Source organism: Albimonas pacifica (genome assembly GCF_900113695.1).
GTDB lineage: Bacteria > Pseudomonadota > Alphaproteobacteria > Rhodobacterales > Rhodobacteraceae > Albimonas > Albimonas pacifica.
The window spans coordinates 277,232-390,802 of the sequence record NZ_FOQH01000008.1 but is presented as its reverse complement, the minus strand read 5'-3'; the positions used below and the strand labels follow the sequence as shown (position 1 = coordinate 390,802).

At 74.0% G+C, this 113,571-nt stretch carries 88 protein-coding genes, 1 tRNA gene and 1 other RNA gene (2 of these 90 only partly in view); 40 read left to right on the top strand and 50 right to left on the bottom strand.

Annotated features, from left to right (window positions below; genetic code table 11):
* Positions 1-322 carry the end of a DUF2333 family protein gene (locus BM064_RS18930; RefSeq protein WP_092862204.1) on the top strand. The gene continues 935 nt to the left of window position 1, outside the view, so only the last 322 of its 1,257 coding nucleotides appear in the window; the start codon falls outside the window, past its left edge; its stop codon occupies positions 320-322.
* 129 nt (positions 323-451) lie between these two features.
* A complete protein-coding gene (locus BM064_RS18925) occupies positions 452-961 on the top strand; it encodes a hypothetical protein (protein ID WP_092862202.1) in 510 nt (169 codons plus the stop codon).
* Between the two features lie 339 nt (positions 962-1,300).
* Here the strand turns inward: BM064_RS18925 and mepK are convergent, their stop codons facing one another.
* A complete protein-coding gene (gene mepK / locus BM064_RS18920) occupies positions 1,301-1,876 on the bottom strand; it encodes a YcbK family protein (protein WP_483860473.1) in 576 nt (191 codons plus the stop codon).
* A 359-nt stretch (positions 1,877-2,235) separates the two neighbouring features.
* Between mepK and BM064_RS18915 the strand changes: the two genes are divergently transcribed.
* The 4 genes from BM064_RS18915 (at position 2,236) to BM064_RS18900 (ending at position 7,164) form a co-directional block, all read left to right on the top strand.
* Complete coding sequence (locus tag BM064_RS18915) at positions 2,236-4,020, top strand: L,D-transpeptidase family protein (RefSeq protein WP_092862198.1); 1,785 nt, start codon at positions 2,236-2,238, stop codon at positions 4,018-4,020.
* Positions 4,021-4,399: 379 nt separating this feature from the next.
* Complete coding sequence (lpxD, locus tag BM064_RS18910) at positions 4,400-5,479, top strand: UDP-3-O-(3-hydroxymyristoyl)glucosamine N-acyltransferase (RefSeq protein WP_092862196.1); 1,080 nt, start codon at positions 4,400-4,402, stop codon at positions 5,477-5,479.
* Between the two features lie 151 nt (positions 5,480-5,630).
* Entirely contained in the window at positions 5,631-5,933 is a 303-nt protein-coding gene (locus tag BM064_RS18905; RefSeq protein ID WP_092862194.1) for a phosphopantetheine-binding protein, read from the top strand.
* A 4-nt stretch (positions 5,934-5,937) separates the two neighbouring features.
* Positions 5,938-7,164 (top strand): beta-ketoacyl-[acyl-carrier-protein] synthase family protein, encoded by a 1,227-nt coding sequence (locus BM064_RS18900; protein ID WP_281244890.1) that lies wholly within the window; start codon positions 5,938-5,940, stop codon positions 7,162-7,164.
* A gap of 81 nt (positions 7,165-7,245) precedes the next feature.
* Here the strand turns inward: BM064_RS18900 and BM064_RS18895 are convergent, their stop codons facing one another.
* The 5 genes from BM064_RS18895 to BM064_RS18875 all read right to left on the bottom strand — a co-directional run bounded on the left by BM064_RS18895 (position 7,246) and on the right by BM064_RS18875 (position 12,426).
* A complete protein-coding gene (locus BM064_RS18895) occupies positions 7,246-7,950 on the bottom strand; it encodes an invasion associated locus B family protein (protein WP_092862192.1) in 705 nt (234 codons plus the stop codon).
* A gap of 406 nt (positions 7,951-8,356) precedes the next feature.
* Positions 8,357-9,295, bottom strand: a complete 939-nt coding sequence (locus BM064_RS18890; protein ID WP_092862190.1) for a metal ABC transporter permease — start codon at positions 9,293-9,295, stop codon at positions 8,357-8,359.
* Positions 9,292-10,509: a metal ABC transporter permease gene (locus BM064_RS18885; RefSeq protein WP_092862188.1), complete on the bottom strand. Its 1,218-nt coding sequence runs from the start codon at positions 10,507-10,509 to the stop codon at positions 9,292-9,294. Before BM064_RS18885 ends, BM064_RS18890 begins: the two co-directional genes overlap by 4 nt.
* 1 nt (position 10,510) lies before the next feature.
* Positions 10,511-11,437 carry a metal ABC transporter ATP-binding protein gene (locus tag BM064_RS18880; protein ID WP_092862186.1) on the bottom strand — a complete coding sequence of 309 codons (927 nt, stop codon included), beginning with the start codon at positions 11,435-11,437 and terminating at the stop codon, positions 10,511-10,513.
* Between the two features lie 2 nt (positions 11,438-11,439).
* Positions 11,440-12,426: a metal ABC transporter solute-binding protein, Zn/Mn family gene (locus BM064_RS18875; RefSeq protein ID WP_092862184.1), complete on the bottom strand. Its 987-nt coding sequence runs from the start codon at positions 12,424-12,426 to the stop codon at positions 11,440-11,442.
* Between the two features lie 521 nt (positions 12,427-12,947).
* Between BM064_RS18875 and BM064_RS18870 the strand changes: the two genes are divergently transcribed.
* Complete coding sequence (locus BM064_RS18870; RefSeq protein ID WP_092862182.1) at positions 12,948-13,766, top strand: SDR family NAD(P)-dependent oxidoreductase; 819 nt, start codon at positions 12,948-12,950, stop codon at positions 13,764-13,766.
* Positions 13,767-13,777: 11 nt separating this feature from the next.
* On the opposite strand, the gene BM064_RS18865 is transcribed toward BM064_RS18870, so the two are convergent.
* From BM064_RS18865 to BM064_RS18850, 4 genes are all read right to left on the bottom strand, one after another.
* Positions 13,778-14,563 (bottom strand): DUF2189 domain-containing protein, encoded by a 786-nt coding sequence (locus BM064_RS18865; RefSeq protein ID WP_092862180.1) that lies wholly within the window; start codon positions 14,561-14,563, stop codon positions 13,778-13,780.
* 576 nt (positions 14,564-15,139) lie between these two features.
* Positions 15,140-15,823 carry an SCO family protein gene (locus tag BM064_RS18860; protein ID WP_092862178.1) on the bottom strand — a complete coding sequence of 228 codons (684 nt, stop codon included), beginning with the start codon at positions 15,821-15,823 and terminating at the stop codon, positions 15,140-15,142.
* On the bottom strand, positions 15,820-16,596 hold the full coding sequence (locus BM064_RS18855) for a hypothetical protein (RefSeq protein WP_245779211.1): 777 nt from the start codon (positions 16,594-16,596) through the stop codon (positions 15,820-15,822). The genes BM064_RS18860 and BM064_RS18855 overlap by 4 nt, the downstream gene beginning before the upstream one ends.
* Positions 16,593-17,075, bottom strand: a complete 483-nt coding sequence (locus tag BM064_RS18850; RefSeq protein WP_218161075.1) for a hypothetical protein — start codon at positions 17,073-17,075, stop codon at positions 16,593-16,595. The genes BM064_RS18855 and BM064_RS18850 overlap by 4 nt, the downstream gene beginning before the upstream one ends.
* Positions 17,076-17,262: 187 nt before the next feature.
* Between BM064_RS18850 and BM064_RS18845 the strand changes: the two genes are divergently transcribed.
* On the top strand, positions 17,263-17,700 hold the full coding sequence (locus BM064_RS18845) for a PaaI family thioesterase (RefSeq protein WP_092862176.1): 438 nt from the start codon (positions 17,263-17,265) through the stop codon (positions 17,698-17,700).
* Positions 17,701-17,744: 44 nt separating this feature from the next.
* Here BM064_RS18845 and BM064_RS18840 read toward each other — a convergent pair whose 3' ends face one another.
* The 3 genes from BM064_RS18840 to BM064_RS18830 form a co-directional block, all read right to left on the bottom strand.
* Positions 17,745-18,524, bottom strand: a complete 780-nt coding sequence (locus BM064_RS18840; protein ID WP_092862174.1) for a hypothetical protein — start codon at positions 18,522-18,524, stop codon at positions 17,745-17,747.
* Between the two features lie 157 nt (positions 18,525-18,681).
* Positions 18,682-19,809, bottom strand: a complete 1,128-nt coding sequence (locus BM064_RS18835) for a carboxylate-amine ligase (RefSeq protein WP_092862172.1) — start codon at positions 19,807-19,809, stop codon at positions 18,682-18,684.
* Positions 19,810-19,944: 135 nt separating this feature from the next.
* Entirely contained in the window at positions 19,945-20,631 is a 687-nt protein-coding gene (locus tag BM064_RS18830; protein ID WP_092862170.1) for a DNA-3-methyladenine glycosylase I, read from the bottom strand.
* A gap of 499 nt (positions 20,632-21,130) precedes the next feature.
* Between BM064_RS18830 and BM064_RS18825 the strand changes: the two genes are divergently transcribed.
* From BM064_RS18825 to BM064_RS18810, 4 genes are all read left to right on the top strand, one after another.
* Complete coding sequence (locus tag BM064_RS18825; RefSeq protein ID WP_092862168.1) at positions 21,131-21,505, top strand: Mth938-like domain-containing protein; 375 nt, start codon at positions 21,131-21,133, stop codon at positions 21,503-21,505.
* 242 nt (positions 21,506-21,747) lie between these two features.
* Positions 21,748-23,658, top strand: a complete 1,911-nt coding sequence (locus BM064_RS18820) for an acyltransferase family protein (protein ID WP_177236325.1) — start codon at positions 21,748-21,750, stop codon at positions 23,656-23,658.
* Between the two features lie 255 nt (positions 23,659-23,913).
* Complete coding sequence (locus BM064_RS18815) at positions 23,914-24,510, top strand: superoxide dismutase (protein WP_092862164.1); 597 nt, start codon at positions 23,914-23,916, stop codon at positions 24,508-24,510.
* Between the two features lie 211 nt (positions 24,511-24,721).
* The gene (locus tag BM064_RS18810; RefSeq protein WP_092862162.1) at positions 24,722-25,360 is read left to right on the top strand and encodes a hypothetical protein; all 639 of its coding nucleotides are present in this window, start codon (positions 24,722-24,724) and stop codon (positions 25,358-25,360) included.
* Here the strand turns inward: BM064_RS18810 and BM064_RS18805 are convergent.
* Together BM064_RS18805 and BM064_RS18800 are read right to left on the bottom strand one after the other, a co-directional pair.
* A complete protein-coding gene (locus BM064_RS18805) occupies positions 25,350-26,255 on the bottom strand; it encodes a hypothetical protein (protein ID WP_092862160.1) in 906 nt (301 codons plus the stop codon). The genes BM064_RS18810 and BM064_RS18805 overlap by 11 nt on opposite strands.
* An 88-nt stretch (positions 26,256-26,343) precedes the next feature.
* Complete coding sequence (locus BM064_RS18800; RefSeq protein ID WP_092862158.1) at positions 26,344-26,904, bottom strand: LOG family protein; 561 nt, start codon at positions 26,902-26,904, stop codon at positions 26,344-26,346.
* Positions 26,905-27,054: 150 nt separating this feature from the next.
* Between BM064_RS18800 and BM064_RS18795 the strand changes: the two genes are divergently transcribed.
* Both BM064_RS18795 and BM064_RS18790 read left to right on the top strand, forming a co-directional pair.
* Positions 27,055-28,356 carry a LysM peptidoglycan-binding domain-containing protein gene (locus BM064_RS18795; protein WP_092862156.1) on the top strand — a complete coding sequence of 434 codons (1,302 nt, stop codon included), beginning with the start codon at positions 27,055-27,057 and terminating at the stop codon, positions 28,354-28,356.
* A gap of 133 nt (positions 28,357-28,489) precedes the next feature.
* The gene (locus BM064_RS18790; RefSeq protein ID WP_092862154.1) at positions 28,490-30,346 is read left to right on the top strand and encodes an ABCB family ABC transporter ATP-binding protein/permease; all 1,857 of its coding nucleotides are present in this window, start codon (positions 28,490-28,492) and stop codon (positions 30,344-30,346) included.
* A 370-nt stretch (positions 30,347-30,716) separates the two neighbouring features.
* Here BM064_RS18790 and BM064_RS18785 read toward each other — a convergent pair whose 3' ends face one another.
* A complete protein-coding gene (locus BM064_RS18785) occupies positions 30,717-31,214 on the bottom strand; it encodes a phosphatidylglycerophosphatase A family protein (RefSeq protein WP_092862152.1) in 498 nt (165 codons plus the stop codon).
* Positions 31,215-31,237: 23 nt separating this feature from the next.
* Positions 31,238-32,461 (bottom strand): bifunctional 2-C-methyl-D-erythritol 4-phosphate cytidylyltransferase/2-C-methyl-D-erythritol 2,4-cyclodiphosphate synthase, encoded by a 1,224-nt coding sequence (locus BM064_RS18780; protein ID WP_245779210.1) that lies wholly within the window; start codon positions 32,459-32,461, stop codon positions 31,238-31,240.
* A 189-nt stretch (positions 32,462-32,650) separates the two neighbouring features.
* Here BM064_RS18780 and dusB point away from each other — a divergent pair, with 189 nt between their 5' ends.
* The 5 genes from dusB to ntrX all read left to right on the top strand — a co-directional run bounded on the left by dusB (position 32,651) and on the right by ntrX (position 40,203).
* A complete protein-coding gene (dusB, locus tag BM064_RS18775; RefSeq protein ID WP_177236324.1) occupies positions 32,651-33,697 on the top strand; it encodes a tRNA dihydrouridine synthase DusB in 1,047 nt (348 codons plus the stop codon).
* Between the two features lie 12 nt (positions 33,698-33,709).
* Positions 33,710-34,837 (top strand): two-component system sensor histidine kinase NtrB, encoded by a 1,128-nt coding sequence (locus tag BM064_RS18770; protein WP_092862148.1) that lies wholly within the window; start codon positions 33,710-33,712, stop codon positions 34,835-34,837.
* Entirely contained in the window at positions 34,834-36,288 is a 1,455-nt protein-coding gene (gene ntrC / locus BM064_RS18765; protein WP_425426179.1) for a nitrogen regulation protein NR(I), read from the top strand. The genes BM064_RS18770 and ntrC overlap by 4 nt, the downstream gene beginning before the upstream one ends.
* 254 nt (positions 36,289-36,542) lie before the next feature.
* A complete protein-coding gene (locus tag BM064_RS18760) occupies positions 36,543-38,789 on the top strand; it encodes a sensor histidine kinase NtrY-like (protein ID WP_092862275.1) in 2,247 nt (748 codons plus the stop codon).
* Positions 38,782-40,203, top strand: coding sequence for a nitrogen assimilation response regulator NtrX (gene ntrX, locus BM064_RS18755; protein ID WP_092862146.1), 1,422 nt, complete (start codon positions 38,782-38,784; stop codon positions 40,201-40,203). Before BM064_RS18760 ends, ntrX begins: the two co-directional genes overlap by 8 nt.
* 41 nt (positions 40,204-40,244) lie before the next feature.
* Here the strand turns inward: ntrX and BM064_RS18750 are convergent, their stop codons facing one another.
* Positions 40,245-40,877, bottom strand: a complete 633-nt coding sequence (locus tag BM064_RS18750; protein ID WP_092862144.1) for a glutathione S-transferase family protein — start codon at positions 40,875-40,877, stop codon at positions 40,245-40,247.
* 175 nt (positions 40,878-41,052) lie between these two features.
* Positions 41,053-41,388: a GIY-YIG nuclease family protein gene (locus BM064_RS18745; RefSeq protein WP_092862142.1), complete on the bottom strand. Its 336-nt coding sequence runs from the start codon at positions 41,386-41,388 to the stop codon at positions 41,053-41,055.
* A gap of 91 nt (positions 41,389-41,479) precedes the next feature.
* Between BM064_RS18745 and BM064_RS18740 the strand changes: the two genes are divergently transcribed.
* The 5 genes from BM064_RS18740 to hflX all read left to right on the top strand — a co-directional run bounded on the left by BM064_RS18740 (position 41,480) and on the right by hflX (position 47,202).
* Positions 41,480-42,451 (top strand): DUF2239 family protein, encoded by a 972-nt coding sequence (locus BM064_RS18740; protein ID WP_092862140.1) that lies wholly within the window; start codon positions 41,480-41,482, stop codon positions 42,449-42,451.
* Positions 42,452-42,575: 124 nt separating this feature from the next.
* Positions 42,576-43,952: a Trk system potassium transporter TrkA gene (gene trkA / locus BM064_RS18735; protein ID WP_092862138.1), complete on the top strand. Its 1,377-nt coding sequence runs from the start codon at positions 42,576-42,578 to the stop codon at positions 43,950-43,952.
* A gap of 16 nt (positions 43,953-43,968) precedes the next feature.
* Complete coding sequence (locus tag BM064_RS18730; protein WP_092862136.1) at positions 43,969-45,492, top strand: potassium transporter TrkG; 1,524 nt, start codon at positions 43,969-43,971, stop codon at positions 45,490-45,492.
* A gap of 146 nt (positions 45,493-45,638) precedes the next feature.
* The gene (gene hfq, locus BM064_RS18725; protein ID WP_092862134.1) at positions 45,639-45,875 is read left to right on the top strand and encodes an RNA chaperone Hfq; all 237 of its coding nucleotides are present in this window, start codon (positions 45,639-45,641) and stop codon (positions 45,873-45,875) included.
* A 10-nt stretch (positions 45,876-45,885) separates the two neighbouring features.
* On the top strand, positions 45,886-47,202 hold the full coding sequence (gene hflX / locus BM064_RS18720; protein ID WP_092862132.1) for a GTPase HflX: 1,317 nt from the start codon (positions 45,886-45,888) through the stop codon (positions 47,200-47,202).
* Positions 47,203-47,828: 626 nt separating this feature from the next.
* Here hflX and BM064_RS18715 read toward each other — a convergent pair.
* From BM064_RS18715 to BM064_RS18680, 8 genes are all read right to left on the bottom strand, one after another.
* Positions 47,829-50,441: a CHAT domain-containing protein gene (locus BM064_RS18715; protein ID WP_092862130.1), complete on the bottom strand. Its 2,613-nt coding sequence runs from the start codon at positions 50,439-50,441 to the stop codon at positions 47,829-47,831.
* Positions 50,438-60,598: a two-partner secretion domain-containing protein gene (locus BM064_RS18710; protein ID WP_092862128.1), complete on the bottom strand. Its 10,161-nt coding sequence runs from the start codon at positions 60,596-60,598 to the stop codon at positions 50,438-50,440. Before BM064_RS18710 ends, BM064_RS18715 begins: the two co-directional genes overlap by 4 nt.
* A gap of 2 nt (positions 60,599-60,600) precedes the next feature.
* A complete protein-coding gene (locus tag BM064_RS18705; RefSeq protein WP_092862126.1) occupies positions 60,601-62,271 on the bottom strand; it encodes a ShlB/FhaC/HecB family hemolysin secretion/activation protein in 1,671 nt (556 codons plus the stop codon).
* Between the two features lie 344 nt (positions 62,272-62,615).
* On the bottom strand, positions 62,616-62,975 hold the full coding sequence (locus BM064_RS18700; RefSeq protein ID WP_092862124.1) for a hypothetical protein: 360 nt from the start codon (positions 62,973-62,975) through the stop codon (positions 62,616-62,618).
* Between the two features lie 195 nt (positions 62,976-63,170).
* A complete protein-coding gene (locus BM064_RS18695) occupies positions 63,171-65,207 on the bottom strand; it encodes an adenylate/guanylate cyclase domain-containing protein (RefSeq protein ID WP_177236323.1) in 2,037 nt (678 codons plus the stop codon).
* 92 nt (positions 65,208-65,299) lie between these two features.
* A complete protein-coding gene (locus tag BM064_RS18690; protein WP_092862120.1) occupies positions 65,300-66,640 on the bottom strand; it encodes a glutamate--tRNA ligase in 1,341 nt (446 codons plus the stop codon).
* Positions 66,637-67,311 (bottom strand): hypothetical protein, encoded by a 675-nt coding sequence (locus BM064_RS18685; protein WP_092862118.1) that lies wholly within the window; start codon positions 67,309-67,311, stop codon positions 66,637-66,639. Before BM064_RS18685 ends, BM064_RS18690 begins: the two co-directional genes overlap by 4 nt.
* Positions 67,298-68,956, bottom strand: a complete 1,659-nt coding sequence (locus BM064_RS18680; RefSeq protein ID WP_092862116.1) for an NAD+ synthase — start codon at positions 68,954-68,956, stop codon at positions 67,298-67,300. The genes BM064_RS18685 and BM064_RS18680 overlap by 14 nt, the downstream gene beginning before the upstream one ends.
* 489 nt (positions 68,957-69,445) lie before the next feature.
* Here BM064_RS18680 and BM064_RS18675 point away from each other — a divergent pair, with 489 nt between their 5' ends.
* Complete coding sequence (locus BM064_RS18675) at positions 69,446-70,975, top strand: MORN repeat-containing protein (protein WP_092862114.1); 1,530 nt, start codon at positions 69,446-69,448, stop codon at positions 70,973-70,975.
* A gap of 439 nt (positions 70,976-71,414) precedes the next feature.
* On the opposite strand, the gene BM064_RS18670 is transcribed toward BM064_RS18675, so the two are convergent.
* Positions 71,415-73,988 (bottom strand): nitrate- and nitrite sensing domain-containing protein, encoded by a 2,574-nt coding sequence (locus BM064_RS18670; protein WP_092862112.1) that lies wholly within the window; start codon positions 73,986-73,988, stop codon positions 71,415-71,417.
* Positions 73,989-74,353: 365 nt separating this feature from the next.
* On the opposite strand from BM064_RS18670, the gene BM064_RS18665 reads away from it, so the two are divergent.
* Entirely contained in the window at positions 74,354-75,931 is a 1,578-nt protein-coding gene (locus BM064_RS18665; protein ID WP_092862110.1) for a 2-isopropylmalate synthase, read from the top strand.
* 132 nt (positions 75,932-76,063) lie between these two features.
* Here the strand turns inward: BM064_RS18665 and BM064_RS18660 are convergent, their stop codons facing one another.
* The 4 genes from BM064_RS18660 to BM064_RS18645 form a co-directional block, all read right to left on the bottom strand.
* Positions 76,064-76,387 (bottom strand): hypothetical protein, encoded by a 324-nt coding sequence (locus tag BM064_RS18660; RefSeq protein WP_092862108.1) that lies wholly within the window; start codon positions 76,385-76,387, stop codon positions 76,064-76,066.
* Positions 76,384-77,106: a CPBP family intramembrane glutamic endopeptidase gene (locus BM064_RS18655; RefSeq protein WP_092862106.1), complete on the bottom strand. Its 723-nt coding sequence runs from the start codon at positions 77,104-77,106 to the stop codon at positions 76,384-76,386. The genes BM064_RS18660 and BM064_RS18655 overlap by 4 nt, the downstream gene beginning before the upstream one ends.
* A gap of 403 nt (positions 77,107-77,509) precedes the next feature.
* Positions 77,510-78,199: a YiaD family glycine zipper/OmpA-like lipoprotein gene (locus BM064_RS18650; protein ID WP_092862104.1), complete on the bottom strand. Its 690-nt coding sequence runs from the start codon at positions 78,197-78,199 to the stop codon at positions 77,510-77,512.
* Between the two features lie 237 nt (positions 78,200-78,436).
* A complete protein-coding gene (locus BM064_RS18645) occupies positions 78,437-79,045 on the bottom strand; it encodes a hypothetical protein (RefSeq protein ID WP_092862102.1) in 609 nt (202 codons plus the stop codon).
* Between the two features lie 175 nt (positions 79,046-79,220).
* Here BM064_RS18645 and BM064_RS18640 point away from each other — a divergent pair, with 175 nt between their 5' ends.
* The 3 genes from BM064_RS18640 to BM064_RS27010 all read left to right on the top strand — a co-directional run bounded on the left by BM064_RS18640 (position 79,221) and on the right by BM064_RS27010 (position 81,694).
* Positions 79,221-79,883 (top strand): TetR/AcrR family transcriptional regulator, encoded by a 663-nt coding sequence (locus BM064_RS18640; RefSeq protein ID WP_092862100.1) that lies wholly within the window; start codon positions 79,221-79,223, stop codon positions 79,881-79,883.
* A gap of 495 nt (positions 79,884-80,378) precedes the next feature.
* Entirely contained in the window at positions 80,379-80,960 is a 582-nt protein-coding gene (locus BM064_RS18635; RefSeq protein ID WP_092862098.1) for a HupE/UreJ family protein, read from the top strand.
* A gap of 374 nt (positions 80,961-81,334) precedes the next feature.
* On the top strand, positions 81,335-81,694 hold the full coding sequence (locus BM064_RS27010; protein ID WP_143103380.1) for a hypothetical protein: 360 nt from the start codon (positions 81,335-81,337) through the stop codon (positions 81,692-81,694).
* Positions 81,695-81,790: 96 nt separating this feature from the next.
* On the opposite strand, the gene BM064_RS18625 is transcribed toward BM064_RS27010, so the two are convergent.
* The 3 genes from BM064_RS18625 to BM064_RS18615 form a co-directional block, all read right to left on the bottom strand.
* Positions 81,791-83,377 (bottom strand): lysine--tRNA ligase, encoded by a 1,587-nt coding sequence (locus BM064_RS18625; RefSeq protein WP_092862094.1) that lies wholly within the window; start codon positions 83,375-83,377, stop codon positions 81,791-81,793.
* A gap of 415 nt (positions 83,378-83,792) precedes the next feature.
* Positions 83,793-84,953, bottom strand: coding sequence for an acetylornithine deacetylase (gene argE / locus BM064_RS18620; protein WP_092862092.1), 1,161 nt, complete (start codon positions 84,951-84,953; stop codon positions 83,793-83,795).
* 64 nt (positions 84,954-85,017) lie between these two features.
* On the bottom strand, positions 85,018-86,178 hold the full coding sequence (locus tag BM064_RS18615) for a M20 aminoacylase family protein (RefSeq protein WP_092862090.1): 1,161 nt from the start codon (positions 86,176-86,178) through the stop codon (positions 85,018-85,020).
* Positions 86,179-86,385: 207 nt separating this feature from the next.
* On the opposite strand from BM064_RS18615, the gene BM064_RS18610 reads away from it, so the two are divergent.
* The 5 genes from BM064_RS18610 to BM064_RS18590 all read left to right on the top strand — a co-directional run bounded on the left by BM064_RS18610 (position 86,386) and on the right by BM064_RS18590 (position 90,013).
* Positions 86,386-86,715 carry a hypothetical protein gene (locus BM064_RS18610; protein ID WP_092862088.1) on the top strand — a complete coding sequence of 110 codons (330 nt, stop codon included), beginning with the start codon at positions 86,386-86,388 and terminating at the stop codon, positions 86,713-86,715.
* A gap of 54 nt (positions 86,716-86,769) precedes the next feature.
* Positions 86,770-87,145: a transfer-messenger RNA gene (ssrA, locus tag BM064_RS18605) on the top strand.
* A gap of 299 nt (positions 87,146-87,444) precedes the next feature.
* Positions 87,445-87,933 carry an SspB family protein gene (locus BM064_RS18600; RefSeq protein WP_092862086.1) on the top strand — a complete coding sequence of 163 codons (489 nt, stop codon included), beginning with the start codon at positions 87,445-87,447 and terminating at the stop codon, positions 87,931-87,933.
* Between the two features lie 102 nt (positions 87,934-88,035).
* The gene (fumC, locus tag BM064_RS18595; RefSeq protein ID WP_092862084.1) at positions 88,036-89,427 is read left to right on the top strand and encodes a class II fumarate hydratase; all 1,392 of its coding nucleotides are present in this window, start codon (positions 88,036-88,038) and stop codon (positions 89,425-89,427) included.
* 106 nt (positions 89,428-89,533) lie between these two features.
* Positions 89,534-90,013: a GNAT family N-acetyltransferase gene (locus BM064_RS18590; protein WP_092862082.1), complete on the top strand. Its 480-nt coding sequence runs from the start codon at positions 89,534-89,536 to the stop codon at positions 90,011-90,013.
* A 34-nt stretch (positions 90,014-90,047) separates the two neighbouring features.
* Here BM064_RS18590 and BM064_RS18585 read toward each other — a convergent pair whose 3' ends face one another.
* The 3 genes from BM064_RS18585 to BM064_RS18575 form a co-directional block, all read right to left on the bottom strand.
* Positions 90,048-91,100, bottom strand: a complete 1,053-nt coding sequence (locus BM064_RS18585) for a GlxA family transcriptional regulator (RefSeq protein ID WP_092862080.1) — start codon at positions 91,098-91,100, stop codon at positions 90,048-90,050.
* A 261-nt stretch (positions 91,101-91,361) separates the two neighbouring features.
* Positions 91,362-93,164 (bottom strand): hypothetical protein, encoded by a 1,803-nt coding sequence (locus tag BM064_RS18580; protein ID WP_092862078.1) that lies wholly within the window; start codon positions 93,162-93,164, stop codon positions 91,362-91,364.
* 188 nt (positions 93,165-93,352) lie between these two features.
* Positions 93,353-94,540: a mechanosensitive ion channel family protein gene (locus tag BM064_RS18575; RefSeq protein ID WP_092862076.1), complete on the bottom strand. Its 1,188-nt coding sequence runs from the start codon at positions 94,538-94,540 to the stop codon at positions 93,353-93,355.
* 274 nt (positions 94,541-94,814) lie between these two features.
* On the opposite strand from BM064_RS18575, the gene BM064_RS18570 reads away from it, so the two are divergent.
* The 3 genes from BM064_RS18570 to msrP all read left to right on the top strand — a co-directional run bounded on the left by BM064_RS18570 (position 94,815) and on the right by msrP (position 98,551).
* The gene (locus BM064_RS18570) at positions 94,815-96,188 is read left to right on the top strand and encodes a class II 3-deoxy-7-phosphoheptulonate synthase (protein WP_092862273.1); all 1,374 of its coding nucleotides are present in this window, start codon (positions 94,815-94,817) and stop codon (positions 96,186-96,188) included.
* An 89-nt stretch (positions 96,189-96,277) separates the two neighbouring features.
* The gene (gene serB, locus BM064_RS18565) at positions 96,278-97,132 is read left to right on the top strand and encodes a phosphoserine phosphatase SerB (RefSeq protein ID WP_092862074.1); all 855 of its coding nucleotides are present in this window, start codon (positions 96,278-96,280) and stop codon (positions 97,130-97,132) included.
* Positions 97,133-97,576: 444 nt separating this feature from the next.
* Positions 97,577-98,551: a protein-methionine-sulfoxide reductase catalytic subunit MsrP gene (gene msrP, locus BM064_RS18560; protein ID WP_092862072.1), complete on the top strand. Its 975-nt coding sequence runs from the start codon at positions 97,577-97,579 to the stop codon at positions 98,549-98,551.
* Between the two features lie 461 nt (positions 98,552-99,012).
* Here msrP and BM064_RS18555 read toward each other — a convergent pair whose 3' ends face one another.
* Positions 99,013-99,903 (bottom strand): LysR family transcriptional regulator, encoded by an 891-nt coding sequence (locus tag BM064_RS18555; RefSeq protein WP_092862070.1) that lies wholly within the window; start codon positions 99,901-99,903, stop codon positions 99,013-99,015.
* 105 nt (positions 99,904-100,008) lie between these two features.
* Between BM064_RS18555 and BM064_RS18550 the strand changes: the two genes are divergently transcribed.
* Positions 100,009-100,920: a hypothetical protein gene (locus BM064_RS18550; protein WP_092862068.1), complete on the top strand. Its 912-nt coding sequence runs from the start codon at positions 100,009-100,011 to the stop codon at positions 100,918-100,920.
* A gap of 17 nt (positions 100,921-100,937) precedes the next feature.
* On the opposite strand, the gene BM064_RS18545 is transcribed toward BM064_RS18550, so the two are convergent.
* The 9 genes from BM064_RS18545 to BM064_RS18505 form a co-directional block, all read right to left on the bottom strand.
* Positions 100,938-101,324 carry a winged helix-turn-helix transcriptional regulator gene (locus BM064_RS18545; RefSeq protein ID WP_177236322.1) on the bottom strand — a complete coding sequence of 129 codons (387 nt, stop codon included), beginning with the start codon at positions 101,322-101,324 and terminating at the stop codon, positions 100,938-100,940.
* A gap of 140 nt (positions 101,325-101,464) precedes the next feature.
* Complete coding sequence (locus BM064_RS18540) at positions 101,465-102,343, bottom strand: alpha/beta fold hydrolase (RefSeq protein WP_177236321.1); 879 nt, start codon at positions 102,341-102,343, stop codon at positions 101,465-101,467.
* Positions 102,344-102,491: 148 nt separating this feature from the next.
* Positions 102,492-103,436, bottom strand: coding sequence for an AEC family transporter (locus BM064_RS18535; RefSeq protein ID WP_092862062.1), 945 nt, complete (start codon positions 103,434-103,436; stop codon positions 102,492-102,494).
* A 192-nt stretch (positions 103,437-103,628) separates the two neighbouring features.
* Positions 103,629-104,429, bottom strand: a complete 801-nt coding sequence (locus BM064_RS18530; protein ID WP_092862060.1) for an MBL fold metallo-hydrolase — start codon at positions 104,427-104,429, stop codon at positions 103,629-103,631.
* A gap of 2 nt (positions 104,430-104,431) precedes the next feature.
* Entirely contained in the window at positions 104,432-105,244 is an 813-nt protein-coding gene (locus BM064_RS18525) for a TatD family hydrolase (RefSeq protein ID WP_245779208.1), read from the bottom strand.
* 23 nt (positions 105,245-105,267) lie between these two features.
* On the bottom strand, positions 105,268-106,476 hold the full coding sequence (locus BM064_RS18520) for a DNA polymerase III subunit delta' (protein ID WP_092862056.1): 1,209 nt from the start codon (positions 106,474-106,476) through the stop codon (positions 105,268-105,270).
* 10 nt (positions 106,477-106,486) lie between these two features.
* The gene (gene tmk / locus BM064_RS18515; protein ID WP_092862054.1) at positions 106,487-107,161 is read right to left on the bottom strand and encodes a dTMP kinase; all 675 of its coding nucleotides are present in this window, start codon (positions 107,159-107,161) and stop codon (positions 106,487-106,489) included.
* Positions 107,162-107,293: 132 nt separating this feature from the next.
* The gene (locus tag BM064_RS18510; protein WP_092862052.1) at positions 107,294-108,502 is read right to left on the bottom strand and encodes a D-alanyl-D-alanine carboxypeptidase family protein; all 1,209 of its coding nucleotides are present in this window, start codon (positions 108,500-108,502) and stop codon (positions 107,294-107,296) included.
* Positions 108,499-109,809 (bottom strand): hypothetical protein, encoded by a 1,311-nt coding sequence (locus tag BM064_RS18505; RefSeq protein ID WP_092862050.1) that lies wholly within the window; start codon positions 109,807-109,809, stop codon positions 108,499-108,501. The genes BM064_RS18510 and BM064_RS18505 overlap by 4 nt, the downstream gene beginning before the upstream one ends.
* A 371-nt stretch (positions 109,810-110,180) precedes the next feature.
* Between BM064_RS18505 and BM064_RS18495 the strand changes: the two genes are divergently transcribed.
* Positions 110,181-110,267 (top strand) — tRNA-Ser (locus BM064_RS18495).
* A 100-nt stretch (positions 110,268-110,367) separates the two neighbouring features.
* Here BM064_RS18495 and BM064_RS18490 read toward each other — a convergent pair.
* A complete protein-coding gene (locus BM064_RS18490; protein WP_092862046.1) occupies positions 110,368-111,450 on the bottom strand; it encodes a TRAP transporter substrate-binding protein in 1,083 nt (360 codons plus the stop codon).
* A gap of 314 nt (positions 111,451-111,764) precedes the next feature.
* Here BM064_RS18490 and BM064_RS18485 point away from each other — a divergent pair, with 314 nt between their 5' ends.
* The gene (locus tag BM064_RS18485; protein WP_143103379.1) at positions 111,765-112,847 is read left to right on the top strand and encodes a cache domain-containing protein; all 1,083 of its coding nucleotides are present in this window, start codon (positions 111,765-111,767) and stop codon (positions 112,845-112,847) included.
* 14 nt (positions 112,848-112,861) lie between these two features.
* On the opposite strand, the gene BM064_RS18480 is transcribed toward BM064_RS18485, so the two are convergent.
* Positions 112,862-113,571, bottom strand: the end of a protein-coding gene (locus tag BM064_RS18480; protein WP_092862042.1) for a glycosyltransferase family 2 protein. 1,264 nt of this gene lie beyond the right edge of the window; 710 of the gene's 1,974 nt are visible here — the last part of the coding sequence; its start codon lies off the right edge, out of view; the stop codon is at positions 112,862-112,864.

The window sequence follows — 113,571 nt, the reverse complement described above, 5'->3', positions numbered from 1 at the left end:
GGCGGGCGGCAACAACCGCGGCTACTTCGACTTCCACGCCGACAACCTGTTCCACGAGGCGCGCGGCGAGCTCTTCGCGCTCCACGGCGTGCTGCAGGCGGTGCGCCAGGACTTCGCGCGCACCATCGAGGTGTCGGACCTGCTCCAGGTCTGGGACCGGATGGAGGCGCATATCGCCGAGGGCGTGCGCCTCGATCCGATGATCGTCGCCAACGGGCGCGAGGACGGCACGCTGACCCCCGACCACCTGTCGGTGATGGGCGAGAAGCTGCTGCGCGCGCGGGCGAACATGGTGGAACTGCGCGACATCCTCGACCGCTGAGCTCGGGGCGCGCCCTGCGGTCCGGGGCGCTCGACCCCGCCCGCCGGGTCGGGCAGGATGGGGCCTGGCCGCCGCGCGGACGGGGCGGCCGCGTGGGCGTGACCGTGCGTGTCGGAGGGCGGGTCGAACATGGCGAGCACCGAGGCCGGGCCGCGCCGCGGGCGCAGCGTCCGCGGGGCGAAGATCTCCGTCGCCGCGTCCTTCGTGCTGCTGATCGCGATCGCGCTGCACGGGCTGACGCTGGGGCTCGGACAGGCGCTCGGCCCCGACGCGCGCATGGCGGGGTGGATCGAGGCGCTGGCCGCGCGCACCGATCCCGACGCCGCCGCCCGGCTGGAGCTTTTCGAGATCCGCCGGCGGTTCCGCGACCGGGTCGCCCAGTGCACAGGCGTCGCCGCGAGCACCTGGCCCGTGCATCTCGACGACATGCCCGGGCGGGCGCTGCTGCGCCATGGCTCCGAGGCGATGCCCTCGTTGACGGTGGATTTCACGGCGCTGCAGGCCTCGGGCCTGGGCGGCGACTTCCTGCGCCGCGGCGAGGGCGGCGAGATCCCGCCCGAGCGGATCGAGGAGATCCTCGCCGCGGGCCTGCTGGGCGTGTTCGAGCCCGGCAGCCCCTGTCCCCCCTCCGCCGACTGAGCGCCGGGGGGGGGGGCAGGGCGCTCCTTGCCCCTGACGACTGCCGTGCGGCCCTCCGCTCGGCTTGAGCCCTGCGCGGGCGTGGCGGCGTCTGGCGTGAGGCCCCGTGCGCGCCTGCACGCGCCCCGCACGCCCTTCATGCGAAGATGCGCCTCGGGACTTCGTCCAGCCTTCCGCGGGCGGCCGGCGTGAGCGCCCGCATGCATGCAGTGTGGGGGCGTGAAACGGCGACGGCCGGGCGCAGGGCCCGGCCGATCCGCTCGTCTTCATGGCCCGCGCCCCGAGGGGCGCCGGCGATGCCCCGGGTCGGGGCGGTCGGCCGAGGGGAGCGCCTTCGGCTCAGGCGCCCCAGGTGCGCACCGGACCGCAGTCCATGTGCACGAAGTTCGACCGCGAGTAGCGCCCGACGCCGCCGGCGCTCAGGCTCTCGGCCGCGCCGGCGATCTGGCGCACCGAGCGGCTCTTCAGCTTCACGTCCACGGCCATCGCGCGGGTGTGGTAGCTGTTGCGCGCCACGCCCGAGGAGCGCTGGCGCATCGCGGCGTTGGTCTGCGGCGAGCGGTAGCCCGACACGACCTCGAACGGCTCGTCGACGTCCATCTTGCGATGGGCCGCGGCGAGCACGTCCAGCGCGCGCTCGTGGTAGGGCTTCACCAGGTCGGCGCGCCAGTCCCGAAGGATGCCGCTGATCTCCTGGAGAGCCTCCGGCACGTACTCGCCGTCGATCCAGTACACCGCGTCGAGCCGCTCCTGCAGCCGCGAGTTGACGAGCTGGATGCGCCGGTAAGCGCCCTTGCCGGTGTTGAGTGACGGCGCTGCAAGGGCCTGCCCGCCCATGCCTGCCGCGACGAGCCCGCCGGCCAGCCCTACAAGGGCCGCACGACGGGACAAACGCCCGAAATCGGTCGGTTTCACTGTCTGTCGCCTCGTTCGTCCTTGCCGATGTTCCTCGGCGGTTTTTGGTGGACGAGGGGACTATGACACAGCGGGGCCGAGGGAAAAAGTGGCAGATTCGCAGCGGTTTCCCCGTCCGGCGCCTCAAAATCGGCGCCTGTCGCACGATGAAACGATCCACTGCCTGCCGGTCGGGCAGGGCGCCGCAGGATGGAGCGCGCCGCCGCCTGTCGGGGACCGCGCGCCGCACGCCCCCGTATCTGCGGCGGAATTCACACGCCCCCGCGGCTGCGCGACGATCTCCCGCCACGTCGCCTCGTCCCCCCCGGACGTTCGCGCTATGGTCTTCCAAAGCGGATCCCTGTGTCAGAGGCGCCACTATGTCGTTCAAGTTCCACATTGCCGCCGCATTCGCCCTGGGCGGCCTCGCCTCGGGCGCGACGGCGCTGACCGCCGGCCCCGCCGCCGCCCAGACCGCGGGCCTCGCATCGGCCCCGTCGGCGCCCGGCGCGTCCTCGCCTGCGTCCGACGTTCCCACCACGCCCGCCCCCGCGGCGACGGCGACGTCCAGCCCCGCGTCCGGGGCCGCGTCGGTCTCGCTCCTCGCTCCCTCGGCGCCCGCCGCGGTCTCGCCGGCCACGCCGGTGCAGGCGGCGATCCTGCGCGCCGCGGCCGGGGACGAGGCGGTGCTCGCCTGGTACCAGTCGCGCCAGGGCCGGCCGGCCTGGAACGTCGCCGGCGGCTCGATGGACGCGCAGGCGCTGCTCGCGCGGCTCGACGCGGCCGAGAGCCACGCGCTGCCCGCCGCAGCCTACTCGCCCGCCGCCCTGCGCGCCCGCGCGCAGCAGACGCCGGACGGCCAGGACCACCCCGAAGACGTGGCGCAGCTCGAGCTCGACCTGACCCGCGCGCTGCTGCGCTACGCGGGCGACATGGCCGCGGGCGCGCTGAAGCCGAGCCGGGTCGACTCCGAGATCCACGTGTTCCCCGAGCGGCCGGAGACGACCGCGATCCTCGCCGGCGCCGCGGCCTCGCCCGAGCTGGGCGCCTGGCTCGATGCGCTCGCGCCGCGCGATCCCGGCTACGCCCCGCTGCGCGAGGTCTACGCGCGCCTGCAGAAGGAGGCCGAAGCCGGCGGCTGGCGCGCCACGCTCTCCGAGGGCGGCACGCTGCGGGTGGGCGACGCGGGCCCCCGCGTGACCCAGCTTCGCGCACGGCTGGCCGAGCTTGGCGAGCACGCCCCCGCCTCGGCGCAGCCCGAGCTCTACGACGCCGGTCTCGAGCAGGCGGTGATGGGCTTCCAGCGCCGCCACGGGCTCAACGACGACGGCATCGCCGGCGCGCGGACCTTCGCCGCGCTCGGCGCGGACGTGGGCTTCCGCATCCGCCAGGTGGCGGTGAACCTCGAGCGGATGCGCTGGGCGCCCGACGACCTGGGCCGCAAGTACATCGTGGTGAACCAGCCCGACTACCGCATGCGCCTCTACGAGGACGGCAAGCTGATCCACGAGACGCGCGTGGTCATCGGCCAGAAGCGCCACCGCACGCCGGAGTTCATCGACATGATGGACCACATGGTGATCAACCCGTCGTGGAACGTGCCCCGCTCGATCGCGACGAACGAGATCCTGCCGGCGCTGCGCAAGGACCCCGACTACCTGGCCAAGCAGAACATGCAGCTGATCGCCACCGACGGCGGGCCGGTGCCGGCGGATCCGGCCTTCCACGACTGGGAGCAGTATTCCAAGGGCTACTTCCCCTACCGGGTGAAGCAGGCGCCGGGCGACCACAACGCGCTGGGGAAGGTGAAGTTCATGTTCCCCAACCAGTTCTCGATCTACCTGCACGACACGCCGTCGAAGAGCCTGTTCAAGCGCGACGCGCGGGCCTTCTCCCACGGCTGCGTGCGCGTCGAGAACCCGTTCGAGCTGGCCTACATCCTGCTCGCCCCGCAGTACGACGACCCGCAGGCGGCGTTCCACTCGATCCTCGACTCGGGGCGCGAGCGCTGGGTGAACCTCGACGAACCGGTGCGCGTGAACCTCACCTACCGCACCGCCTGGGTCGACGAGACCGGGTCCGCCCAGTTCCGCGAGGACGTCTACGGCCGCGACGAGGCGGTCTGGGCCGCCCTGGAGGAGAAGGGCCTGGCGCCCGCCCTCTGAGCGGCGCGGCGCGCCGGGCGCGCCTTCCCGCGACGAATCGAGACCAGCAGGGGCCGCCTCCCGGGGCGGCCCTTTCCCATCGCGGGGCGCGGCCGTGCGGGCAGGGTCGGGGGCGGCTCTCGCGCCCGCTGCGCGGACGCATCGCCCGCCCGCCGACCCCGTCTCGATCCCCGGCGCTGCGCCGCGCGCGCCATCCCGCCGGCGGCGGGGTCGGCGGGCGGGCGTCCCGGCCGCGAAGCGGACGGCAGAGCCGACCCCGACCCCGCGCCTGGAGCGTCGCGCCCGATCTCGCGCACGCGCGCCCGGAGGGACTGGCCGCGGGGGCGCCCGCCCGCTAAGCAGGGGCCCGCCGATCCGCCCGCCGCCCTGGGAGCCCGCCATGACCCCGCACCGCATCGCCGACGTCGCCGCCGCCCTCGGCCTTGAGCATGCCGGGGACGGCGACCTGGTGGTGCGCGCGCCGGCCCCTCCCGCGCAGGCGGGACCCGAAGAGCTGGCGGTGGCGATGGACCCGAAGTTCCTGGGCGACCTCGCCAAAGGCCGGGCCCGCGCGGCGGTGCTGCCGGCGGGAGCCGACTGGCAGGGGCTCGGCCTCGCCGCGGCGATCTTCGCGCCGCGTGCGCGCTACGCGATGGCGGGGCTGACCGCGCGCTTCCAGCATCCGCTCGACGCGCCGGCGGGGGTGCATCCCTCGGCCATCGTCGACCCCTCGGCGCAGATCGGGCCGGGCGCCTCGATCGGGCCCTTCGTCGTGATCGGGCGCGACGTGACCATCGGCGCCAACGCGCGCATCCTCTCCCACGTCTCCATCGGCGCCGGGGCGCGGATCGGCGACGACGCGCTGCTGATGGAGGGGGTGCGCATCGGCGCGCGCACCCGCATCGGCCACCGTTTCGTCGCCCATCCCAACGCCGTCGCGGGCGCCGACGGCTTCAGCTTCGTCACGCCCGAGCCCGGCGCGGTCGAGGCCGCCAAGGACCGCGGCGCCTCGGACGTCTTCGGCGCGGCGGCGACGGTCTACGTGCGCATCCACTCGCTGGGCTCGGTCGCGATCGGCGACGACGTGGAGCTGGGCGCCGGCGCCTGCCTCGACCGCGGCACGCTGAAGGACACCACCATCGGCAACGGCACCAAGATCGACAACCTCGTGCAGGTCGGCCACAACGTGACCGTCGGCGAGCACTGCCTGCTCTGCGCCCATGTCGGCATCGCGGGCTCGGCGGTGATCCAGGACCGGGTGGTTCTGGGCGGCAAGGCCGGCGTCGCCGACCACCTGACCATCGGCCACGACAGCGTCGTCGCCGGCGGCTCGGGGGTGGGGGCCAACGTGCCGCCGCGCTCGGTGATGATCGGCTCGCCGGCGATCAAGCGCGACGAGTTCAACCGCATGTGGATGGCCATGCGCCGCCTGCCGCGGGCCATGGACAAGCTGCGCGAGCTGACCGGCGGCCTGCGCTGAGGTCGCCCGCCCCGCGTCCCACTGGCGCTCCCCTCTTGCGGCGGCGGCGATTCCGCCTTTCCTGACCCGGACCGAGGGGGTAACACGACCCTCGGGCGGGACCGTCGCGCAGCGCCGGCCCCGGGATTGCGCCGATCCGTGGGAGGTCGAGATGACCGATGCCGCCGCTGTTTCCGCCGCCGACGCCGCCGACGACGAGGTCGCCCTCGAGGTGATCCGCATCGTGGCCGAGCAGGCGGTGCTCGACCCCTCGGAGGTCAAGCTGACCTCCACCCCCGACGAACTGGGCATCGACAGCCTCGGCATGGTCGAGGCGGTCTTCGCCATCGAGGAGGCTTTCGACGTCTCGATCCCGTTCAACGCCAACGACCCCGCGCAGAGCGAGTTCGAGATCGAGAACGTGGCCGCCATCGTCGCGGGCGTGAAACGCCTGATCGCCGCGCGGGAGGCGTGAGCCGGTGAGCGCCCCCTCCGGCGCGCGCCGGGTCGTGGTCACCGGCATGGGCGTGGTCTCCGCGCTCGGCCTCGACGCGCCCGCCCACTGGGCGGCCCTGAAGGCGGGCGTCTGCGGCATCGGCCCGCTGGAGCTGCGCGACCTCGACCGGCTGAGCGCGAAGGTCGGCGCGCAGGCGAAGGGCTTCGTGGGCGAGGACCGTTTCGACCGCTCCCAGCTCGCGCTCTACGACCGCCACACCCAGTTCGCCCTGACCGCCGCCGCCGAGGCGTGGGCGCAGGCCGATCCGGGGCTGAGCGAGGAGGAGGCCCTGCGCGCCGCCGTCGTCATCGGCACGGCGCTGCCGGGGATGCAGACCTTCGACGACAGCTACCGGGCGGTGTTCGAGGAGGGCAGGAGCCGGGTGCATCCCTTCGTAGTGCCGCGCCTGATGGTCTCGGCCCCGGCCTCCCACATCTCGATGGCGCACGGGCTGAAGGGGCCGACCTTCTCGGTCTCGACCGCCTGCGCCTCGGCCAACCACGCCATCGGCCAGGCCTTCCACCTGGTGCGCTCCGGCGCGGCCGAGCTCGCGGTGGCGGGCGGGGCGGAGGCGCCGCTGACCTTCGGCGCGATGAAGGCCTGGGAAGGGCTGCGGGTGATGACCCGCGACGTCTGCCGCCCGTTCTCGAAGGGCCGGGCCGGCATGGCGATCGGCGAGGGCGCCGGCGTCTTCGTGCTCGAAAGCCGGGACCGGGCCGAGGCGCGCGGCGCGACGATCCTCGCCGAGATCGCGGGCTTCGGCATGTCGGCGGATGCGGGCGACATCGTGCAGCCCTCGGCCGACGGGGCGGCGCGGGCGATCCGCGCGGCGCTCGCCGACGGCGGGCTCGCGCCCGAGGAGATCGTCTACGTGAACGCCCACGGCACCGGCACCGCCGCCAACGACCGCACCGAGACGGCGGCGCTGCGCGCGGTCTTCGGCGGCCAGGCCGACGCGCTCTCGGTCTCCTCCACCAAGTCGATGCACGGCCATGCGCTGGGGGCGGCGGGGGCGCTGGAGTTCGCCGCGGTCCTTGGCGCGCTGGGCGAGGGGGTGATCCCGCCCACGGTCAACTACGAGGCGCCGGACCCCGAGTGCGATCTCGACGTGACGCCCAACGCGGCGCGCACGCGCGAGGTCCCGGCCGCGATCTCCAACGCCTTCGCCTTCGGCGGGCTGAACGCGGTGCTGGCGCTGCGCCGGGGCTGAGGACAGAACGGACGGGGCCGGAAAGCGGACGGGCCGCCCCCTGGGGGGCGGCCCGTCGCGTTTCGCCGATGCGGCGAGGGATCAGTTCGCGGCGAGCGCGTTGTAGGCGGCGGTGAAGCCCGAGAGCGAGATCGGCACCTCGTACTGCTGGCCGCCCTGGCCCTGGGGCACCACGAAGCCGAACTTGGCGGTGGCGCCCTTCTTCAGGCCGGAGACCATCGCGTTGGGCAGGGGCTCGCGCATCAGGCAGCCCTCGGCGAGGCAGATCGAGAACTGGCCGCGCTGCGCCTCGGAGCTGTCGATCTGCAGGCTCAGGCCCTCGCGCAGGAACACGCCGAGGGGGACGCGCACGTCCATCACGGCCTCGACCGTGCCCTGCTGGGTCTGCTGCGGGGGGATGCGGCGGATCGAGAGCTCCATGACCTCGCGGCCGTCGCCGTTGTAGCCGAGCTGGCGCATGATGCAGGGCGGCTTGCCGTCGAGGCACAGGATCGACCAGTCGCCATGGGTCGCGACCACCTGCGGCTGCGGGCCGGCGGGCTGCTGCTGCTGCTGCTGCGGGGCGGGCTGGGCCTGCGGGGCGGGGGCGGCGGGCGCGGCCGGCGCCTGGGCCGCGGGCGCCTCGGCGGCGGGGGCCTGCGCAGGCGCCGGGGCCTGGGCGGGGGCCGGCGTGGCGGCGGGGTCGCTCGTCCCGGTCTGCTGGGCGAGCGCGGGCGCCGCGGCCCCGGCCAGCAGCGCGGCGAGCGCCGCGAGGCGGAGGGAAGAGCGGACGTGAGTTCTCGGCATGTCGGTTCCTGTGCGCTTCGGGCTCGGGTCTGCGCGGCGCGGGTCCGCTCGCCTGGGTCCGGATCCGCTCCGGGGAAGGGGGGCGAGGGTCGGCCGCGGCTCGGCTCGGTCCCGCGTTCTCGCCGCCGCGAAAGGCGAAATCAAGGCCCGGACCGGGAGAGGCCCCGAGACCTCTCCCAAAAATGAAAAGGACGCCCTCCCAAGCGTCCTTTTCCCGCATGCGCGGTGTTCTTTGGTCGGTCCGCTCCCCGTCTCGCCCGGTGCCCGGGTTCTCGGCGGGGGCGGACCTTGCAGGTCCCTGTCGGACTGGCCGTGCCAATCGCAAGGGGGACGCTACGGTGAGTCGCAGGGGGGGTCAAGTCCCCAGCAAGGCGCTCAAGAGACGATAATGCGACAGGGCAAATCGTCAGGCTGCCGTAGCGCCCGCGCGACGCCGCCGGGGACCGGCCAGACAGGCCGCGGCGAGGATCGCGCCGGCCACCACCGCGATCATCCCCGCGGCGCTGACCGCGTCCGGCCGGCCGAACCATCCGGGCCCGTAGCCCGCCAGCACGTAGCCCCCGATCGCCGAGATCGCGGCGAAGACCAGGCTCCACGCCACCTGCCGCCCGAGCCGGTCGGTCATCAGCCGCGCGGCCGCGGGCGGGCAGACGAACATGGCGATGACGATGATCGAGCCGACGGCGTCGAAGGCCGCGACCGCCGCCACCGCCGTCGCCGCCGCCAGCCCCGCCCCGATCAGCCCCGTCGGCAGGCCGATGGCCGAGGCATGGGCGGGATCGAAGGTGGTCAGCGCCAGCTCCTTCCAGAACAGGCGGGTCAGCAGGGCGATGGCGACCAGCACCACCGCCAGCCGCGGCGCGGCCTCGGGCAATGTGGCCAGCGCGGCGGGGTCGAGCAGCGAGCCCCAGCCCATCGCGTCGAACCAGATCAGCGACTCGAGGTTGCCGTAGAGCGCATGCTGCACGTCGAGATGGACCGAGGAGGCGTCCGACCGCTCCAGCAGCAGGACGCCCGCCGCGAAGAGCGCGGTGAACACCACGCCCATCGCCGCCCCGCTCTCGATCCGGCCCAGCCGGCGCACCGCCTCGATCAGCGCCACCGCGACGAGGGCGGCGGCGCCCGCGCCCAGCAGCATCGGCCAGGCGGCGACGGTCCCGGTCAGCAGGAACGCCAGCACGATGCCCGGCAGCGCCACGTGGGAGATCGCGTCCCCGATCAGCGCCTGGCGGCGCAGCAGCAGGAAGTTGCCGGGCAGCGCGCAGGCGAGGCAGGCCAGCAGCCCCACCAGCATCGGCGGCAGCGAGATCATCACGAACTCGGGCGAGAGGATCTCCTCGATCATGCCAGCGCCTCCGGACGGGCGAGGCCGCGGTCGATCCGGGCGATCTGGTCGGGGGTCAGGCTCTCGCCGATGGGGGTCAGGCCGTCGTAGCGCTCGGCGACGCCGGCCTCGGGCAGCAGGCGGCGGGCGAGCGACCAGCGCGCCTCGTCGAGCGCGGCGGCCGCGGCGGCTGCGCGCCCGGCCTCGGTCATCGCGCCGTCGCGCCGGATCCAGCCGCGGGCGAGCAGAAGGCGCAGGGTCAGCCGGTCGTAGACCGCCTCGCCCCGCGCCAGCGCCAGCAGGCCCTGGCGCAGGTGGACGCGCGCCTCGAGCCGCCGGCGGCGCAGGAGGGCCGCAAGCACCCCGCGGCGCGGCGAGACCAGGAAGGAGACGGCGAAGATCGCGAAGGCCGCCAGCACGATGATCGGCCCGGTGGGCAGGCGCGCCTCGATCGAGGAGATGGCCGCGCCGACATATCCCGCGACGCCCCCGAAGGCGGTGGCGAGCAGGGCGAGCGTCGAGACCCGGTCGGTCCAGAAGCGCGCCGCCACCGGCGGGATGATCAGCAGCGCCACGATCAGGACGAGGCCCACGATCTTGAGCCCCACCACCGTCACCAGCAGCGCCACGCCCATCATCGCGAGGTCGGTGCGCCAGACGCCGACGCCGGTCGCCTCGGCATGTTCGGGGTCGAAGGCGACCAGCGTCATCGGGCGGCGCAGCGCGAAGACCAGCGCCGCGGCGATGGCGCCCGCGACGGCGATGGTCACCGCCTCGGACTGCAGCATCCCGGCGGTGGAGCCGAGCAGGAACCCCTCGAGCCCCGCCGCCTTGCCCGCCGGCACGATCTGGATGACCGTCAGCAGCACGATCCCCAGCCCGAAGGAGACCGAGAGCACCGCGCCGATGGCCGCGTCCTCGGCGAGCCGGGTGGCGCGCGTGATCCAGGCGACGAGCGCGAGGCCAAGGCCCGCCGAGATCGCCGAGCCCAGCATCAGCCCGGGCAGGAAGCGCCCGTCGCCCCCGAAGGCGACCATGACGAGGAAGGCCGCGGCGACGCCGGGCAGGGTGGCATGGCTGGCGGCGTCCGAGACCAGCGCGCGCTTGCGCAGGAACAGGAACGCCCCCGCGCCGCCCGCCGCCAGCCCCAGCATCCCCGCGCCGAGGGCGACGAGGGAGGCGTTCCAGCCGGCCTGGAGCGTCAGCGCCGCGACGAGGGCTGCGAGCGCCTCCATCTCAGCGCGCCGCCGCGCCGGGGGGCGGGGCGGGGGGCGATCCGGCCGGCGTGGCCGGGATCGCGCCCGGCGCCGCGAGGCCGGCGGTGGCGAGACGCCCGCCGTAGGCCGCCTGCAGGTTCGCCTCGGTGAAGGTCTCGGCGACCGGCCCTTCGGCGATGCGGGCGCCGTTCAGGAGCAGGACGCGGTCGAAATACGCGGCGACGGTCGACAGGTCATGATGCACGCAGGCGACCGTGCGGCCCGCGTCGCGCAGCGACTGCAGGACCGAGACCAGCACCGTCTCGGTCGCCGCGTCGACGCCGGCGAAGGGCTCGTCGAGGAGGTAGAGGTCCGCGTCCTGCGCCAGCGCGCGGGCCAGGAACACGCGCTGCTGCTGGCCGCCCGAGAGCTGGCCGATCTGGCGCTCGGCGAAGGCCTCCATCCCGACCCGCGCGAGGCAGGCGCGCGCCGTCTCGCGGTGGCGCCGGCCAGGCAGGCGGAACAGGCCCATGCGCGGGTAGAGGCCCATCATCACCACGTCCTCGGCCAGCGCCGGGAAGTCCCAGTCGACGCTCGCGCGCTGGGGGACGTAGGCGACGCGGTGGCGGGCCCTGGCGAAGGGCTTGCCGAAGACGGTCGCCTCGCCCGCCACCCTGGGGATCACGCCCAGCGCGCCCTTGAGGAAGGTGGACTTGCCCGCGCCGTTGGGCCCCACGATGGCGGTCATCGAGCCGGCGGGCAGGGTCGCGTCGACGCCGAACACCGCGGGCTTGCCGCCGTAGGCGACCGTCAGCCCCCGCACGCAGAGCGGCGCGTCGGCGGCCGCGTCCGGGGCCGGCGTCGCGCCCGCGCCGCGTTCGGGCCCCTGCGCCAGGGGCGGGCGGGCGCTGGCGGGCAGCGCCTGGGAAAGGGGCGAGCGGGCGGCGAAACTCTCGAGCAGGCGCATGGTCAGAGCCCCGCCGACAGGCGGCCGTCCATGCCGCGGGCGGGGGCGTTCCCACCCAGCGCGCGGGCGACGGCGGTGACGTTGTGGTCGATCATGCCGGGATAGGTGCCTTCGTAGGTTCCGGGCAGCCCCATGGCGTCGGAGAACAGCTCCGCCCCCACCGAGGCCGCGTGGCCGCGGGCCTGCGCGCCCTCGATCAGGGCGCGGACGTTGCGCTCGGGCACCGAGCTTTCCACGAACACCGCCGGGATGCCGCGGGCCACGAGCAGGCCGACCAGCTCCTCGATGCGGGCGAGGCCGGCCTCGGATTCGGTGGAGATGCCCTGGATGCCCATCACCTCGAAGCCGTAGGCGCGCCCGAAGTAGCGGAAGGCGTCATGGGCGGAGACGAGCGCGCGCCGCTCCTGCGGCACCGAGGCCAGGACCTCGCGGGCGTAGGCGTCGAGCCGCAGGAGGGTCTGCGCGGTCGCCTCGGCGCCCGCGGCGTAGTCGGCCGCCCCCTCGGGGTCGAGCTCGCTCAGCCGGGCCTGCAGGGTCGGCACGAGGCGGGACCAGAGGGCGGGGTCCATCCACACATGGGGGTCCCAGCGGCCGGCGTAGTCCTCCGAGCCCAGGCGCAGGCCCTCGGGGATAGAGGCCTCGGCCACCGCCAGCACCGGGCGGCGGGCGGAGAGCTCGTCCAGGAACTCCTCCATCTGCGCCTCGAGATAGAGGCCGTTGGCGAGCACCAGGTCGGCGCGGGCCATCTTCACGATGTCGGTGCGGGTCTGGCGGTAGGCGTGGGGGTCGACGCCGGGACCCATCAGGGCCGCGACCGCGAGCCGCCCGCCCCCGATCATCCGCGCGAGGTCGGCGATCATCGAGGTGGTGGCGACGACCTGCAGGGGCGCGGCCGCGCGGGCGCCGCCGGGCAGGGCCGCGGCGAGGGGCAGGGCGGCGAGGCCTGCGAGCAGCGCGCGTCGGGTAGGCGGAAGCGTCGAGGGGGGCATGCGGGGGCGGGGCCTTGCTGGCTGCAATTGAGAAGCGTTCTCAAAATAGATGGCGCCGCAGCGTCCGACGTCAAGGGGATTCCGCGACGCGACGTCCGAATTGCGGGCAGGACGGCGCCGGCGCCTGCGGGGCAGGCGCTCGACGACGCAGGGCGCCGCCGAAATCGGCGAGGGGCGTCTGCGGCGGCAGGCGCGCAGCCGACTCTGCGAAGACGATCCGAGTGCGGGGCGCCGATCTTCTCCGGACCGTCGACGACTCGCGTTCGCCCGCATGGCTTTCACGGGATCGGGGCGCGCCGGCGCCGTTCCTCGGGCGCCGTGCGGCGCGCAAGCGCCCCCGCGGCGGCGACGACCGCGGGCGAGGCGCCTGCGGGCCGCGGCGGCGACGGCGGCCGGCGCGCGCGCGTCCGCGATACGACCCTGCAGGGGGCGCGCGTCCGCGCCCTGCTGACAAGCGAGGCCGGGCGGGCGATGCTGGGGGCATGACCGCTCCTGCTCCCAACGCCCGGACTCTCGCCTGAATGCCGCCTCGCGCTCCCTGGCCGCCGCGCCATGCCGTGATTTCAGGCGGCTCCTCGGGCATCGGGCTCGCGATGGCGCAGGCGCTGGCGGCGCAGGGGACGGGGCTGACGCTGCTCGCCCGCGACCCGGCGCGGCTGGAGGCGGCGGCGGGCGCGGTCCGCGCCGCGGCGCCGGGGGTCGAGGTCGCGACGCAGCCCTGCGACATCCGCGACGCCGAGGCCACGGCGCGCGCCGTGGCGGCGGCGGAGGCGCGGGCGCCGCTCGACCTCGCGGTCGCCTGCGCGGGCGTGGTGCGGGCGGGGGGCTTCGCCGATCTGCCCGCCCAGGCGCATCGCGAGCTGATGGAGACCAACTATTTCGGCGTCCTCAACCTGCTGCGCCCGGCGCTCGGCCCGATGAGGGCGCGGGGGGCGGGGCGGGTCCTGATCGTGGGCTCGGCGGCGGGGCTGGCGGGGTTCTGGGGCTACTCCGCCTACGCCCCCACCAAGTTCGCCCTGCGCGGGCTCGCCGAGGCGCTGCGGGCCGAATGCGCGCCCGACGGGGTCAGCGTCTCGATCGGCCATCCGCCGGACACCGAGACCCCCCAGCTCGCCGCCGAGCGGGCGGAGCGGCCCCCCCAGCTCGTCGCCATCGCCGCGACCGCGCCGCCGCGCGAGGCGCGCGCGGTCGCGGCGGCGCTGCTGGCGGGCGCGCGGCGGGGGCGGGCGGACGTGCCGGTGGGGGCGCTGGCCTGGGCGCTCCTGCGCCTCGCGCCCGCGGTGCGCCCGGCGGTGGACGCCTGGTTCGACCGGGTCGCGGCGAGGGCGGGGCGGGGCTAGGCGCGCCGCGCTCAGGCCTCGGGCGCCACGGCGCGCTTGTAGAGGTGCCAGGTGGCGTGGCCCAGCACCGGCAGCGTCACCAGCAGGCCCAGGAAGCCCGCCAGGATCGAGACCATCATCAGCGCCGTCACCGTCAGCCCCCAGCCGATCATCGGCGCGGGCGAGGTCGTGACCGCCTTCACCGAGGTGATGATCGCGGTGATGAAGTCGCGGTCGCGCTCCAGCAGCAGCGGGATCGCCACCACGGTCGTCGAGAACAGCACGAGGGCGAGGAAGCCGCCGACCAGCGTGCCGACGGCGAGGAAGGTCAGGCCCTCGGTCGTGGTGAACACCAGCTCCAGGAACTGCCCGAAGGAGGAGAAGGACATGTTCTGCATGGTCAGCACCATGATCGTGCGGATCTGGTAGAACCATACGAAGCAGATGAAGAGGGTGACGAAGGCCATCCAGCCGAGCTCGCGCTTGCGCTGCGCGAACACCACCCCCAGCACCGAGGCCCAGTCGAGCCGCTGCCCGGCGGCGAGCCGGCGGGAGACGTCGTAGAGGCCGACGGCGACGAAGGGCCCCATCAGCGGGAAGGCGAGGGCGAGGGGCAGCATCAGCCAGGGGGCCTGGACCCAGCTCAGCAGCAGCCACATGATCCAGCCGCCCAGCACGTAGACGCCGCCGAAGAAGAGGCCGAAGCGGGGGGCGCGGCGGAAGTCGGAGACGCCGGCGCGGAAGGCCTCGCCGAGGTCGTCGTAGCCGATGGGCCGCACCTGCGGCATGGGCCGGGGCCGGATCGTCGCCTGGGTCATGGATGCGCCTCCCGTCGCCGGGCCGTCGCTCGCGCGGCCCTTGCCCCGATCATGCCCCAGCGTCGCCCCGGGCGGAAGACGCCGCGCACGCCGCGCGCCGGCCGCCGCGCCGGCCGCAGGGCCCCGCCCGCGCGGCGCTCCGACCGGTGCGCCCGTGGCGAGCGGCGCCATCGGCGTCGGATGGGGAGTCTTCGCCGGGCAGGCCCGGCGGCCCCGGCGGAGCCGCGCGTCGGCCCGCGCGCCCGGGGGCAGGTCCCTCCCGCGCGGCAGGGGCGGGCCGGTGCGACGGTTGCCATGGGGCCCCGCCGGGGAAGGTCGGGGCCTCCCCTGACGGCGCCTGGCGCCGGGGGCGCATTGTGCGCGCTCGCCCGCAGAGGGCGCCTCGCGGCCGCCGCTAGGCGCCGGCGGCGCGTGGAAGGTCGGACCGCCGCCGCCGGGCGCCCTCGCCCCGCGCGCGAGGCCCGCCGCGCCGCGCGGGCGCGACCGGGCCGCCGGCGCGCGGGGCGACGCGCGGCTCCCCCGGCGCGCCCGGGGCGCGCCGGGGGACGGGACCGCGGGCGGCCGCGTCCGGAACCCTCAGAGGTAGGAGGCGAAGACCTCCGCCATGCGGCGGGGCGAGATGATCGGGGGCAGCAGGGTCAGCACCTTGCCGTCCGCCCCCACCAGGTAGACGAAGCTGCCGTGGGCGTAGACGGGCGAGCCGTCGGGGAGCTCGGCCACCTTCTCCATCTGCACCTGGAAGGCGTCGCGGATCGCCTGCAGCTCGGCCTCCGAGCCGGTCAGGCCCACCAGCTTCTCGTGCCACTGCGGCAGCGCCTCGGCCAGCGCCTGGGGCGTGTCGCGGGCGGGGTCGATGGTGACCACCACCGGCGTCACCTCGAGCCCTGCGTCCAGCAGGATGTTCGTCGCCCCGGCGATCCGCGGCAGCACCACCGAGCAGATCGACTGGCAGGAGACGTAGCCGAAGAACAGCGCATAGGGCCGGCCGGCGAAATCGGCCTCCGTCACCTCGCGCCCGGTCTGGTCGACGAGGTGGAACCGCGGCGCGATCTCGAAGGGCAGGGGCGCCGCCTCGGGCATCGCCGAGGCCTCCTCCCCGCGCACCGCGAGGCCCGCCTCGCGCAGCGCCTGCGCCGCGCGGTCCCGCTCCGCCGCCGCCTGCGGCGCGGGGGGCGCGGCCTCCCCGGCCCGCGGGGCGCCGGCCGGGAGGGTCAGCGCCAGGGCCGCGGCGAGCGCCAGGGCGTGGGAGATCGGGGTCATGGGAACCACTCTTCCAGGAATCGCGCGTCGGTCTCGAGCCCCAGGCCCAGCCAGCCGTCCCGCGCCACCAGCGCCTGCACGCGGGGGTCCTTGCGGAACCACGGACCGGGGGCCGAGGCCAGGTCGGGATAGCGCTCCGCCCAGGCCTGCGTCCAGCGGTCGGCCTTCACGAAGGCGTCGTCTTCCACGGCGCGGATGCGCTGGAGCTGGAACACGCGGGCGGGCGCGGTCTCGGGGTCGCCGACCATCAGCCCGTCGACCTCCACCGCCCGCCCGCACCACGGCAGCAGGTCGAGCGCCGCGCCGGTGAACAGCGGCTGGCCGTTCTTGGCCGCCAGCACCAGCGCCCCGTCGGCCGCGCGCACGAGGCCGAGCTGCCGTCGCCCGCCGCCGCAGTCCTCGGGGCAGTCGCCGGTCAGCTCGCACAGCACGTCGACCACGCGGGCCTCGAACCGCGCCTTCTCCTCGCCCGAGAGACCCCAGGACTCCGCCTCGCTGCCCGCGGCGAAGGGGCCCTCCTGGGCCGAGACGGGCAGGGCGGCGAGGCCGCAGAAAAGGGAGGCAAGAAGGGCGGAGGCCGCCCACGCCCGCCGGGCAGGCGCCCGCGGTGGGATGGAGGCGCGGCGGTCCAGCCGGCCGGCGACGGCCCGGAGAGTGGCCGCGCCTCGGCCGAAGATGGGTTTCAGGAAGGCCGGGCCAACCGCGGCGCAGCCTGCGGGGGCGTCGCCCGCGGCGGCGTCGACGGCCGCGGGGGCGGGGACCAGGGCGCTCATTCCTGCGGCTCCGGGATCGCGAAGGGCGGGACCACGCCGTAGTCCTCGTGGCTGTGGTTGGGCGTGCCGTGGTTGGCGACCACCTCCTCGACGATGATGTAGGCGATGCCGTCGCGCCGGTGCAGGATCCCGTCGGCGACCACGCGGTCGGACTGGATCTCGAGCAGCGTGTCGCCGCCCGCGACGTCGTCCGAGCCCTGCCACTTCAGCACCATGTAGACCTCGCCGTCGTCGCCCAGCAGGCCGACCGGGATGCCGCCCGCCGCGCACCACATGGCGCAGGTGTGGTGGGCAGAGCCGACCACCGCGTCCGGCCCCCCCATCACGCCCGAGAGATAGCACCAGGTGTCGATGATCTCGCCCTCGACCTGCACCCGCTCGCCGGCCGCGGGCGCGGCCTGCGCGCCCCCCGCCGCAAGCAGCCCGGCCGCGAGCGCCGCCGCCCCCGCGCGCGCCGCCCTCGATCCCGTCGCGATCATCGCCGCCTCCCTCCGCCGCCGGGCCTCCGCGGCCCCGAAATCACCCTAGCCCCGTCGCCCCCGACCTGTCGTCACATGCTCGCGCGCAGGGCGCGAGACCGCCGCGGCGCCGCGGCGCGCGACGGGGGCGGGCGAGTCGCGCTATGACCTACCGACCGGCCGACAGGCATTCACCCCGGAGACCGCCATGCCCCCGCCCGAGGGCTTCGCCCCCCATTTCCGCTCCAGCCCCCTGACCGAGCCCTGGGAGCCGATCCTGTCGCGCATCGACCCCGGCGAGGCGGTGCGCCTGGGGCTCGAGCTGCGCGAGGCGCACTGCAACGGCCGCGGCTTCGTCCACGGCGGCCTGATCGCGGCGCTGGCGGACAACGCCATGGGCCTGAGCTGCGCCCTGGTCGCGGGCGCGCTCGAGACGCCTGGCGCCCCGCCGCCCGAAGCGCCGCGTCGCGGCTACCTCACCGTGGGGCTGACGGTCGACTACCTCGCCACCGGCCGGCCGGGACAGTGGTTCGAGGTCCGCCCCCGGGTGATCCGCGTGGGCCGGCGCATGGCCTTCGCCGACGCGCTGGTCGAGATCGACGGCAAGCCCGCCGCCCGCGCCTCGGCGAGCTTCCAGGCCGCCTGACGCCGCCGGGGCCCGGCCACGACCCGGGCCCGCGGCCTCGCGGGTCAATCCACCGGCTCTTGGATCCGCCGGCTCTGGTAGTCGACGCGGAAGCGCAGCGTGGTCTGGGCCTGCCGCTCGCAGGTCCGCGGCAGTCGGCTCTGGGAGACCGAGCGCCCGTCGCCGCGCAGCCCGCAGCAGCGCATCAGGTCGTGGGCGGCCTCGGCCCAGGCGGGGAAGGCCTCGCCCCCGAAGTCGAAGGCGACGCTGCGCCCGGTCTGGTAGGGGTTGGCGAAGCTCACGTGCAGCCCCGGCGCGGCGCGCAGTTCGTCGGCGAAGAGGATCGTCGCCTCGGTGCGCCAGCGCCGGGCGGTCTCGCCGCTGCGGCGCAGGTCGAGCACCGCGTCCACGTCCAGCTCCCCGTCGGTCCCGCCGGAGAGGCGGCTCATCTCCTGCGGGCTCCAGCGCATCAGGGCGCCGTCGTGCTCGAAGGCGGCGTGCAGGCGGCGGGTCTCGCGGGCGCCGTAGAAGACGAAGGCCTCGGCGTCGGCGTCGATCTCGGCGACTAGGTAGGGCTCGCGCAGGGTGAAGCGGGGGTCGGAGCGGGACGGATACTCGGTGACCGCGCAGACCATCCCCAGCCGCGCGGCGCCGTCGCCGGAGGTCGAGACGATCTCTGGCCCGAAGCTGACCGCCAGGGTCACCTCGCTGGGCAGCCCGCCGGCGGTCTGGGCGGCGGCGGGCGCGCCCGCGACGACGAGCGCGGCCAGCGCGCCCCGCGCCGCGCGGGACAGGGCGGCGAGGACGGCGCGGCGGACGGGGGGAAGCCGGCGGCATCGGGTCAAGGCGATCTCCGGCGGCGCGGGACCGGGGGTGGGCAGCTGAGCGCCGCATGAACGGACCGATCAAACATCCCGCCGCCGAGCGTCGTCAACGCTCCATGCGCCCCTGCGTCAGCTCGCCCCCGTCGCGGCGGCCGCGGACCGGCCCGGCCCGCCCGGCTCAGTCTTCGCGGAACTCCGCGATCAGTCCGTCGACGACCTCGCGCAGGGCCTCGCGGTCGTCGGCCCCCTCCCGCCGCGCGCGGGCGTAGGCGGCGCGCTGGCGGGCGGCGGAGTCGCCCTCGGCCGCGATCCGCCGGGCGTGGAGCAGCTCGGCCCGGCAGCCAAGCGTCTCGGCGTCGGACAGGGTCAGCTCCAGGATCTCCTCGACCAGGTCCGCGAAGGGGGCGAGCCGCCGGCGGCCGTGGTCCACCAGCTTCGCCTCCGCCCCGTAGCGCTGCGCCCGCCAGCGGTTCTCGTTGACCAGCGTCGCGGGATAGACCCGCCAGCGCTGGTTGCGGGTGCGCAGGCGCAGCAGGAAGCCCAGCAGCGACTGCCACACCGCCGCCACCGCGGCCGCGTCGCGCACGCGCGAGCAGACGTCCGTCACCCGCTGCTCCAGCGTCGGGAACTTGTCCGAGGGGCGCACGTCCCACCAGATCCGGGTCGCGTCCTCGATGCAGCCCGAGGCGACCAGATGCTCGGTCAGCCGGCGGTATTCGGACCACGACGCCAGCGGGTCCGGCAGTCCGGTGCGGGGCAGGGCGTCGAAAACCGTCAGGCGGTAGGAGGCGAGGCCCGTGTCCTCCCCCTCCCAGAACGGCGACGAGCAGCTCAGCGCCAGCAGGTGGGGGAGGAAATAGGCGGCCTGATTCATCAGGTCGATTCGCAGGTCGTCGTCCTCGACGCCCACGTGGACGTGGCAGCCGCAGATCAGCATCCGGCGCACCGGGTGGCCCAGGTCCTCGCGCAGGGCGTCGTAGCGGGCCTTGCGGGTGTGGGTCTGCTCGCGCCATTTCGCGAACGGGTGGGTGGAGGCGGCGATGGGGGCGTAGCCGAAGGCCTCCGCCGCCTCGGCGACGGCGCGGCGCAGGTCGGTCAGCTCGGCGATCGCCTCGGGGACCGAGGCGTGGGGACGGGTGCCCACCTCGACCTGGCACTGCAGGTATTCGGGCGTCACCCGGTCGCCGAGGGTCTGGGAGCAGAGGTCGAGGAACCCCGGGTCGGGCGAACGCACCAGGTCGCGCGTCTCGCGGTCGACGACGAGGTATTCCTCCTCGATGCCCAGCGTCAGGCTCGGACGGTCCATGGCGCGCCTCCCTTGCGTGCGCCCGCGGCTGTCCCGTCGCGCCTCCGGGGGGCGCCGCGCCCCGCCGGATGCGCGCCAGGCTGCTGTCCGCGCAGGCGCTATCCGACAGATAGCGTCCCGCGCCGGAGCGCCCACTCAGGCCTCGGCCGTCGGCCCCACGGTCAGGGCGAGCACCTTGGAGATCTGCATCATCGGCCGCCCGCTCTCGGCATGCCAGATGTCGAAGGCGGTCTGGATCGCGCGCATCGCCTTCTTCGAGGTCGCCGGGCCGTCGATCACCCCCTCGCGCTGCAGCGCCGCGGTCACGTCGGGCGAGAGCACGAACCCGTCCACCCCGCGCCAGCGCAGCAGGTACATGCCGGTCAGCCCCCCCAGCCGCGCGCCGCGGGTCTTGAGCAGCTCCAGCAGGCCCACGTAGTCGGTCTTGGGCCAGTCGACGAAGACATGGCCCGCGGGCTTGCGGCGCTCCTCCGAGAGGGCGCAGAGGAAGGCCGCGTTCTCGCGGATCGCCTCCATGCGCATCCGGTTGCGGATCAGGTCGCGGTTGGCGGCGAGATCGTCGAGCGCGTCGTCGGACAGCATCCGGATCTTCCAGGGGTCGAAGCCGTCGAAGGCGGCCTCGAAGGCGGGCCACTTGTCCTCGACGACCTTCCAGTTGAAGCCGGCCGAGAACACCTGCTTGCCGATGTCCGAGAGCCACTGGCTGTCCGAGATCTTGTGGAGCGCCTCGATCGGGGCGGGATGGGGCAGCTCCGTCTCCACCGCCGCGTGGCCGCCCTTGCGCGCCCGCGCCATCTCCCACAGATCCCTGAACGGGGTCATACGCCGCCTCCCTGTCGCCGCTCGCCGGGGCCGTCCCCCTCGGCGCCCCAGCAAGCCCCGCCGCCCGGCGTCCTGTCCACCCCAATCCGCGCGCCGCCCGCCCCCCGCGCCCGGACGCGACGCCGGCCGAGCCCCGCAAAGCGCCTGTTCTCCGGAGCCGTCTCTCGCGGATGCCGCCCGGAGCGACTCGCCCCCTCCGGTCAGGGATCGCGAAGCGACCGCGCGCAGCGCGGCTTGTCCTTGACCGGAGGGGGCGAGTCGCTCAGGCATCGCAAGCGAGAGGCGGATCCGGAGACTAGGCGCGGGCCTTGTTCTTGGGTGAGTCAGGAGCCCGCCGGAGGCTCCCCCCGTCCCCCGACGTCCGAGCCAGCCGCCCTCAAGTGCGCCCCAGCCAAGCCCGCCCGCAGGGCGCCCGGCGCCCGCCCGCGGTTCGACTCCCCAGCCTTCGCGCGCTACCCTGCGCCCTCGACCTGCTGACCCCGCCGGAGACCCGCGCCCCATGCGCATGATCGAGATCGACTACGAGGCCCGCCCCCCCATCGACGCCTACGGCGGCGGAGGCTTCCGCATCGCGGGGGAGAAGCGGCTCGGCTCGCTCCTGCACCTTCCCTCGGGCCTCTCGACCTGGTCGGTCGCCGCGCCTTCGGAGGCGACGGCGGAGGCCTTCGCGGCGGTGCTGGCCGAGGCCGGCGAGATCGACGTGCTGCTGGTCGGCATGGGCCCCGACATCGCCCCCCTTCCGCGCGGCGCGCGCGAGGCCTTCGAGGCCGCCGCGCTGGGGGTCGAGACCATGTCGACCGCCGCCGCCTGCCGCACCTTCAACGTGCTGCTGGCCGAGGACCGCCGCGTCGCCGCCGCCCTGATCGCGGTCTGAGCGCCGCGCGGCCGGCCGGCCCGCCGCGTCGCGTCCCCTGCGGCGGAGCAGGGCGCATCCAGCCCCATCTTCGACCGCCGCCCGCCCGGTCCCCCGCGCGGGGCGCCGGGCAGGGCGGCTGCGCGCAAGTGCGGCGCCCGGTTCAGGATTGCAGGAAAAGTTCATTTTCGGTTCAAATCGGCGCGAGCTGACAAGCGGCGGCGCCTCTCGCCGGCGACCGCCGCGCCCCGATGGGAGCCGCGATGCATCTGAAGGAGATCCAGGGCCTCCGCGCCGTCGCGGCCTTGCTGGTCGCGGTCTACCACATCTGGTTCCACCGGGTGTCGGGCGGGGTCGACGCCTTCTTCGTGATCGCGGGCTACCTGCTGTTCACCAGCCTGTTCCGGAAGGGCGATTTCGCGCCCGCCGCGATCCGGCGCTACTACCAGCGCACGATGGCGCGGATCGTGCCGGGGGTGGCGGCGGTGGTGGCGGGGACCTGCGCGCTGTTCTACGCGCTGGAGGTGGATTCGATCTGGCGCGCCCAGATCCTCGACGCCGCCGCCTCGCTGGGCTTCGTGATGAACTGGTGGCTGGCGCAGACCGGGCGAGACTATCTCGACATCGGCGCGCCGCCCTCGCCGTTCCAGCAGATGTGGGCGCTGTCGCTGCAGGTGCAGCTCTATTTCGCCCTGCCGCTGGTCGCCTGGGCCGTGCATGCGGTCGTGACCCGCCTCAGGCTGGGCGAGCGCTGGGTGTTCGGGATCCTGGCGGCGCTGGCCGTCGTCTCCTTCGCCTACGCCCAGTCGATGGTCTTCATCGACCAGCAGCGCGCCTATTTCGACAGTGTCGCGCGGGGGTGGGAGTTCCTGCTGGGCGGCCTTCTGGCGCTGAGGATCGAGCGGCTGCGGCTCTCCGCCCGCGCTGCGAAGGCGCTGGGGCTCGTCGCGCTGTTCGTCTTCTGCACATTCGCGGCGGCGATCCCGGCGGCGGACCTGTTCCCGGGCGCGGTGGCGCTGATCCCGGTGCTGGCCACCGCCGCGATCATCGTGGCGGCGCGCAACGGCGGCGAGATCCGGCCCCTGACCGCGCCGGCGATGCAGCGGCTGGGCGACCTCTCCTTCGCCTTCTATCTGTGGCACTGGCCGCTCTACGTGGCGGTCTGGATCCGGACCGGGGACGCCGACGTCGGCCTGCTGCCGGGGCTGGGGGTGATCGTGCTCGCGGGCCTGCTGGCGCAGGCGACCACCGCCTGGCTCGAGGCGCCCTTCCGCCGCAGCCGCTGGGCCAACGGCCGCTTCGCCGCCGCCGCGCTGGCCTGCGCGCTGGTTCTGGCGCCGGCGGGGCTGGCGGTGGGGGCCTGGGGCGCCGCCTATCTCGATGCGCGGCGCGAGGCGAACGAGGCGATGGCGCGCTTCAAGGCGGGGCAGGACGTCGCCGGCGTGCTGCCGCCCACGGTGGTGCTGCGCGCCGACGTGGCCAAGGGCTATTACGGCGACTGCCACCAGGTCGGAACGGCCGAGGCGGCGAAGCGCTGCGTCTACGGCGCGAAGGACGGCGACCGGACCGTGGCGCTGGTGGGGGGCTCGCATTCGCTGCAATGGCTGCCCGCGCTGGAAGTCCTCGCGGAGCGCGAGTCGTCCCTGCGCATCCTGGCGCTGACCAAGGCCTCCTGTCCGTTCACCTTCCCCGATCCGAGCTTCGAGCTGGCGCACGCGCCGTCCTGCGCCGAGTGGACCCGCCGGGTGATCGAGAGCCTGCTCGCCGAGCCGCCCGCCATGGTCCTCACCGTGGGCACCCGGATGACCAAGATCGGCGAGGTGGTGCCCGAGGGCTTCGCCGCCGCCTGGGCTCCCCTGCTCGAGGCGGGCATTCCGGTGGTGGCGCTGCGCGACACGCCGCGCCCGGGGTTCGACGCGGGCCTGTGCGTGGACCGCAGCCCCGACCTCTCGGCCTGCGCGGTGGAGCGCGACGCGGTGCTGCGCCCGACGCCCTTCGGGCCTGGGGAGGTCCCGGAGGGCGTGCGGCTGATCGACCTCTCGGACCTGTTCTGCGACGACCGGATCTGTCCGCCGGTGCGCGGCGACCTGATCGTCTATCGCGACGCGAGCCACATCACCGCCACCTACGCCCGCGCCAACGCCCACCGGCTGGCGGAGGCGCTGGGCCAGTGACGGGCCGCCGCTCGCGCATCGCGGGCAAGCCCCGGCTCGGCCCGCGCCCGGCGGCCGGGTTCCGCGCCGCGGCGGGGCGTTCCGTTTTCGCCACGACCCCCTTGGACGTCTCCGGAGCGGGGGCTATGTGTTGGACGCGGCCGGCCCCCCGCGCGTTGCACGCAACGCTGCATCGGCCGCCCGAATGACCCAAGCGGCGACCGCCGCGCCGGAGGGGGCCCCTCCGGTTTCCCAAGAACGACCGGGAGCTTTTCCATGGCCTTCGAACTTCCCCCGCTGCCCTACGCCCACGACGCCCTCGCCGACGCCGGCATGTCGAAGGAAACGCTCGAGTTTCACCACGACATCCACCACAAGGCCTACGTCGACAACGGCAACAACCTGATCAAGGACACCGAGTGGGCCTCGAAGTCGGTCGAGGAGATCGTCGTCGGCACCTACGACAAGTCCGCCGTGGCGCAGTCTGGCATCTTCAACAACGCCTCCCAGCACTGGAACCACACCGAGTTCTGGAAGATGATGGCGCCGAAGATGGCGATGCCCTCCGAGGTCGAGAAGGCGCTGACCGAGGCGTTCGGCTCGGTCGACGAGTTCAAGAAGGCCTTCTCCGCCGCCGGCGCCGGGCAGTTCGGCTCGGGCTGGGCCTGGCTGGTCAAGGACAAGGACGGCTCGCTGAAGGTCACCAAGACCGAGAACGGCGTGAACCCGCTGTGCTTCGGCCAGACCGCGCTGCTGGGCTGCGACGTGTGGGAGCATTCCTACTACATCGACTTCCGCAACAAGCGCCCGGTCTACCTGCAGAACTTCCTGGATAACCTGGTGAACTGGGAATACGTCGCCGCGAAGCTCTGAGCCCGCGCGACCTCAGGTCCGGGAAGGCCCCGCCCCACGGCGGGGCCTTCCGCGTTTCCGGGGGCCGTCGCCCCGTCCGGCGTTGACGCTACGTTTTCGATCCGCGGCATTGATCATGATCTTTGGGCATGTTCCCCTCGCGATTGGTTGCACCTGAAACCAATTGCCGGAGCGGGCGGAGACGACCCCGCCGCTCCCGAAGAGAGGCGACATGTACCGCGCGATTCCGGCGGCCGCGTTCCTGGCCGCGCTTCTTCCGTCGCCCGCAGGCGCGGCGAGCCTGTCGCTGTTCGTGACGACGCTCGGGGCCTCGGCCGACCACCCGGCCTTCCGGATCGAGAATACCTCCACCGACGGCGCGCGGATCGAGACGTTCAGCCTCACGATCGGCGACATGGCCTTCAACTTCGACCGGGTGACCAACCGCCAGCGTTTCGGGGTCCAGTCCTCGACCCTGACCAGGGGCGGGACCGGGCAGGCGGGGCAGCGCACCGACGCGATCGCCTTCGCCTTCGAGGGCTTCGACGCCGGGGACGCCTTCGCTTTCCGCGCCGAGCTCGACCCCGACTCCGGCTCGGGCACGGTCGACTTCCGCGAGATCTTCTTCTCCAACGACGGCGGGAGCGTCGTGCCCAACGCCACGTTCACCGCCCTGTTCAGCGAGGACCGAACCGTCACCGCCCGCTTCCAGGAGGCGCTGGCCCCGGCCGAGAGCTACACGCTGACCGCGGGCGACAGCGGCGGCGTCGATCCGATGCCGATCCCGCTGGCGGCCTCGGCCCCGGCGCTGGCGGCCGGGCTCGCGGCCCTGTGGGCGGCGGCCCGGCGGCGGGGGCGCATCAGCGGCTGATCACCTTGCGGTCCACGAAGACGCGCATCATCGCGTCGAAGTCGGTGTTTCCCGCCAGCGACTTGCCCTCGAGCTGGCGGAGCTGTCGGTAGAGGCCCTTGGCCGCCGACATCTGGTCGGTGGCGAAGGCGGTCGCCGTGCGCTTGGCGAGCTCGCGCAGCCTGGGGTCGCCGCAGTTGCGGAAGCCGCAGAGCTGGAGCTTCTTGGTGCTGGCGTCGATCGTGGCCTTCTTCTTCACCGGCGGCTTGCGGGTGCGCACCGAGGCCATGGCCGCCTCCGGCGTCATCGGCAGCTTCTCGGCGGAGACGAGGGCGGCGGCGGCCTTCTTCGCGCCCGCCTCGTCCCCCAGCGCCTGGGCGAGCATCAGCGCCTCGAGCTTGCGGGGGTCCTTCACGCCCAGCAGGCTCGCGGCCTTCTTCGGATCGCCCATGGTCTTCTTCGCCTCGGCCAGGCGCCGCGCCTGGTGATGGGCGCGGAAGGTGGGACGGGTGAAGAACGCGTCCATGATCCGGCGGTCGAAGAAATTGCGCAGGTTCGCGGTCTCGATCTCGACCATGCCCCGCCAGTCGCGGTCGGTCATCGCGATCCGGTCGAGCGTGCGGCGCTCGTCCGGGGTGAGGTCAGCGGGCTTCTTCGCGGCCAGCCTCTCGGCGAGCTCGGCCTGCGCCGCAAGCTTCTTCATCATGCCCGTGATCAGCACCGGCTTCTTCGCCTTCGGGCCCAGGTGATCGTCCCAGATCGCGCGGCCCTTCGGCGGGGACGCCAGGAAATCGAGCGCGTTGACCATGGTCTGCACGCCGCTGCAGTCCTCCCGCAGCACCGCGGCCAGGGTCCTGTCCTTGAGGATGTCCATCACCTTGTCGGGGTAGGAGATGCCGTCGATCTTCCGGGCCATTGCGCGCCGCTCCTCGCCTCATCGCGCGACCGGTCCGGCGCGCGTTCGACGATGAGTGCCCCCGGGCGCGCGGGAGGTTCGCGGCCCCTCAGCCCGCGAGTTCCTCCAGCCGCGCCAGCAGGGCGGTGGCGTCGGGGACGGTTTCGTAGAGGCGGTGGAAGCTCTCCCCCGCCATGCCCTCGGCCACCACGTGGTCGATCAGGGCCAGCAGCGGGGCCCAGTAGCCCTCGGTGTCGAGCAGCAGCACCGGCTTGTCGTGCAGGCCGAGCTGGCGCCAGGTCAGCGCCTCGAACAGCTCGTCGAGCGTGCCGGCGCCGCCGGGCAGGGCGACCACGGCGTCCGAGTTCATCAGCATCACCTTCTTGCGCTCGTGCATGGTCTCGGTGACCACGTAGGAGGTCAGGTCGCGGCGCCCGACCTCCAGCGCCTCGAGGTGGCGGGGGATGACGCCGAAGGTCTGGCCGCCCGCCTCGCCGGCGGCGCGCGCGACCTCGCCCATCAGGCCGACGTCGCCGGCCCCGTAGACCAGCCGCATGCCCCGCGACGCCAGCCCCCGGCCGACCGCCTCGGCGGCGAGGCGATAGCCCTCGCGCGCGCCGTAGCGCGAGCCGCAGTAGACGCAGACGCTGTAGGGATGGGCGCGGGCCATGGGAAACCTCCGGAGGGGCGGGGCGAGGGGGACGAGGGGTCGCCCGCCGTCGCCATGAAACGGACATGAATTGCGCTGCGGCGCGTTCGGGCGCATGGTATTCGTCGCGAAAGCCCCGCGGGGCAAGGGAAAAACGGCGGAAGACGCGCGATGGCCGATTCGAAGGCGACGATGCGGATCGCAGCCGTCGCCATTGCGGCGGCGGCGGCGGGCGCGGCCGTGCTGGCGATGACCGGATGGCTCGGGCCCTCCGGCCCCGGCGCGCCGTCGGGCGCCCCGGACGCGCCCCCCGCGGCGCAGCCGGCCGGGCAGGGCGGCGCGCCCGCCGCCGCGGTCCTGCCCGCCGCCCGGTCCCCCGAGCCGGACCCGCGATCCGCTCCCGCCCCCGACCTTGCGCGCGGAGCGCCCGAGCCGCCCGCGGCCGAGATCCCGGCCGAGGGCGCGCCCCCCGCCGAGGCGCCCCGCTTCGACGTGGTGCGGGTCGAGCCTGACGGCGCCGCGCTCGTCGCCGGCCGCGCCGCCCCCGGCGCCACGGTCGAGGCGCGCATCGACGGCGAGACGGTGGGCGAGGCCACGGCCGACGCCACGGGGCAGTTCGTGCTCTTCGCCCAGGCCGATCCCGGCCCCGCCGCGCGCGAGATGACGCTCGCCGCCCGCCTGCCGGGCCGGCCGGAGACGGTCTCGGCCGACAGCGTGCTGATCCTGCCCGGGGGGCTCGCCCCCACCTCGGCGCCCGATGCGGCCGCGCCCCTCCAGCCTGCGCCCGCGGCGGGCGAGCCGCTGGCCCTCGCCGCCGCGCCGCCGGCCGCGGGGGACCGTGATCCGGCGCCCGCGCCTGCGGCGGCCGCCGGCGAGACGCCCCAGGCCGCGGCGCCCGGCGCGGCGGCGGAGGCGACGGTCGCGGACGCGCCGGACGCGCCGCCGGTGCTGCTGCGCACCTCGTCGACGGGCGGGGTCTCGGTGCTCGATCCTGCGGCGCTGGGGCCGGCTTCGGGGGTGACGCTGGACGCGCTGACCTACACGGCGCGGGGCGAGGTGCATCTCGCGGGGCGCGGCACGGCGGGGCGCACGGCGCGCATCTACGCCGACGACCGCGCCCAGGCCGACGCGCCGATCGACGGGCAGGGGACCTGGACCGCCACGCTCGCGAGCCTGACCGAGCCCGGCCGCTACACCCTGCGGGTCGACGAGATCGACGACGCGGGCCGGGTCGCCAGCCGCATCGAGTCCCCCTTCCTGCGCGAGCCGCCCGAGGCGCTGGCCGCCCTGCCGGACCAGGTGGTGGTCCAGCCCGGCCACAGCCTGTGGGCCATCGCGCATGCCAGGTATGGAAGCGGGACCCGCTACGCCCTAATCTATGGCGCGAACCGGGAGCGCATCCGCGACCCCGACCTGATCTATCCCGGCCAGGTCTTCGACCTGCCGTCGGGAGAGGCGCCGCCCCCCCGCTGACGCGGCCCGGGGCGCCGGCGCCGCTCTCCCGCTCCCGCCGTCGAGCGCGGGCCCGTCCGGGCCGCCGCGTCCTCCCGCCGCCCCAGCCGCCGTCCGCTCCGCCGGGCGCGCCCGCCAGGAACCCGAGCCCCCGATGAGACGCATCCGAACTCCGCCCCGCGGGGCTCCCGACGCGCTGGAGGGCGCCGACGGCGACATGCGCATCCTCGCCCGCGTGGCCCCGTGGCTCTGGCCCGAGGGCGAGGGCTGGGCCAAGCGGCGGGTGGCGGGGGCGCTCCTGCTGCTCGCCGTCGCCAAGGCGGCCACGGTGGCGACGCCGTGGTTCTACAAGGCCGCGGTCGACGCGCTCGCGCCCGCGGGCGGCGCTGCGGACGGCGGGCAGGGCTGGGGGATCGGCTGGCTGGTCGCGGCGGGGCCGGTCGCGCTGGTGATCGCCTACGGCGTCGTGCGCCTGATGGGGGCCGGCTTCCAGCAGCTTCGCGACGCGGTCTTCGCGCGCGTCGGCCAGCGGGCCCTGCGCCGGATGGCGCTGACCACCTTCCGCCATGTGCACGCGCTGAGCCTGCGCTACCACATCGCCCGGCAGACCGGCTCGCTGAGCCGGGTCATCGACCGGGGCGTGAAGGCGGTCGACTTCCTGCTGCGCTTCCTGCTGTTCAGCCTCGCGCCCCTGATCATCGAGCTGGCGCTGGTCGCGGTGATCTTCCTGCTGGCCTTCGACTGGCGCTACTTCGTGGTCGTGGTGGCGATGATCGTCGCCTACGTCTCCTTCACCTTCGCCGTCACCGAGTGGCGGGTGCGCATCCGCCGCCGGATGAACCAGGAGGACCAGGAGGCGACCCAGAAGGCCGTCGACAGCCTGCTGAACTTCGAGACGGTGAAATACTTCGGCGCCGAGGAGCGGGAGACGCAGCGCTACGACCGCTCGATGGCCGCCTACGAGGACGCGGCGGTGAAGACCGCCACCTCGCTCGCCGCGCTGAACGCGGGCCAGGCGGCGATCATCGGGGCCGGGCTGGTGGCGGTGATGGCGATGGCCGCCCAGGGCGTGCAGGCGGGGACGCTGACCGTCGGCGACTTCGTGATGGTCAACGCCTACATCGTGCAGATCACCATGCCGCTGGGCTTCCTCGGCACCGTCTACCGCGAGATCCGCCAGGCGCTGGTGGACATGGACGAGATGTTCCGCCTGATCGACCAGCCGCCCGAGGTCTCGGACCGGCCCGGCGCGCCGGCCCTGCGCCGCGGCGCCGGGCGCATCGCCTTCGAGGACGTCCTTTTCGCCTACGAGCCCGAGCGCCCGATCCTCAAGGGCGTCTCGATCGCGGCCGAGGGGGGCGAGACGGTCGCGGTGGTCGGGGCCACCGGCTCGGGCAAGTCGACGCTGGGGCGGCTGCTGTTCCGCTTCTACGACGTGCAGGGCGGCCGGGTGACGGTCGACGGGCAGGACGTGCGCGAGGTCGCCCAGGCCTCGCTGCGCGAGGCGATCGGCGTGGTGCCCCAGGACACGGTCCTGTTCAACGACACCATCGGCTACAACATCGCCTACGGGCGCGAGGGCGCGAGCCGGGCCGAGGTGATCGCGGCGGCCCGCGCAGCCCGGATCCACGACTTCATCGAGGGCCTTCCCAAGGGCTACGACACGGTCGTCGGCGAGCGGGGGCTGAAGCTCTCGGGCGGGGAGAAGCAGCGGGTGGCGATCGCCCGCGCGATCCTGAAGAACCCCCCTATCCTGGTGCTGGACGAGGCGACCTCGGCCCTCGACACCCAGACCGAGCGGGAGATCCAGGAGAGCCTGAAGCGCCTGTCGAAGGACCGCACGGTGCTGGTCATCGCCCACCGCCTGTCGACGGTGGCGGACGCGGACCGCATCGTGGTGCTCGACGACGGGCTGGTGGTCGAGAGCGGGCGCCACGCGGAGCTTCTGGCGAAGGACGGGCGCTACGCCCGGCTGTGGCGCCGGCAGCAGGAGACGGACGAGGCGGCCTGAGACGGAGCGGCTCCCGGGCGCCTGGGCGCCCTGCGGGCGGGCTTGGCCGCGGGGCGCTTCCGGGGGGGCATTGGAGGGGATCGGCGGGGGGGGGGAGCCTCCGGCGGGCTCCTGACTCACCAGAGAACAAGAACGCCCGCGCCTGTTCTCCGGAGCCGTCTCTCGCTGATGGATGCCTGAGCGACTCGCCCGCCCCGGTCAAGGACAGGCCCCGCTTCGCGGGGTCGCTGCGCGATCCTTGACCGGGGCGGGCGAGTCGCTCTGATCGGCATCCGCGAGAGACGGCTCCGGAGAACAGGCGCTTTCCGGGGCGCCGTGGGGCGAGGGGCGCCGTCGGCGGGCGGGGCGCCGGGACGGGGAGGGGGCCGGATCAGAACCAGCCGTGGGCGATGGCGGCGGAGGCGGTGACCACGATGGCGGCGAGAAGGCCCGCGACGAGGTCGTCGGCCATCACGCCCAGCGCGCCGGGAAGACGCTCGGCCGTCGAGACGGGCGGGGGTTTGACGATGTCGAACAGGCGGAACATCACGAAGGCCCCGACCCAGCCCGGCCAGGGGAACACATGCGCCGGCGCGCCCGCCAGGAACAGGCCCAGCGACAGCGGCGCCATGGCGAGAAGCTGGCCCGAGAGCTCGTCGGCGATGACCTCGCCCGGGTCCTCGTCGTCGCCCTTCAGCGCCAGGTAGCGGTCGATCGAGGTGTAGCCGAGCGCCACCGACACGATCAGGCCGAAGGCGAACAGCGGAAAGCCCCCCGCCCAGTGCAGCGCGAAGCCCACCGGCAACGCCACCAGCGAACCCACCGTGCCCGGCGCGACGGGCGTCGCCTCGCCCAGGCCGAACAGCGTCGCGAAACGGGCGGTGATCATGCGCGCGGCTCCGTGGTCAGGCCTCATCGGCAGGGTCCCGGCAGGGCGATCGAAGCCGCCGCCTGCGCCGCGATCCCCTCGCCCCGTCCGGGAAATCCGAGCCGCTCGGTGGTCGTCGCCTTGACCGAGACGCGCTCGAGGTGAACGTCCATGATCTCCGCCAGCCGCGCCCGCATTGGGTCGGAATGGGGGCCGATCTTGGGCGCCTCGCAAATCAGCGTGATGTCGGCGTTCAGCAGCCGGCCGCCCCGCGCCGCCACCCGCTCCATCGCCTTGCGCAGGAAGATCTCGGAGGGCGCGCCCTTCCACTGCGGGTCGGAGGGCGGGAACCAGCGGCCGATGTCGCCCTCCGCCAGCGCGCCGAAGATCGCGTCGGTCAGGGCGTGCATCCCCACGTCCGCGTCCGAGTGGCCCGAGAGCGTGCGGTCGAACGGGATCTCGACGCCGCAGAGCCACAGGCTCGTGCCCGGCGCGAAGGCGTGGACGTCGAAGCCGGTGCCCACGCGCACCTCCGGCGCGGCGGCCTGGAGCCAGGTCTCGGCCCGCGCGAAATCCGCCGGCGTGGTGAGCTTCAGGTTGACCTCGTCGCCCTCGACCATCTCGACCTCCAGTCCTGCGGCCTGCGCGACCGCCACGTCGTCCGTCATCTCCCGGCCCGCCGCCGCGCGATGGGCGGCGAGGATCGCGTCCAGCGCGAAGCCCTGCGGGGTCTGGGCGCGCAGCAGGCCGGCGCGCTCGACGCCCGCGCCCGCCGGGCCGCCCAGCGCGCCGCGGCGCAGCGTGTCGACCACCGGCAGGGCCGGGCAGGCGCCCTGCGACCCGCGCGCCAGCGCGTCGAGGACCCGCCCCGCCAGCGCCGGCTCGGCGAAGGGGCGGGCGGCGTCGTGGATCAGCACCGCGCAGGCGCCCGAGGTCCCGGCGCGGATCGCCTCGAGGCCGAGGCGCACGCTTTCCTGGCGCGTGGCGCCGCCGGAGACGGGCGCGGCGAGTCCCAGGCCGCGGGTCGCCTCGGCATAGGCCTGCGCGTCCTCGGGGTGGATGACGACCCGGGTCCGGGCGGCCGAGGCGCCCGGCCAGGCGGCGACGGCGGCGAGGGTGCGGCGCAGCACCGCCTCGCCCCCCAACGCGCGATACTGTTTCGGAGCGCCGGGGCCCGCCCGCGTGCCGCGCCCCGCGGCCACGACCAGAACATGGACCGGGCCGGGGCCCGCGCGATCGCCGTCGAGGGTCGGGGTCGGGTCGGACACGGGGCCGCGGCGCCTCCTGCGCGGGACTGGGAGCGGGAGCGAGGCGGCCGGCCGGCCGCGCCCCCGCGGGACGAAGTCGCGCCCCGCGCGCGTGAAATGCGCCCCGGGGCGGGCGATGGGTGGCACGCGGCCTTGCGTCCCGCAAGGGGCGGCGATATCCCTTGCCCGGGCTGCATAAGGAATGGGCAGGTGTCCCTCGCGATAGGCAATCTGGCGTTGCGAAATCCGGTTCTGCTCGCGCCGATGGCAGGAATCACCGATTTGCCCTTCCGCAGGCAGGTCGCGCGGTTCGGCCAGGGCGCGGACGGCGCCGGCGTGAACGCGCCCGGGCTGATGGTCTCGGAGATGATCGCCTCGCGCGAGGCGGCGCAGGGCGACCTGCGCGCGCGCGCCAAGGCGGAGATCGACGGCGCGCTGGGCGCGACCTCGGTGCAGCTCGCCGCCCGCGACCCCGAATGGATCGCCGAGGCCGCGCGCTACGCCGAAGGGCAGGGCGCCCCGGTGATCGACATCAACATGGGCTGCCCCGCGCGCAAGGTCACCGGCGGCCTGTCCGGCTCAGCCCTGATGCGCGAGCCCGACCACGCGCTGCGCCTGATCGAGGCGACGGTCGCCGCCGTCTCGGTCCCGGTCACGGTGAAGATGCGGCTGGGCTGGGACGACGGCTCGCTGAACGCGCCCGATCTCGCCCGTCGGGCCGAGGCGGCGGGCGTCGCCATGGTCGCGGTGCACGGGCGCACGCGCTGCCAGTTCTACGAGGGCCATGCCGACTGGGGCGCGGTGCGCGCCGTGGTCGAGGCGGTCTCGATCCCCGTGGTGGTCAACGGCGACGTCGTGGACGGCGAGACGGCGGCCGAGGCGCTTCGCCTTTCGGGCGCCGCGGGGGTGATGGTCGGGCGCGCCGCGCGCGGCCGGCCCTGGCTGCCCGCGCGGATCGCGGCCCATCTCGCCGGCCGGCCCGCGCCCGAGGTTCCCACCCTGGCGGAGCAGGCCGGCGGCCTCGCCGACCACTACCGCGACATGCTCGCCTTCTACGGCCGCGACGTCGGCCTGCGTTGCGCGCGCAAGCACCTCGACTGGCGGCTGTCGGCGCTGCCGGGAGGGGCGGCCGTGCGCGATGCGCTGGTGCGCGAGACCGATCCCGAGCGGGTGCTCGACCGGCTCGCACGCCTGCCGGACCTGCTCGCCGACGCCCCCGACGCCGCCCGCCCCGCCCCCGCCCGTCGCGCCGCCTGACCCGGTTCCGAGATGACAGAGATCCCAGCCCAGACCTGCCCCGCCATCTGGAACGCCGTGCCCTTCGCAGCCCTGGTGCTCGACCCCGAGGACCGGGTGCAGGACGCGAACTCGGCGGCGGAGGTGTTCTTCGGCCTCTCCACCCGCTCCCTGACCGGGCGCAGCCTGGAGAGCATGTTCGGCCCCGCCTCGCGCGTCGCCGACCTGGTCGACCAGGTGCGCCACGGCTCGGTCAGCCTCGCCGAGCACCAGATGGAGCTTTCGGCCACCGACCGCGCGCCGCGGATCGTGGACCTCTACGTCAGCCTCGTCTCCGACGACGCGGGGCAGGTGCTGGTGATGATCCAGCCCCAGACCATCGCCGAGAAGATGGACCGCAGCCTCAGCCACCGCGCCGCCGCCCGCTCGGTCACCGGCATGGCGGCGATGCTGGCGCATGAGATCAAGAACCCGCTGGCCGGCATCTCGGGGGCGGCGCAGCTTCTGGCGATGCAGCTCGGCGACGAGGAGACCGAGCTGACCGACCTGATCCGCGAGGAAGCCGAGCGCATCGCCTCGCTGCTCAACAAGGTCGAGCTCTTCGGCGACAGCCGCCCCGCCCCGCGCGAGCCGGTGAACATCCACGACGTGCTGGACCGCGCCAAGCGCTCGGCCGCCGCGGGGTTCGCGCGCCACGTGCGCTTCGTCGAGGAATACGACCCCTCGCTGCCGCCCACGGCGGGCGACGCGGACCTGCTGATGCAGGTCTTCCAGAACCTGCTGAAGAACGCGGCCGAAGCGACGCCGCAGGTCGGCGGCATGATCACCATCCGCACCTCCTACCGTCCCGGCATCCGCATGGCGGTGGCGGGCGGGGGGACCGAGTCGCTGCCCCTGCAGGTGACGATCTCCGACAACGGCTCGGGCGTGCCCGACCAGCTCAAGCGCGACATCTTCGAGCCCTTCGTGACCTCGAAGGCCACCGGCTCGGGGCTCGGGCTCGCGATGGTCTCCAAGCTCGTCGCCGACCATGGCGGCGTGATCGAGTGCGAATCCGATCCCGGCTGGACCACCTTCCGCGTGCTGCTGCCGGTGTGGACCGACCCCGCTGCCAAGAAGAAGAAACCCGCCCCCCGGCGCCGGAAGGAGAAGACGGCATGACCGGCCGCATGAACGGCACCATCCTCGTGGCCGACGACGACCGCGCGATCCGCACCGTGCTGAGCCAGGCCCTGTCGCGCGCCGGCGCGCGGGTGCGCTCGACCGGCTCCGCCTCGACGCTGTGGCGCTGGGTCGAGGACGGCGAGGGCGACGTCATCGTCACCGACGTGATGATGCCCGACGGCGACGCGCTCGACCTGCTGCCGGCGATCCGCAAGAAGCGGCCCGACCTGCCGGTGATCGTGATGTCGGCGCAGAACACCATGCTGACCGCGATCCGCGCCGCCGAGGTCGGGGCCTACGAATACCTGCCCAAGCCCTTCGACCTGCGCCAGGTGCTCGAGCATGTGGACCGCGCCCTGGAAGGCGCGCGCAAGCCTGCGCCGACCGCCTCCGACGGGCCGCGGGACGAGGGCCTGCCGATCATCGGCCGATCCCCTGCGATGCAGGAGGTCTACCGGATCATGGCGCGCCTGATGAACACCGACCTGACGGTGATGATCAACGGCGAGAGCGGCACCGGCAAGGAGCTGGTGGCGCGCGCGCTCCACTCCTTCGGCTGGCGCAAGCAGGGCCCGTTCGTGGCCGTGAACATGGCCGCCATCCCGCGCGACCTGATCGAGGCCGAGCTCTTCGGCCACGAGAAGGGCGCCTTCACCGGCGCGACGGAGCGCTCGGCGGGCAAGTTCGAAGCGGCGGCGAACGGCACGCTCTTCCTCGACGAGATCGGGGACATGCCGCTCGACGCCCAGACCCGGCTGCTGCGCGTGCTGCAGGACGGGCAGTTCACCCGCATCGGCGGGCGCACGCCGATCAAGGCGGACGTGCGGGTGATCGCGGCGACCCACCAGGACCTGCGCACCCTGATCAACGAGGGCTCGTTCCGCGAGGACCTGTTCTACCGCCTCAACGTGGTCCCGATCCGCCTGCCGCCGCTGCGCGACCGGACCGAGGACATCCCCGACCTCGCCCGCGCCTTCCTGCGCAAGGCCGAGTCCGAGGGCCTGCCGCGCAAGGCCATCGCCAACGACGCGGTCGAGGCGCTGAAGGGCCAGACCTGGCCCGGCAACGTGCGCGAGCTCGAGAACCTGATGAAACGCCTCGCCGCGCTCTGCGCCGACGAGGTGATCACGCTGGCCGACGTGGAGCGGGAGCTCGCCGCCCGGCCCTCGGCCGCGGCGCCGGAGATGGAGCGGGGCGCCTCGCTGGGGGCCTCGGTCGAATCCCACCTGCGGGCCTATTTCCAGCTCCACGGCGACGCGCTGCCGCCGCCGGGCCTCTACGACCGGATCCTGCGGGAGGTGGAGCTGCCGCTGATCGCCCTGACCCTGTCGGCCACCCGCGGCAACCAGCTGCGCGCCGCCGACCTGCTGGGGATCAATCGCAATACCTTGAGGAAGAAGATCCGGGAGCTTGACATTCCTGTCACGCGCGGCAAGACATTGATGTAAGTTTGCAACAGTGACAGGCGGCGGGCGACACGCCCCGCCGCCCGCGCGCTTCCGGGACGGAGGGGGTCTCGACGGCGACGCGGAGGCGCAGGCGGGGATCGCAGCCCCCGCGCGGCGCCGTCGCAACCCGGGGAGGCCCAGTGACCCAGCGCACGATCCGCGCCGCCAGATCCGCCGCAGAGGCGGTGGCGTCGCTCCCCTCGCTGGCGCTGCGCGGCGAGCTCTCCCGGCGCACCCGCGCCCGCTTCACCCTGATGATCGCGGCCCTGGGCCCGGTGCTGGCCGTGGTCACGGGCGTGGCGCTGTCGGGCGGCGACCGCGGGCCGGTGCGCCAGGAGGTGCTGCGCGGCGTCTTCCTGCTCGACCTCGTCTACATCCTGGTGATCGCGGGCCTGGTGGCCTGGCGGGTGGCGGCGCTGATCTCGGCGCGGCGCGCGCGCTCGGCCGGCTCGCGGCTGCACCTGCGCCTGACGGGCGTCTTCGCGGCGATGGCGCTGGCGCCGACGATCCTGGTCGCGGTCTTCGCCACGCTGACCGTCAGTTTCGGCATCGAGGGCTGGTTCTCCAACCAGATCGGCTCGGTGGTGCGCAACTCCCTCGAGGTGGCCGAGAGCTACGAGGAGGAGCACCGCCTGCGCATCCGCGCCGAGGCGCTGGCCATGGCCAACGACCTGGCCGGAGAGGCCGCGCGGATGATCGACGATGCGCAGCTCGGCGACATGCTGCGCGCCCAGGCCTACCTGCGCGAGATCCCCGAGGCCTACATCTTCGACGGATCGATGGAGCTGCGCGCGCGGGGCGAGTTCTCGTATCTCTTCAACTTCACCCCGCCGACGCCCGAGCAGATGGCCCGCGCCCGCGAGGGCCAGGTGGTGGTGATCTCGGACGAGAGCCAGTCGGAGGTCCGCGCGCTCGTCGCCCTGCGCGGCTTCGTGGATTACTACCTCTACGTCGGGCGCAACGTCGACGGCGCGGTGCTGCGTCTGCTGGACGAGACGCAGGACACCGTGCGCCTCTACGAACAGCTCGAGGGGCAGCGCAACTCGATCCTGCTGGAATTCGCGATGCTCTACGTGGGCTTCGCGCTGGTGGTGACGATGGCCGCGATCTGGGCCGGCCTCTACTTCGCCGAACGCCTCGCCCGCCCCATCGGACGCCTCGCCGGGGCGGCCGAGCGGGTGGGCGCGGGCGACCTCGACGTGCGCGTGCGCGAGGAGCGGGGCGACGACGAGATCGCGGTGCTCGCCCGCATCTTCAACCGCATGACCGAGCAGGTGAAGGCCCAGCGCGACGCGCTGGTCGCCGTCAACCAGGAGACGGAGCGTCGCCGCCGATTCTCCTCCACCGTGCTTGCGGGCGTCACCGCGGGCGTCGCGCGGCTCGACGCCGAGGGTCGGGTGGAGCTGCTCAACGAGGCGGGCGCGCGGATGCTCGGCGTGACCCCGGCCGAGGCCGCGGGCCGGCCCCTGGCGGAGGTCGCGCCGATGTTCGCGACCCTCCTCCAGCAAGCGCGCGAGCGTCGCGGCGGCCAGACGACCGAGCGCACCCACGGCCGCGTCGACGGGACCGAGCGCGACTTCCTCGCCCGCGTCTCGCGCATCGCGCCCGAGGGCGACGCCGAGATCTTCGTGCTGACCTTCGACGACCTGACCGAGCTGGTCACCGCCCAGCGCATGGCGGCCTGGGGCGACATCGCGCGCCGCATCGCCCACGAGATCAAGAACCCGCTGACCCCCATCCAGCTCTCGGCCGAGCGGCTGAAGAAGAAGTTCTCCGACGGGCTCGTCGGCCGCGACCGGGAGCGGTTCGACAGCTACGCCGACATGATCGTCCGCCAGGCCGGCGACATCCGGCGCATGGTCGACGAGTTCTCGCGCTTCGCCCGGATGCCGGCGCCCGAGCTCGCCCCCGACGACCTCGCCGGCATCTGCTCGGAGGCGGTGCTGCTCCAGGCCGAGGCCGGCGGGCCGGTCGCCTTCTCGATCGAGGGGGCGGAGACGCCGCTGCCGCTGCGCTGCGACCGCACCATGCTGGGCCAGGCGCTGACCAACCTGCTCAAGAACGCGGGCGAGGCGGTGGAGGCCCGGCTCGCCCAGCATCCGCAGCCGCCGGGGCGCGTGGTCCTGCAGCTCCGCCGGGACGCCGAGACCGCCGAGATCCGGGTGATCGACAACGGCGTGGGCCTGCCCGAGACCGGCCGCGCCCGGCTGATGGAGCCCTACGTGACGACCCGCGAGAAGGGCACCGGGCTCGGCCTCGCAATCGTCAAGAAGATCGCCGAGGAACATGGCGGCGCCTTCGCGCTCGAAGACGCGCCCCTCGATCCCTCGGCGCCCCCGGACGCGTCCCGCGGCGGCGGCGCGCGCGAGGGGCCGCGCGGCGCGATGGCCGTGATCCGCCTGCCGCTCGCCGGCAAGGCGCCGGTCGCGCGCCCAGAACAACAGACGCCGGCGAAGCCCGGCGCACCCGAGACCGAGGCAGGAGGCCCGAGACATGGCTGACATTCTGGTGGTGGACGACGAGGCGGACATCCGCGAGCTCGTCGCCGACATCCTCGAGGACGAAGGCCACGCGACCCGCACGGCCTCGGATGCGGACGGGGCGCTGAAGGCGGTGGAATCCGCGCGCCCCGACCTGATCATCCTCGACATCTGGCTGCAGGGCAGCCGCATGGACGGGATCGAGATCCTCAAGACCGTGCGCCGCAACCAGCCCGACATTCCGGTGGTGATCATCTCCGGCCACGGCAACATCGAGATCGCGGTGGCCGCCGTGAAGCAGGGCGCCTACGACTTCATCGAGAAGCCCTTCACCACCGACCAGCTGATGCTGGTCTCGACCCGCGCGCTGGAGGCCTCGCGCCTGCGTCGCGAGATCGCCTCGCTGCAGGAGGCCGACCGCGCGCAGGCCGAGATCATCGGCGCCTCCCACGCCATCGTGGCGCTGCGCCAGAAGCTCGACCGGGTGGCGCGCACCGCGTCGCGGGTGCTGCTCTCGGGCCCGCCGGGGTCGGGCAAGGAGGTGGCCGCGCGCTACATCCACACCCATTCCGACCGCGCCCGCGCGCCCTTCGTGGTATTGAACGCCGCCAACATCGAGCCCGCGAAGATGGAGGAGACCCTCTTCGGCCGCGAGCGCGAGGACGGCGCGGTCGTGCCGGGGCTGTTCGAGAAGGCCTCCGGCGGCACGCTCTTCCTCGACGAGGTGGCGGAGATGCCGGCGGGCGCCCAGTCGAAGATCCTGCGGGTGCTGGTCGACCAGCGCTTCGCCCGCGTCGGCGGCTCGGACATGGTGCAGACGGACGTGCGGGTGATCTCGGCGACGACCCGCGACCTGCAGTCCCTGATCCAGGCCGGCCGCTTCCGCGAGGACCTGTTCCACCGCCTGTCGGTGGTCCCGCTGGAGACGCCCTCGCTGGCGGCGCTGCGCGAGGACATCCCGGTGCTGGCCAACCACTTCCTCGCGCGGCTCGCCAAGACCGAGGGGCTGCCGCTGCGCCGGCTCTCGCCCGATGCGGCGGCGCTGCTGCAGACCCAGAACTGGCCGGGCAACGTCCGCCAGCTTCGCAACGTGATGGAGCAGGTGCTGATCCTGGGCGCGGGCGGCGGAGAGATCTCGCCCGACGAGCTGCCGCTGACCGCGGGCGACCCCGCCGACGGGGGCGCGATCCTGTCGCCCGCCATGGCGACCCTGCCGCTGCGCGAGGCGCGCGAGCTGTTCGAGCGCGACTACCTGATCGCCCAGATCAACCGCTTCGGCGGCAACATCTCGCGCACCGCGGCCTTCGTGGGCATGGAGCGCTCGGCCCTGCACCGCAAGCTCAAGAGCCTGGGCGTGGCCACCGTCACCCGCGGCGGCGCCCGCGTCGCCATCGCCGGGGAAGGCGACGGCGACGAGGAGGAGTTCGAGGACTGAGACACGGATCGGCCCCGGGGACGTCCCCCGGGGCCGGACGCTCACGCCGCCGCGGACATCCGCGCGAGGAACGGCTCGGGCAGGGCGGCGCGCACCCCCTCCATGGCGTTGAGCCGCGCGAACCAGGCGTCGATGCCCGGGCCCTGCGGGCGGGCGCCGACGAACTCCAGGCTCTGCATGCAGGAGACGAGGGCGAGGTCGGCGATGGTCGGGCCCTCGCCCACCAGCCACTCGCGGCCGGCCAGCGCGCCCTCGAGGATCGGGGTCAGGTCGGCGAGCAGGCGCTTGCCCTCGGCGATCAGGTGGGCGTTCTCCTCGGGGTCGGCGACGACGGTGTTGAAGAACACCAGGCTGGTGGGACGGGCGAAGCGGCACTGGGTCCAGTCGAGCCACTGATCCACCTTCGCCCGCGCCGCCGGGGCCTCGGGATACCAGGTCTCCAGCCCGCGGGAGCGGCAGATGTGGCGCAGGATCGCCATCGACTCCGACAGCACCAGGCCGTCGTCCTCCAGCACCGGGATCTGGCCGTTGGGGTTCAGCGCCAGGAACTCCGGCCGGCGCTGCGCGCCGGTGGTCAGGTCCACCACGCGCCGCTCGTAGGCCAGGCCCGCGCAGTCGAGCAGCGCCTGGATCCGGCGGGAATTCTGGGAGAACGGATGCAGATGCAGAATCATCTTGAAGCTCCATGAGAGGATCGGCCGACGCGTCGCCGTCCGTGAGATCCACCCTGGCGCCCCCGTGCTGACAGCTTTCTGTCAGCAGCCTCGCGCCGCCCTGCGGATTTTCGCGCCGCCGGGGGAGACCGCCGGCGGCGCAGGGGGCGCGGGCCCGGTCGCCGCGCGGCGCACCTCAGATCGCCCTGGCCCCCAGCCGCTCGGCCGCCGAGGCGCGCCGGGCCTTCAGCTCGCGGGGCAGGGCGATCTCCTCGACGTCCTCGGGCAGGGCTTCGATCTCCTCGAAGGCGAAGGCCGCGCCGCCGTGGGCGCGCAGCGCGGGCTTCATGTCCGGATGCAGCGGCATGCCATGACGCATTGAAAAGTCGCAGCGATTTCGCGCGGCGTCGAGGTCGCGGCCCGCGCCCACCCAGGCCTCGCCCGTCGCCGCGCAGCGCACCAGCCAGACGCCGGCGCGACGCTTGCCGTCCTTCCACGCGGCCGTCGCCGCCTTGCGGTCCGCCTTGCGCATGACCAGCCCCTCCAATTTCACCCGGGTGTAATTGACACGGCCGCCGCGGCGCGGCAAGAGGCGGTCGACCGCAGCCGTCCGGACCCGAACCATGAGCGACCCCGCCCTCCACGCCGCCTTCGCAGGCCCCCGCCTGCTGGCCCTCGGCCCGCTGGCGGAAGTCGCCGCGGCCCTGCACGCGGCGCTGGCGCGCGAGCCGGGGCTCGCGACGCTGGTCTTCGACCCCCAGGGCCGCCAGATCGACCTCGACCTGCGGGGAAGCGAGGCCGAGGTCCGCGCCCGCCACGCCGCGCCGGGGCAGGGCGACGCCCCCCGCCCGCGGGGCCGCCCGAAGCTGGGCGTGGTCGCGCGCGAGGTCACCCTGCTGCCGCGGCATTGGGAGTGGCTGCGCGGGCGGGGCGGCGCCTCCGCCGCGATCCGCAGGCTGGTCGAGGCCGCCCGCCGCGCCGAGGCCCCGGCCGAGGCCCGCGACGCCGCCTTCCGCTTCATCTCCGCCGCCGCCGGCGACCGCCCCGGCTTCGAGGAGGCCGCCCGCGCCCTCTACGCCGGCGACGCGGAGGGGTTCGCGGCCCGCCTCGCGCCCTGGCCCGCCGACCTCGCCGCCCACGCCCTGCGCCTGGCGGGGCCGGCCTTCCCGGCTGCGTCCAGGCATCTGGAAATCTCCGAACCCGCCGTCCGCCGCCTGCTGGCCGATCCGCCCCCGGGCGCGCCGCTGCTGCTGGAGCTGATCCGCCTGCGCGACCGGGCCGACTACGCGCAGGCGCCGGAGCACGCGCCCGAGGCCCCGATCACCGGCGCCGAGGCCTTCGCGCGCCATCTCCGCGAGGCAGGCCCCCTGCTGCGCGCGCGCGGCGGCGAGCCGCTGCTGCTCGCCCGCGCCCACCCGATGCTTGCGGGGCCGGAGGGGGAGCGCTGGGACCGGGCGACGCTGGTGCGCGAGGCAAGCCTGGAGGCGCATCTCGCCGGCCTGCGGGATCCGCGGGCGGCATCCTCCCTCGCCCATCGCGCCGCCGCCGTCGCCGACTGCCGGCTGATCCCGCTGAGCGAGATGCCGGCCCCCTGATCCCCGACGCCCGGCGCCTCCCCGTGCCGCGGCGCGGGGGCGCGGTCCCCGTTTGACACCGCGCAGGGCTCGTCGCATCCTCCGCCCCGGCGTGCAGGCGACGACCTGCGGGGACGGAGATCCCATGAAGATCATCATCTGCGGCGCGGGCCAGGTCGGCTCGCAGATCGCCCGCCACCTCAGCCGCGAGGCCAACGACGTCACCATCGTCGACCAGGACGCGGGGCTCGTGCGGCGTGTGACGGACTCCTTCGATGTCAATGGAATCGTTGGGTTCGCCTCCCATCCGGACGTGCTGGAAAGGGCCGGGGCCGAGGACGCCGACATGCTCATCGCGGCGACCTTCGCCGACGAGGTGAACATGGTCGCCTGCCAGGTCGCGCACTCGGTCTTCTCGGTGCCCCAGAAGATCGCGCGCATCCGGGCGCAGTCCTACCTGCAGAACCGCTGGGCGGACCTGTTCCGACGCGATCACATGCCCATCGACGTGGTGATCTCCCCCGAGCTCGAGGTCGCCCGCGTCGCCATGCGCCGCCTGCAGAACCCCGAGGCCTTCGACATCGAGAATTTCCTGGATGGCAAGGTGCGGCTCGTCGGAACCCGGCTGCTGCCGGACTGCCCGGTGCTGAACACGCCGCTGCGGCAACTCTCGGAGCTGTTCTCGACCCTCAAGGCCATCGTGGTCGCCTATCGGCGCGAGGGGCAGTTGCATGTGGCCTCCCCCCAGGACTCGCTGCTGGAGGGGGACGACGTCTATTTCGTCGCCGCGGCCGAGGACGTCACCCGCACCCTGTCGCTGTTCGGGCGCGAGAGCCGCAAGGTGTCGCGCGTGGTGATCGTGGGCGCCGGCAACGTCGGCCTGCAAGTCGCGAGAATGCTTGAGAAACACGCCGAGCGGCCGCGCGTGAAGATGATCGACCGCGACCGCGCCCGGGCCGAGCGCGCGGCCGAGGAACTGGAGCGGACCATCGTCCTGCTGGGCGACGGCCTCGACCCCGTGCTGCTCGAGGAGGCGAACGTCCGGGACGCCGACGCGATCCTGTCGCTGACCTACGACGACAAGACCAACCTGCTGGCGGCCGCACGCGGCAAGAAGGCCGGCTGCCGGACGGCGATCGCGCTCTCGAACGATCCTTCCTATGCCGAGCTCTCCGACTCGCTGGGCGTCGACGCGCTGCTGGTGCCGCGCTCGACCACCGTGTCGTCGATCCTGCGCCATGTGCGGCGGGGCCGGGTGCGGGCGGTCTACGCGGTGGGCGACGCCGAGGCGGAGGTGATCGAGGCGCAGGTGCTCGCCACATCGCCCATCGCCGGCAAGCCGCTGAGATCGGCGGGCTTTCCAGAATCCGCCATCGTCGGCGCGGTGTTGACGCGCGACGGCGTGAAAATGCCGACCGGCGATCTGGTGATCCAGGAGCACGACCGCGTGGTTGTCTTCGCGCGCCGCGACGTGGTGCGGGAGGTGGAGCAGCTGTTCCGCGTCTCGGTCGACTTCTTCTGACCCGCCGCGGCCCGCCATGCGCCTGAGGGGCTTTCCGGTCTTCCTGGTCTTCGCCTTCGCGCTGGGGGCGATGATGCTGCTGCCGGCGCTGGCGGCGGGGCTGGAGCGGGACTGGCGCTCGGCCCGGCTGTTCTTCTACGCCGCGCTCTTCGTGATGCTGGCGGCCTCGGCGCTGGGGGCGGCGGCCTGGCGGCGCGGGGCCTCGGGGGCGAACGCGCGGGCGGAGCTGATGACCCTGCTCGGCGTGTTCTCCGCCGGTCCGGTCTTCGCCGCGGCGCCCATCGCGCTGATCCTGCCGGAGCTGGGGTGGAGCGGGGCCTATTTCGAGGCGACCTCGTCGCTGACCACCACCGGGGCCACGCTGATCACGCCGTTCTCGGCCCCGCCGTCGATCCACCTGTGGCGCTCGATGCTGGGCTGGATCGGGGGGCTGGCGACGCTGGTCGGGGCCATCGCCATCCTCGCCCCGCGGGAGCTGCTGGACCTGCCCGGCGCCTCCTCGGCGGGCGAGGCGCGGATGCGGGTGGGCCGGATCCTGGCGCTGGGGCCGGGCGGGCGACGGGCGGTGCGGGCGCTGATGGCGGTGGGGCCCGCCTATGCCGCGCTGACCGCGATCGCCGCCGCGGCGCTGGCGACCGCCGGCACGCCGAGCTTCGTCGCGCTCTGCCACGCCATGGGCATCGTCTCGACCTCGGGCATCTCGCCGCTGGCGGGCGGGCTCGCGGCCGAGGGCAACCGGATGACCGAGGTCGTGGCGGTGCTGTTCCTGATCCTGTCGATGTCGCGCCTGACCTTCGGCCGGCGCGGCCCCACCGCGGGGCCCGGCGCCGCGCGCAACTGGCTCGAGGCGCGCAAGGATCCCGAGATCCAGCTCCTGGTCATCGCGGTGGCGATCGCGACCGTGTGGCTTTTCGCCCATGGCATCTGGGTCGGCGCGGGGCCGAGCCAGATCTTCGACAGCCCCTTCCACGCGGGGCGCGCGCTGTGGGGGGGCTTCGCGACCTCGGTGGGGATGATCTCCACCTCGGGCTACGTCTCGGCCGACTGGCCGGACGTGGTGACCTGGGCGCAGGTCGAGGCGCCCTCGCTGATGCTGATGGGGCTGGCGACGCTGGGGGGCGGCGTGGCGACCACCGCGGGCGGGGTGAAGCTGTTCCGGGCCTATGCGCTCTATCGCCATGGGGGCGGGGAGCTCGACCGGCTCTGCCACCCCTCGCGCATCGACACGGCGCGCACCTCCGGCGGGCGGCTGTCGCGGGACGCCATCGTCAACGCCTGGGTCTACGTGATGCTCTACATGACCGCGCTGGCGGCCGCGCTGATGGCGCTGACGCTGGCGGGGATGGAGTTCGACGCGGCGATGGCGGGGGCCGTCGCCTCGCTGTCCAACGCAGGGCCCCTGTTCCCGCTGGCGACCGGGGCGGATTATCAGCAGGCCAACGAGGCGGCGCGCGCGGTGATGCTGGCGGCGATGATCCTGGGGCGGATCGAGGTGCTGGCCGCCGTGGCGCTGTGCAACCCCGCTTACTGGCGGAAATGATTTCGCGCCCGCAGCAAACGGCCGCATCCGCGAAAAGGACTTTCCTTTCCCGGCCCGCGCCCTCATCTTGCCTTCATCGACCCAAGAGCGCCGAAGGGCGCCCCGACTCATAAGACTGAAACCCCAGCGAAGGGGGACGAAACACCATGGCCGACAAGCAGAACCTGCAGGACGCCTTCCTCAATCACATCCGCAAGAACAAGGTGCCGGTCACCATCTTCCTGGTGAACGGGGTCAAGCTTCAGGGCGTGATCACCTGGTTCGACAATTTCTGCGTGCTGCTGCGCCGCGACGGGCAGAGCCAGCTCGTCTACAAGCACGCGATCTCGACGGTGATGCCGTCGCAGCCGATCTCTCTTTACGAGCCCGGCGAAGAGGGATAACTGCCGCGAGATGACCCGCGCGCATGTGCTGCATCCCGATATCCGCAACCGACCCACCGACGACCTGCGCCTTCCGGAGCAGGCCCTCGAGGAGGCCGTCGGTCTCGCCGCCGCCATCGACCTCGAGGTCGTCGGCGCCGACGTCGTGCGTCTGCCCAAGGCGGACGCCGGCCATCTCTTCGGCTCCGGCAAGGTCGAGGAGCTGGGCGAACGCTTCAAGGAGGCGGAGACGGAGCTGGTCGTCATCGACGGCCCCGTCTCCCCCGTCCAGCAGCGCAACCTGGAGAAGGCCTGGAAGGTCAAGATCCTGGACCGCACCGGCCTGATCCTCGAGATCTTCGGGGAGCGGGCGCGGACGCGAGAGGGCGTGCTTCAGGTCGAGCTCGCCCACCTGAACTACCAGAAGACCCGGCTGGTGCGCTCCTGGACCCACCTCGAGCGGCAGCGCGGCGGCCTCGGCTTCGTCGGCGGCCCCGGCGAGACCCAGATCGAGGCGGACCGCCGCGCGCTGAGCGAGCGGATCAAGAAGCTCGAGAAGCGGCTCGAGACGGTGGTGAAAACCCGCGAGCTGCATCGCGAGTCCCGGCGCAAGATCCCCTATCCGGTGATCGCGCTGGTGGGCTACACCAACGCCGGCAAGTCGACGCTGTTCAATCGCCTGACCGCGGCGCAGGTGATGGCCGAGGACATGCTGTTCGCCACCCTCGACCCCACGATGCGCGAGATCCGGCTGCCCTCGGGGCGCCGCGCGATCCTGTCGGACACGGTGGGCTTCATCTCCAACCTGCCCACGCAGCTTGTCGCGGCCTTCCGCGCCACGCTGGAGGAGGTGCTGGAGGCCGATCTGATCCTGCACGTGCGCGACGTGAGCCACCAGGACACCGACGCCCAGGCCGAGGACGTGGCCCGGGTGCTGGGCGCGCTGGGGGTCGGCGACGAGCGGCGCGCCGGCATGCTGGAGGTGCGCAACAAGCTCGACCGGCTGCCCGACGCGGCCCGCCTGTCGCTGCTCAACGAGACCGCGCGGCGCACGGACGCCGTCGCCTGTTCGGCGCTGACCGGCCAGGGCGTGCCCGAGCTGCTGGCCGCCGTCGAGGCCCGCCTCGGCGCCCGCGAGCTGACCCGTCGCCTGCGCGTGCCCTCGCAGAACGGCGCGGCGCTGGCCTGGGTGCACGAGCACATGACGGTCGACGCCACCCATGTCTCGGACGAGGCGACGCTGCTCGACGTGCGCGGCGATCCGGAGGAATTCGGCCGCCTCGCCAAGCGCTTCGAGGACGTCGAGGAGATCTCGTCCGAAGACGAGCTGCCGCGGGTGGCCGAGTAGCGCCGGCCGCGGGGCAGGGCGCCTGCGCCCCGCTCCGCTCGCGCCGCACCTCGCGGGGGTCTTCAGCGTCACGTGCCTGAAGCTGTTCTGGCCGTCACCTGGCCTTCTTCGCCGCGGCCGACGATCCCGACGTCGGCGCGGCGGCGCGCCTCTCCGGCGCCGAGGGCGCGCCGCCTGGGCCGGGCTTCCGTTTCGACGCCGACCCCACCGTTTCGCACATTCCCGGATCCATCGTCGCCTCGCCCACCGGCTTCGCGGCGCTGTGGCTGGAGCGGCCGGTCGCCGGCGGAAGCCAGAGCGCCTTCGATCGACGGCGACGACCGGAGGGATCCTTTTCCTGCGCAACACCGTCGGCACGCGGCTTCCCGACGACGCCCATGCCGAGGGCCGGTGGCCGGTCCCCGCAGACGATGGGCGCGACGGTCGCGTGCCTGGTGGACGCGGACGACGCCTCAGCGCTCGACCACCGCGATTTCTTTTTCACATGAGAGGGTTTCCGGGCGACGTTCAGGCCTTGCCCTGTCCGGCGGTGTCAGTATAATTGACATAATATTGATTACACGAAAGTCGGATGTGCGGCTGGAATGGCCGTGCAGCCTTCGCTCACGGCCCTTCCCCCGTCCGGATCAGAGCGTCGCGGCGGCGTCGCCGATCAGCACGAACGGCCCCCAGAACACCGGATGCGAGGTGGCGCGGCTGCGTCGCAGCTCCCCCTGCGCCTGCTGGAGCGCGTCGGCGAAATCCAGCTCCTCGTCCTTGAGCAGCCGGAAGAACCGTGCCATCAGCTGCGTCGTCTCGCGGTCGGCCACCGGCCAGTGCGTGGCGAGCACCGCGCGCGCGCCCGCGGCGAAGAAGGCCCGCGCGAGACCCGACAGGCTCTCGCCCCCCGCCCCCGAGAGACCCACCTGCTGGCGCGCGCCGTAGATCGAGTTCGAGGCGGTGGTCAGGTAGCCGGACGCGGTGTTGCAGGCCGACAGGACCACGAGTTGCGCGTCGAAGGTCATCAGCCGGATCTCCGAGGCGGTCAGCAGTCCGTCGCTGTCCTCGGAGGTCGTGGCGGTCACCGTCAGCGCGGGATCGGTGAAGCAGTCCGGCGTCGGCCACAGGATGCCGTGGGTCGCGAAATGCAGCACCCGGTAGTCCGCGAGCGTGCCGTCGCCCGCCTCCTGCTTCACCGCGTCCTCGTTGAAGGCCGCGCCGGTGGCGAGCAGCGCGTCGTCGCCGAAGATCTCGCGGATCACCTGCGCCTCCTGGGCGGTGCCCGGCAGTTCGCCCACCCGGTCGACGGCCTGGGCGAGCCGCAGGCAGGTCTGCGGCAGGCTCGAAACCTCGAGCACTTTCTGAGGGTTCACGCCCGCTCTGAAGTCGGCGAATGAAGCGACCGCGCCGCTTGCATCCGAGCGTCCGGCGCGGGCGCGGATGTCGACCAGGTTGCGCGGGCTGGGCACGTAGCTGACCGCGCGCTGGGCGCCGAGGAACGGCACCTCGGTGTAGTCGCCCGTCTGCCAGCCGGTCCCGGGGGAGGCGCTGACCAGCAGCTCCAGCGGCAGGCTCTGCAGCGCGCCGGAGGTCGAGAAGATCAGCCGCTCGTGCTTCATCAGCGCGTCGCGGTAGCCCGGGAACAGCAGGTTGAAGACCTGGAAGGCGACGTCGGCGCGGTAGGTGGGCACCCTGCCCTCGCGGTCGGTCTCGACCCCCCTGCGAAGAACGCCGACCAACACGTTGATCTGGCTGTCGGTCACCGGCAGCGCGCCATAGGTGATCTCGTCGCGCGAGATGATCAGCAGGAAGCTGCGCGGCCAGCCCACCAGCACCTGAACCAGCGCCTCGCCCTCCTGGAGCACCGCCTGGAGCTGGTCGAGCGACACGGGGCTCGAGATCGCGGACTGGTACTCCGGCGCGATGCGGTCGCGCGCGGCGCGCAGACGCTCGACCTCGGCCTGGGCGAGGGCCACGGCCTCGGCCAGCGCACGGGCCTGGTCCTCCTGGCTCAGAGGGTCGCGAAGCTGCAGCACCTGCAGGGCCTTGAGGGTCGCATAGCGCTCGTTCGCGTCGCGCCAGGCGCGCACGGCGCGGGCCTTCTCGTCGTCGCCCTCGCCCAGCAGCGCGGCGGCGCCCGAGACGGTCTGGGCGGTGATCGACTGGCGCACGATCTGCGCCGCACGGAAGATGCGCGCGCCCATTTCCGTTTTGCGCTCAGGCTGTTCCTCGACGATGTTGAGGCCCAGCTGGAAGAACGGCCACAGCGAGCCGTAGTCCACCACCACCGGGTTCTCCTCGTAGACGAGGAAGCCGCGTTCGAAGACCTCCATCGCCTCGTCCTTGCGGCCCAGCGCGACGAGCGCCCTGCCCTCGCGAAGCCGCGCCCGCGCCTCCAGCGGCGTGTCGGGCATCAGCGCGCCGAAGCTCTCCGCGGCCTCGCGGGCGTCGCGGCGGGCGCCTTCGTAGTCGCCCCGCTCCAGCTCCACCAGCGCACGCTGGGAGAGGAACCGCGGCCGGTAGGCGGCCGCGGCGCGAGGCGCCAGGGCGATCACGTCGAGCGCGCGGTTGATCGCCTGCTCGGCGCCCGCGTCGTCGCCTTCCAGCAGGCGGATGTGGGAGAGGGTGTGGTTGTTGGAGGCCTCCTCGATCAGGGCGAGCTGCTCCTCGCCCGAAGCCTCGATCAGCACCCCCCCGGTGATCTGGCCGCCGCCGGAGGAGCGCGCGGCGGGCGCGTTCAGCCCGAACTGCACCGTGTCGGTCAGCCCCGCCGAGGCCTGGTCGACGAAGGCGCGCGCCCCCTCGAGGATCGAGCGGTTGAGCTGGTCCTGCGCGCGGTAGGCGACCAGCAGGGCGCGGTCGCGCTCGGCGTCCTCGCGCCCGGCCTCCACGCCGTTCAGCAGCCCCTCGGCCCGGTCGAAAAGGCCGTCGGCGGTCACGAACCGCTCCTGCGAGGAGTGTGCAAGCGCCTGGTTCATCAGGACGAAGGCGCGGCTGGGGGCGGCGGGGCACTCTCCCGTGACGTCCTCGATCTCGTAGACCGAGAGCAGCTCGGAGAAGGCGTCCTCCGCCGCGCGGAAGTTCAGGCCGAAGCTGTTGCGCTGGCCGCGCAGCAGGATCTGGTCGACCTTGCCGCACAGCTCCGGCTCCTCGTCGCGCGAGGCGAGCGAGAAGGATCCCGGCGGGACCGAGCCCGCGCAGGCCGCCGCGGCGGCGGCGAGGCCGGCGATCATCCAGGGCCGCAGCAGACGCTTGTTCATCGTTCCACCCCCGTCGCGCCGCCGCCGTCGGCGGTCCGCGCCTGCGCGTCGTTCCCGTCCCCGTCGTCGTCCTCGTCGCCCGAGGCCTGGCGGTTGGTCTCCGCGCGGGCGCGGGCGAGGTCGGAGTCCTCGAAATAGCCGTCCGGCACGCCCCACAGCTCCTCGTTGCCGTAGGAGACGAAGAGCTCGAGCAGGTCCTCCTCCTCGACGTTGAGGATCTCGGGCTGGTCGATGGCCACGATGTTGAGCACCCGCGGCGGGCTGACCCCGGTGCAGTCCTGCACGTCGCCGATCACGCAGCCGTTGAGCAGGAAGTTCACGCCCTTGGGCCCGATGGGATAGAGGCCGGCCGCCTGCTGCCCGCTGTCGCCGATGTAGCCGAAGAGGCTCAGCTTCGCGGGCTCGGTCCGGTCGCCGTAGATCAGCACCGGCGTGTTGACGCCGAAATAGTCGTCGTCGTCCTCGTACTGCTCCAGCAGGCCCGCGGGCATGTAGATCTCCACCGAGCCGCGGGCGTCGATGACGATCGGGCCGGAGGTGAAGATGTCCGCCGACTGCCCCTCGCCCTGCAGCAGGAAGCGGTCGGGATCGTCGGAGGGGCGCGCGTCGCGCCCGGCGAAGGTGTGGCCCAGCGAGACGTCGCGCGCGTCCGCGATCACCACCGCGCCCAGCGGGTTCGAGGCGCCGACGTAGTCGCGGAAGCGCACGTCGCCGCCGCTGCCGGCGTCGATCGCCAGCGCGCCGGCCCCGGCGCGCCCGGCCGCCGCGTCCTCGTCGCGCGCGCTGGACAGGGCGTTGGCTCCGTCGACCGGCCGGTCGAAGCGCACCGTGCCGCCGCTGGGGTCGGCGCCGCCGGCGGTGGCGTCGATGGCGAACACCGTGCCGTCGGGCAGGAACAGGCGCAGGTCCTCCTGCGCGAGCTCGCCGCCCTGGGCGCGCCAGTCCGCGGGACCGGCGGCGGCGGGCGCGGCCAGCGGGCCGGCGGGGTCCATGTCGTCGGTCAGCCCCGTCAGCCGGCCCAGGAAGGCCACGTTGTCGGAGGTGCGGATCAGCACGTCGCCCCCCGCCTCGAAGCCCGCGAAGCGCAGCCAGCCCGCGTCATGCTCGTCGACATGCAGCGCGCCGGGGGCGCTTTCCTCGATCAGGGTCACGGCGCCGAAGATCCGGCGGATCGAGACGTCGCCGCCGAAGACATTGGTCGGATCGTCGAGGATCAGGTCCGCGCCCCGGTCGGCGGCGGTCTTCGCGGGATCGGCGCCGGTGGCGAAGTCGGCGTCGCCGTCCACGCGGATCGGGCCCGCGAGGTCGATCGTCCCGTCCGCCGCCAGCCCGTCGACCATGCCCAGGCGCGTGACCCGGGCCGCGCCGACCTGGGTGATCGAGGCGTATCCCTCGCCCGAGGCGCCGGCCAGCGCCATCAGCCGGCCGGAGGCCTGGATCGGCCCCAGCCGCAGGTCGCCCGCGGTCGCGATCTCGACCGTATGGGCGCGGGCCGCGAAGGCGCCGCCGATGGCGTGCAGGCCGGAGTCGAGCCGCACGTCGCCGCCCGCCACGGTCCAGACGTCGCCCGCGGTGCGGATCCGGGCGCCGGCCGCGTCGGTCACGTCGCCGCCGGCGCGCAGGTGCACGCTCTGCAGCCGCTCGCCCGAGACGCGGTTGTAGAGCCCGTCGATCCCCGCCGCGCCGATCCTCAGATCGTTCGCGTCCGAGATCGCCACATGCCGCGCGCGCGAGACGCCGACGCCGCCGCGGAAGTCGTTGTCGCGGCCCTCGCCGCCGTCCTCGGCCGCCAGCAGCACCGAGCCGGCGGCGTCGAAGACCGCGCCGCCCTCGACCCGCACCAGGTCGTCGAAGCCGCGGCCGGCGACCGTCGTCGGGCCGGCGGGGACCTCCGCCTCCACGATGCGCTCGATCAGCTCGCCGTCGCCCTCCCCCGGCAGGCCGCGCGGGGCCGAGGGGCCCTGCGCGCCCTCGGGGCCGGCGACGGTCCACAGGTCGGCGCCGGCGACGCCGCGCTGGGTGCGGATCGCGCCCGCCTCGGCGCGCGCCGACAGGACGCCGCCCACCTCCAGCGCCCCCAGCCGGATGTCGCCGGCGCGGGCGGTCAGCGTCGCGTCGCCGCCCGTCGCCACGCCGTCGAGGTCGATCGCGCCCCCGGCCTCGGCCGAGAGCCGCGCGGCGTCGACGCCGCGCAGCGTCAGGGCCGGGCCGTCCCCGCCCCCGGCGCCGTCGGCCGAAAGGCTCATGCCCCGACCCGCCGACACCCGGTCGAGCCGCGCCACCCCCCCCGCGGCCAGCGTCGTCGCCCCCTCGGAGCGGGTCCGCGTCGCCTGCAGCGCGCCCGCGGCGGTCGCCTCCAGCGCGCCGCCGGCGGAGAGGTCGCTCAGCGCGACCCCCTGCCCCTGCAGCCGCGTCCGGCCCGCCGTCGCCACCCGCTCTGCCGAGAGATCGCCCGTCGCGACCACCTCCAGCCGCGCCAGCGACAGGTCGGAGAGCGTCGTCGCGCCGGCGGCCGCGGTCAGCGGACCGCCCTGCGCCCGCGCCAGCTCCAGCCGCCCGCCGGCGGCGAGCGTCGCCTCCCCCGCCTTCAGATCGGCCAGGGTCATCGCCCCGCCCGCGCTCGCCGCAAGCGCGCCCGCCTCGATGCGCGAGGCCTGCATCGCGCCCCCCGCCGCCAGCGTCATCGTCTCGCCCGAGAGGCTGATCGCGGCCAGCGCGCCCGCGGCCTCCAGGTCCATCGTCCGGGCGGCGAGCCGGCGCGCATCGAGGTCTCGCCCGGCCTCGAAGGCCGCCCGCTGCGCCTTCACGTCGTCGGCCGACAGGTCCCGCCCGGCGGAAGCCGAGGCGTCGCCGGCGGAGAGCCGCGCGAGCGTCAGGTCGCGCCCGGCCGCGGCGGCCAGCCCCCCGATCCCGGAATCCGCCACGCCGATGTCGAGCCCTGCCGACACCGTCGCCTGCCCGACCGTCGCCCGCGACAGCGCGGCCGAACCCTCGCGCGCCCGCCCCGTCGCCAGCTCGGCCGCGACGTCGGTCCAGGCGAGATCGCGCGCGGCCGTCATGCTCAGCTCGTCGGCCTCGACCCGCACGAGCTCCCCGTCGCGCCCGGCCTCGGCGTCGAGCTCCCCGAAGCGGGAGTCGCGCACCCGCACGTCGGCGGTCGCCGAGACCTCGGCCTCGGTCGCCGCGACCCGCGCGAGGATCGCCGTGCCCTCGCCCATCGCCGGGCCTTCCCCGGGGGTGGAGAGGGTCGAGACCACGCCGCCCCCGCCGAAATCGACGCCGGCCGCGACCGTCATCGTCTCGGCGGTCACGTCGCGCAGGACCGCGTCGCCGAGCGCGGTCAGCGTCAGCGCGCCGAAGGCCGAGAGGTCCACCGTCGCGTCGCCGCGCACGCTGAGCGTCGCGCTCTGCGCGCCCACGTCGAGCAGCGTCGCGGGACCGCCCCGCGCCTCGCCCACCGCCGCGCCCTCGACCTCGACGCCCGTCCAGGTCAACCCCAGCCCGGCATAGGCGCCGAGGCTGTCCGCGCGCAGGTCCTCCATCAGGATCGAGCCGCCGGCGTGGACGTCGATCGCGCCCGCCGCCACCGTGTCCAGCGCCGCGTCGCCGCCGGCCGCAAGGCTCAGCGCCGCGTCCACCGTCACGGCGTCCAGCGTCGCGTCCCTGCCGGCCACGGCCACGAGCGACCCCGCCGTCGCCCCGCTCAGCGCCAGCGCGCCGCCCACGTCCAGCGCCATCGCGCCCGCCGAGATCGAGACGAGCGCGGCGTTCCGGCCGGCCGCCAGGCTCAGGCCCGTCGACGCCGCCACGTCGGCCAGCGACGCGTCGAGCCCGGCGGAGAGGTCCAGCACGCTCGCCTGCACGTCGGACAGCGACAGGCTCCCGCCCGCGGCCAGCGCCAGCGTCGTCTCGACCGCGACGCCGGTCAGCAAGGCGTCGCCGCCGACCTCCGCCGCGAGCCCCCTCGCCGCCGCCGCCGCCAGCGTCGCGTCGCCGCCGACGGCGAGGTCGATCGTCGTCGCCGTCGCCGCGTCCAGCGTCGCCGACCCGCCCGAGACGAGCCCCAGCGCGCCGTCCACCGAGATTTCCGACAGCGCCGCATCGCCCCCGGCCGCCACGTCCAGCGTCGTCGCCGACACCCGGCTCAGCGCCGCGTCGCCCGCGGCGTCCACGCTCGCAAGGCCCGACACGGCCGCGTCGCTCAGCGCCACGCCGCCCGCCTGCGAGGCGAAAACAGACCCCGCGCCCAGCGAGAGCCCTGCGCCCGTCACGTCGCCGACGGCCCGCACCTCGGCCCCGCCCGCCGCCGTCGCCGAGGCGAGCGAGACCGCGCCGGCCTGCGCCGTCTCCCCGCCCCCGACGGTCAGACGGCCCGAGAGCGTCGCCCCCTGCACCGCGAACCCGTCCGCGTCGCGCAGGCGCGCATCGCCGGCCGTGAGCGCGACCGTCGCGAAGGCGTTGTCGGCCCGGTCGAGCGTCACGTCCCCGCCCCCCTCGCCGACCGTGAACCGCGCGAGGCCGCCCACGCGCACCGCGCCCTGCTGGCCGATGCCCGCGCCGCCCTCGCCCGCGCCGTCCGCGTTGCTCAGCGCCGAGAGATCGCCCGACACCTCGGCCCCGCCGAAGACCAGCGCACCCGCCGTCTCGATCCGCGCGTCGCCCTCGGTGCGCACCGTCACGGGACCCTCGAGGCGATTGCCGCGCCCGCCGGCCTCGCCGAGGATCGCGACGCCCTCCCCGCCCTCGAACCGCGCGGCGCCGCCGACGGCGAGCACCGCGTCCGCCGCGACCTCCGCCAGCCCGGCGTCCGCGCCCGCGGCCAGCGCGATGCGCTGGCGCCCGACCGCGGCGTCGCCCAGCCGCGCGTCCGTGTCGACGCCCACGGCCGCGTCGCGCACGCCCGCCACCGTCACGGCGGCCAGCTTTGCAGGCGCCTCGAGCGCGGTCGTCGCCATGCCGAGCGCCGAGACCGAGAGCGCGCCCGTCACCGACGCCGCGCCCAGGACCGCGTCGCCGCCCGCGACGACATCGAGCGACTCCGCCCGGATCGCGAGGGCCGAGACCGCGCCCCCCGCCTCGACCGACGCCTCGCCGAGGCGCAGGTTCGCGAGCGTCGCGTCCCCGCCGGCCGAGACCCGGGCCGCCCCCGCGCCGCCGTCGCCGACCGTCGCCGCCCCGCCCGCGACCACATCCAGCGACCCGGAGACGAACCGCGCCAGCCTCGCCTCGCCCGAGGCCGCGAGGCTCAGCGCCCCGCCGGCCTGGAGATCCTCGCCCGTCGCCGCGCCCGCGGTCGCGGCCAGCGCCAGGTCGCCCCCGGCCTCCAGCCGCTGGGCGGAGACGGAGGCCGCCTCGACCGAGATCGCCCCCGTCGTCGCCACGTCGCGCAGCGCCACCGCGCCGCCCTGCCCGACCGTCGAGACCGAGCCCGCGCGCAGGTCCGCCAGCGCGAAGCCGTCCGCGTCGCCCGCCGCCAGCGCGCCGCCGACCCGGCCGGAGACGACGGAGAAGGCGTTGTCCCCCCGGTCCAGCGCCGCGTCGCCCGCCACGTCCAGCGCCAGCATGCCCCCGACCGACGCCGCGCCGGTCTGGTCCAGCGACCCGCCCTCCACGGTCCGGATCGCCGCGTCGCCCCCCGCCGAGAGGCCCGCGAGCGTCAGGTCGCCCGCATGGGCCAGCGCCACGTCGCCGCCGGCCACGAGCTCCGCCGCGCCGCCGACCCGCACCCGCAGCGGACCCGGCCCCTCGGCCAGGGTCCCGATCCCCTGCTCGGCCCGCGGCAGCAGCACGTCGCCCGCCGCGTCGAGCCGCAGGTCGCCGGCCGTCGCCACCAGGTCCGCATAGGGGGCGAGGGCCGCGGCCTCGACCACCACCTCCTTGCCGTCGGGGGCGAGGATCGAGAGCGCGCCGCTCCCCCCCGCGGCCGCGCCGAAATCGATGGCCGCGTCGGCCAGCTTGGCGATCGTCCCGCCGCTGGCGATGTCGAGCGTCCCCGCCCCCTCGCGCCCGGCGCGCGTCTCGACCAGGCCGAGGCGCACGTCGCCCTCGACCGAGGCCACGAGATCGCCGGCGGTCCGCACCCGGTGCAGGCTGAGCGTGCCGCTCACGGCGCCCGGGTCGAAGACCGCGTCGGTCCCCAGCGTCACCCCGTCGAGCGAGACGTTGGGCGCCAGCGCCACCCCGAGGTCGCCCGCCAGCACCAGGTTCGACAGCCGCACGCCGTCGAAGCCGCCGCCGCCCGCCGCGACCGCCTGCAACGAGCCGAGCGCGGCCGTGTCGACGTGGATGTCCTGCGCCGCCGGCCCCTCGGCCCCCGCGAGCACCGTGTCGCCGGCGAGCGCGGAGACCAGCCATATAGAGCCGCCGTCGGCCCCGCCCCAAAGCGCCCCCGCGCCGCCGCCCACGCGCACCTGCTCCATCGACAGGTCCCCGCCGAGGGCGCGGGCGGTCAGCGTCTCGCCCGCCTCGACCGAGACCAGCGCCAGCGAATCCGCATCCGTGACGGAGACCGCGGCGCCGGAGATCGAGACGGCGCCGTCGAAGGCGTTGGCCGCCTCGAGGATCACGTCGCCCGGCGTCTCGAAGCGCGCGGTCCCGGCGATCTGCAGCGCGCCGACCTGCCCGACGTCGCCGCCCGCGGTCAGCGCCAGCGAGGCGAGGGAGGAGGCGCCGAAGGTGACGCCGCCCGAAGCGCGCAGGCTCGCCGCGCCGCCGTCCAGGCGAAGAACGCTCCCGAAGGCGTTGCTGGCGTTGAGCAATGTGAAGGAGGCCGCGGTCAGGTCCGCGCCCGCGCCGAGCTGCAGCGCGCCGCTCTGGGTCAGGGCGCCGCCCGCCTCGACCGTCAGCAGATCCGCGCTCACGCCCGCGAGCAGGAGCGCGCCGCCGGTCGCCACGCTCACGTGCGCGGCCGGGGCGCCGCCGAGGTCGGTGGCGACGCCCAGCCCGCCGCCGAAGACGTTGCCGGCCGCGTCCAGCGTCACCGCGCCGCCCGAGGTGCGCACCGAGGACGCCCCCGCCACCTCCAGCGCCGCGCCCGCGGCCTGATCGATCGCGCCGCCGGCGGCGAGGGTCAGCGACCCCGCCTCGACCGCGCCCAGCCGCATCGCGCCCGCGTCGGCCAGCGACGCCGCGCCTGGCGTCCGCACGTCAACAAGATCGCCCAGGTCGTTGGCGGCGTTCGAAAACGTCACCAAGGAGGCCTCGACGTCGAGGCCGGAGAGCAGGGTCAGCGCGCCGCTCTGCGTCGCCCTGCCCGTCACGTCCAGCGTCAGCCGGTCGACCGCGGCGCCCGACAGCCGCAGGTCCCCCGCCGCCGCCAGCAGCGCATCGCCCGCGGCCTCGACGCGGACCGCGCCGCCGAAGCTGTTGGTCGCCTCGCCCAGCACGACGTCGCCGCCGGCGGAGCGGATTACGCTCTCGCCCGCCACGTTCAGCATCGCGCCGGCCTGCTGGTCGATCGTGCCGCCCGCCGAAAGGGAGAGCGCGCCCGCCTGCACCGCGCCCAGCCGCAGCGCGTCGGCGTCGGCCAGCGCCACCGACCCGGCCGCCAGCGCGGTGACGGGGCCGTCGAAGCGGTTGCCGGCGAACGTCAGGTCGATGGCGAAGGCCTGCAGCACGCTCGCGCCGCCCGCCAGGATCGCGCCGGTCTGGGAGATCGTGTCGCCGGCGCGCAGGGTCAGCCCGTCGGCGACGATCCCGCCCAGCGACAGCGCGCCCGAGGCGACCACCGTCACGTCGGCCGCCGAGGCGCCGAGCAGCGTGGTGTCCACCGCGACGTCGCCGCCGAAGACGTTCCCCGACGCGCCCAGCGTCACCGCGCCGCCCTGCGTCGTCGCCGTGGTCGCGCCCGCGACCGAGACCCGCGTCCCCGCCGCCTGTGAGACCCCGTCCTGCACGGCGACGACCAGCTCGCCCGCCCGCACCTGCCCCAGCCGGATCGCATCGGCGTCGGCCAGCGACGCCAGACCCTTCGACTCCACGGCAACGACGCCCTCGAACGCGTTGTCGGAGAAGGAAAGATCGATCGAGCCCGCCGCCAGCGTCGCGTCGCCCGCGACGCTCAGCGCGCCCGTCTGGCTCAGCGCCCCGCCGACCTCGAGCGCCAGCGCGTCGACCGTGCCCGCGCCGAGCGTCAGGTCCCCGCCGCTGCGCAGCGCCGCGTCGCCCGGCGCGGCGATCCCGCCCCCGGTCGTGTCGAGCGCGACCGCGCCGCCGAAGGCGTTGCCCGCGTTCAGCGCCGCGATCGTCCCGCCGGAGGTCGTCAGCGCGCTCTCGCCCGCCACCGCGACCGGCCCGCCCAGGGTCAGCGACAGCGCCTCCATCCGCAGGCCGTGCGCCGCGATGGCGCCGGCGACGGCGGGACCGAGCGAGCGCGTCTCCAGCTCGCCCGCCAGCGCCGCGTCGGGCAGCGTCAGCGCCTCGCTGGTCACCAGGCTCAGCACGTCCGTGGCCGCCATGGCCGAGCCGTCGATCCCCTCGGCCGCGGACAGGCCGAGCGCGGCGAAACTCGATTCCAGCCGCAGCGTCCCCAGCGCCCGGATCGCCCCGACCCCGTCCGAGGGCTGCGCGGTGAAATCCGCGTCCGCCGCCAGCGTCAGGTCCCCGCGCATCACGATCGAGGCGCCCAGAAGCAGGTCCCGCCCCGCCAGCAGGCTCAGCGAGACGCCCGGCCGGCGGCTGGAGATCGCGGCCTCCACCGAGATGTCGCGCGAGGCCTCGATGACCACGTCGCTGGCGGCATTGGAGATCGCCGAGGCGAGCACCACCAGGTCCTCGCCCGGAAGCTGGTCCACCAGGATCTCGCCCGAGAAGACGAAGGCGTCGTCGTCCGTGGCCACGATGCGCACGTCGCGCGGATCGAGCAGCAGCAGCCCCGGCGTCCCGCCCGGCGACGACAGGTCCACCCGGCCCGAGAAGCCCAGCCCCCCCAGCGAGGAGACCTCGGCGAAGCCGCCGTCGCCCGCTCCGGCCCCGCGGGCGGTGATCCGCCCGCCCATCCAGGTGGCGGCGGTGGACCACAGAACGACCTCGCCGCCGTCGCCCTCGACGGTCGCGTCGGCGTCGATCGAGGCGCCGGCCTCCAGCACCGTGACCTCGGCCGCCCGCAGCCCGCCCTGCGCCGGACCCGCGCCGCGCGCAGCCCCGCCGATGCGCGCAGCCCCGCCGCCGAGCCCGCCGGAGACGTCGATCGAGGCGCCCTTGGCTATGCGCACCGTGCCGCCGGTCACGTCGACCTTGCCGCCCCGGGTCCCCGCCCCGCCCGAGGCGTCGAGCCGGCCGGTCACCACCACGTCCCCCGCGCCGCCGTCGAGCACGATGGTCCCGCCGTCGACCCGCGCGCTCTGCGCCTCGATCACGCCGCCGACCGAGACCGCGGCCTCGACCGCGTCGCGCGCGGCGGCGGCGGTGATGATGACCGTGCCGCCCTCGGCGATCAGCACGCCCGAGTTCTCGGCCCGCGCGCCGCGGGTGCGCGCGGCGTCGGCGAGGTCGATCTCGAACAGCCCGTCGCCCGAGACGTCGACCGAGAAGCTCTCCTGCCCCGCGACGACGATCTTGCCCATCTGGCCCGCGATCACGCCGCGGTTGGCGACCTCGGGGGCGACGAGGCCGACCATGCCGGCCTCGGCGAAGGTGATGGTCCCCTCGTTGACGATGCGCGCGCCGGGCTTGCCCGGCGTGTCGAAGCGCCCGCCGCCGTTCATGAAATCGCGGTCGTCGATGTCGGCGGTGGTGGCGACCAGCCCGCCCACGTCCACGACCGAGCCGGCATGGAACATCACCCCCGAGGGGTTCACCAGCCAGACGTTGCCGTTCGCCGTCAGCTTGCCGCGGATATGGGTCGGCAGCCCGTCCAGCACCCGGTTCAGCGCCACCGCCTGCCGGCCGGGCTGGAGGAACTTCACCGCCTCGTCCGCGCCGATGTCGAAGCTGGTCCAGTCGATGATCACCCGGCGCGAGCCCTGGCGCACCACCGTCAGGTCGCCGCGGGTGGTGATGGTGGCCTCGCCCCCCTTCACCGTCCCGCCCGAGGGCCCCGCCGTCGCCGGCGCCGCCAGCCCCGCGGCCATCGCCGCCGCCGCTGCGCCCGCCATCAGCGCCGACCGGGCGCGGGGGGAGGAGACGCGGGCGAAGGGAACGCGGAAAGCCAGGGCCATGCTCAGAACTCCTTCACCGCGCTGAACAGCAGCCGCCACGCGCGGCTCTGGTCGTAGGCGAGGGGAACGTTGATCGGCTTCGCGGCCTCGAGATTGACCGAGAGCCGCCCGGGGAAGGTCGCGCGCAGGCCGAAGCCGGCCGAGAGCAGCTCGGCATGGTTCGGCGCGCCGCCGTCGAGGTTGCGCACCTCCGCCCAGTCCATGAAGCCGTAGACCTCGAAAGGCGCGCGCAGGGCGTCGAAGACCAGCTCGTCGGCGTAGCGAAGCTCCGCCGCGCCCCCCAGCCCCACGTCGCCGGAATATTCGGACGGATGATAGGCGCGCCCCAGCTCGGGCCCGCCGATGGACATCTCCTCGGAGGCCAGCAGCGCCCGGTCCGCGGTCTGGAACCAGGCCTTGCCCCACAGCGAGAACCCCTCGCCCAGCACCTGCGTGCGCGCGAGCTCGCCCCGCACCGAGGTGAACACCCCGTCGCCGTCGTCGCGGCTGAGGTCGAGGTCCCCCGCCCGGCTGGTCCCCAGGATCGGCAGGCCCTGGCGCAGCTCGACCCGCGCCTCGGTGAAGCCGCCCTCGTCGCGCATCACCGTCTCGTAGCCCAGGAACAGCACGTTGAGCCGGTCGTCGGTGACCAGCGGACCCACCCCCGGCAGGCCCGGGATCGGGTTGACCACCGGCGAGGGGGTCAGCGAGTTCACCTGCACCGCCTCGTAGCCGCCGAAGAGGTCGAGGCTGACCGCGCGGGTGCGCAGCAGCGGATAGCGCAGGCCCAGCTCGATCTCGGTCTGGTCGGAGGCGATGTCGAAGCCGCGCACGATGTCGCCCGGCGCGCTCTCGGAATAGAGCGCGCGGAAATGCCCGCTGAGGCCCGAGCCGCCGAGAAACCGCTGGTGCTCGAACTGCAGCGTCCAGCGCTCGTCCCAGCTCGGGCCCAGCAGGTCCTCGTAGTCGGCGGAGTTGAACCAGCTCAGCGTCGAGGTGTCGCCCGCCGCCGACCAGGAGTTGAACGAGCCCACCAGCCCCACCAGCCCCGGCCCCAGGATCGGCGACTGGCGGTTGTCGGCGAAGGCGGTGACCGAGAAGGCCTCGCGCTCCATGTTGATGTAGAGCTCGATGGCCCCGCGCTCGTCGGCGCCGATCTTGGGCACGGCGGCGGCGCGGGTGATGCCGGGGATGTCGTTGAGCTGGAGGAGCACGCGCTCCAGCTGCTCCAGCGTGGGATTCTGCAGGCCCTGCAGCGGGGCGGCGAACTGTTCGGCCAGCGCGCGGACCGGGCCGATGGGCAGGTCGGGCGCCTCGATGGCGACCTTGGTGATGACCGCCTCGACCACCTCCAGCCGGGCGCGCCCGCCGTCGATGCGCTGGGCGGGGACCACCACGCGGGTGAACAGGTAGCCGTCCTGCCGGTAGCGGGACTGGATCCGCGCGGCGATGGCGAAAAGCTCGGCGAGGTCGATCTCGGTCCCCAGCTGCGCCTGGTAGTCGGCGGCGAGCTCGGCTTCGTCGTACACGGTCGCCCCGGCCAGGGTCATGCCGGTCAGGGTGAAGCGGATCTCGCGCGCGTTGGCCGGCGGGGTCTGGGAGGTGAACTGGACGTCGGCCGCGGGGCCCAGGGCGCCGGGCTCGGGCCGGGCGCGGTCCACCGTCTCGCGCAGGGTCTGGGAGGGGTTGGGCAAACGGACCGCGGGGGCCGCCGGCACGCTCTGCGCGGCCGCGAGCTCAGCCGACAGGACAAGCAGCGTCGTTGCGGCTGTCGCCGCCCACGCAAGTCGCTCCCCCCGCCGCGACGTTACGGCCCTCTCCAAGTCGATCCTCGCTGCGATCTGATCCGCCCCGGATTCACCGTTAACATTGCGTAAGGTATTCGGTCAAACGAATGCACGCTCCGCGGTGGGGCGGCGCGGGCCTTAACCCAACGTTCATAAAAGATTTTTCGACGGATGGATCGCCGTGCCGCGGCGCGGCGGCGGGCGAGCGCCGGCGCCCTGCCCGGCCGCGGCGCGGCCGGGCGAGCCCCGGTCTATTCCTGGTCCCAGGAGGGCGCGCGGATGGCGCCGACCACGTGGCTGGAGTCGTTGCGCTCCGCCGTCAGACGCTCGAGCGCGCCGGGGGCGTCGGCCCCCGCCTCGCCCAGCGCGCCCGAATAGGGCCCGTCGACCGAGCGGGTGGACCCGTCGGCCGCGATCATCACCAGCTTCTCCCCGCCCGAAAGCGAGACTTTCTGCGACGCCGGGATCACCGAGCCGGGAACGATGGCGGAGACGTTGCTCTCCAGGATCACGAAGTCTGAGGCCGCCGCGGGCGCCGCGGTCAAGGTGGCCAGGGACAGCGCGGCGCCGAACAGGACCGCGCCGGACAGACGGGCGACAGGCCGTTTCATGCCGAAAACTCCCATTTGAAAGGTCTTGCGACCCTCTTGCCTGCAAACGCGGCGAAAATGTGGACGCCGAGACCTTCGGACCCGCCCGACGCAGAGGCGTCCATCCCCCGCCACTGGAACGAAGATCGTATCCAACGAGGGATGACGCAAGGGCACGATATCGCATTTCCGCCCGAATTTCGAGCGGCGCGCACCTCAGGCGATGCGGTCGTCGTCGCGCCCAGCGCGCAGCCGCGCAAGGTGCAGGGCGGTCAGCGGATCGCCCTGCCCCGGCGCGCCCTCGGCGGCCAGCGCCTCGAAGGCGGCGCGCGCCGCCACGGGGTCCCCGGCGATCAGGGCGAGGGCGCGGCCATAAGCCTCGCGCAGCGCCTCGCCCGCGGCGGGATCGTGATTCCACACCTGCACCGGCTCGGCCTTGCCCTTCAGCATCACCCGCCCCACCGGGCGCAGCGGGGGGACGGGCTTGTCGGCCACGGCGAATCCCTCCGCCGCCGCCCGCGCGGCCTCCGACACGGTGACCCGCGTGCCCAGGGTCTTGTTGATGCTCTCCAGCCGGGCGGCGGTGTTCATGGCGTCGCCCATGGCGGTGTAGTCGAAGCGCTTGCGCCCGCCGAAGTTGCCGACCGAGGCCGCGCCCGAATGCACGCCGATGCGGGTCACCCCCATGCCGTGGTGGGCGTGCGCCTCGCGGAAGCGCTCGGCGAAGGCGTCCATCTCCACCGCGCAGCGCAGCGCGTTCAGCGCGTGGTCGCGCTCGGGCGTCAGGGCGCCGAACAGCGCCACCACCGCGTCCCCGATGAACTTGTCGATCGAGCCGCCATGCGCCCCGATGATGTCGGACATGCCGTCGAAATACTCGTTCAGCAGGGCCGCCAGCACCTCCGGCTCCAGCTTCTCGGACATGTCGGTGAAGCCGGCGACGTCGGTGAAGATGAAGGAGATCTCGCGCCGCTCCCCCCCCAGCCGCAGGGAGGAGCGGTCGCGGGCCAGCCGGTCGACCATCGCCGGCTCCAGGTAGTGGGAGAACGCCTGCCGGATGAAGGCCTTCTCCTGTACCGAGAAGAACGCCTCCGCCGCGCCCCCCAGCCCGAAGCTGAGCGCCAGCGCCGCGAGGCCGGGGCCGATGGGCAGGTAGGGCCCGCTCCACAGCCCCGCCAGCGTCAGCGCCAGGCCGAGGTAGCCCGCCGCCGCCCCCAGCACCGCCAGCCCCCGCCAGTGCAGCCCGATGGAGGAGATCCCGATCAGCGCCCCCAGCAGCGCCATCGCGCCCGTGACCGCCATGCCGCTGCGCTGGTCGACGCTCCAGTTGCGCACCACCCGCCCGTCCAGAAGCTGGCTCAGCACATGTGCGTGGACCAGCACGCCGGCGTAGCCCTTGAACTCGGTCAGGCCGGGATCGACCAGCAGCGAGGTCGCGTGCCGGTCGGTCTGCGGCAGGTCCGCGCCGATGAACACGAACCGCCCCCCGAACCAGGCGGGGAACATCGCGCGCGGCAGCGCGGGGTTCAGCAGGACGTGGCTCTGGATCTTCTGGAAGGCCTCGGCGTGGTCCACCGTCTCGCGCCGCCAGTCGACGATGCCGCGCTTCTGGAATTCGCCCTCGACGCCCGCCGACTCCAGCATCGCCGCCGACATCCCCAGGATCTCGCCGGTCATGTAGTTGTCGAAGCGGCGCACCACCCCGTCGGGATCGTAGTCGAGCACGGCCGAGCCCGGGATCGCCCCCGCCTGCGCCCGGAATGCGTTCATATATTCCATCTGCCGCGGCAGCATCCCCGCCCGCTCGTCGGCATAGGCCAGCACCACCTTGCCCGGGAAGTTGCGGATCGCCTCGATCAGCCGCGCGTCCTTGGCCGGCTCCGTCGGCTGGTCGATCAGGATGTCGAGCGCGAAGCCCTTCACCCCCGCCGCCCCCAGCAGGTCGATCACCTCGGCCAGGTGCGCCCGGTCCACCGGCGAGCGGTAGGGGAACAGCGCCAGCGTCTCCTCGGTGATGGTGATGACCGAGATGCGCGGGTCCTGCTTCTCGGTGAAGGGCGAGAACAGCACGCGCAGGCGGTCGTTGAGGCCGGACTCCAGGCTCTTGAACACCTGCACGTTGGCGAAGCCCAGCACGCAGACCACGGCGACGACGAGGGCGATGCCCAGCCCCGCCAGCCGGCGCGGCGCAAGGAGCGCGCGCAGCCCTCCGCCCGATGCCGCTGCGGCGGCGTCCCCGCTGGTCGCGCTCACCCGTCCCGATCCTCCCCCCGGACGCCTGACACGCCCGCGGAAATTGGGTCGCACGGGGCCTGCGCCCCGTCAACCTTGGCGACGCAGCGGGATCAATCGGCGGGAATGTCGGCCGGTTGCGGCGCGGGCGCGGACATCAGCGCCATCAGCGGGCCCATCTCCGGCCCCCGGTCGCGCCCGGTCAGCGCCCGGCGCAGCGGCAGGAACAGGGCCCGGCCCTTGCGGCCGGTCTCGGCCTTCAGCGCCCCGGTCCATTCGCCCCAGGTCGCCTCGCTCCACGGCCGCGGCGGCAGGACGGCGAGCGCCCGGGCCACGAACTCCCGGTCCTCGGGCGCCACCACCGGCGTCGCGCCGCGGTCGAGGATCGCCCGCCACTCGTCGATCTCGTCGAAGCGGGTCAGGTTGGCGTGGACCGCGGCCCAGATCGCCTCCGCCCGCGGCCCCTCGAGGCCCCGCGCGGCGAGGCGCGGGGCGGCCTGCGCGAAGCTCATCGCGTGCAGGATCTTCTCGGTCAGCGGCCCGAGGTCGGCCGGGTCCAGCCGCGTCGGCGCGGTCCCGAAGCGGGCGACGTCGAAGCCTTCGGCGATCTCCTCGGGCGAGCGCCGGGGCTCCACCGGGTCGGCCGAGCCCAGCCGCGCGATCAGCGACAGCAGCGCCATCGGCTCGTAGCCCTCGGCCCGCAGGGCGCCCAGCGACAGCGCCTCGGCGCGCTTGGAGAAGGCGTCTCCCTCCGGCCCGGTCAGCAGCGAGTGGTGGGCGAAGCGCGGCGCCCCGGCCCCCAGCGCGCGCATGATCTGCACCTGGGCCGCGGTGTTGGTCACATGGTCCGCCCCGCGCACCACGTCCGTGATCCCCATCTCCGCATCGTCCACGGAACTCGCGAAGGTGTAGAGCACCTGCCCGTCCTCGCGGATCAGCACCGGGTCGGAGACCGAGGCCGCGTCGATCGAGACCGGCCCCAGGATCCCGTCCCTCCACTCCACCCGCTCCTGGTCGAGCTTGAAGCGCCAGTGCGGGGGGCGCTCGGCGGCCAGCGCCGCCTTCTGGTCCTCGCTCAGCGCCAGCGCCGCACGGTCGTAGACCGGCGGCAGCCCGCGGGAGAGCTGCACGCGCCGCTTCAGGGCCAGGTCGTCCGGCGTCTCCCAGCAGGGATAGAGCCGCCCGTCGGCCTTCAGCCGCTCCGCCGCCGCGGCGTAGGCGGCGAGGCGGTCCGACTGGCGCACCTCCGCGTCCCGGGTCAGGCCCAGCCAGTCGAGATCCTCGCGGATCGCCTCGACGAAGCGCTCCTGCGACCGGGCCGCGTCGGTGTCGTCGATGCGCAGCACGAAGCGCCCGCCCGCCCGGCGCGCGATGGCCCAGTTGAACAGGGCCGCGCGCAGGTTGCCCAGATGCAGGCGCCCCGTCGGCGAGGGGGCGAAGCGCGTCAGCGTCATTTCTTGCCTTCCAGCTCCGGCCGGTGGAGCTGGAAGCCCAGCAGCATCTGCTCGCACCCGCCCACGACCATCTGCTTGCGAAAGCAGCGCGCCGGCAGGCCCGAGATCGCGTTCATCGCTTTCTGGAACTGGAAAAGCGCAACGCGGCGCGGGGGCTGCACGCCTTTCTTCAGGCTGTATCCGAAGCCCGGCGAGAAGAAGGACGACACCAGCCGGTAGTTGCGCACCTCGGCCCAGGGGATGAAGCCGAACTGGCGGTCCTCGATCCCCTCGGGCGTCAGGCGCAGGATCGGCGTGGTCTTCGCGCCCTCGCGGAACAGGATCAGGCCCATCACCGCGAACATCAGCCCGCCGACCCCCGCGATCAGGGGCGAGGGCGGCTGCGCCGGCGCCTCGGGCACGGCCGCCTCGCCCTCGGGGGCGGGGGCGGGGGGGCCCTCGACGGCCGGCAGCTCGGCGATCGCGGGCTGCGCGGTTTCCAGCGACGCAGGGCGCGCGCCCTCGAAGGCGGCGCCGACGGCGATCCACAGGAACCAGGCCGCCACCAGCAGCGACAGCAGGCTCATGGTCTTGATCTTGAACGTGTTCTGGTGGAACTCGATCACGCGGGGGATCTCGGGCGCGGCCTCGGGGGCCGCGGGCTCGGTCTCGATGGGATCAGTCACGGTCACGCCAGCTCATCGCAATGGGGTAGCGGCGGTCGAGCCAGAAGGCCTTCGGGCCCAGCTTGGGGCCCGGCGCCGACTGGAACCGCTTGTATTCGGCGAGATACAGCAGGTGCTCGACCCGCTCGACCACCGCCCGCTCGTGGCCCTTCGCCACCAGGTCGGAGACCGAGAGGTCGCCCTCCACCAGCCCTTCGAGGATGTCGTCGAGCACCTCGTAGGGCGGCAGGCTGTCCTCGTCCTTCTGGTCCTCGCGCAGCTCGGCGCTGGGGGGCTTGTCGATCACCCGCGGCGGGATCACCACGCCGGCGGGGCCCTTCATCCAGTCGCGATGCTCGGCGTTGCGCCAGCGGCAGGCCGCGAAGACCCGCATCTTGTAGAGGTCCTTGATCGGGTTCCAGCCGCCGTTCATGTCGCCGTAGAGCGTGGCGTAGCCCACCGCGACCTCGGACTTGTTGCCGGTGGTCAGCAGCAGCTCGCCGAACTTGTTCGACAGGGCCATCAGGATCAGGCCGCGCAGGCGGGACTGGAGGTTCTCCTCGGTCACGTCCGCGGCCATGCCGTCGAAAAGGGGCGCGAGCGTCTGCGTCATCGTCTCGACCCCCGGCGCGATCGGCACGGTGTCGAGCCGGGTCCCCAGCGCCTTCGCCACCCCCGCCGCATCCTCGAGGCTGTGCCCGGAGGTGTAGCGCGAGGGCAGCATCACGCAGCGCACGTTCTCGGGCCCCACGGCGTCGGCGGCGATGGCCGCGACCAGCGCGCTGTCGACGCCGCCCGAAAGGCCCAGCACGACCTTCCTGAACCCGGTCTTGGCGAGGTAGTCGCGGGTCCCCACCACCATCGCCTTGTAGTCGAGCTCGGCCGTGTCGGGCACCGGCGCCAGCGGGCCGGGGGCGCAGCGCCAGCCCTCGTTCCCGCGCTCGAAATCGAGGTGCACGATCCGCTCCTCGAAGAACGGCAGCTGGGCGGCCAGCCCCCCGTGCACGTTCAGCGCGAAGGAGCCGCCGTCGAAGACCTGGTCGTCCTGCCCGCCGGTGCGGTTGAGGTAGACCAGCGGCAGCCCGGTCTCGACCACGCGGGCCACCATCAGGTTGACGCGCATGTCGTGCTTGCCCCGCTCGTAGGGGGAGCCGTTGGGCACGAACAGGATCTCGGCCCCGGATTCGGCCGCGGTCTCGGCCACGTCGGGGAACCAGGCGTCCTCGCAGATCGGGATGCCCAGGCGCGCAGGCCCGATCTGGATCGGGCCGGAGGGGTCGGCGGAGTGGTAAAGCCGCTTCTCGTCGAAGACCCCGTAATTGGGCAGATGGTGCTTGGAGACGCGGGCGCGGATCTCGCCGCCCTGCAGGATCCAGTAGGCGTTCTCCGGCCGCTCCAGCCCCGCGAAGGGCGCGCCGAGGGCCAGCGCGGGGCCGTCCTTCGTGGCCTCGGCCAGCTTCTCCAGCCGCGCCGCGCAGGCCTTCACGAAGGCGGGCTTCAGGACCAGGTCCTGGGGCTGGTAGCCGGCGAGGAACATCTCGGGCAGCGCCACCAGGTCGGCGCCGGCGGCCTTGCCCTCCTCCCACGCGGCGAGCGCCCTGGCGGCATTGCCGTCGAGGTCGCCCACGCGGGGGTCGAGCTGGGCGAGCGTCAGGCGGAAGGCGTCGGGCATCTCGGTCTCCGGCGGGTCCGGCGCGGACGGAGGGTCGGTTTCAGGCCCGGCAGTTACAGGCGCCCCGGCAGGCGAGGCAAGCCCGCGCGGCGACGCGGGCCTCCGCCGGCTCCGGTTGCGCCGCGCCGCGGGGACCACGGGCCGCGCTCTCCCCTGCGCGCCCCGCCCCTGTCGGATCCGTCCCGCGCGGGCGTCGCGCCGGCGCGCTATCCAGGGGATAGCGCCCTGCCCCGGGCCCGGCCGCCCGCTATCTTCCGGATAGCGCGGTCACCGGCCCGCAGGCGAGGGCAAGCGACGCAGGGACATGGCGGAACGTCGTCCGCGCCTCTGCGCCGCGGCCGGTTGCATGGGGCCGGAGCGCCGCCTACTGTCCCCGGCAGCGAACCGCGGCGCCCGCTCTGGGGACGCTCCGCGGCGCCAGGACCGCAGGGCGCGAGGGCGCGCCGAGGCGGCGGATATCCGGGCACGCAGCACGAGGACGGGAGCAGCATGGGCCGAGGTTGGGTCTGGGCGATGGCCGGCGCCGGCGCGCTGGCGGCGGCGACGGCGGCGGCGCCGCAGTCGAACGTCGAAACCAAGCGCTACGACACCGGCGAGGTCTACGAGGGCCAGTTCAAGGAGGGCCGCCAGCACGGCTCGGGCACCCTCGTGCGCCCCGACGGCTTCCGCTACACCGGCGAATTCGTGGACGGCTGGATCCAGGGCCAGGGCGTCGCCGAATACCCCAACGGCTCGGTCTACGAGGGCCATTTCGTCGGCGGCAAGCCCCAGGGCAAGGGCCGCATCCGCTACTCCGACGGCGGCTCCTACGAGGGCGACTGGGTCGAGGGCAAGATCGAGGGCCAGGGCGTCGCGCGCTACGCCGACGGCGTGGTCTACGAGGGCGCCTTCGCCGACAACCAGCCCTCGGGCCAGGGCGTGCTGACCCGCCCCGACGGCTACCGCTACGAGGGCGCCTTCGTCGCGGGCGCGCCCGAGGGCGAGGCCACGGTGCGCTACCCCGACGGCTCGCTCTACACCGGCGGCATGCAGGGCGGTCTGCGCCACGGCGAGGGCCGCATCGAGCTCGCCGACGGCTTCGTCTACGAGGGCGCGTTCGTCGAGGGCCGCATCGAGGGGACCGGGACCGCCCGCCAGCCCAACGGCGACCTCTACGAAGGGGCCTTCGTCGACGGCAAGCGCCAGGGCGAGGGCAAGGTCGTCTACGCCAACGGCGACGTCTACGAGGGCGGCTTCTCCGAAGACCTGCGCCACGGCGCGGGCCGCTTCGTGGGCGCGGACGGCTTCCGCTACGAGGGCGAGTGGGTCGAGGGCCGGATCGAGGGCCAGGGCAAGGCCACCTATGCCGACGGGACGGTGCATGAGGGCGCCTTCGTCGCCGGCGCGCCCGAGGGGCCGGGCACGGTGCGCTACGCCGACGGCTCGACCTTCGCCGGCTCCTGGTCGGGCGGGCGCATCCAGGGCGAGGGCACGGCGGTCTACGCCAACGGCGCGCGCTACGAGGGCGGCTTCTCGGACGGCAAGTACGACGGCGCCGGCCGGCTCGAGTATCCCGACGGCTACGTCTACGACGGCGACTGGACCGCGGGGGTGCAGAACGGCGAGGGCACGACGACCTTCCCCGACGGCTCGGTCTATTCGGGCGGCTTCGTCGACGGACTGCGCGACGGCGTGGGCCGCATCGAGATGCCCGACGGCTTCATCTACGAGGGCGGCTGGAAGGAAGGCGAGATCCACGGCGAGGGCGTGGCCACCTACAAGGGCGGCGACGTCTACCGCGGCCGTTTCGAGAACGGCCAGCGCAACGGCCCCGGACGGATGGAATACGCCGACGGTGCGGTCTTCGAAGGCTGGTGGGTCAACGGCCGCCCGGGCGCCGAGCCGGGCGTCGAGCCCGAGCCGGCCCCCCAGACCGACGCCGGCGACGCGCCCGCCGAGGCCCCGCCCGCCGAAACGCCCCCCGCCGGCGCAGCCGCCTCCACCGACGCGACCCCGCCCTCGAGCGGCAGCGGCGGCTGACGGTCGCCGCGGACGCGCTGGCCCCGGGCTCGGCGTCCCCGGGCCGATCGCCCCCCGGCTCGCCGTCCCCGGGCTGACCGGCCCCGCGCTGACCGTGCTCGGGCGATCCGACGTCCGGAGGCCCCGGGCGACAGACGCGTCGGCCTCTCGCGGCGCAGGCCCGCAAGCGCAGCGGGCTCGGGACGCGCCGATTTTCAGGCGCAGGCGCGATCCGGCGATTGCGACCGCCCGGTCGATGTCGACGGAGACCGCCGGCCCCTTCCGTGCATCCGCCGAGCCGGAAAGCGGCGGAGCGTCGCCGGATCTCCGGCGCGCCCTCCCCGCCAGGCGCCGAAGCGCCCGGCGCCGGGCTGGTCCAATCCTGGCGATCCTCGGCGCGCCGCCTCAGACCCCTCGCCCTCTCCGATCCCGCTGGGTTCCCGCCCGCACCCCCGCCGGATCAGGCGGCGCGGGAGGCGGAGGCGGGGCGGGCCGCGTCGCGGGTGCGGAACATCGCGGTCAGGCGGTCCAGTTCTTCGGACTCGCGGGCCAGGTCTCGGGCGGAACGGGCGGAGCTGTCCGCCAGGGCGGCGTTGCGCTGGGTGTTCTCGTCCATCTGGGTCACCGCCTGGTTGATCTCCTCGACGCCCGAGGCCTGCTCGCGGCTGGCGGCGTCGATGCGGCCCACGCGCTCGGAGATGCGGCGCAGGGATTCGGCCATCTCCGAGAGGGCCGAGCCGGTCCGCTCCACCAGCCCCACCCCGGCGGTCACCCGCTCGGAGCTCTCGTGGATCAGGCCGCGGATGTCGTCGGCGGCCTCGCGGGAGCGTCGGGCGAGCGCGCCGACCTCGGAGGCGACCACCGCGAAGCCCTTGCCCGCGTCGCCGGCCCGCGCCGCCTCCACGGCCGCATTCAGGGCCAGGAGGTTGGTCTGCGTGGCGATCGAGGCGATCACGTCCACGATCTCCCCCATCCGACGCGAGCTCTCGGAGAGGCGGCCCATCGCCTCGACCGCCTCGTCGACCACCACGCGGCCCCCGTCGGCGCGCCCGTCGGCCTCCGCCGCCTCGGCCCGCGCCTCGGAGGCGGCGTCGGCGTTGGCCTTCACCGAGCCGGTCATCTCCTCCATCAGCGCCGCGGTCTGCTCGAGGGCGGCGGCCTGGCTTTCGGCCCGCTCGGCCAGCGCGCCGGCGCCCGAGGCGATCTCGTCCGAGGCCCCGCGCACCCGCCCGCCCGCCGACTTGATCTCGGAGACCAGCGAGCCCAGCCGCTCGGTCGTCTCGTTGACGCCGGAGGCGAGCTGGCCCAGCACGCCGGCGTAGCGCCCCTCCACCCGGCGGGTCAGGTCGCCCTCGGCCAGCGCGCGCACCGCCTGGTCGACGTCGGCCGAGAAGGCCGCGACGATCCCGCAGACCTGGTTCATGCCCAGGCCCACGTCGCGCAGGAAGGCGATCTCGGTGTCGGTGTCGATGCGCCGGGAGAAGTCCCCCTCCACCGCCGCCGCAATCACGTCGCGAAGCTGCGTCTCCAGCCGGCGGCTGTCGGTGACGTCGTCCCAGGTGATCACGTAGCCCAGCCGGCGCCCGTTCTCGATGATCGGCGAGGTGGAGACGTCGAACATCCGCGCGTCGAAGGAGATGGTGGAGATGTGGCGCTCTTTCAGGCCGTCGAGCATCTGGCGGATCCGGGCCTTGCCCTGGTGGAAGATGTCGATGTTCTTGCCCGCCAGGTCGTCGATGTCCGAGCCCATCGACTTGAAGTAGCCCCGCGACGGCTCGATCATCTTCGAGAAGGCGGGGTTGGCGTAGGTGATGTAGAAGCGGTCGTTGCACACCACCAGCGGCGCGGCCGAGACCTCCAGCGCCGCGGTGATGCGGTTCATGCGGTCGGCCGCGAACTGGGTCTGCTGGGCGGTGCGCGCCAGCACGCCGACCTCGTCCCTGCGGTGCAGGACGCCGTCGGGAAGGGACACGTCCTTGCCGAGGTTCAGCGACTCGAACACCCGCGAGATGGCGCGGATCGGAGAGATCACGCCGCGCGCCGAGAACCAGGCCACCAGCCCCGCGGAGAGCATCGTGACCAGCAGCGCCCCGAACGTGACCGCCAGCCGGGTCCCGGCCTCGGCGGCCGCGGCGGCGGCCTGCGCCTGAAGCGCGACGGCGATCTCGTCCTCGAGCGCCTTGAGCTGCGCGATGCGCGCGGACGAGGCGTCGAACCACTCCGGCCCGGTCACCCCGGCGATGAAGCCCAGGCGCACGCCGTCGGCGGCGACCGCGCGCAGTCGCGCGACCTCGGCGCTTTCGGGCGAGCCGCGGAAGGCGGCGATCTCGCGGCGCATCGCCTCTCCGGCGGCGGCCTCGGCCGAGTCGAGATAGACCTCCTGGCTGATGGCGAGGTCGCGGAACGCGTCGAAGACCGCCGGCTCGAACCGGCCGGCGCCGAAGCCGTTGGCGCCCATCGCCCGCTCCTGCCCCGCGCGTTCCTTCGCCTCGATCAGCGAGGCGTAGACGCCCATCAGCCGCTCGCTGCCCGGAAAGTCGATCACCCCGCGCAGCGTCGCCTCGACGTCGATCAGGCTGCGGATCGAGCCCGTGTACCATTTCGCCATGTCCGGGAGCGGCAGGCCCAGCGCGTCGACCGCCCGCCGGGTCTGCGCCAGGCTCTCGAGCCGCGCGGCGGCGGTCTGCGCGGCGGCCGCGACCCGCGCCGCCCCGTCCGCCTCGAGGTAGCTCGCCAGCGTCTCCCCGAAGGCGCGCGCGGCGCCGTCCGTGTCGGCGCGCGCCGCGGTCAGCCGCCCCTCGAACCCGCCGCCGCCCTGCGCCCCGATGAACCCCGCGGAGATCCCCCGCTCGACCTGCAGCGCGTGCACCACGTCGGAGGCGGCGCGCGCCATGGCGACCCCATGGCTCGCCTGGTCCGCGGTCGCCCGACGCTCCCACGCGCCGGAGACGACCACCGCGGCGAAGGCCGCCAGGAACAGCAGGGGCACGCCGACCGCGAGGGCGAAGCGATGGACGATGGTGAAGGTCGGCATGTCGGGCTCCGGCGGCTCCAGATCTCAGGTCGGCGGACAATCCCGCGATATCCTTTCCAGAGCCTCAACGCGCCGCCCGCGATTCGCGCTTTTCTTCGCCGGGAAGACGCGTGTATAAGCCCGGCCATGGTCCGCGACGCCCATATCGCCCCCGACTTCGCCCGAGCGCCCTTCGCGCCCGGCGCCTCGGCGCGCGTCCTCGGCGGCCTCGCCCTCCTTCTCCTTACGCGCCCCTGAGCGTGCCGGGATCTGCGGCGCGCGCGCTCAGGGGACGTTCGCCATGCGCCGCGCAGACCCTCCGGAGCCCCGGCCGATCCTGACCCCGGCCGCTCCGCCCAAGGCACAAGCGCAAAAGGATCGCTGACATGACCGCCCCCGCCTCCGTTTCCGGCCCCGCCGCCGACCGCGTGCAGATCTTCGACACCACCCTGCGCGACGGCGAGCAGTCGCCCGGCGCGACCATGACCCTGGACGAGAAGCTGTCGGTCGCCCGCCTGCTCGACGAGATGGGCGTCGACATCATCGAGGCCGGCTTCCCGATCGCCTCCGAGGGCGATTTCGAGGCCGTCTCGGCGATCTCCGGCGTGGTCCGCAACGCCACGGTCTGCGGCCTGGCCCGCACCGGCGCCGCCGACATCGAGCGCGCCGCCAAGGCCGTCGAGAAGGCGCACAAGAACCGCATCCACACCTTCATCGCCACCTCCCCGATCCACATGGCGCGCAAGCTGCAGCTGGAGCCCGAGGCGGTGCTGGAGAAGATCCACTTCGCCGTCACCCACGCCCGCAAGTTCGTGGACGAGGTGCAGTGGTCGCCCGAGGACGCCACCCGCTCCGAGCACGACTTCCTGGTCAAGGCGGTGCAGACCGCGGTCGACGCCGGCGCGCGCGTGATCAACATCCCCGACACCGTCGGCTACACCGCCCCGGAGGAGAGCGCCGCCCTGATCCGCCTGCTGCGCGAGCGGGTGACGGGCATCGAGGACGTGATCTTCTCGACCCATTGCCACAACGACCTGGGCATGGCGGTCGCCAACAGCCTGGCCGCCGTCTCCGCCGGCGCGCGCCAGGTGGAGTGCACGATCAACGGCCTGGGCGAGCGGGCGGGCAACGCGGCGCTCGAGGAGATCGTGATGGCGATGCGCGTGCGCCACGACATCCTGCCCTGGACCAACGGCGTCGACACCACCCGGATCATGCAGGCCAGCCGTCTGGTCAGCCAGATCACCGGCTTCCCGGTGCAGTACAACAAGGCCGTGGTCGGCAAGAACGCCTTCGCCCACGAGAGCGGCATCCACCAGGACGGGATGCTGAAGGACACCACCACCTACGAGATCATGCGTCCCGAGATGGTGGGCCTGACCGAGTCCAACCTGGTGATGGGCAAGCACTCCGGCCGCGCCGCCTTCCGCGCCAAGCTGAAGGACCTGGGGCACACGGTGGGCGACAACCAGCTCAACGACGTGTTCGTGCGCTTCAAGGCGCTGGCCGACACCAAGAAGGAAGTCTACGACGAAGACATCCTGGCGCTGATGGCCGAGACCGGCGCCGACGGCGCCCCCCAGCGCTTCGAGGTCAAGGAGCTGGCGGTGACCTGCGGCACCACCCGCTCGCCGAAGGCCGAGCTGACCCTGATCGTGGACGGCGTCGAGAAGTCCGCGACCGAGACCGGCGACGGCCCCGTCGACTGCTGCTTCAAGGCGATCCGCACGATCGTGCCGCACGAGGCGAAGCTGCAGCTGTTCCAGATCCACGCGGTGACGGAAGGGACCGACGCGCAGGCCACCTGCTCGGTCCGGCTGGAGGAGGACGGGCGCATCGCCACCGGCCGCGCCTCGGACACCGACACGATCCTGTCGGCGACCCGCGCCTACGTCCACGCCCTGAACCGCCTGCAGGTGCGCCGCGAGAAGTCGGTCGCCCCCCAGGAGGCGAAGGCCGGCTGAGCGCCGACGGATCGCAGGACGCCGAAGGGGGCCGCGAGGCCCCCTTTTTTCATGCCCGCTGCGTCCGTCGCCTCCCCGTAGGGCGCATTTCAATGCGCCATGCTCGACGCGCCACGCCGCGCGCCCCCCCGCTCAGTACCTGAAATCCCACTGGTCGAGATGCACGCCGGCGGCGCCGCGCAGGACCACCTCGCCGCCCTCGAAGCTCAGCACCAGGTCGCGGCCGCGGATCGAGGGCAGCAGGTCCCAGGGCGTCAGGCCTAGCCCCTCGAGGCTGATCACGTCGCGCCCCTTCTCGAAATCCAGGATGAAGCCGCGCCCGCCGGAGAGGCGGAACTCGAACCGGTCGCCGTCGAGGAACCGCGACAGCGCCTCGGGGTCCTCCCCGCCCGTCTCGGCGGCGGAGACGAGGGCGTCCTCGGGCGGGGCGTCGGAGTTCCCGGGGCGACGCGTCATGTGGGGACCGCCCCGTGGTAGAAGAACCGGCCCAGCCCGATGGTGAAGATCAGCCAGCCCGCGATGGCGTGCAGCAGCACCGGGAACCAGAAGTTGCGCCCCCCCCGGTGCAGGTAGGCGAGCGAGAAGATCGCGCCCCCCGCCGCGGTCAGCAGCAGGGCCACCCAGTTCCACAGGAACAGGTGCGCCAGCGCGAAGACCAGCGCGTTGGTCGAGACCGCCGCGGCCTTCGAGGGAAACAGCGCCCCGTAGCGGCGGAAGAACAGCACCCGGAACACCGCCTCCTGCGGCAGGGCCGAGAGGATCGGGTAGAACAGCAGGATCGTCAGCCACAGGTCGGGCATGGCGATCGGCATCCAGAACAGCGCCTGCGGCAGCAGCGCCAGGGTCAGCGCATAGATCGCGGCCCCGGCCCCGAGCGCGAAGGCCGGCGCGGTCCACCACCCGGGCGAGGGCCTGCCCTCCAGGAACTCGGCGAAGCGGAAGCCCGGGGTGAGCGCCAGCAGGACCAGCCCCAGCGCGAAACTGCAGGCGAGCAGCGTCCACATGATCGAGGGCGGCAGGCCGAAGGCGAGCCCCAGCGGCAGGCCCACGAACAGGACCGCGAACTCCACCCCCAGCCGCAGGCGGGAGGGCAGGCGCGCCAGCGGCGCCGCCTCGGGCAGGTCCGCGGGGGGACGGTCCGCGGCGAGGCCCGCGGCCGGGCGCAGGCCGCTCATCGCCCGGCCCCGGCGGCCGGCGGCGCGGCGAGGCGCAGGCGCGCGTCGGCGCGGGATCGCGAGGCGTCAGGGCGCATTGTCGGGCTCCGGTCGAGGGGCGCGGAGCCCCACACCTAGCCCATGCAGACGAGGGCGCAAGCCCGTCCGGAAACCGCCCGCCCGGCTCGCCCGCGAGCGAAGCCGCCACAGACGGCGCGGTCCGACGCGCAGAGGCCATGGGCGACCCTGCCCCAGGCTCCCCCGGCCCGAGCTCCTCGGGCCGATGCCCGCCCGCCCGAGACGCGAACGCGCCCCCCGCGGTCGCGAGGGGCGCGTCCCGACGATCCGCCGCCCGGGGTGTGATGGACGGGGACGGAGCGCGCAGGGGCTCCGGCGCGCGGATCGCCCGCGCGCCGGAGGAGGATCACGACTGCGTGGCCGGCACGATCAGGATCTCCACCCGACGGTTGGCGGCGCGGCCCTGGGCGGTCTCGTTGGAGGCGACGGGCTGCTCCTCGCCGCGGCCGTAGGCCTCGATGCGCTGGCGCTTCACGCCGCGCTCGATCAGCTCGGAGGCCACCGAGCGGGCGCGGCGGTTGGAGAGCTGCTGGTTGTAGGAGGCGTCGCCGGTCGAGTCGGTGTGCCCGATCACGTCCACGTAGGACGAGGGATACTTCTTCAGCGTGCGCGCGACGCGGTTCAGCGGCCGGCGGAACTCGGACTTCACCACCGTCGAGTCGGTGTCGAAGGTGACGCCGCCCGGCAGGGTGACCAGCAGCGCGTCGTCGACGCGGGTGACCTCGGCGCCGGTGCCCGAGAGGTCCTGGCGCAGGTCCTGCTCCTGCTGGTCGAGGTAGGTGCCCACCGCGGCGCCGGCCAGCAGGCCGATGCCCGCGCCGACGAGCGCGTTGCGGCGGTCGTCGCCGCCGACCAGCAGGCCCGAGGCCGCGCCCAGCACCGCGCCGACGCCGGCGCCGGCCGCCTGGTTGCTGGAGGGACCCTGCCCGTTGGCGCAGGCCGAAAGCAGCGCGGCGGCGCAGGCGGCCATCACGGGCGCGCGCAGGCGGCGGGTCAGGCGGGCGTCGGCGGGGCGGGCGGAAGGGATCGCGGACATCTCGTCGGTCTCCTCGTCGTCAGGTCACCTCCGCTTCCGTGCGCCGGAAGCGGTTCGAGGGCACACCCTGTCGAAGAATGAGGCGCACGAAAGGCCGCGCGATGACTTTCGCAGGCCGGCGCCGGTTTCCGAAACCGCCGCCGACCCGCGACTCGCCGCTTCCCGGGCCCCCGCGCCGCGCCCCCCGCCGCCGCTCGCCGCAGGACCGGGACCGACGCGCGCGGCGGCGCGGAGCGGTCAGGCCGTCTCGCCGGGCGCCTCCGCCTCGGCCGCAAGCGGGTCCTCGTCCTCGCCGATCGCCTCCGGCGGGGGGTGGCCGCGGTCGGCGGCGTGGATGCGCAGGCGCTCCTCGGCCTCCGAGAAGCGGGGGGCCAGCGCCTCCAGCCGCTCGAGGATGAAGGCCGCGTCGCTGCGCCGGCCCTCGGCGTCGAGCTGGGCGCCGCCGTAGGAGCTCAGCATCCCGTGGATCGATTCGCGGATGCAGGTGCGGTCCTCGACCATGTCCTCGAGCAGCGCCAGCGCCTCCATCCCGATGGGCACGTCGTGGCGGCGGGCGGCGACGCGCAGCGCCTCGGCCGCGCGCTCGACCGCGGCGTCGAAGCCGCCGTGGTCGGCGCGCAGGCGGCGTCGGTCCTCGTCGGGCGCCGGCCGGCCGGAGGCGGCCACGCGCAGGAAGCCGAGCGCCCCCGTCTCGAGGAAATACATGTGACGCAGGCGCGCCAGCAGGGTCGCGGCCTGGCGGCTGAACTCCGCCGTTCCCGCCTTGAGGTCCACGCTCAGCACCACCGGCAGCAGGCGCGCCAGGCCGCGCGCCTCCTCCGTCACCCGAAGCTCCCAGCCGCCCATGGCGCAGCGCCTCCCCTGTCGCAGGCTCCCTCGCGGGCCGAGGCCCGTTTCGCGCGCGGGACGGTAGGCGCGCCGGGTTAACGCGGGGTTGCTCCGCGCCCGGCGGAGACGGCGGACGACGGCGCGCGGGCGGGCGTGGATTGGCGCCCGGGCGGGGGCCGGGTAAGAGGGGCGCATGGACGATGCGAAGGGCGCCAGCGGCGGGGACGAGGACGGCGGCCGCGCCCGGCGCGGCTACCATCACGGCAACCTGCGCGAGGCGCTGGTCGAGGCGGCCCTGCCCCTGATCGCCTCGCGCGGGCCGCAGGGCTTCACCATGGCCGAGGTGGCGCGCGAGGCCGGCGTCTCCAACGCCGCCCCCTACCGCCACTTCAAGGGCCGCGAGGACCTGATCGCCGAGATGGCGCGGCGCGGGTTCGAGCTCTTCGCCGACCTGCTGGAGCGGGCCTGGAACAAGGGCAGCCCCTCGCCGATCTCGGCCTTCGAGAAGATGAGCCGCGCCTACCTGCACTTCGCCCGCCGCGAGCCGGGCATGTACATCGCCATGTTCGAGAGCGGCGTGGCGGTCTCGGCCGACCCGGCGCTGCGCGCGGCCTCCGACCGGGCGATGGGGGTGATGCGGGCGGCCTCCGAGGCGCTGGTGATGCGCCTGCCGCCCGAGAAGCGGCCGCCGGTGCAGATGATGAGCTACCACATCTGGGCGCTGTCCCACGGGGTGGTGGAGCTGTTCTCGCGCGAGAGCGCGGGACAGCGCGCCTCGATCTCGCCCGAGGACCTGCTGGAGACCGGCGCGATGGTCTACCTGCGCGGCCTCGGCGTGATTCCCCGCGACGACTAGGGCGCCCGCCCGCCTGCGCCCCGCGCCCGTCCGCAGCTCCCGTCGCGCCCGCCCCGACCCGGCTTCACCCGGCCTGGCTTCACCTGACCCGGCTTCCACCGGCCCGGCTTCCCCCGACCCGACTTCCCCCGGCCCGCAGGGCGCCGCGTCGGCGGTCGCGCGCGACGCGAGGGCGCGCCCGCGGCGCAGGGCGAGGGGGCGCCGGGGGGCGGTCCACGCCCCGGGCGCGCCGCCCGCCCCGCGCCGCGGGCGCACGCGGGCCCCGCGCGCTTCGCCCGACGCGGCGCTCCCGACGCCGGCCGCGGGCGCAGCCCGTGTCCGATCCGAAGACCCCGGCGCGCGACGCTCGTCCCTCCCGCCGCGCGGCCGGCGCGCCGGCCATCGGCGGATCGACCGCGAGACGGGCGCCGCCCCGGCGCGGGCGCGGCGGCGATGGACAGGGGCGGCGGGCGGGGGCACTCTGGCCCGGTTTTCAACCGCCTCCCCGGATCCGCCATGCCTCGTTTCGCCCTGCTCGCCGCCGCGCTCCTGCTCCTGCCGCCCGCCGCGCTCGCCCATGACGGGGCCGGCGTCGCCGGCGGTTTCGCGAGCGGCGTCCTGCATCCGCTGATGGGGCCCGACCACGTGGCGGCGATGGTGGCGGTGGGGCTCTGGGGGGCGGTGCTGGGGGCGCCGGCGATCTGGGTGCTGCCGGTGGCCTTCCCGCTGGTGATGGCGCTGGGCGGCGCGCTGGGAGTGGCCGGGGTTCCGTTGCCGGGGATCGAGACGGGAATCGCCGCCTCCGCCCTGGCGCTGGGCCTCGCGGTGGCGCTGGCGATCCGCCCGCCGCTCTGGGCGGCGGCGCTGGTGGTCGCGGCCTTCGCGGTCTTTCACGGCCACGCCCATGGGGCCGAGATGCCGGGCGCCGCCTCGCCGCTCGCCTATGCCGCGGGCTTCGTGCTGGCCACCGGCCTCCTGCACCTCGCCGGCATCGGGATCGGCGCGCTCTCGCGCTGGCCCGCCGGGCGGGCGCTGGTGCGCGCGGGGGGCGGGGCGATCGCGCTGGCCGGCCTCGCCTTCCTGACCGGGGCGGCATGAGGCGCGCGCGGCGCGCGGAACCCGCCGGATCGCCCGGAACCCGCCCGCGAGCGCGCCGGAGGACCGAGGCCCGCGACGCGCCGCCGCCGCTCAGCCCCGCGCCCTGCCCCGCGCGCGATCGCCGCGCGGCCCGCGCGGCGGCCGGCGCTTGCGGCGGAGCGCTGGCGCTCCTCCTTCTCGCGGCCTCGCCCGCGGCGGCCCATGGCGCGTTCGGCTTCGAGGCGCCCTGGGCCGTCGGCGCCCTGACCCCGGCGGCTTTCCCGGAGACGGCCGCGGCCCTTCTGGCGCTCGCGGCCTTCGCCGCCCGCCAGCCGGGCCGCGCCGGCTGGGCGACGGCGGCGGCGGCCGGGATCGGGGCGGCGCTCGGCGGCGCCGTGCTGCTGATCGCCTACTGGGGCTTCGCGCCGGGAGGACTCGCGGCCCCCGTCGTGGCCGCGGCGGCGGGGCTGCTGGCGCTGGCGCCGCCGCTGCTGCCGGCCGCGGCCGCCGCGGCGCTGGCGGCGGCCGGGGGCGCGGCGCTGGGGCTCTCGAACGACCTGCACGCGCCCTGGGCCTACGCGGCCTGGCAGACCCTCGGCGCCGCCCTCGCCGCGCTGGCGATCACGCTCGCGGCCCACGGCGCGCTGCGGCTGGTCCCGGCGCGGCCCCGGCCGGCGGTCGCCGCCACGCTCGGCGCCTGGGCGGCGGCGGCGGCCGCGCTGGGGCTCGCCTTCCGCTTCGCGTCCGGGGGCTGAGCCGTCCCGAAAGGACGAAAGCCGCCCCGACGGGGCGGCTTTCGGGGACCGCGCGCAGCGCGGCCCGGTCCGGTCCGGCGAAGCCGGGAAGAGGCCTCAGGCGGCCTCGACCAGCTCGCCCTTCAGCGCCCGCTCGATCAGCGCCGCGGTCTCGTCGACGCCGTAGAGCGCGATGAACCCGCCGAAGCGCGGCCCCTGCGAGGCGCCCAGCAGCACCTCGTAGAGGGCCTTGAACCAGTCGCGCAGGTTCTCGAACCCGTGGTCCTTGCCCACCGCATAGACCTCGTCCTGCAGCGCCTCGGGCGAGGCCTCGCCCTCCCAGCCCCGCAGCCGCGCGGCGAGGTCGGCCAGCGCCGCCTGCTCCTGGGCGGTGGCCTCGCGGAACACCCGCGTCGGCTTCACCTTGTCCTGGTAGTAGGCGACCGCGCGGCCCACCGCGGCGTCGAAGCCGGGGTTGGTCTGCGCCGAGGCGCCCGGCGCATAGCGCGCGAGGAACCCCCACAGCGTGGCCTTGTCCTCCGCGCCGGTCACCGAGGCGAGGTTCAGCAGCATCGAGAACGGCACCACCATCGCGTCAGCCGGCGGATTTCCGCCGTGGATGTGCCAGGCGGGGTTCGTCAGCCGCGCCTTCAGATCCTGCTCGGGATAGGCGCGCAGGTGCTGCGAATACTCGTCCACCGTGCGCGGGATCACGTCCCAGTGCAGCCGCTTGGCGGTCTTTGGCTTCTGGAACATGAACAGGCTGAGGCTCTCGGGCGAGGCGTAGGCCAGCCACTCCTCGATCGACAGCCCGTTGCCCTTGGACTTGGAGATCTTCTGCCCGTCGCCGTCGAGAAAGAGCTCGTAGTTGAACATCTCCGGGCTGGGCATCCCCACCGCCCGGCAGATCTTCCTGCCGAGATCCGCCGAGGGGATCAGGTCCTTGCCGTGCATCTCGTAGTCGACGCCGAGCGCCATCCAGCGCATCGCCCAGTCCGGCTTCCACTGCAGCTTGCAGTTTCCGCCCGTGACGGGGATCTCGATCCGCTCGCCGTCCGGCTCCTCGTAGACGATCGTGCCCTTCGCCAGGTTGCGCTCCAGCGTCGGGACCTGCAGGACATGGCCCGTCTTCGGCGACACGGGCAGGAACGGCGAATAGGTCGCCTGACGCTCGGCGCCCAGCGAGGGCAGCATCACCTCCATCACCGCGTCGAACTTCTCGAGGATGCGCAGCAGCATCGCGTCGAAGCGGCCGGCGCGGTAGTAGTCGGTGGCCGAGGCGAACTCGTATTCGAAGCCGAAGGCGTCGAGGAAGGCGCGCAAGCGGGCGTTGTTGTGCTCGCCGAAGGAGGGATGCGTGCCGAACGGGTCCCGCACGCGGGTCAGCGGCAGGTTGAGATCCTCGGTCAGCATCTCGCGGTTGGGCACGTTGGTCGGCGCCTTGCGCAGGCCGTCCATGTCGTCCGAGAAGCACAGCAGCCGGGTGGGGATGTCCGAGATCGCCTCGAAGGCGCGGCGCACCATGGTGGTGCGGGCGACCTCGCCGAAGGTGCCGATATGCGGCAGACCCGAGGGGCCGTAGCCGGTCTCGAACAGCACGTAGCCTTTTTCCGGCGGCGCCTTCTCGAACCGTTTGACCAGCCGGCGCGCCTCTTCGAAGGGCCAGGCCCTGGAGTCGAGGGCGGCGTCGCGCAGCTCGGTCATGATGTCGGTCTCCTTGAGGAGCGGCTCGGGGGATTCGAGGCTCGTCGGCCCGCTCGGCCGAGGGCGCGAGTCGGGGGTTGCGTCAGAGTCGCCCCCTCTAGGGCCGGCGCCCCCGCCCGTCAATGCATTCGCGCCCGCCCCGCCGCCCCCCGAGGCCCGCGCGCGGGCCGCTCGCCGGGGAGGCGCCGCGCCCCGCGCGCGCCCCGGGCTGGCCTCCCGCCCGCGGCGCCGGGCAAGGGCGGCGCGCGGGGCGGACGGGGCCCGAAGCAGGGGTCGCGCCCCGCCCCCTGCCCCGGAGACGCGGCAGCCGGGTTCGCCGGGGCTCGACGCCCCGGCGGAGCCGACCCCGGACCGCTCGCGCGGGACGCCCGCGCCGGGCGCGGCCCCTCCGGCCGCATCGGCCCTGGGACCCGCCTCAGGCGCTCAGATGGGCGACGAGGCGCTTCATGAACGCCTCGCCCTTCTCCAGCTGCTCGACCTCGATGTACTCGTCGGGCTGGTGGGCCTGGGCGATGTCGCCCGGCCCGCAGACGGCGGTCGAGTAGCCGACCCGCTGGAACAGCCCCGCCTCGGTCGCATAGCTGACCGCGTTGGAGGCGTTGTCGCCGGTGAGCCGGCGCAGCAGCGCCTCGGCCGCGCCGTTCTTCTCGGGCGCGCAGGGGGGGACGTCGGCCTTGACCTCCACCTCCACCCGCGCCTCGGGCCGGATCTTCTGCGCGGCGGCCTCCAGCTCGGCGGCCTTGGCCTGGATCCGCTCCAGCCACTCGGCCGAGGTCTCCGGCGGGCAGGCCCGCACGTCGACCGAGAACCAGGCCCGCCCGGCGGTGATGTTGTGCGCCTCGCCCCCCTGGAACTCGCCCACATGGACCGAGGTGCAGGGCGGATCGAAGAGCTCGGCCCCCGGCAGGGGCCGGCCGAGGTTCTCGTCCTGCCGGTCGTCCAGCCAGGTCACGAAGCGCGCCGCCAGATGCACCGCCGAGACGCCCTTGTGGCGGATCGAGGAATGCGTCTCGAACCCCTTGGTGCGCACGATCAGCTCCAGGATGCCCTTGTGCGCGCCGACCACGGCGAGGCGCGAGGGCTCGCCCACGATCACCGCCGAGGCCATCGGCAGCTCCGCCTGCATCCGCTCGATCATCGGAGGGGCGCCGTACATGCCGTCCTCCTCGTCGTAGCTCAGCGCGATCTGGATCGGGCGCTTCAGACCCGCCTCCAGCGCCTCCGGCACGATGGCCAGCGCCAGCGCGTCGAAGCCCTTCATGTCGCAGGCCCCGCGGCCGTAGAGGCGCCCGTTCTCCTCGACCAGGGTCCAGGGGTCGCGGGTCCAGTCCTGCCCCTCGACCGGCACCACGTCGGTGTGGCCCGAGAGCACGACGCCCCCCTCGACCATCGGGCCGACGTTGGCGAAGAGGCTCGCCTTGTCGCCCGCCGCGTTGGGGGTGACCCAGCAGGCCACTCCGTGACCCTCGAGATAGTCGCGCACGAAGTCGATCAGCGCGAGGTTGGAGCGGGTGCAGGTGGTGTCGAAGGACACCAGCTTCTCCAGCATCTCGCGCGGGGTGTAGCGGTCGGCCATGGGACCTCCTGAAAGCGCAGGCGCCGCCCCTTTCGGAGCGGCGCGGCGCTGGACTTGAGAACGATCAGCCGGCGGCGAGGCGCGCTTGCGCGACCCGCACCAGCATCGAGGCGCCCAGCGGGATCGCGTCGTCGTCGAAGACGAAGCCGGGGTTGTGCAGCGGCACCTCGCCCTTGTGGCCGACGGTGAAGTAGACCCCCGGCGCGGCTTTCAGCATGTCGGCGAAGTCCTCGGACCCCGTCGCCGCCTCGTCCTGGATCTTCACCAGGTCCTTGCCGGTGACCTCGGCGGCGATGCCGGCGACGATCTCGGAGAGCCCGCCGTCGTTCTCCAGCACCGTGAAGATGTCGCGGATGTCGACGTCGATCTCGACCCCGAAGGCCGCCGCCAGCCCGGCCGAGATCTCCTTCATGCGGGTGCGCATCCGCTCCGCCGCCTCGTCGGTGAAGAAGCGCATGGTGCCCGAAAGCACCGCCTCGGAGGGCACCACGTTGTAGGCCGCGCCCGCGTGGATCTGGGTGATCGAGAGCACCGCCGCCTCATGCGGGGGCGCGTTGCGCGAGCGGATGGTCTGCAGCGCCTGCGCCAGCGCCGTCGCCACCATGATCGGGTCCTTCGAATGCTGCGGCGAGGCGCCGTGCGAGCCCACGCCCTTGATGCGGATGTCGAAGAAATCCGCGCCCGCCATCGCCACGCCCGGCTTGATCCCCACCACGCCCGGATCGGTGTAGGGGGAGTTGTGCAGGCCGTAGACCTCGTCGCAGGGGAACTTCTCGAACAGCCCGTCGGCGATCATCGCGCGGGCGCCGCCCAGCCCCTCCTCCGCCGGCTGGAAGATCAGCACCACCCGGCCCGGGAAGTCCCGCGTCTCGGCCAGCCGCTGGGCGGCGGCGAGCAGGATGGTGGTGTGCCCGTCGTGCCCGCAGGCGTGGGAGACGCCGGGGACGGTCGAGCGCCAGGGCAGGTTCGTCTCCTCCTCGATCGGCAGCGCGTCCATGTCGGCGCGCAGGCCCACCGAGCGGCCGGGCGCGTTGCCCTCGATGATCCCCACCACGCCGGTGCCGCCGATGCCCGAATGCACCTCGATCCCCCACTCGCGCAGCTTCTCGATCACGATGCCGGAGGTGCGCACCTCCTGAAAGCCGATCTCGGGATGGGCGTGGATGTCGCGCCGGATCGCGGCGAAGGTCTCGAGGCGGTCGGCGATTTCGGGGATGACGGGCATGGGGGCTCCGGGACTGCGAGGCGTGGGGGGCGCGGCGGGGCGTGCCGATAGGTTCGGACATTGGTCGCTCCGCCGGGCGGGCCGGTCAAGGGGCGGGCGAGGACGCGGCGGCCCGGCGTCGAGGTTTCGGCAACCCTTCGGCCCTAGACTGCCCTGCGTCGGCCCGCCCCGCGGGCCCCGCGTGAGTTCGCGTAAGGGAGATGTCCGATGCGTCGCATCCTGTTCGCCCTGATGGGGCTGGTCCTGTCGTCCTCGCCGCTGGCGGCGCAGGGCGGCTGCACCCTGAACGTCGCCGACTACGTCGGCTGGCAGATCATCTACAGCGGCGCGCTGACCGGCACGGTCGACCTGTCTGGCCGCAGCGAGACCTTTCAGGGCTGCGCCCCGGGCCGGGTGCTGCTGATCGACGCCGACCACTCGGTGGTCTGCACGCAGACGCGGCTCGGCGCGGGATACAGGCCCGACGTGGTGGTGCTCTCCGACGGCCGGAACCTGGTCGCCTGCATCGCCGGGCGCACCTACGCCGTGCGCGACTGAGGCGCGGCCGACGCGCGGGGCTTCGCGAAAATCCTCGGCGGATGGCGACGGCGCCCCCTTCAAATCCGCGGAGGAGGGGGCTATATCCTGTCCTGTCTCCGCAAGGGGACTATGGCGATAAACGCGCACGGAATAAGCGGTTCGGACCCGGGGGCGGTACCCGGCGGCTCCACCAATCTCCTGCTTCCCGGTCATGGACGGGGGGATCCCAGGACGCGAGGGGCCGAAACAGGATCGACGGACGTGTAAAGGTGTTTGCTTTCGCTCGGCAGGATGCCACCGTTACCGGCTCAAATTGTACAGTTGCCAATGACAACCGTGCTCCGGTGGCCGTCGCTGCGTAACGCAGCTTAAACCACCGATCTTAAAGTCCTGTGGGTTTGCACCTTCAGGCGGGGCTCGCTGGCGCCTGGCAACAGAAGCCAGCACTACCCTCCCTCCCCTCCCCCCGACCAACCAAGCGGCCACCCAGGCGGCGCCTCCCTGGCGACGACCGGCCCGGCTGCGGCCGAACCGTCCCGCGGATCCCTCCGGCGGGCGTCTTCGCATGCGGTCCCGCGCCTGCGGCCGGCCGACGCGTTAACCGGTCCTTCACGATTGCGCCATGACCCTCGCCCAGGCGCGGACATCCGCGGCTGCGACGCGCGGCGCATGGCCCCCTCGTCTTTCATCGCGCGGAGAATCGGATATGGTCCCCCGAAACAACCCTAACGCGCCCTGGAACCACCGATGACCTCCAACCCCCTCGACTACGGCCGCCTGATGCAACGAGCGCTGCGCTCGGTGGTGCATGAGGCCTTGGCCGTCGCGGTGGAGGACGGGCTGCCGGGCGAGCATCACTTCTACATCTCCTTCGACACCTCCCACCCCGGCGTGGACGTGCCCGACTGGCTCAAGGCCCAGTATCCCGAGGAGCTGACCATCGTCCTGCAGCACGAGTTCTGGGACCTGGCCGTCACCTCGGACCGGTTCTCGGTGGGCCTCTCGTTCTCCGAACGGCCGGTGAAGCTGACGGTGCCCTTCGACGCGGTGCTGACCTTCGTCGACCCCCACGCGGAGTTCGGCCTGAAGTTCGACCCCCATGAGGTCGACGACGACGACGAGCTGGGCGAGCTCTCCGACCTCGAGGACGAGGACGACGAGCCCGAGCCCACGCCCCCCGCGGGCGGCAAGGGCAAGGGCGAGGTCGTCAGCCTCGACCGCTTCCGCAAGGGCTGAGGCCCGGCGCGCCCTGCCCGGCCCCCGGCGCGCGCGCCGTTGCTCCGCTTCGCGTGCGCCCGTATACAGCCTCCCGGATCGCATTTCCGGAGGTTCCCCCAGATGACCGCCACCCGCACCGAGACCGACAGCTTCGGCCCGCTCGAGGTTCCCGCCGACCGCTACTGGGGCGCGCAGACCCAGCGCTCGCTGATGAACTTCCCCATCGGCTGGGAGAAGCAGCCGGTCGCGGTGGTCCGCGCCCTGGGCGTCATCAAATGCGCCGCCGCCAAGACCAACATGGCGCTGGGCGTCCTGGACGAGAAACTGGGCGCCGCCATGGTCGAGGCCGCCACCGAGGTGGTCGAGGGCAAGCTCGACGATCACTTCCCGCTGGTGGTCTGGCAGACCGGCTCGGGCACCCAGTCGAACATGAACGCGAACGAGGTCGTCTCGAACCGCGCGATCGAGATCCTGGGCGGCGAGATGGGCTCGAAGAAGCCCGTCCACCCCAACGACCACTGCAACATGGGCCAGTCGTCCAACGACACCTTCCCGACCGCGATGCACATCGCCGCCGCGATGACCGCCCGCGACGTCCTCCTGCCCGGCCTGCGCAAGCTGCACGCCGCGCTGCAGGAGAAGCAGGAGGCCTTCAAGCACATCATCAAGATCGGCCGCACCCACACCCAGGACGCGACGCCCCTGACCCTGGGCCAGGAGTTCTCGGGCTACGTCTGGCAGGTCTCGCAGGGCATCGACCGGGTGGAGCGGGCGCTGCCCAACATCCTGGCGCTGGCCCAGGGCGGCACCGCCGTGGGCACCGGGCTGAACGCCAAGGTCGGCTTCGCCGAGCAGTTCGCCGAGCACGTCGCCGAGATCACCGGCATGGCCTTCCACACCGCCCCTAACAAGTTCGAGGCGCTGGCCGCCCATGACGCGGTGGTGGAGATGTCGGGCGCGGTGAAGACCGTCGCCGCGTCCCTCTTCAAGATCGCCAACGACATCCGCTTCCTGGGCTCGGGCCCCCGCTGCGGCCTCGGCGAGCTGATCCTGCCGGAGAACGAGCCCGGCTCCTCGATCATGCCCGGCAAGGTGAACCCCACCCAGTCCGAGGCGCTGACCCAGGTCTGCGCCCATGTCTTCGGCAACGACGCGGCCATCGGCTTCGCCGGCTCGCAGGGGCATTTCGAGCTCAACGTCTACAAGCCGATGATGATCTACAACCTCCTGCAGTCGATGCAGCTGCTGGGCGACGCCGCCTCGGCCTTCACCGACAACTGCGTGGTGGGCATCAAGGCCGACGAGGTCCGCATCGAGAAGCTGATGCGCGAGAGCCTGATGCTGGTCACGGCGCTGGCCCCGACCATCGGCTACGACGCCGCCACCAAGGTCGCCAAGACCGCCCACAAGAACGGCACGACCCTCAAGGAAGAGGCGATCGCGCTGGGCTACGTGGACGAGGAGACCTTCGACCGCGTGGTGCGTCCCGAGGACATGCTCGGCCCGAAGTGATCCCGGCCGCGCCCCGCGTCGGCTGACGGCACGAAGGGCCCCGGGACGCATCCCGGGGCCCTTTCCCGTTCCTCGCCCCCCGAAAGCCCCCCCCGAAGGCCCCCCGATGCCACTCGCGATCCGCCCCGCCCGGCCCGCCGACGCCCCCGCTCTGAGCGCGCTGGTCCGCGAGAGCTTCGCCCTCTACGTCCCGCGAATGGGCCGCGAGCCCGCGCCGATGGCGCAGGATTTCCCCGCCGACATCGCCGCCGGCCGCTGCTGGGCGGCGGATGGGCCCGACGGCCTGCTGGGGCTGCTGGTGGCCTATGCGGACGGCCCGGCGGAGGACCCCTCCTTCCACCTCGAGACGGTGGCGGTCTCTCCCGCCGCGCAGGGCGCGGGGCTGGGCCGCGCGCTGATCGCCTTCGCCGAGGACGAGGCCCGCAGCCGGGGCCTGCCCTGCGTGCGCCTCTACACCAACGCCAGCATGGTCGAGAACCTCGCCCTCTACCCGCGCCTCGGCTACGTCGAGACCGGGCGGCGGACCGAGAACGGGTTCGAGCGGGTGTTCTTCGAGAAGCCGCTGCCGCCCGCCCCGGCGAGTTGACAGCTGTCAACTCGCGCAAGACGGGGGCGCCGGATCACTCCTCGAGATCCGCCTCGCCGAGGTCGCCCGCCTCCTCGTCGCGCGCGGGCCCGGGGCCGGAGACGCCCCGCTCCCGGTAGGGGGTGCGCTTGTAGTGGGCGCGGTAGCACTTGGAGAAATGCGAGGGGCTGGTGAAGCCGCAGGCGAGCGCCACGTTGATCACCGACATGTCCGTCTGCAGCAGCAGCCGGCGCGCCTTCTCCAGCCGCAGCTCGAGGTAGTAGCGCTTCGGCGAGCGGTCGAGGTAGCGGCGGAACAGGCGTTCGAGCTGGCGGGTGGACATGCCCACGCTCTCGGCCAGGCGCGCGGCGGAGACCGGCTCCTCGATGTTCTCGTGCATCAGGGCGATGACGCGGGAGAGCTTGGGGTGGCGCACCCCGATGCGGGCGGGGACCGAGAGGCGCTGGTGATCCTCGTCCCCGCGCAGGTTGGTGTAGACCATCTGGTCGGCGACCATGCCGGCGATGTCGGGCCCGTGGGCGTTGGCGACCACGCGCAGCATCATGTCGCCCGCGGCCGCCCCGCCGGCGGCGGTCATCGAATCCCGGTCGATCACATAGATCTGGTCCGACAGCTCCACGTCCGGGAAATCCTCGGTGAAGCCGTCCTGGTTCTCCCAGTGGATGGTGCAGCGCTTGCCGTCCAGCAGCCCCGCGCGGGCCAGCGCATAGGCGCCGGTGCAGACCGCCCCCATGGTCACGCCCTTGCGGCTTTCGCGGCGCAGCCAGTTCAGCACGCCCTTGGTGGTGGCGCGCGCCACGTCGATGCCTCCGCAGACCACCGCCGTCGATCCGCGCGGCAGCTCGTCCAGCGGGCCGTTCACCGCGACCTCGATCCCGGCCGAGGCGTTGACCGGCGCCCCCGTCTCCGACAGCAGCCGCCAGCGGTAGAGCTCGCGCCCCGAGACGTGGTTGGCCAGCCGCAGCGGCTCGATGGCCGAGGCGAAGGCGATCAGGGAGAAATTGTCGAGCAGGACGAAGACGAACTGACCCGGAACGGCCGAAGCCGCGGAGCCCGCCTGGGGGGAGGATGCCGGTCGCGTGTTCATCGTGTCTCCCAGCGGGAATCGCCAGCGAAGGACCGGAAGTCAAACGAAATCGGACCCGCGCGCAAGAGCGCCGTGCGCCCTGGCTTCCGCAAGGGCGCATGGAGCGGCGAAAGCGACTGGACGGCGCGTGCGCGCGACCTCGAAGACACGGCCCGCCCGGCCTGCGCGCCCCCGCCTCGCGGCGTGGGCGGGAGACCGACTCGGGGGCCCCGCGCCCTGCCCCGCCGCCGCCGCGGGCCCCCGGGCGGCGGCGGGCGCGGGTCAGTCCTCCTCCTCGTAGGAGAACTCGTAGGCGATCAGCCCGCACAGGTCCGCGGTGGAGCGCCTGCGGCCCGGCTTGACGCCGTACTCCGTCCAGGTGTCCGACCCGCCGGTGTCCATGGCGATGCGGGTCTCGATATGCACCGGGAAGCCGCAGTTGTTCTGGTAGACGAGGGTCATCGAGGGGCGGTCCGGTTCGTCGTAGGAGCAGGACGACATCGCCGAGGATCCGGTGCTCTTGCGGGTCTCGATCACCTCGACGCAGCCCTCCATGCCGCCGCGGCGAGGCTCGTCCTCGCCGGCGAGCGCCTCGGTCCAGGTGGGTTGGGCCTCGGGCGTCTCGTCGCCGGCCGGGTCCGGGGCGGCGGAGGCGGCCTGCTGCCGTTCCTGCGCCTCCTCCTGCCGGGCGCGTTCCTCGGCCTCGGCCATGGCGGCGCGGGTCTCCATCTCGGCGCGGTTCGCCTCGGCCTCGCGGCGGCGGGCGTCGGCCCGGTCCTGGGTCGAGGGGGCCGAGGGGACGGTCGAGGGCAGGGTCCGCGGCGGGCGGTCGACCATGCCCTGCACCCGGCTGTTGAAGTCCGCCATGTCGGCCATCTGCGCCTGCGTGCGCCTGCGCCAGTCGCCCAGCGGGTCGGCCGCGAGCCGCGCCCAGGCGGCGTCGGCGGCGGCCTGCTGCCGGGCGCGGTGGCGGGCCACGTCGCGCTCGTCCTGGATGAGCTGGGGCAGGTGGTTCGCCGCGTAGAGATATTCCGACCGCTGCCGTTCGTACCACGTCTCGACGTTTTCGATCTCCTCGCGCAGCGAGCGGACCTCGAAGCGCTCGGCGGCGGGGATCTCGCCCGCCTCGGCGAGCGCGCGTTCCGTCCCGGCGATGCGGGCCAGCTCGTCGCCGCGCGTCGCCCAGTCGATCCGCGCGAGCTCGGCCTCGGCGCAGTCCAGCAGCCGCGGCATGCGGCGCTGGAGGCGGGCCAGCGCCGCAACGTAGTCGTCGCCGCCCCGGAACACCTTGCGCCACTCCGAACTCGCCATCAGGTAGTCCTCGCAGACCTCGTTCAGCCGCGAGACGGGCCGGGAGGGCCGGTACTCCCGGCGCAGCCGGAAGTACTCGCGGCGCGGCTCGGCGAGGCGCGCGACCTCGAGCCGCTCGCCCGCGGCCATGCGCCGGGCCTCGCGCAGGGCCGTCTCGCCGGTCGAGAAATAGAGCAGGTCGGGCTCCTCCGCCCCGAAGATCAGGCGGACGCGCTTGAAATCGGGCTCGCCCTCGACCGCGAAAGCGGCCCGCGCCCTGTCGGACGCCGCGCTCGTGCCCCGGGCGCCGTCGAGGCCTCGCCCGGCGCAGGCGGGGCAGAACACCCAGTCGGTGACCAGCAGCCCGTCGTCGCGCAGGCGCCGGTCCTCGGGCATCGGCGCGTAGTAGTGGAAGCCGTCGATCGTCATCCGCGCGAGGCCGCCCCAGCTCTCGAGCACGCTCGGCGGCATGTTCCAGGGAATGAACTCCAGCCGGTAGACCGGCACGTCGCCCTCCATGCGCACGCGGCGGGCGGCCTCGAAGGCATGGAGGTCGGAGGGGTAGCGCAGCCGCGCCCCGCGCTGGGGCTTGTCGGGCGCGTCGAGCACCACGCCGAAGCGGCTCTTGACGAAGCGGTCCCCGGGGCGGGCGTCCTTGGCGGTGGAGGCGTCGAAGGGCTCCCGCACCGTCTCGTACATGTCGTCGTGGACCCGGTAGATCTTGATCTCCGGGTCGCAGCCCGCCAGCACCAGACCGGCCAGAAGCGCGAAGACGGCCGTCGAGACGCGTCGCATGGCATTCCCCCCCTTCACGGGATCGCCGGCGCCGGGCGGATCCCGACGCAGAGGCCCGCCCCCGTGCGGCGGACCCGGCTTCCCTCATTCATGCGGATAAATTCCCGACTCGCAGGACGCAAGGGCAAGCGGCCGAAATGGAAGGCGAATCCACTCTGCGGAGGGGTCGGCGGGCTGCGGAGCGAGCGCTACTCCGCCGCCTCCGGGCGTCGGGAGAGCGGGCCGGGGCCGTCCTGCACCTCGCGGCCCGGATCGGGCTGCAGGCGCAGGTCGCCGCGGTCGCGGGGCAGCGCCTCGGGGTGGGTCTCGCGCAGCCACAGCAGGACCTTCTCGCGCACCTCGCAGCGCAGCTCCCAGGCGCGCGGCGAGGAGCGGGCGGACATCAGCGCGCGCACCTCCACCGTGCGCTCGGTCGCCCCGATCACCTGGAAGACCGAGACCTGCCCGTCCCACCAGGCGGAGGCGCGCACCACCTCGTCGAACTTCTCGCGCAGCGCCTCGAAGGGGGCGGCGTAGTCGACGTGCAGGATCACCGAGCCGATGATCGCCCCGCTCTCGCGCGTCCAGTTCTCGAACGGCTTCTCGATGAAGTAGGAGATCGGCAGCACCAGCCGGCGCCAGTCCCAGATGCGCACCACCACGTAGGTGGCGGTGATCTCCTCGATCCAGCCCCACTCGCCCTCGACGATGACCACGTCGTCGATGCGCATCGGCTGGGTGATGGCGATCTGGAGCCCCGCGAAGATGTTGGCGAGCACCGGGCGCGCGGCGACCGCCGCCACGATCCCCGCGACGCCGGCCGAGGCGAAGAGCCCGGCCCCGTATTCGCGCACCCCGTCGAAGGTCAGCAGGCAGGCGCCGGCGGCGATGGTGAACACCATGATGTTGATCACCTGCCGGAAGACCCGGATCTGGGTGCGGTTCTTGCGCGCCTCGACGTTCTCCTCGTCCGCGCCCATCCAGCGGCGCAGGGAGCGGTCGGCGGTGTGGGAGACGGTCGACATCAGCGCCCAGGCCACCAGCACGATCAGCATGATCGAGATCGCGTGGCGGATCAGCGAGACCCACTCGTATGGCAGGGTCGTCGCCGGCAGGGTCACGATCATGCCCACCAGCACCGAAGCCAGCCGGCCGAGCCCGCCGGTGCGCCGCACCACCTCGTGGACGAAGCCGCCCTCGGCCCCGCGGGTGGCGCGCAGCAGCGCCCGGCGCAGCAGCCAGTGGAGCGCGAGGCACACCAGCACCCCGACCACCATGGCGCTGGCCCCGATCATCAGCGCGGGGATGCCGGCCACGAACTCCCGCGCAGGGGCGGTCAGCGCGTCGAGACTGCCGACGACCTCCTTCACCGTCTCGGCGGGTTCGAGCTCCTCCATGCGCGGTCTCCCGGCTGCGGCTGCTGAACGGTCCAGACAAGCTAAGGCGCCGGGACGATTGTGCAGCGCGGCAGGATGTCCTGCTGCATCGCAAAAGGCGCGTTCGGGCCGTCGGGCGGCGCCGCCGCCGCCCCCGCGCCTGCGGCCCGAATGCCGTGCCGCGCCGCAAAAACGCCCGCTTTCACCCCCTTTCCGTACTGTCGCGGCTTGGAAAGAGGGGGGTTCTCGGCTACAGGGGGCGCCCTGACGAAAACCCGACCCGGGGATGAGCAAGATGACCGAGGCCTGGACCAAGCGCAGCTGGCGCAACCACGAAGCCCTGCAGATGCCCGTCTATCGCGACGCGGCCGCTCTGGACGCCGCCTATTCGCAGCTCGCCTCGTATCCCCCCCTGGTGTTCGCGGGCGAGGCCCGCGCCCTGACCGCACGCCTGGGCGAGGTGGCGGAGGGGCGGGCCTTTCTGCTCCAGGGCGGCGACTGCGCCGAGAGCTTCGCCGAGTTCGGCGCCGACAACATCCGCGACACCTTCCGGGTGCTGCTGCAGATGGCCGTCGTGCTGACCTTCGGCGCCTCGATGCCGGTGGTGAAGGTGGGCCGCATGGCCGGCCAGTTCGCCAAGCCGCGCTCCTCGGACGTCGAGAAGATCGACGGGGTGGAGCTGCCCTCCTACCGCGGCGACATCATCAACGGCTTCGACTTCACCCCCGAGGCCCGCGAGCCGGACCCCGAGCGGATGAAGCAGGCCTACCTGCAGTCGGCCGCCACCCTGAACCTGCTGCGCGCCTTCTCCCAGGGCGGCTTCGCGGACATCCACCGCGTGCACGCCTGGAATCTGGGCTTCGCCAGCGGGACGCCGGGGTCGGAGCGTTATGCGGCGCTGGCGGAGCGGATCTCCAGCGCCCTCGATTTCATGACCGCCGCCGGGATCGACCGGGCGACGGAGGAGAAGCTGCAGCGGGTGGACTTCTGGACCTCGCACGAGGCGCTGCTGCTGCCCTACGAGGAGGCGCTGTGCCGCCAGGACTCGATCACCGGCCAGTATGTGGCCGGCTCGGGCCACATGATCTGGATCGGCGACCGCACCCGCCAGCCGGACGGCGCGCATGTCGAGTTCTGCCGCGGCGTGATCAACCCGATCGGGCTGAAGTGCGGCCCCTCGCTGACGCCCGACGGGCTGCTGCGGCTGATCGACCTGCTCAACCCCAACAACGTTCCGGGCCGGCTGACGCTGATCAACCGCTTCGGCGCGGGCAAGGTGGGCGACCACCTGCCCGGCCTGATCCGCGCGGTGGAGCGGGCGGGGCGCAAGGTGGTCTGGTCCTGCGATCCGATGCACGGCAACACGATCAAGTCGGCCTCGGGCTACAAGACCCGGCCGTTCGAGCGGGTGCAGCAGGAGGTCACGGAGTTCTTCGAGATCTGCAAGGCCGAGGGCGTCCACGCCGGCGGCGTGCATTTCGAGATGACCGGCAAGAACGTGACCGAGTGCACCGGCGGCCTGCATGACGTGACGGACGAGGACCTGCACTCGCGCTACCACACCGCCTGCGACCCGCGCCTCAACGCGGCCCAGGCGCTGGAGCTGGCCTTCCTGCTCGCCGAGGAGCTGGAGCGCGAGCGCCGGGTGACCCTGGCCGCCGCCAGCTGAGAGCTGCCGGCGGGGGCGTGCGCGCCCCCTGCCCCTCCGCCCGGACGGCCCCTCGCGGCCGTCCGGGCGTTTCCGTTCAGGAGCTGCGAATGACCCACGTGGTGGTGCTGACCGCGCAGGAGGGCGTGCCCGACGCCTTCCTCGCCGAGGCCGAGAAGATCTGCGCCGCGGCCCCGCGCCGGCTGGGCCCGAAGGCCGCCGACGTCGCGGGCACCGCGGGCATGGCGGCCGAGCTGCACGCGGCGCTTGGCGGCGCGGTCGACGTGAACCTGGTGGCCAAAGCGGACCGCGCCAAGCGCCTGCTGATCGCCGACATGGACAGCACCATCATCCCCGTCGAGTGCATCGACGAGATCGCCGACGTCGCCGGCGTCGGCGAGCGGGTGAAGGAGATCACCGAGCGCGCCATGCAGGGCGAGCTCGACTTCGAGGGCGCGCTGCGCGCCCGCGTCCGCCTGCTGCGCGGCCTGCCGGTCGAGGCGCTGGAGACGGTCTGGCGCGAGCGCATCACCCTCAACCCCGGCGCGCGCACCCTGGTGCAGACGATGAACGCCCGCGGCGCCGTGACGGCCCTGGTCTCCGGCGGCTTCACCTGGTTCGCCGACCGGGTGGCGCAGGCGGCGGGCTTCCGGCACGCCCAGGCCAACACCCTGCTGGAGGAGGGCGGCCGCCTGACCGGGGAGCCCGGCGAGCCGATCCTCGGCCGCCAGGCCAAGCTCGACGCGCTGCGCCGCTACTGCGCCGAGGGCGGTTTCGGCCCCGAGGCGGCGCTGGCGGTGGGCGACGGCGCCAACGACCTCGCGATGGTCGAGGCCGCGGGCCTGGGCGTCGCCTACCACGCCAAGCCCGCGCTCGCCGCCCGCGCCGGCGCGGTGCTGGCCGTCTCCGACCTCACCGCCCTCCTGAGCCTTCAGGGCATCCCCGACGCCGACTTCGTCTCCTGACGCCCGCCCCAGGCGCCCCCGGCCCCACGCGCCCCCCGGGAGCGCCTGTTCTCCGGAGCCGTCCATCGCGGATGCCGTCAGAGCGACTCGCCCGCCCCGGTCAAGGATCGCGCAGCGACCGGCGAAGCCGGCTTGTCCTTGACCGGGGCGGGCGAGTCGCTCAGGCATCGGACGCGATGGACGGATCCGGAGAACAGGCGCGGGCGTCTTGTTCTTGGGTGAGTCAGGAGCCCGCCGGAGGCTCCCCCCTTCCCCCTCCCTTGCAAGCCTTCCGCAAGCGCCCCCCGCCAAGCCCGCCCGCAGGGCGCCTCCGCCCCCGTCTCCCCCAGCGCTGAAACAATCCCTCGCGGCCTTTCCACGCCTCGTGATTGGCCGCGACGGTCCCCCTCGCCTATCCTGTGGTCAGGCCCTCCCGGTTCCCGGGCCCCTGCGAAAGGACGCGAGATGCACTTCCACCGCCGCCCCTCCTGGCACATCCCGGAGCGCGAGGTCACGCCGGAGCGGGTGTTCCTCGACCGTCGCGCGGTGCTGGCGGGGCTCGGCTTCGCGGGCGTCGCGGCGGCTTCGGGCCTCGGCGTCGCGCGCCCGGCCGCCGCCCGTCCCGCCGGCGAGGCCTGGACGCCCGCGCCCCCGCTCGATCCCGCCTATGCCGACGCGGGCCGCGCGATCACGCCCGAGGCGGTCTCGGGCAGCTACAACAACTTCTACGAGTTCGGCACCCACAAGGGCATCGCCGACGCCGCCCAGAAGCTGCCCTCGGACCCCTGGACCCTGCAGATCGAGGGCCACGCCGCCAGGGCCGGCGAGATCGGACTCGAGGACCTGCTGGCGAAGATGCCGGTGCAGGAGCGCGTCTACCGTCACCGCTGCGTCGAGGCCTGGTCGATGGTGGTGCCCTGGATCGGCTTCCCGCTGGCCGAGCTGGTGAAATGGGCCGAGCCGACCTCGGCCGCGAAATACGTGCGCTTCGAGACGCTGTCGGACGAGAAGACCATGCCCGGCATCCGCCAGTCCTGGTATCCCTGGCCCTATGTCGAGGGCGTGACGATCGAGGAGGCGCTCAACCCCCTGCCCTTCATGGTCACGGGCGCCTACGGCAAGGTCCTGCCCAAGCAGTTCGGCGCGCCGATCCGCCTGCACCTGCCGTGGAAATACGGCTTCAAGTCCGCCAAGTCCGTGATCCGCATCTCCTTCGTCGAGGAGCAGCCGATGGGCTTCTGGCAGGAGCTGCAGGGCTCGGAATACGGCTTCTGGGCCAACGTGAACCCCGAATTCTCGCATCCCCGCTGGTCCCAGGCGCAGGAGCGCGTGCTGGGCACGGGCGACGAGGCCCCCACCGTGATCTGGAACGGTTACGGCGAGGAGGTCGCGGGCCTCTACAAGGACATGGACCTGAGCAAGCGCGGCCTCTGGTTCTGAACGCCCCCGGCGATCCCGCCGGCCCCTTATGGATCTCGAGCAGGACCCTGCCGCCCCGCGGCAGGGTCTTCGCATTCCGGGGCGCCGGATCAGGAGAACGATTTTCCGCACTGCGGCGCGCGGGGCCTTCCGACGGCCGTCCAGAGCGCGCCCGGAGCGCGCTTTCGGACCGCGTTTCGGGGGGTCGTGGCCGGGTTTCGCGTCTTTCCCGCCACAGGGCGCGGCGCGGCCGGACTCGGCCAAGCGCCTGTCGCACAGAAAAAAAGCCGGACGCGAACGTCCGGCCAAGTCCAACAGGGAGGTGCAGCCGTCACCGGAGTGCAACAGTGTCGCGGGGTGTCGGCTACAAGGCGCGATATAGGCCCGTGATTTCGGGTTAGCAAGCGCAACAAGCGTCACAAACCGCCGGTCAACTCAGCTTTGCACTGAGCGCATGGCTTTTCCGCAACAGCGAGACGGGCTCAACCGGAGAGCAAGCCGTCCTTCTCCAGCTCGTCCAGAACGAAGTCCCGGAACACCGCCACCCGCTTCGAGCGGCGCAGCTCGGTGGGGTAGACGAAGTAGACCGTGGTGGGGTCCGACTTCAGGTCCGGGGCGACGTTGACGAGCTCGGGAACGTCGCGGGCGAGGTAGTCGGGCAGCGCGCAGATCCCCAGGCCCGAGATCGCGGCGGTGTAGAGGCCGAAGTAGTTGTTCACCGTCGCCCGCGCCCGGTGCGCCCCCGCGTAGATGGGCGCGAGGAACGCCTCCCCCGCCTGGATCTGCGGGTAGCCGGGGCTGTGGCCCACGATGCGGTGGGAGGCGAGGTCGGCCGCGGTCTCGGGCGCGCCGTGCTTCTCGACATAGGCGCGCGAGGCGAAGAAGCGGATGGTCACGTCGAACAGCTTGCGCCGGATCAGGTCGGCCTGGAACGGCTCCTTCATGCGGATCGCCACGTCGGCCTCGCGCATCGGCAGGTCCATCACCGTCTCGGTCAGGATCAGGTCGACCGAGAGGTCGGGGTAGATGTCGAACAGGTTGGGCAGCCGGGGCGTCAGCCACATGGTGCCGAAGCCGATGGTCGAGGTGACGCGCAGCTCGCCGTAGACGTCGTCCTTGGCGTCCTTGATCCGGGCCGAGGCGGTGTCGAGCATCCGCGTCATCTCGCGGGTGGCGGCGAACAGCAGCTCCCCCTGCTCGGTCAGCAGCAGGCCTCGGGCGTGGCGGTGGAACAGGGTCGCGCCCACCTCGTCCTCCAGCGCGCGGATCTGGCGGCTGACGGCCGACTGGCTCAGGTGCAGGCTCTCGCCCGCGTGGGTGAGGCTGCCCGCGTCGGCCACCGCGTGGAAGATCCGCAGCTTGTCCCAGTCCATGCACGTTCCCCCATGAGACGATTCGAGAGCGATATACCCCTGCCGCCTCGCGGCGGTCAAAGTTACGGTATAGCGAGAGCGCGACCGAAACAGCCGGAGCCCTTCATGTCGTCGATCGAGATCCGCCCCGCCCCCCGTTCCGCAGGTCCGCGCGCGGGGCGCCTGGCCGCGCTGGCGGCGCTGGGGCTCGCGTTGCTGGCGGCGCTTCTGGCGGGGACGCCGGCGCGGGCGCAGAACCCCGATATGGAAGGCCGCTTCGTGGGCATCGGGCCCGCGCGCGGCATGCAGGTCGAGATCACCGACGCCGGCCGCAATCCCGCGGGCATGTTCCACGACTCGAACGGGGTGGAGGCGACGATCGGCGGCGGCTGGAAGAACGGCGGGCTCGAGGCGCTGCTGAACTTCCCCGGCCGCCCGGTCTTCGTGCGCCTGACGCCCTCGGCCCTGGGGATGCAGATGGCGGTGCTGCCGCTCGACCCCGAGGGCAAGCCCCTGCGCGAGCAGGCGCGCGTGCTCGCCTTCCTGCGCGAGGGGATCGAGACGCCCGAGCAGCCGGCGCTCTACCAGGATCCGCCCAAGCGCGCGGGGTCCGAGATCGACCCGGACGTGTTCCTCGCGAGCTACCAGTTCTGGCCGCCGGAGGGCGTGGCGAACGGCTTCGACAACATCGGCCCGCGCTACCGCACCATCCTGCGCATGTTCCCCCAGATCCATGCGGACGTGCTGTGGAAGCTGTGCCAGGCCGAGACGCAGCGCGGCCTGCTGGCCGAGGCGCTGCGCGGCCAGGGCGCGGGCTGCGCCGACATCGAGTCGACAGTGAGCCGCCTGCAGGAGAGCGGCCGCTTCAGCGACTGGAAGGCCGCGGTGGACCGCGAGATCTCGCAGCTGATGCCGGCGGTGCAGTGCTCGCGCGGGTACATCGTGAAGGAGTCGGTCTGCGCGCCCGCCTCCCAGCGCGTCGCCAAGGCGGCCACCTCGCTCGAGACGCTGGGGACGCTGCTCGGCCGCTGGCGCTGAGCGCCCCGCCAGGCGGTTCAGGACCGCCGGGCCCCGGCCCCGGCCCCGACCTCCGCCGGGAACTTCCGGCCCCAGGCGCGGCCCCAGGCCATCAGTTCGCCCAGCACGTCGCGCAGGGCCATGCCCTTGATGGTGAGGGCGTATTCCATCCGGCGCGCGCCATCGCGCACCGGACGTTTCTCCAGGATGCCGAGGTCGACGAGTCGTCTCAGGCGATTCGACAGGATGTTCCGCGCCACGTTCAGGTCGCGATGAAAGTCGTCGAACCGCGTCGTGCCGTGGGCCGCGGCCCAGACGATCAGCAGGGACCATCTGTCGCCGACTTCGTCCACGGCGTTTTCGAACGCCCCATGGGCATGCTCGGCCGCCTGGGGCGCGCCCGGCGGGATGTCTTCCGGGGACATGAGCGCCTCCTGATACGCTTGCAATCGGGTGGACCTGCTGCGGCGGCGGCCGCCCGATTCCGGATCCCGCATCCAAGGTCGGCGGGGATCCAATCCGCCCACCATACCGTTACAGGCCGAAACTTTCCACTCCTGGGGCGCTAATTTTCGGCAAGCCGTTCCACGCTGCGGCAGACCCGTTCGGGGTCGTCGTGGTGCGGCATGTGGCCGACGCCGGTCAGCAGCGTCAGCTCGCTCCGCGGGGCGAGCTCGGCCAGCGCCACGGAGTGGATCTGCGCCGAGACGATCTCGTCCGCGAGCCCATGCAGGATCTCCAGCGGCGGGACCAGGTCGGGATAGGCCCGCGACTGCACCGCGAGCGCGCCGTCCAGCCGCTCGATGTCCTCGGTGTTGTTGCGGAAGGTCTCCGGGCGCAGCACCAGCTCGGGCTGGAGGTGGTCGAGGTAGCCCTCCGGCGGCTGCTGGGGGCGGAAGATGCGGGCGGCGGCCGAGGCCCCGCCGTCGCGCTCGGCCATCAGCCGGAAGACGCCGGCGCCGACCCAGGCCGCGGCCTTCGAGGTCTTGAGCCCGGTCAGCCAGTCGTCGCCGTCCGACCAGGGCATGGTGGCGCCCGAGATCACCACCGCCCCGCGGATCCCGGGGTCCTGCAGCGCCCAGGCCGTGGCCACCGCCCCGCCCCAGGAATGGCCCAGGACCACCGGGCGCGCGACCCCGAGGCGCGCCGCGGCCTCGCGCAGGACCGCGGTCTGCACGGCGGGGCGCCAGCCCTCGCGCGCGGGGCGTTCGGACCAGCCGAGGCCGGGGCGGTCGAAGGCGATCGCGCGCAGGCCGGCGCCGGCCAGCCGCGGCGCGAGGTCGAAGGTCATGTCGTTGAGATTGCCCGTGGCGCCGTGGACCAGCACCACCGGCACGCCGTCGGGCGGCCCCATCTCGACGTAGTGGACGCGCAGGCCCTGCGCCTCGACGAACCGGCCGACGGGGGGATTCTGCGCCTCGATGCGCGACGGCGAAGGGATCACGGCGCATCCTGCGGCGAGGGGGACGAGCGCGGCGGTTCCGCCCAGCAGGACGGCGCGGCGGGTGGGAGGGCGGGGAGCGTGGGACATGCAGGGTGATACGCGGCCCGAGGCGATCCGGTTTCCCCACCGCGCGGCATCGCGCCCTGCCCTACGGCGCCGTGACGTGCAGCAGCGCCAGCCAGCCCGAGGCGGTGACCACCGAGAACATCGTCGCCAGCAGCACCGTCGCCGCCGCGACCCCGGTCGCGCGCTGGTACATCACCGCGAAGAGATAGGCGTTGATCCCCGGCGGCATCGCCGCGGTGACGACCGCAGAGCGCAGGAACCGGTCCTCGATCCCGAAGCCGTAGTGGCCGGCGAGGAAGGCGATCAGCGGGTGCAGCAGGAGCGACAGGGCGGCGGCGAAGGCGGCCTCGCCGATCCCGTCCTGCAGGCGGTAGCGCGTCATCGCGCCGCCCAGCGCGAAGAGCGCCACGGGGATGCCGCCGCGGCCGAGCGTCTGCACCCCCTCGAACACCGGGTCGGGCAGCGGCAGGCCGGTCAGGTTCACCGCCATGCCGATGGCGATGCCGATGGTCAGCGAGTTGCGGAACATCATCCGCGCCGTGGCTTTGGCGGTCGCGGCCGCCGAGCGTCCGTCGGCCCGCGCGAACTCCATCGCCACGATGCCCACGAAGTAGATGAAGGGCGCGTGGATCGACAGGATCGCGAAGTTGGCCGACAGCGCCTCGGTCCCGTAGGCGCGCTCGGTCACCGGGATGCCGAGGAGGAGGGAGTTGGAGAAGAGGGCGCAGAAGGCGACGGCCACGGCCTCGCCGGGGCGGCGCCCGAAGATCCTGCGCGCGCCCAGGTAGCCGACGCCGAAGGCGACCAGCCCGCCGCCGTAGAAGGAGATCAGCGGCCCGGCCTTGAAGTTGTCGGCGAGGTCCAGCCGCGCCACGCCCGAGAACAACAGGCAGGGGATGGCGATCCCGGTGCAGAACTTCAGCAGGACGTCGACGTCCCCGTCCTTCAGCAGCCCCAGGCGGGAGGCGATGTAGCCCAGCCCCACGATGACGAAGACGGGCAGGACGATCAGCAGGATGTCGAGCATCAGGCGGGGACTTTCGAGCGCAGGAACCGCCCCCGGCGCGCGGCGCCCCGGGCTTGACCCGGGGCCTCCAGCGGCCGGCCGGGCGCGGCGGAAGGAAGGACGCGCCCCGCCCCTCCCGCGCGGCGCGGGCGGGTCGGGGGAGAGGGGCGGAGGGCGGCCGGGGACTTGCGCGGGGGGCGCGGAGGGGCGGCCTCAGACCGCAAAGGACAGGACCATGCCGTCGTAGGCGGGGTCGACGTTGTCGGGCGTCTCGGTCTGCATCCGCTCGTAGTCGAGGTCGACATGCATGTTGGTCAGCACGCCCCGGCGCACGCCCGAGCGCGCGATCCAGCCCAGCGTCTGCTCGAGGTGGGAGTGGGTCGGATGGGGCGTGTAGCGCAGGGCGTCGACCACCCAGGTGTCGGCGCCCGCGATCTCGGTCCAGGCCTCGTCGGACATGGCGGAGACGTCGGGGAGGTAGGCGAGCGGGCCCATCCGGAAGCCCAGCGCGTCGATCGCGCCGTGGCGGACCTTGAAGGGCCGGAACACGATGTCGCCGCCGTCGCCCCAGATCGTGGTGGGCCCGTCGATGGTCTTGAGGTTCAGGATCGGCGGATAGGGCGAGCCCTCGGGCTGCACGAAGGCGTAGCCGAAGCGGGAGATCAGGCTCTCCTGCGTCTCGGGATTGGCCCAGACCGGCAGGCGCTTGCGGCGGTTGAAGACGATCATCCGCAGGTCGTCGAGCCCGTGGATGTGGTCGGCGTGCTCGTGGGTGTAGATCACCCCGTCGAGCAGGCCGATCCCCGCGTCCAGCAGCTGCTGGCGCATGTCGGGGCCGGTGTCGATGAGGACGCGGGTGATGCCCTGCCCGGGCTCCTCCCGCTCGACCAGCATCGCGCAGCGGCGGCGGCGGTTCCTGGGGTTTCTGGGATCGCAGGCGCCCCAGACGTCGCCCAGGCGCGGCACGCCCCCGGACGAGCCGCAGCCCAGGATGGTGAAGCGCAGCTCGGCCATGCTCAGGCGGCCTTCAGGTGCTGCTGGGACCAGGCGGCCGCCTTGGCGAACAGGCGGTCGAAGTTCGCCGTGGTGGCCTTCGCGAAGTCCTCGGTCGAGAGGCCGAAGACCTCGGCCCCCACCTGCGCGGTCATCGCGGTGTAGGCGGGTTCGTTGCGCTTGCCGCGTTTCGGCTTGGGCGCGAGGTAGGGGCTGTCGGTCTCGACCAGGATCCGCTCGAGCGGCGCGGCGGCGAAGATGTCGCGCAGCTCCTGCGACTTGGGGAAGGTCGCGATGCCGGACATGGAGAGGTAAAAGCCCAGGCCCAGCATCTCCTCGGCGAGTTTCGCGGAGGAGGAGAAGCAGTGCATCACGCACTCGAACTTCCCGGCCGCGTGCTCCTCCGAGAGGATCCGCGCCATGTCCTCGTCCGCGTCGCGGCTGTGGATGATCAGCGGCAGGCCGGTGCGCCGCGCCGCCTCGCAGTGCAGGCGCAGGCTTTCCTGCTGCACGTCCTTCGTCTCGGCGGAGTAGTGATAGTCGAGCCCGGTCTCCCCGATGCCGACCATCTTGGGATGGCGGGCGATCGCCTCCAGCGCCTCGACGGTGGGGACCGGCTCCTCGTGGACGTGGAGCGGGTGCAGGCCGCAGGCGTAGAGGACCGGGGCGTGCGCCTCGGCGAGCGCGCGCACCTTGGGCTCGGCGGCGAGCGTGGTGGCGATGGAGACCATCCGCGTCACCCCGGCGGCGACGGCGCGGGCGATCACGTCGTCAAGCTCGCCCTCGAAGGTGGGGAAGTCCAGGTGGCAATGGCTGTCGACGAGCGCGGGGGGCAAACGGCGGGCTCCGGGAATGTCTCTCAGGCGGGCGGAGGGCCCTCGAGCGCGGCGGCCCGGCGGGCGCAGGCGTCCAGCGCGGAGAAGGTATCGAGGATGATCCGGTCGGGGTCAAGGTTGACGGCGCGCGCGCGGGCGGCGCGCGCGGGAATGTCCTGCGCCGCCTCCGCCCAGACCCGCGCCTGGCCGGGATGGGCCGAGAGGCGCGCGGCGAGCGCGGCCTCCCCCGGCGCGGCTTCGGGCGACATCGGCCGCCCGGCGCCGGCTCGGGCCATGCGGGCGAGCAGCAGCTCGACCAGCCGCAGCGAGGCGTCGAGCCGCGGAGCGTTGTCGCGCCCCGAGACGGTGGCGGCCCAGTCGTGGAACTCCGCCCGGTCCATGCCCGGCGCGCCGGAGGCCATGCGCACCAGCCGCGCATAGAGCTTCGGCCCGCCCTCGGCCGCGAGCCTCAGCGCTTCGCCCGCCGAGCCGCCCGAAAGCGCGTGCAGCGCCTCGGCGGAGGCGTCGAGCGCGGGCGCCTCCTCCCCCTCCGCCTCCATCGCCTGGGTCACGGCGGCGGAGAGGTCGGGGGGCGAAAGCGGGCGCAGCAGCAGCGTGCGGCAGCGCGAGCGGATGGTGGGCAGGATCCGCGAGGGCTGGTGGCAGACCAGCAGGAACATCGAGCGGACCGGCGGCTCCTCGATCAGCTTGAGGAGCGCGTTGGCGGACTGGGCGTTCATCTCGTCCACGCAGTCCACCACCGCGATGCGCCAGCCGCCGTCGGCGGCGGTGGTGGCGAAGAGCTCGCGCAGGCCGCGGGCGTCCTCGGCCGAGATCTGGGTCTTCAGCCGCTTGGCCTTGTCGTCCCAGGGCCGGCGCAGCAGGCGCAGGCGGCCCTCCGACAGCGCCAGAACCCGGCGGAACACCGGATCCTCGGGGGCCATGTCGAGGCTCTCGGGCGGGCCGGGCTCGGCGGGGGCTTCGCCGAACAGCCCGCCCCCCTGCCCGGGCGCCGGCGCCGCCAGCATCGCGCGCGCCATGCGCCAGGCGAGCGTCGCCTTGCCCACGCCGCGGGGCCCGGTCAGCATCCAGGCGTGGTGCATGCGCCCCGCGCCCCAGGCTTCGAGGAAGGCCTGCTCGGCGGCGTCCTGGCCGAAGAGCCGCCGGGTCGCGCGCGGATGCGGCGCGCCCTCGACGCGGTCGGGCTCGGGGGGCGGGGGCTCGTTCTCGGGGACGTAGGGGCTGCGGGCCATGGGGGGCGTTCTAGGCCGCCGCGAGCCGTTCCGCCAGCGCCGCGCGGACGCGGGCGAAGACGGCGTCGGGCTCGCCGCCGGCGTCGATCACCCGGCAGCGGTCGGGGAAGCGTTCAGCCAGCGCCCGGAAGCGGGCGCGCACCTGGCGGTGGAAGTCGAGGCCCAGGCTCTCGAAGCGCAGCTCCTCGCCGCCGCGGGCGACGCCGCGGGCGAGGCCGACCTCGGGGTCGATGTCGAAGATCAGGGTCAGGTCCGGCTCGATGCCGATCACCAGCGCGTGCAGGGCGTCGGCCATGGCGAGGTCGGGCGCCGGCAGCGGGCCGGCGGCGGCGACGTCGCGCGCCGCGCCCTGGTAGACGCGGGTCGAGTCGGCGAAGCGGTCGCACAGCACCACCGCCCCGCGGGCGAGCGCGGGCAGGATCGTGCGCTCGACATGATCGCGGCGGGCGGCGTTGAACAGCAGCAGCTCCGAGACCGGGGACCAGCGCCCCGGCTCCCCTTCCAGCACCAGGCGGCGGATCTCCTCCGCGCCGGGGGCGCCGCCGGGCTCGCGGGTCACCACCACGTCGCGGCCCTCGGCGCGCAGCGCCTCGGCGAGGCGGCGGAGCTGGGTCGACTTGCCCGCCCCGTCGCCGCCCTCGAAGCTGACGAAGAGCCCGCGCGCAGCGCCCCTGCCCGCGCTCATGCGCCCCGGCCCGACAGGCGCGCGCCGGGCCCGCGCCGGGCCCGTCCGCGGCCGGCGAGCGGCCGGAGGCCCCGGGTCAGGCCCGGGACGTCCCCGGGGCGAGACGCGCGGCAGGTCGGCACGCCGGGGCGCTCAGCCGCCGGCATTCGCGGCGTCCGGCGCGGCCTCGGGCGTCTCGCCATCGCCCATCACCGCGACCATCGCCTTGCGCGCCATCAGGCCGGCGGCGGCCTGCAGGCGGGTCAGGTAGCCGCCCTTCGGCACGTCCTCGGCGGCGACCACGGGGATGGTGATGGCGGGGATCTCGGGCGCCTCGACCACCAGCTCGGCCACCTTCTGGCCCCGGGTCACCGGCGCCTCCAGCGGCCCCTGGTAGCGCAGCGTGGCCGAGAGCGCGTCGGCCGAGGCGAAGGGGATGGTGGCGAGCGCGTCCTCCTCCACCGTCAGGCGCACCGTGGACTTGGCGCCCAGCCAGACCTCGGCCGCGCCCAGGTCCTGGCCGGCGCTGTAGAGGGTGATGTTGCGGAACTCGCGGAAGGCCCAGTTCACGATCCGCTCGCTCTCCTGCGCGCGGGCCGCGGTGCTGTCGAGCCCGCCGATCATGAACACCACCCGCCGGTCGTCCTGCACCGCCGAGCCGACGAGACCGTAGCCCGCCTCCTCGGTATGGCCGGTCTTCAGCCCGTCGGCGCCGAGGTTGGCGTAGAGCAGCGGGTTGCGGTTGCGCTGGGCCACCCCGTTCCACTCGAAATCCGTCTCGGCGAAATACCGGTAGAACTCGGGGTGCTCCTTGATCATCCGCTGGGCGAGGTAGACCAGGTCCCGCGGGGTCATGACGTTGTCGGGATGCGGCCAGCCGGTGGCGTTGCCGAAGCTGGAGTGCATGCCCAGCTCGCGCGCGCGGTCGGTCATGCGGCGGGCGAAAGCCTCCTCGGAGCCCGCCAGCCCCTCGGCCAGCACGATGCAGGCGTCGTTGCCCGAGAGCACGATGACGCCGCGGATCAGGTCCTCGATCGAGACGCGCTCGCCGACCTTCACGAACATCTTCGAGCCGCCCATGCGCCAGGCCTTCTCGGAGACGAGGAACTCGTCCGAGAGGCTCAGCCGCCCTTCCTCCAGCGCCTCGAAGACCATGGTCAGGGTCATCAGCTTGAGCATCGAGGCGGGGGGGGTGGGCTGGTCGGGGTTCTTCGACAGCAGCACGGCGCCGGTGGCCATGTCGATCACCAGACCCTCGCGGGCGGCGATGTCGAGCTCGGCGGCGTCGAGGCGCGGGGCGAGGCCGAGGGCCATCGCCAGCGAAAGCGCCGCAAGGGCGCGAAGACCGGAACGGCGGGTCATGCGGGGTCGGTTCCTCCGGCTTGCGGGGCGGGGGCGGCCGCGACGGGGCGCGAGGGCGGCCGCGGGCTGACTTGGGGCGCGCCGCCGCCCGGGGAGGCCGCGGGCCTCGCCGCGGGCGCGGGCAGGAGCAGGGCCGCGCGCGGGGCGGCGGGGCGCAGGCCGGCCGCGGCCGCGCGCTCAGGGGCGGCGCTGGGCGCGGGGACGGGGGCGTCGCTGCGGCCGGGGGCTGCGGAGACGGGCCGGGCCGGCGGCGCGCCGGCCGCGAGCGGGGCCACGGGCCCGTCCGGCGGCGGGGGCGCCGCGTCCGGCGCGGCGCTCGGCGCCGGCTGCGGCCCGCCTGCGGGCTGCAGCAGCGGACGCTGCGCGGCGGCAGCGGCGACGGTCTCGGGCGCGGTCGGCGCGGCGGCGGCGGTCTCGGGCGCCGTCGGCGCGGCGGCGGCCTCCCGGGCCGCGGAGGCGGGGGCGACATCGGCTCCGGCTGCGGCTTCGGCTTCGGCGGACGCGGCGAGGGTCTCGACACGCGCCCCGGCGGCGGCGGCGGAGGACGGCCCGGCGGCGGCCTCCCTGCTCGGCGTCGCGTCGGCCGCGACGGGCGGTCCGCCCTGCCCCGGCGCCGGGTCGGCCGCCGCGGTCTCCGCCGTCGATGCGGCCGCGTCGCGGGCCGGCGGCTCGCCGCTCATCGCCGCCGTCGCGGTCGCGGAGCCGTCTGCGGAGGCGTCACCCTTCGCGGTCCCGGCGGCATCGCCGGCGGTCTCGTCCTGCGGGGTCTCGGCGACGTCGGCGGCGCGATCCTTCGCGGGGTCGGCGGCCGCGACCGCGGCGCGGTCGGCGTCCGCCGCAGGCGCCCCGGGCTCGCGGGCGGGCGCGGCGGCGACGGCGGCCGGCGCGTCGCGCACCGTCAGGCGCGCGGGCGCGCCGGCCTCCATCCCCAGCGCCTCCGCCGCCTCGGCCGAGACCAGGAACCCGGGCGCGCGGCCCGGCTCGGTCAGCGGCAGCAGGCGCAGGCGGGCGCGGCGGCCGTCCTCGGTCTCCACCTCCACCTCGCGCGGGGCGCCGGCCTCGGGATGGGCGATCCAGGCGCCGCCGAAGGTGGGCCCGCCGGCCCAGACCCCGACGCCTTCGAGCGTCGCGGACGGCGCCCCGACGGAGGCGTCCGCCGACGTCTCGCCCGGCGCCGGCGCCGGCGGCGTCGCCTCCTGTCCCTGGGCCGCGGCGGCGCAGAGGCAGAGCGCGGCCGCCATCGCCGCGCGCAGGGCGGGCGCCGTGGCGATCCGGCCGGGGGCGACGATCAGGCGCTTCGACCGCATGGCGAACTCTCCGGGATCTCGGGCGCGCTCCGCCCGACCGCGCCGAGGCTACAGGAGCCCCGCGCCCGAGGAAACAGCCTGCGACGCCGCCCTCCCCGTTCCGTGACGCCGCTCCCTGGACGCGCACGCGCGGAGCGGCCGCCAGGTCCCGGCCGGACCGGGGATGGAGCGGTCGAATGCGCCGGCCGCGCAAGCCGCGCCTCGGCCGCTTCGAGATTGAACGCGCCGCCCGCTTTGCGCGGGAGGCGGCGACACGCGCGACGATCCTGCAGGCGGAGGCCGGGCGCCGAGGCGGCCGGGCCGGGCGGCCGACGACGTGCGGGCTTGCGCAGCGGGTCCCGGATGGGTCAGAACCGGCCCGCGCCGCGCTGGGGTGAGTGGCCGAGCGGTCGAAGGCATCCGTCTTGAAAACGGACGAACCCGGGAGGGTTCCGCGGGTTCGAATCCCGCCTCACCCGCGCGCTGGCCGCCAGGGTCCTTCCCTGCGCCGGGCTCTGCGTGCGGGGCCGGGGGGGGGAGCGACGCCAGCGCAGGGCCGGCGTCGCCCCGGCGCCGGGGTCAGATCCCGAGGACGCGGTTGCGCTGGCGCACGAAGGTGCCCTCGAAGGCGCTCATCATGCCGCCGCTCTTGCGCAGGAACGCCTGGTAGCTGTCGTCGATCCGCGCGGCGATCTCGGAATGTTCGCGCAGCTCGGCGAAGGCCTCGGTCGAGGCTTCCCCGAAGGCGTCCCAGAGCTCGTCGTTGAACTCGCGGACCTCGACGCCATGCTCGTTGACCAGCTTCGAGAGGTAGTCGCCGTTCAGCGCCACCAGCTCCTCGTAGGAGTTGGCGTTCTCCTCCAGGCAGGCGGCGCGGATGACGTCCTTCTCCCACTGGCTCAGCGTGCCGTACCACGAGGTGTTCATGCCCAGGCAGGCGGCCGTGCCCGGCTCGTGCATGCCGCCGGTGTAGTAGTAGCGCGCGGCCTCGTAGAACTTCATGAAATAGTCGTTGTAGGGCCCGATCCACTCCGTCGCCTCGATCGTGCCCGAGGCGAGGTTCTCGTAGATCTGGCCGCCCGGAAGCGCGACCGTCGAGACGCCGAGCTTCGACATCACCACGCCGCCGAGGCCCGGGATGCGCATCTTCAGGCCCTTGAGGTCGTCGGGGGAGTTGATCTCCTTCTTGAACCAGCCGCCGGCCTGGGTGCCGGTGTTGGAGCACAGCTCGGTCTTCACGCCGAAGGAGCCGGCGAGCTCGTCCCACAGCTCCTGGCCGCCGCCGTATTTCACCCAGGCGTTCAGCTCGGAGGCGACCATGCCGAAGGGCACCGTCGAGAAATAGACGTAGGCCGGGTGCTTGCCGGTGAAGTAGTAGTCGGAGGCCACATAGGCCTGGCTGTTGCCCGAGGCGACCTCGTCGAGCACGTCGAAGGCGCCGACGCGCTCGCCTGCGGCGAAATAGGTCGTCTGGATCTGGCCGTTCGAGAGGTCGGTGATCCGCTTCACCAGCCGCTGCACCGAGATGCCGATGCCCGGGAAGTCCCGGGGATAGGCGGAGACGATGATCATCTCCTTGCGGGCCTGGGCGATGGCCGGCGCGGCCAGGGCGCCGCCGACGCCGACGGCCGCAGCCCCGCTCAGGAATGTCCTGCGCTTCATGGTCGTTCCTCCCTTGGGATCGGCCGGCGCTTTTCCCGCCCGGCCTCTTTGATTCGTTCGCATACGTTATCATCAACGCCGCATGCGGGACTCGTCGGGAGGCGGCCGGCGCTCCGGGGAGAGCGCGCCGACGCCCGGCCCGCACGGCAGGGGCGCCGCCCTGCCCCGCCCCAGCGCAGGCCGGCGTCGAGGGGAGGCGTCCCGGCGACAGGCGATGTCGCGACGCGGCGCGCGGGCGGGCGGGCGGGGGGGTTCCTATGAAGTTCATGAGCGCTATGCACGGTCGGGTCAGTGCCTCAAGGAGCGATTCCCCCATGCCCTCAGCCACTTTGCGTCCCAGCCTGCTGGTCCAGTTCCTGATCTTCGCCCTCGCCGTCGCGGCGGCCGTCGGCGCGGGGCTGGCGGTTGCGTCGCGCGACTCCACCGCGCGCTTCGAGCGCGACGTGCTCGAGGAGATCACCCTCCAGCGCGCCAACGCCGTGGGCCGGATCTTCCTGCGCGCGATCCACGCCGACTGGCGCGACGTCGCCGCGCTGGCGCCCAGCGTCTCGCCGGCCGATGGGCGCGCGGCGCGCTCGGCGCTCGACATGGTGGTGGGCGACGGGGAGCGGATCTCCTGGGCCGGCATCGCCGCGCTGGACGGGAGCGTGACGGCGGCCTCCTTCGGGATGCTCGAAGGCGCCTCCGTCGCCGGCCGTCCCTGGTTCGACGCGGGCCTGCGCGGCCCCTTCGCCGGCGACGTGCACGAGGCGAAGCTGCTCGCCAGCCTGCTGCCCGCGGGGCCCGACGGCGCGCCGCCGCGGTTCCTCGACCTCGCCGCCCCGATCCAGGACGCCGAGGGGCGGTCGGTCGGCGTGGTCGGCTTCCACGTCAACCACGCCTGGGCGCAGGCCTACCTCGCCGAGACCGCCGCCGCGGTGGGGATCGAGGCGGCGATCGTCGACCGACAGGGCGTGGTTGTGGTCGGCCCGCCCGCGATGCAGGGCGAGCGGATCGACCTCGCCTCAATGCGCGCGGCGAGCGTGGGGGCGCAGTCGGCGGTGGTCGAGACCTGGCCCGACGGGGTCGCCTCGCTGTCCTCGGTGACGCCGTCGATCAGCTACCGCGACCTGCCCTCCTTCGGGTGGAGCCTGGTGGCGCGCATCGACCCTGCGCTGCTGGCCGAGCAGCGCCAGGGCGCGCTGCGGCGCATCGATCTGGCGCTGGCGGCCGCGGGGGTCCTGATCGTGCTCGCCGCCGGGATCTTCGCCCTGGTGCTGATCCGCCCTTTCGACCGCCTGGCCCGCTCGGCCGAGGCGATCGCGGACGGCGGCGACGTCTATCCCGAGGAATCCCGGCGCACCTCGGAGCTGGCGCGCTTCTCCTACGCGATCAGCCGCCTCTCCTCGCGCCGGTAGGCGGCGCGGCCGGCCTAGCGCTTCAGTCCCAGCAGGCGCGAGCAGAAGTCCCCCGCGAGGCCCAGCAGCCGGGTGCGGGTGGCGCCGGGCGCCTCGCCGGTGGTGTAGAAGCGGCGCAGCAGCGCCTCGCGCTGCTCGGCCGTCGGCTCGAGACGCAGGCGCACCCCGTCGCCCGAGGTCGCGCGCACCACTCCCGCCAGCGCGCCCGCGTCGGGGATGTGGAGCACCACCGGCGTGCCGGGCGGGGGCTGGCGGCCGCGCACGCGGGCGGCCTCCGAGGTCAGCTCGGCCAGCCACACGCGGTGCTGGACGCCCTCGACCTCGAGCGTCGCGCGCTCCGGCCCGTCGGCGACGTGGCGCTCGGCGCGGGGCAGCTCGATGCACACCAGCAGCGTCAGCGCCAGCACCAGCATGTTGTAGACCGTCCAGAACAGGATCACGGTCTTGCCGTCGCCGGCCTCGCCGAAGGCGAAGCGGGGCGAGACGATGCCCGCGACCAGCCCCAGGACGGTCAGCCCCAGCAGGATCAGGAACGGGCGCATCAACGCCCACTGCACCACGATCTTGTCGCGGTCGCCGCCCTTGGCGGTGACCTTGAACGGATGGCCGTGGGGCTGGATCAGGCCGGTGAAGGCCGCCCGCGCGATGGGGATCGCGCCCAGCATCTGGCTGACGTCGTTGACCAGCGGCACCACCAGCCCGCGCGAGACCACGTTCAGCGCCA

Excerpts from the sequence above, each read along its gene's own strand:
- BM064_RS18925 (WP_092862202.1), top strand. The coding sequence starts at position 452 with ATGGCGAGCACCGAGGCCGGGCCGCGCCGCGGGCGCAGCGTCCGCGGG.
- BM064_RS18915 (WP_092862198.1), top strand. The coding sequence starts at position 2,236 with ATGTCGTTCAAGTTCCACATTGCCGCCGCATTCGCCCTGGGCGGCCTC.
- lpxD (WP_092862196.1), top strand. The coding sequence starts at position 4,400 with ATGACCCCGCACCGCATCGCCGACGTCGCCGCCGCCCTCGGCCTTGAG.
- BM064_RS18905 (WP_092862194.1), top strand. The coding sequence starts at position 5,631 with ATGACCGATGCCGCCGCTGTTTCCGCCGCCGACGCCGCCGACGACGAG.
- BM064_RS18895 (WP_092862192.1), bottom strand. The coding sequence starts at position 7,950 with ATGCCGAGAACTCACGTCCGCTCTTCCCTCCGCCTCGCGGCGCTCGCC.
- BM064_RS18890 (WP_092862190.1), bottom strand. The coding sequence starts at position 9,295 with ATGATCGAGGAGATCCTCTCGCCCGAGTTCGTGATGATCTCGCTGCCG.
- BM064_RS18885 (WP_092862188.1), bottom strand. The coding sequence starts at position 10,509 with ATGGAGGCGCTCGCAGCCCTCGTCGCGGCGCTGACGCTCCAGGCCGGC.
- BM064_RS18880 (WP_092862186.1), bottom strand. The coding sequence starts at position 11,437 with ATGCGCCTGCTCGAGAGTTTCGCCGCCCGCTCGCCCCTTTCCCAGGCG.
- BM064_RS18875 (WP_092862184.1), bottom strand. The coding sequence starts at position 12,426 with ATGCCCCCCTCGACGCTTCCGCCTACCCGACGCGCGCTGCTCGCAGGC.
- BM064_RS18870 (WP_092862182.1), top strand. The coding sequence starts at position 12,948 with ATGCCGCCTCGCGCTCCCTGGCCGCCGCGCCATGCCGTGATTTCAGGC.
- BM064_RS18865 (WP_092862180.1), bottom strand. The coding sequence starts at position 14,563 with ATGACCCAGGCGACGATCCGGCCCCGGCCCATGCCGCAGGTGCGGCCC.
- BM064_RS18860 (WP_092862178.1), bottom strand. The coding sequence starts at position 15,823 with ATGACCCCGATCTCCCACGCCCTGGCGCTCGCCGCGGCCCTGGCGCTG.
- BM064_RS18855 (WP_245779211.1), bottom strand. The coding sequence starts at position 16,596 with ATGAGCGCCCTGGTCCCCGCCCCCGCGGCCGTCGACGCCGCCGCGGGC.
- BM064_RS18850 (WP_218161075.1), bottom strand. The coding sequence starts at position 17,075 with ATGATCGCGACGGGATCGAGGGCGGCGCGCGCGGGGGCGGCGGCGCTC.
- BM064_RS18845 (WP_092862176.1), top strand. The coding sequence starts at position 17,263 with ATGCCCCCGCCCGAGGGCTTCGCCCCCCATTTCCGCTCCAGCCCCCTG.
- BM064_RS18835 (WP_092862172.1), bottom strand. The coding sequence starts at position 19,809 with ATGGACCGTCCGAGCCTGACGCTGGGCATCGAGGAGGAATACCTCGTC.
- BM064_RS18830 (WP_092862170.1), bottom strand. The coding sequence starts at position 20,631 with ATGACCCCGTTCAGGGATCTGTGGGAGATGGCGCGGGCGCGCAAGGGC.
- BM064_RS18825 (WP_092862168.1), top strand. The coding sequence starts at position 21,131 with ATGCGCATGATCGAGATCGACTACGAGGCCCGCCCCCCCATCGACGCC.
- BM064_RS18820 (WP_177236325.1), top strand. The coding sequence starts at position 21,748 with ATGCATCTGAAGGAGATCCAGGGCCTCCGCGCCGTCGCGGCCTTGCTG.
- BM064_RS18815 (WP_092862164.1), top strand. The coding sequence starts at position 23,914 with ATGGCCTTCGAACTTCCCCCGCTGCCCTACGCCCACGACGCCCTCGCC.
- BM064_RS18810 (WP_092862162.1), top strand. The coding sequence starts at position 24,722 with ATGTACCGCGCGATTCCGGCGGCCGCGTTCCTGGCCGCGCTTCTTCCG.
- BM064_RS18805 (WP_092862160.1), bottom strand. The coding sequence starts at position 26,255 with ATGGCCCGGAAGATCGACGGCATCTCCTACCCCGACAAGGTGATGGAC.
- BM064_RS18800 (WP_092862158.1), bottom strand. The coding sequence starts at position 26,904 with ATGGCCCGCGCCCATCCCTACAGCGTCTGCGTCTACTGCGGCTCGCGC.
- BM064_RS18795 (WP_092862156.1), top strand. The coding sequence starts at position 27,055 with ATGGCCGATTCGAAGGCGACGATGCGGATCGCAGCCGTCGCCATTGCG.
- BM064_RS18790 (WP_092862154.1), top strand. The coding sequence starts at position 28,490 with ATGAGACGCATCCGAACTCCGCCCCGCGGGGCTCCCGACGCGCTGGAG.
- BM064_RS18785 (WP_092862152.1), bottom strand. The coding sequence starts at position 31,214 with ATGATCACCGCCCGTTTCGCGACGCTGTTCGGCCTGGGCGAGGCGACG.
- BM064_RS18770 (WP_092862148.1), top strand. The coding sequence starts at position 33,710 with ATGACAGAGATCCCAGCCCAGACCTGCCCCGCCATCTGGAACGCCGTG.
- ntrC (WP_425426179.1), top strand. The coding sequence starts at position 34,834 with ATGACCGGCCGCATGAACGGCACCATCCTCGTGGCCGACGACGACCGC.
- BM064_RS18760 (WP_092862275.1), top strand. The coding sequence starts at position 36,543 with ATGATCGCGGCCCTGGGCCCGGTGCTGGCCGTGGTCACGGGCGTGGCG.
- ntrX (WP_092862146.1), top strand. The coding sequence starts at position 38,782 with ATGGCTGACATTCTGGTGGTGGACGACGAGGCGGACATCCGCGAGCTC.
- BM064_RS18750 (WP_092862144.1), bottom strand. The coding sequence starts at position 40,877 with ATGATTCTGCATCTGCATCCGTTCTCCCAGAATTCCCGCCGGATCCAG.
- BM064_RS18745 (WP_092862142.1), bottom strand. The coding sequence starts at position 41,388 with ATGCGCAAGGCGGACCGCAAGGCGGCGACGGCCGCGTGGAAGGACGGC.
- BM064_RS18740 (WP_092862140.1), top strand. The coding sequence starts at position 41,480 with ATGAGCGACCCCGCCCTCCACGCCGCCTTCGCAGGCCCCCGCCTGCTG.
- trkA (WP_092862138.1), top strand. The coding sequence starts at position 42,576 with ATGAAGATCATCATCTGCGGCGCGGGCCAGGTCGGCTCGCAGATCGCC.
- BM064_RS18730 (WP_092862136.1), top strand. The coding sequence starts at position 43,969 with ATGCGCCTGAGGGGCTTTCCGGTCTTCCTGGTCTTCGCCTTCGCGCTG.
- hfq (WP_092862134.1), top strand. The coding sequence starts at position 45,639 with ATGGCCGACAAGCAGAACCTGCAGGACGCCTTCCTCAATCACATCCGC.
- hflX (WP_092862132.1), top strand. The coding sequence starts at position 45,886 with ATGACCCGCGCGCATGTGCTGCATCCCGATATCCGCAACCGACCCACC.
- BM064_RS18715 (WP_092862130.1), bottom strand. The coding sequence starts at position 50,441 with ATGAACAAGCGTCTGCTGCGGCCCTGGATGATCGCCGGCCTCGCCGCC.
- BM064_RS18710 (WP_092862128.1), bottom strand. The coding sequence starts at position 60,598 with ATGGCCCTGGCTTTCCGCGTTCCCTTCGCCCGCGTCTCCTCCCCCCGC.
- BM064_RS18700 (WP_092862124.1), bottom strand. The coding sequence starts at position 62,975 with ATGAAACGGCCTGTCGCCCGTCTGTCCGGCGCGGTCCTGTTCGGCGCC.
- BM064_RS18690 (WP_092862120.1), bottom strand. The coding sequence starts at position 66,640 with ATGACGCTGACGCGCTTCGCCCCCTCGCCGACGGGGCGCCTGCATCTG.
- BM064_RS18680 (WP_092862116.1), bottom strand. The coding sequence starts at position 68,956 with ATGCCCGACGCCTTCCGCCTGACGCTCGCCCAGCTCGACCCCCGCGTG.
- BM064_RS18675 (WP_092862114.1), top strand. The coding sequence starts at position 69,446 with ATGGGCCGAGGTTGGGTCTGGGCGATGGCCGGCGCCGGCGCGCTGGCG.
- BM064_RS18670 (WP_092862112.1), bottom strand. The coding sequence starts at position 73,988 with ATGCCGACCTTCACCATCGTCCATCGCTTCGCCCTCGCGGTCGGCGTG.
- BM064_RS18665 (WP_092862110.1), top strand. The coding sequence starts at position 74,354 with ATGACCGCCCCCGCCTCCGTTTCCGGCCCCGCCGCCGACCGCGTGCAG.
- BM064_RS18660 (WP_092862108.1), bottom strand. The coding sequence starts at position 76,387 with ATGACGCGTCGCCCCGGGAACTCCGACGCCCCGCCCGAGGACGCCCTC.
- BM064_RS18655 (WP_092862106.1), bottom strand. The coding sequence starts at position 77,106 with ATGAGCGGCCTGCGCCCGGCCGCGGGCCTCGCCGCGGACCGTCCCCCC.
- BM064_RS18650 (WP_092862104.1), bottom strand. The coding sequence starts at position 78,199 with ATGTCCGCGATCCCTTCCGCCCGCCCCGCCGACGCCCGCCTGACCCGC.
- BM064_RS18645 (WP_092862102.1), bottom strand. The coding sequence starts at position 79,045 with ATGGGCGGCTGGGAGCTTCGGGTGACGGAGGAGGCGCGCGGCCTGGCG.
- BM064_RS18640 (WP_092862100.1), top strand. The coding sequence starts at position 79,221 with ATGGACGATGCGAAGGGCGCCAGCGGCGGGGACGAGGACGGCGGCCGC.
- BM064_RS18635 (WP_092862098.1), top strand. The coding sequence starts at position 80,379 with ATGCCTCGTTTCGCCCTGCTCGCCGCCGCGCTCCTGCTCCTGCCGCCC.
- BM064_RS18625 (WP_092862094.1), bottom strand. The coding sequence starts at position 83,377 with ATGACCGAGCTGCGCGACGCCGCCCTCGACTCCAGGGCCTGGCCCTTC.
- argE (WP_092862092.1), bottom strand. The coding sequence starts at position 84,953 with ATGGCCGACCGCTACACCCCGCGCGAGATGCTGGAGAAGCTGGTGTCC.
- BM064_RS18615 (WP_092862090.1), bottom strand. The coding sequence starts at position 86,178 with ATGCCCGTCATCCCCGAAATCGCCGACCGCCTCGAGACCTTCGCCGCG.
- BM064_RS18610 (WP_092862088.1), top strand. The coding sequence starts at position 86,386 with ATGCGTCGCATCCTGTTCGCCCTGATGGGGCTGGTCCTGTCGTCCTCG.
- BM064_RS18600 (WP_092862086.1), top strand. The coding sequence starts at position 87,445 with ATGACCTCCAACCCCCTCGACTACGGCCGCCTGATGCAACGAGCGCTG.
- fumC (WP_092862084.1), top strand. The coding sequence starts at position 88,036 with ATGACCGCCACCCGCACCGAGACCGACAGCTTCGGCCCGCTCGAGGTT.
- BM064_RS18590 (WP_092862082.1), top strand. The coding sequence starts at position 89,534 with ATGCCACTCGCGATCCGCCCCGCCCGGCCCGCCGACGCCCCCGCTCTG.
- BM064_RS18585 (WP_092862080.1), bottom strand. The coding sequence starts at position 91,100 with ATGAACACGCGACCGGCATCCTCCCCCCAGGCGGGCTCCGCGGCTTCG.
- BM064_RS18580 (WP_092862078.1), bottom strand. The coding sequence starts at position 93,164 with ATGCGACGCGTCTCGACGGCCGTCTTCGCGCTTCTGGCCGGTCTGGTG.
- BM064_RS18575 (WP_092862076.1), bottom strand. The coding sequence starts at position 94,540 with ATGGAGGAGCTCGAACCCGCCGAGACGGTGAAGGAGGTCGTCGGCAGT.
- BM064_RS18570 (WP_092862273.1), top strand. The coding sequence starts at position 94,815 with ATGACCGAGGCCTGGACCAAGCGCAGCTGGCGCAACCACGAAGCCCTG.
- serB (WP_092862074.1), top strand. The coding sequence starts at position 96,278 with ATGACCCACGTGGTGGTGCTGACCGCGCAGGAGGGCGTGCCCGACGCC.
- msrP (WP_092862072.1), top strand. The coding sequence starts at position 97,577 with ATGCACTTCCACCGCCGCCCCTCCTGGCACATCCCGGAGCGCGAGGTC.
- BM064_RS18555 (WP_092862070.1), bottom strand. The coding sequence starts at position 99,903 with ATGGACTGGGACAAGCTGCGGATCTTCCACGCGGTGGCCGACGCGGGC.
- BM064_RS18550 (WP_092862068.1), top strand. The coding sequence starts at position 100,009 with ATGTCGTCGATCGAGATCCGCCCCGCCCCCCGTTCCGCAGGTCCGCGC.
- BM064_RS18545 (WP_177236322.1), bottom strand. The coding sequence starts at position 101,324 with ATGTCCCCGGAAGACATCCCGCCGGGCGCGCCCCAGGCGGCCGAGCAT.
- BM064_RS18535 (WP_092862062.1), bottom strand. The coding sequence starts at position 103,436 with ATGCTCGACATCCTGCTGATCGTCCTGCCCGTCTTCGTCATCGTGGGG.
- BM064_RS18530 (WP_092862060.1), bottom strand. The coding sequence starts at position 104,429 with ATGGCCGAGCTGCGCTTCACCATCCTGGGCTGCGGCTCGTCCGGGGGC.
- BM064_RS18520 (WP_092862056.1), bottom strand. The coding sequence starts at position 106,476 with ATGGCCCGCAGCCCCTACGTCCCCGAGAACGAGCCCCCGCCCCCCGAG.
- tmk (WP_092862054.1), bottom strand. The coding sequence starts at position 107,161 with ATGAGCGCGGGCAGGGGCGCTGCGCGCGGGCTCTTCGTCAGCTTCGAG.
- BM064_RS18510 (WP_092862052.1), bottom strand. The coding sequence starts at position 108,502 with ATGACCCGCCGTTCCGGTCTTCGCGCCCTTGCGGCGCTTTCGCTGGCG.
- BM064_RS18505 (WP_092862050.1), bottom strand. The coding sequence starts at position 109,809 with ATGCGGTCGAAGCGCCTGATCGTCGCCCCCGGCCGGATCGCCACGGCG.
- BM064_RS18490 (WP_092862046.1), bottom strand. The coding sequence starts at position 111,450 with ATGAAGCGCAGGACATTCCTGAGCGGGGCTGCGGCCGTCGGCGTCGGC.
- BM064_RS18485 (WP_143103379.1), top strand. The coding sequence starts at position 111,765 with ATGCCCTCAGCCACTTTGCGTCCCAGCCTGCTGGTCCAGTTCCTGATC.